General features: G+C 43.7%; 78 protein-coding genes, 1 tRNA gene and 1 pseudogene (2 of these 80 running past the window's edge). 21 read left to right on the top strand and 59 right to left on the bottom strand.

Annotated elements, in window-relative coordinates; genetic code table 11:
• The 6 genes from DWW23_RS11295 to DWW23_RS11270 all read right to left on the bottom strand — a co-directional run.
• Positions 1-1,648 carry the 5' portion of a valine--tRNA ligase gene (locus DWW23_RS11295; RefSeq protein ID WP_122353376.1) on the bottom strand. Its footprint begins 968 nt before the window's first position, so 1,648 of the gene's 2,616 nt are visible here — the first part of the coding sequence; it begins with the start codon at positions 1,646-1,648; its stop codon lies beyond the left edge, outside the window.
• Positions 1,649-1,767: 119 nt separating this feature from the next.
• Positions 1,768-4,425: a sugar-binding domain-containing protein gene (locus tag DWW23_RS11290; RefSeq protein WP_122353375.1), complete on the bottom strand. Its 2,658-nt coding sequence runs from the start codon at positions 4,423-4,425 to the stop codon at positions 1,768-1,770.
• A gap of 103 nt (positions 4,426-4,528) precedes the next feature.
• Entirely contained in the window at positions 4,529-6,136 is a 1,608-nt protein-coding gene (locus tag DWW23_RS11285) for a RagB/SusD family nutrient uptake outer membrane protein (protein ID WP_122353374.1), read from the bottom strand.
• A gap of 12 nt (positions 6,137-6,148) precedes the next feature.
• Complete coding sequence (locus DWW23_RS11280; protein WP_233564315.1) at positions 6,149-9,403, bottom strand: TonB-dependent receptor; 3,255 nt, start codon at positions 9,401-9,403, stop codon at positions 6,149-6,151.
• A gap of 313 nt (positions 9,404-9,716) precedes the next feature.
• Positions 9,717-10,682, bottom strand: a complete 966-nt coding sequence (locus DWW23_RS11275) for a FecR family protein (protein WP_122353372.1) — start codon at positions 10,680-10,682, stop codon at positions 9,717-9,719.
• Between the two features lie 70 nt (positions 10,683-10,752).
• Positions 10,753-11,295, bottom strand: a complete 543-nt coding sequence (locus tag DWW23_RS11270) for an RNA polymerase sigma-70 factor (RefSeq protein WP_122353371.1) — start codon at positions 11,293-11,295, stop codon at positions 10,753-10,755.
• A gap of 380 nt (positions 11,296-11,675) precedes the next feature.
• On the opposite strand from DWW23_RS11270, the gene DWW23_RS11265 reads away from it, so the two are divergent.
• Together DWW23_RS11265 and DWW23_RS11260 are read left to right on the top strand one after the other, a co-directional pair.
• Positions 11,676-11,996: a hypothetical protein gene (locus tag DWW23_RS11265; RefSeq protein WP_122353370.1), complete on the top strand. Its 321-nt coding sequence runs from the start codon at positions 11,676-11,678 to the stop codon at positions 11,994-11,996.
• A complete protein-coding gene (locus DWW23_RS11260) occupies positions 11,971-13,089 on the top strand; it encodes an IS66 family transposase (RefSeq protein ID WP_122353369.1) in 1,119 nt (372 codons plus the stop codon). The genes DWW23_RS11265 and DWW23_RS11260 overlap by 26 nt, the downstream gene beginning before the upstream one ends.
• Before the next feature lie 188 nt (positions 13,090-13,277).
• Here the strand turns inward: DWW23_RS11260 and DWW23_RS11255 are convergent, their stop codons facing one another.
• Positions 13,278-14,141, bottom strand: coding sequence for an energy transducer TonB (locus DWW23_RS11255; RefSeq protein WP_122353368.1), 864 nt, complete (start codon positions 14,139-14,141; stop codon positions 13,278-13,280).
• Entirely contained in the window at positions 14,138-14,716 is a 579-nt protein-coding gene (locus DWW23_RS11250) for an RNA polymerase sigma factor (RefSeq protein WP_122353434.1), read from the bottom strand. Before DWW23_RS11250 ends, DWW23_RS11255 begins: the two co-directional genes overlap by 4 nt.
• Positions 14,717-14,855: 139 nt before the next feature.
• Between DWW23_RS11250 and DWW23_RS11245 the strand changes: the two genes are divergently transcribed.
• Positions 14,856-16,592 (top strand): VWA domain-containing protein, encoded by a 1,737-nt coding sequence (locus tag DWW23_RS11245; protein ID WP_122353367.1) that lies wholly within the window; start codon positions 14,856-14,858, stop codon positions 16,590-16,592.
• 119 nt (positions 16,593-16,711) lie between these two features.
• On the opposite strand, the gene DWW23_RS11240 is transcribed toward DWW23_RS11245, so the two are convergent.
• Entirely contained in the window at positions 16,712-17,143 is a 432-nt protein-coding gene (locus DWW23_RS11240; RefSeq protein WP_122353366.1) for an ester cyclase, read from the bottom strand.
• A 194-nt stretch (positions 17,144-17,337) separates the two neighbouring features.
• Here DWW23_RS11240 and DWW23_RS11235 point away from each other — a divergent pair, with 194 nt between their 5' ends.
• The 3 genes from DWW23_RS11235 to mazG all read left to right on the top strand — a co-directional run bounded on the left by DWW23_RS11235 (position 17,338) and on the right by mazG (position 21,240).
• A complete protein-coding gene (locus DWW23_RS11235) occupies positions 17,338-18,249 on the top strand; it encodes an RluA family pseudouridine synthase (protein WP_122353365.1) in 912 nt (303 codons plus the stop codon).
• 26 nt (positions 18,250-18,275) lie between these two features.
• A complete protein-coding gene (locus DWW23_RS11230) occupies positions 18,276-20,354 on the top strand; it encodes a cytochrome c biogenesis protein CcdA (protein WP_122353364.1) in 2,079 nt (692 codons plus the stop codon).
• Positions 20,355-20,454: 100 nt separating this feature from the next.
• The gene (gene mazG / locus DWW23_RS11225) at positions 20,455-21,240 is read left to right on the top strand and encodes a nucleoside triphosphate pyrophosphohydrolase (protein WP_122353433.1); all 786 of its coding nucleotides are present in this window, start codon (positions 20,455-20,457) and stop codon (positions 21,238-21,240) included.
• A gap of 95 nt (positions 21,241-21,335) precedes the next feature.
• On the opposite strand, the gene DWW23_RS11220 is transcribed toward mazG, so the two are convergent.
• From DWW23_RS11220 to hisS, 10 genes are all read right to left on the bottom strand, one after another.
• Positions 21,336-21,806 carry a hypothetical protein gene (locus DWW23_RS11220; RefSeq protein ID WP_122353363.1) on the bottom strand — a complete coding sequence of 157 codons (471 nt, stop codon included), beginning with the start codon at positions 21,804-21,806 and terminating at the stop codon, positions 21,336-21,338.
• A gap of 48 nt (positions 21,807-21,854) precedes the next feature.
• Positions 21,855-22,241, bottom strand: coding sequence for a hypothetical protein (locus DWW23_RS11215; RefSeq protein WP_122353362.1), 387 nt, complete (start codon positions 22,239-22,241; stop codon positions 21,855-21,857).
• A gap of 46 nt (positions 22,242-22,287) precedes the next feature.
• Positions 22,288-22,839, bottom strand: coding sequence for an RNA polymerase sigma factor (locus DWW23_RS11210; protein ID WP_122353361.1), 552 nt, complete (start codon positions 22,837-22,839; stop codon positions 22,288-22,290).
• An 82-nt stretch (positions 22,840-22,921) separates the two neighbouring features.
• Positions 22,922-23,003: transfer RNA gene (locus DWW23_RS11205), tRNA-Leu, on the bottom strand.
• Between the two features lie 233 nt (positions 23,004-23,236).
• Positions 23,237-27,799: a DUF6383 domain-containing protein gene (locus tag DWW23_RS11200; RefSeq protein ID WP_122353360.1), complete on the bottom strand. Its 4,563-nt coding sequence runs from the start codon at positions 27,797-27,799 to the stop codon at positions 23,237-23,239.
• Positions 27,800-28,058: 259 nt separating this feature from the next.
• Positions 28,059-28,958: an AraC family transcriptional regulator gene (locus tag DWW23_RS11195; RefSeq protein ID WP_122353359.1), complete on the bottom strand. Its 900-nt coding sequence runs from the start codon at positions 28,956-28,958 to the stop codon at positions 28,059-28,061.
• A 100-nt stretch (positions 28,959-29,058) separates the two neighbouring features.
• Positions 29,059-30,699 (bottom strand): chaperonin GroEL, encoded by a 1,641-nt coding sequence (groL, locus tag DWW23_RS11190; protein WP_122353358.1) that lies wholly within the window; start codon positions 30,697-30,699, stop codon positions 29,059-29,061.
• 33 nt (positions 30,700-30,732) lie between these two features.
• Positions 30,733-31,002, bottom strand: a complete 270-nt coding sequence (locus DWW23_RS11185) for a co-chaperone GroES (protein ID WP_122353357.1) — start codon at positions 31,000-31,002, stop codon at positions 30,733-30,735.
• 393 nt (positions 31,003-31,395) lie between these two features.
• On the bottom strand, positions 31,396-32,826 hold the full coding sequence (locus tag DWW23_RS11180) for a glycoside hydrolase family 30 beta sandwich domain-containing protein (RefSeq protein ID WP_122353356.1): 1,431 nt from the start codon (positions 32,824-32,826) through the stop codon (positions 31,396-31,398).
• Positions 32,827-32,903: 77 nt separating this feature from the next.
• On the bottom strand, positions 32,904-34,259 hold the full coding sequence (gene hisS, locus DWW23_RS11175) for a histidine--tRNA ligase (protein ID WP_122353355.1): 1,356 nt from the start codon (positions 34,257-34,259) through the stop codon (positions 32,904-32,906).
• A gap of 172 nt (positions 34,260-34,431) precedes the next feature.
• Between hisS and DWW23_RS11170 the strand changes: the two genes are divergently transcribed.
• Entirely contained in the window at positions 34,432-34,647 is a 216-nt protein-coding gene (locus tag DWW23_RS11170) for a DUF6722 family protein (protein ID WP_122353354.1), read from the top strand.
• A 229-nt stretch (positions 34,648-34,876) separates the two neighbouring features.
• On the opposite strand, the gene DWW23_RS11165 is transcribed toward DWW23_RS11170, so the two are convergent.
• The 5 genes from DWW23_RS11165 to DWW23_RS11145 all read right to left on the bottom strand — a co-directional run bounded on the left by DWW23_RS11165 (position 34,877) and on the right by DWW23_RS11145 (position 40,230).
• Positions 34,877-35,563, bottom strand: coding sequence for a zinc metallopeptidase (locus DWW23_RS11165; RefSeq protein WP_122353353.1), 687 nt, complete (start codon positions 35,561-35,563; stop codon positions 34,877-34,879).
• Between the two features lie 123 nt (positions 35,564-35,686).
• The gene (locus tag DWW23_RS11160; RefSeq protein WP_122353352.1) at positions 35,687-36,958 is read right to left on the bottom strand and encodes an adenylosuccinate synthase; all 1,272 of its coding nucleotides are present in this window, start codon (positions 36,956-36,958) and stop codon (positions 35,687-35,689) included.
• Positions 36,959-36,987: 29 nt separating this feature from the next.
• Complete coding sequence (locus DWW23_RS11155) at positions 36,988-37,452, bottom strand: Fur family transcriptional regulator (protein ID WP_075556218.1); 465 nt, start codon at positions 37,450-37,452, stop codon at positions 36,988-36,990.
• 57 nt (positions 37,453-37,509) lie between these two features.
• Positions 37,510-38,193: a DNA alkylation repair protein gene (locus DWW23_RS11150; protein WP_122353351.1), complete on the bottom strand. Its 684-nt coding sequence runs from the start codon at positions 38,191-38,193 to the stop codon at positions 37,510-37,512.
• A gap of 3 nt (positions 38,194-38,196) precedes the next feature.
• Positions 38,197-40,230, bottom strand: coding sequence for a dihydrofolate reductase (locus DWW23_RS11145; protein ID WP_370449258.1), 2,034 nt, complete (start codon positions 40,228-40,230; stop codon positions 38,197-38,199).
• A gap of 160 nt (positions 40,231-40,390) precedes the next feature.
• Here DWW23_RS11145 and mnmA point away from each other — a divergent pair, with 160 nt between their 5' ends.
• The 6 genes and pseudogenes from mnmA (at position 40,391) to DWW23_RS11115 (ending at position 43,620) form a co-directional block, all read left to right on the top strand.
• Positions 40,391-41,467 carry a tRNA 2-thiouridine(34) synthase MnmA gene (gene mnmA, locus DWW23_RS11140; protein WP_122353349.1) on the top strand — a complete coding sequence of 359 codons (1,077 nt, stop codon included), beginning with the start codon at positions 40,391-40,393 and terminating at the stop codon, positions 41,465-41,467.
• A 53-nt stretch (positions 41,468-41,520) separates the two neighbouring features.
• The gene (locus tag DWW23_RS11135; protein WP_122353348.1) at positions 41,521-41,730 is read left to right on the top strand and encodes a hypothetical protein; all 210 of its coding nucleotides are present in this window, start codon (positions 41,521-41,523) and stop codon (positions 41,728-41,730) included.
• Positions 41,727-42,007 (top strand): annotated as a pseudogene (locus DWW23_RS11130) (type II toxin-antitoxin system YafQ family toxin). The gene DWW23_RS11135 and the pseudogene DWW23_RS11130 overlap by 4 nt, the downstream one beginning before the upstream one ends.
• A 431-nt stretch (positions 42,008-42,438) precedes the next feature.
• A complete protein-coding gene (locus tag DWW23_RS11125) occupies positions 42,439-42,711 on the top strand; it encodes a 2TM domain-containing protein (protein ID WP_122353347.1) in 273 nt (90 codons plus the stop codon).
• A 13-nt stretch (positions 42,712-42,724) separates the two neighbouring features.
• Complete coding sequence (locus DWW23_RS11120; RefSeq protein ID WP_122353346.1) at positions 42,725-43,354, top strand: hypothetical protein; 630 nt, start codon at positions 42,725-42,727, stop codon at positions 43,352-43,354.
• Positions 43,339-43,620: a transcriptional regulator gene (locus tag DWW23_RS11115; RefSeq protein ID WP_122353345.1), complete on the top strand. Its 282-nt coding sequence runs from the start codon at positions 43,339-43,341 to the stop codon at positions 43,618-43,620. The genes DWW23_RS11120 and DWW23_RS11115 overlap by 16 nt, the downstream gene beginning before the upstream one ends.
• A 71-nt stretch (positions 43,621-43,691) precedes the next feature.
• On the opposite strand, the gene DWW23_RS11110 is transcribed toward DWW23_RS11115, so the two are convergent.
• The 3 genes from DWW23_RS11110 to DWW23_RS11100 form a co-directional block, all read right to left on the bottom strand.
• Complete coding sequence (locus DWW23_RS11110; RefSeq protein ID WP_007654670.1) at positions 43,692-44,633, bottom strand: ribose-phosphate pyrophosphokinase; 942 nt, start codon at positions 44,631-44,633, stop codon at positions 43,692-43,694.
• A gap of 154 nt (positions 44,634-44,787) precedes the next feature.
• Positions 44,788-46,482 carry an alpha-amylase family glycosyl hydrolase gene (locus tag DWW23_RS11105; RefSeq protein WP_187576515.1) on the bottom strand — a complete coding sequence of 565 codons (1,695 nt, stop codon included), beginning with the start codon at positions 46,480-46,482 and terminating at the stop codon, positions 44,788-44,790.
• A gap of 58 nt (positions 46,483-46,540) precedes the next feature.
• The gene (locus DWW23_RS11100; RefSeq protein WP_122353343.1) at positions 46,541-47,380 is read right to left on the bottom strand and encodes a patatin-like phospholipase family protein; all 840 of its coding nucleotides are present in this window, start codon (positions 47,378-47,380) and stop codon (positions 46,541-46,543) included.
• 148 nt (positions 47,381-47,528) lie between these two features.
• Between DWW23_RS11100 and DWW23_RS11095 the strand changes: the two genes are divergently transcribed.
• Together DWW23_RS11095 and DWW23_RS11090 are read left to right on the top strand one after the other, a co-directional pair.
• A complete protein-coding gene (locus DWW23_RS11095) occupies positions 47,529-49,733 on the top strand; it encodes a sodium-translocating pyrophosphatase (protein WP_122353342.1) in 2,205 nt (734 codons plus the stop codon).
• A gap of 107 nt (positions 49,734-49,840) precedes the next feature.
• Complete coding sequence (locus DWW23_RS11090; protein ID WP_122353341.1) at positions 49,841-51,010, top strand: 6-bladed beta-propeller; 1,170 nt, start codon at positions 49,841-49,843, stop codon at positions 51,008-51,010.
• Between the two features lie 421 nt (positions 51,011-51,431).
• Here the strand turns inward: DWW23_RS11090 and DWW23_RS11085 are convergent, their stop codons facing one another.
• The gene (locus tag DWW23_RS11085; RefSeq protein ID WP_122353340.1) at positions 51,432-51,893 is read right to left on the bottom strand and encodes a glucosaminidase domain-containing protein; all 462 of its coding nucleotides are present in this window, start codon (positions 51,891-51,893) and stop codon (positions 51,432-51,434) included.
• Positions 51,894-51,913: 20 nt separating this feature from the next.
• Positions 51,914-52,366, bottom strand: coding sequence for an HU family DNA-binding protein (locus tag DWW23_RS11080; protein ID WP_122353339.1), 453 nt, complete (start codon positions 52,364-52,366; stop codon positions 51,914-51,916).
• Between the two features lie 191 nt (positions 52,367-52,557).
• Here DWW23_RS11080 and DWW23_RS11075 point away from each other — a divergent pair, with 191 nt between their 5' ends.
• The 3 genes from DWW23_RS11075 to DWW23_RS11065 all read left to right on the top strand — a co-directional run bounded on the left by DWW23_RS11075 (position 52,558) and on the right by DWW23_RS11065 (position 53,388).
• Entirely contained in the window at positions 52,558-52,767 is a 210-nt protein-coding gene (locus DWW23_RS11075) for a hypothetical protein (protein ID WP_122353338.1), read from the top strand.
• 59 nt (positions 52,768-52,826) lie between these two features.
• Entirely contained in the window at positions 52,827-53,078 is a 252-nt protein-coding gene (locus DWW23_RS11070) for a hypothetical protein (RefSeq protein WP_147382604.1), read from the top strand.
• A gap of 85 nt (positions 53,079-53,163) precedes the next feature.
• The gene (locus tag DWW23_RS11065) at positions 53,164-53,388 is read left to right on the top strand and encodes a DUF4248 domain-containing protein (protein ID WP_122353336.1); all 225 of its coding nucleotides are present in this window, start codon (positions 53,164-53,166) and stop codon (positions 53,386-53,388) included.
• Positions 53,389-53,719: 331 nt separating this feature from the next.
• Here DWW23_RS11065 and DWW23_RS11060 read toward each other — a convergent pair whose 3' ends face one another.
• From DWW23_RS11060 to DWW23_RS26985, 3 genes are all read right to left on the bottom strand, one after another.
• The gene (locus DWW23_RS11060; protein ID WP_122353431.1) at positions 53,720-55,828 is read right to left on the bottom strand and encodes a VapE domain-containing protein; all 2,109 of its coding nucleotides are present in this window, start codon (positions 55,826-55,828) and stop codon (positions 53,720-53,722) included.
• 103 nt (positions 55,829-55,931) lie between these two features.
• Positions 55,932-56,282, bottom strand: coding sequence for a hypothetical protein (locus DWW23_RS11055; RefSeq protein ID WP_122353335.1), 351 nt, complete (start codon positions 56,280-56,282; stop codon positions 55,932-55,934).
• Between the two features lie 435 nt (positions 56,283-56,717).
• Positions 56,718-59,627 carry a DUF6383 domain-containing protein gene (locus DWW23_RS26985; RefSeq protein WP_147382603.1) on the bottom strand — a complete coding sequence of 970 codons (2,910 nt, stop codon included), beginning with the start codon at positions 59,625-59,627 and terminating at the stop codon, positions 56,718-56,720.
• A 632-nt stretch (positions 59,628-60,259) separates the two neighbouring features.
• Here DWW23_RS26985 and DWW23_RS11045 point away from each other — a divergent pair.
• A complete protein-coding gene (locus DWW23_RS11045) occupies positions 60,260-62,449 on the top strand; it encodes a glutamine synthetase III (protein WP_122353333.1) in 2,190 nt (729 codons plus the stop codon).
• A 68-nt stretch (positions 62,450-62,517) separates the two neighbouring features.
• Here DWW23_RS11045 and DWW23_RS11040 read toward each other — a convergent pair whose 3' ends face one another.
• From DWW23_RS11040 to DWW23_RS11005, 8 genes are all read right to left on the bottom strand, one after another.
• Entirely contained in the window at positions 62,518-63,525 is a 1,008-nt protein-coding gene (locus DWW23_RS11040) for a uroporphyrinogen decarboxylase family protein (RefSeq protein ID WP_122353332.1), read from the bottom strand.
• Complete coding sequence (locus DWW23_RS11035; protein WP_122353430.1) at positions 63,525-64,202, bottom strand: vitamin B12 dependent-methionine synthase activation domain-containing protein; 678 nt, start codon at positions 64,200-64,202, stop codon at positions 63,525-63,527. Before DWW23_RS11035 ends, DWW23_RS11040 begins: the two co-directional genes overlap by 1 nt.
• A 4-nt stretch (positions 64,203-64,206) precedes the next feature.
• Positions 64,207-64,842, bottom strand: coding sequence for a corrinoid protein (locus tag DWW23_RS11030; protein WP_122353331.1), 636 nt, complete (start codon positions 64,840-64,842; stop codon positions 64,207-64,209).
• Between the two features lie 20 nt (positions 64,843-64,862).
• Positions 64,863-66,116: a uroporphyrinogen decarboxylase family protein gene (locus tag DWW23_RS11025; RefSeq protein WP_122353330.1), complete on the bottom strand. Its 1,254-nt coding sequence runs from the start codon at positions 66,114-66,116 to the stop codon at positions 64,863-64,865.
• Positions 66,117-66,135: 19 nt separating this feature from the next.
• Positions 66,136-68,025 (bottom strand): right-handed parallel beta-helix repeat-containing protein, encoded by a 1,890-nt coding sequence (locus DWW23_RS11020; protein WP_122353329.1) that lies wholly within the window; start codon positions 68,023-68,025, stop codon positions 66,136-66,138.
• A 124-nt stretch (positions 68,026-68,149) separates the two neighbouring features.
• A complete protein-coding gene (locus DWW23_RS11015; protein WP_122353328.1) occupies positions 68,150-70,678 on the bottom strand; it encodes an alpha-N-acetylglucosaminidase in 2,529 nt (842 codons plus the stop codon).
• A gap of 142 nt (positions 70,679-70,820) precedes the next feature.
• Positions 70,821-73,715 carry a glycoside hydrolase family 38 C-terminal domain-containing protein gene (locus DWW23_RS11010; protein ID WP_122353327.1) on the bottom strand — a complete coding sequence of 965 codons (2,895 nt, stop codon included), beginning with the start codon at positions 73,713-73,715 and terminating at the stop codon, positions 70,821-70,823.
• A 102-nt stretch (positions 73,716-73,817) separates the two neighbouring features.
• Positions 73,818-76,160 carry a glycoside hydrolase family 3 N-terminal domain-containing protein gene (locus tag DWW23_RS11005; protein WP_122353326.1) on the bottom strand — a complete coding sequence of 781 codons (2,343 nt, stop codon included), beginning with the start codon at positions 76,158-76,160 and terminating at the stop codon, positions 73,818-73,820.
• Between the two features lie 147 nt (positions 76,161-76,307).
• On the opposite strand from DWW23_RS11005, the gene DWW23_RS11000 reads away from it, so the two are divergent.
• On the top strand, positions 76,308-77,198 hold the full coding sequence (locus DWW23_RS11000; protein WP_122353429.1) for an AraC family transcriptional regulator: 891 nt from the start codon (positions 76,308-76,310) through the stop codon (positions 77,196-77,198).
• A 123-nt stretch (positions 77,199-77,321) separates the two neighbouring features.
• On the opposite strand, the gene DWW23_RS10995 is transcribed toward DWW23_RS11000, so the two are convergent.
• The 14 genes from DWW23_RS10995 to DWW23_RS10930 form a co-directional block, all read right to left on the bottom strand.
• Positions 77,322-79,430, bottom strand: coding sequence for a hypothetical protein (locus DWW23_RS10995; protein ID WP_122353325.1), 2,109 nt, complete (start codon positions 79,428-79,430; stop codon positions 77,322-77,324).
• 16 nt (positions 79,431-79,446) lie between these two features.
• A complete protein-coding gene (locus DWW23_RS26540) occupies positions 79,447-81,696 on the bottom strand; it encodes a hypothetical protein (RefSeq protein ID WP_187576516.1) in 2,250 nt (749 codons plus the stop codon).
• 12 nt (positions 81,697-81,708) lie between these two features.
• Positions 81,709-83,631 (bottom strand): glycoside hydrolase family 97 protein, encoded by a 1,923-nt coding sequence (locus DWW23_RS10985; RefSeq protein WP_122353324.1) that lies wholly within the window; start codon positions 83,629-83,631, stop codon positions 81,709-81,711.
• A 37-nt stretch (positions 83,632-83,668) separates the two neighbouring features.
• A complete protein-coding gene (locus DWW23_RS10980) occupies positions 83,669-85,471 on the bottom strand; it encodes a DUF4838 domain-containing protein (RefSeq protein WP_122353323.1) in 1,803 nt (600 codons plus the stop codon).
• Between the two features lie 140 nt (positions 85,472-85,611).
• Positions 85,612-87,675 (bottom strand): hypothetical protein, encoded by a 2,064-nt coding sequence (locus DWW23_RS10975; RefSeq protein WP_147382602.1) that lies wholly within the window; start codon positions 87,673-87,675, stop codon positions 85,612-85,614.
• A 20-nt stretch (positions 87,676-87,695) separates the two neighbouring features.
• Positions 87,696-89,945: a DUF5703 domain-containing protein gene (locus DWW23_RS10970; RefSeq protein WP_122353321.1), complete on the bottom strand. Its 2,250-nt coding sequence runs from the start codon at positions 89,943-89,945 to the stop codon at positions 87,696-87,698.
• 173 nt (positions 89,946-90,118) lie between these two features.
• Complete coding sequence (locus tag DWW23_RS10965; protein ID WP_122353320.1) at positions 90,119-93,013, bottom strand: glycoside hydrolase family 38 C-terminal domain-containing protein; 2,895 nt, start codon at positions 93,011-93,013, stop codon at positions 90,119-90,121.
• Positions 93,014-93,165: 152 nt separating this feature from the next.
• Positions 93,166-94,962, bottom strand: a complete 1,797-nt coding sequence (locus DWW23_RS10960; RefSeq protein WP_122353319.1) for a RagB/SusD family nutrient uptake outer membrane protein — start codon at positions 94,960-94,962, stop codon at positions 93,166-93,168.
• A gap of 29 nt (positions 94,963-94,991) precedes the next feature.
• Positions 94,992-98,375 carry a TonB-dependent receptor gene (locus DWW23_RS10955; protein ID WP_158583175.1) on the bottom strand — a complete coding sequence of 1,128 codons (3,384 nt, stop codon included), beginning with the start codon at positions 98,373-98,375 and terminating at the stop codon, positions 94,992-94,994.
• Between the two features lie 210 nt (positions 98,376-98,585).
• Positions 98,586-99,545: a FecR family protein gene (locus DWW23_RS10950; protein WP_122353317.1), complete on the bottom strand. Its 960-nt coding sequence runs from the start codon at positions 99,543-99,545 to the stop codon at positions 98,586-98,588.
• A 278-nt stretch (positions 99,546-99,823) separates the two neighbouring features.
• Positions 99,824-100,387 carry an RNA polymerase sigma-70 factor gene (locus DWW23_RS10945; RefSeq protein ID WP_122353428.1) on the bottom strand — a complete coding sequence of 188 codons (564 nt, stop codon included), beginning with the start codon at positions 100,385-100,387 and terminating at the stop codon, positions 99,824-99,826.
• A gap of 201 nt (positions 100,388-100,588) precedes the next feature.
• A complete protein-coding gene (locus DWW23_RS10940) occupies positions 100,589-101,989 on the bottom strand; it encodes a Gfo/Idh/MocA family protein (protein WP_122353316.1) in 1,401 nt (466 codons plus the stop codon).
• Positions 101,990-102,016: 27 nt separating this feature from the next.
• Positions 102,017-102,865: a sugar phosphate isomerase/epimerase gene (locus DWW23_RS10935; RefSeq protein WP_199664141.1), complete on the bottom strand. Its 849-nt coding sequence runs from the start codon at positions 102,863-102,865 to the stop codon at positions 102,017-102,019.
• Positions 102,866-102,890: 25 nt separating this feature from the next.
• A complete protein-coding gene (locus tag DWW23_RS10930; RefSeq protein WP_122353315.1) occupies positions 102,891-103,622 on the bottom strand; it encodes a ThuA domain-containing protein in 732 nt (243 codons plus the stop codon).
• Positions 103,623-103,748: 126 nt separating this feature from the next.
• On the opposite strand from DWW23_RS10930, the gene DWW23_RS10925 reads away from it, so the two are divergent.
• Positions 103,749-104,756, top strand: coding sequence for an AraC family transcriptional regulator (locus DWW23_RS10925; protein WP_122353314.1), 1,008 nt, complete (start codon positions 103,749-103,751; stop codon positions 104,754-104,756).
• Between the two features lie 39 nt (positions 104,757-104,795).
• On the opposite strand, the gene DWW23_RS10920 is transcribed toward DWW23_RS10925, so the two are convergent.
• The 5 genes from DWW23_RS10920 to DWW23_RS10900 all read right to left on the bottom strand — a co-directional run.
• Complete coding sequence (locus DWW23_RS10920) at positions 104,796-106,784, bottom strand: DUF5054 domain-containing protein (RefSeq protein ID WP_122353426.1); 1,989 nt, start codon at positions 106,782-106,784, stop codon at positions 104,796-104,798.
• A gap of 109 nt (positions 106,785-106,893) precedes the next feature.
• Positions 106,894-109,005, bottom strand: a complete 2,112-nt coding sequence (locus tag DWW23_RS10915) for a right-handed parallel beta-helix repeat-containing protein (RefSeq protein ID WP_233564314.1) — start codon at positions 109,003-109,005, stop codon at positions 106,894-106,896.
• A gap of 143 nt (positions 109,006-109,148) precedes the next feature.
• Positions 109,149-111,023 (bottom strand): glycoside hydrolase family 97 protein, encoded by a 1,875-nt coding sequence (locus tag DWW23_RS10910; RefSeq protein WP_122353313.1) that lies wholly within the window; start codon positions 111,021-111,023, stop codon positions 109,149-109,151.
• Positions 111,024-111,161: 138 nt separating this feature from the next.
• Entirely contained in the window at positions 111,162-112,871 is a 1,710-nt protein-coding gene (locus tag DWW23_RS10905; RefSeq protein WP_122353312.1) for a RagB/SusD family nutrient uptake outer membrane protein, read from the bottom strand.
• 11 nt (positions 112,872-112,882) lie between these two features.
• Positions 112,883-115,343: the 3' portion of a SusC/RagA family TonB-linked outer membrane protein gene (locus DWW23_RS10900; RefSeq protein ID WP_233564313.1), read on the bottom strand. Its footprint extends 791 nt past the window's final position; the window shows 2,461 of its 3,252 coding nt (coding positions 792-3,252); its start codon lies beyond the right edge, outside the window; it ends in the stop codon at positions 112,883-112,885.

The raw sequence follows: 115,343 nt of genomic DNA, 5'->3' as shown, positions 1-115,343 counted from the left end.
CACCATACTGTTCGATCAGCAATAACGGGTCGGGAGAGTTTCCTAATGATTTCGACATCTTACGTCCCAGTTTATCACGAACGATACCGGTAAAGTAAACATTCTTGAACGGCATGTCGCCTCTGTATTCGTAACCTGCCATAATCATGCGGGCCACCCAGAAGAAGATGATATCCGGTCCTGTTACCAGGTCGCTGGTCGGATAGTAATAGTTGATCTCTTCATTGTCCGGGTTATTGATACCGTCGAACAGAGAGATCGGCCACAACCAGGAAGAGAACCAGGTATCCAGGCAATCGTCGTCCTGACGAAGATCGCCCATTGTCAGTGCCGGATTCTTTTGTTTCGCCAGTTCCAATGCCTTTTCAGGTGTTTCGGCTACCACATAACCACCTTCCGGCAGGTAATAAGCCGGGATACGATGTCCCCACCACAACTGACGGCTGATACACCAGTCCTTGATGTTCTCCATCCAGTGGCGGTATGTATTCTTGAACTTAGGCGGATAGAATTTCAGGTCGTCATTCATAACCGGTGTCAAAGCGATCTGTGCCAAATGTTCCATTTTCAAGAACCACTGCATAGACAGCTTCGGTTCGATAGGCACATTGGTACGTTCCGAATAACCTACCTTATTTTCGTATGCTTCCACCTTTTCCAACAGTCCGGCCGCTTCCAGGTCTTTTTCGATCTGTGTACGAACGTCGAAGCGATCCATACCGATATACAGCCCGGCAGCTTCGCTCAGTGTTCCGTTATCGTTGAAGATATCGATGGAAGGCAAGTTATATTTCTCGCCCAGCATATAGTCATTTACATCATGCGCCGGAGTTACTTTCAGGCAACCTGTACCGAATTCGATATCTACATAATCGTCCTCAATAACCGGGATCACACGGTTTACCAGCGGAACGATCACCTTCTTACCTTTCAAATGCTGATTTTTCGGGTCGTTCGGATTGATACACATAGCGGTATCGCCCATGATCGTTTCCGGACGGGTAGTTGCGACAACGGCATAACCGTCTTCTCCTTCGATTTTATAACGGAGGTAAAACAGTTTGCTATGTTCTTCCTTGTAGATTACTTCTTCATCGGAAAGAGCGGTCAAGGCCTGCGGGTCCCAGTTCACCATACGTACACCGCGATATATCAAGCCCTTATCGAACAGGTCGACAAAAACCTTCAATACGCTTTCCGAACGTTTTTCGTCCATCGTAAAAGCCGTACGGTCCCAATCACAGGATGCACCCAGTTTACGTAACTGTTTTAGGATGATACCTCCGTGTTCTTCTTTCCATTCCCAGGCATGTTTCAGGAACTCATCACGGGTCAGGTCCGTTTTCTTGATTCCCTGCTGTGCCAGTCTGTTCACCACCTTTGCCTCGGTGGCGATAGAAGCATGGTCAGTACCCGGTACCCAGCAAGCATTCTTTCCCAACATACGGGCACGGCGGATCAGAATATCCTGAATGGTATTGTTAAGCATGTGTCCCATATGAAGTACGCCGGTGACGTTAGGGGGCGGAATGACGATTGTGTACGGTTCGCGACCGTCCGGTTTCGACTTGAAAAAGCCGTTATCCAACCAATACTGATACCACTTTCCCTCTACTTCTGCGGGATTGTACTTACTTGCAATTTCCATATTGTTTTATTCTAATTATATCCTTATTTAACATGGGCCAGCTATACCCGTTATTTTGATGTGCAAAGGTACAAAAAATATTATCATATAGCATGTTCCGCTCATAAAATCAGGATACGTCAGTCATTGATGCCAACCCCGAACTGCGTCTGTTGTTTTTCCACTTCTTTTACTTTCAGCTGATTCAATTCTTTACGCAAACGTTCGTTCTCTCTTTCCAGATCGCTTTTGTTTACAGAACGATCCGTCACGACAAACGACTGTCCGGAGGAAACCAGCTCTTTTTCCGAATAGATTTCCTTTTGATTATTAATCACACTTTCAAACTCCAGAATCCCTTCCAACGGACGGGATTCACCCGGTTTTTCCATAGAGGCAACAATCCGGATTCTACCTGGTTTTACAGTCGATTGTACCAATACCGGGGCACTTCCCCACGTTACCTGAGTCGGATTGGTACCCGTAGAAGCATCCCCCAACAAACGTCCCTCACCCTCTATTTCAAAATGAATACTGGAGTTATTAAGCCGTTTCACCGTCCCACGCTTATCTACAACCTCGGCAATCACAGTTACCACATCTGAACCGTCAGCCTTCAATGCCACCTGTTCATTGTCCAGACGAAGGGCGATATGATCCGCCTGACCAGAAGGAAAACGTTTGTGGCTCACAACCACTTTCCCATCGACCAGCCCCTCTGCCAACATATACGCATCATTCTGTTTACCGGAGCGTGCCATCGCTTTCCACTCCATAAAATGATAAGCATCTTTAAAGATTATAACAGGAGAAGGCATTCCTTTATGATTTGGATCTTTCTCATACTTATATTCTTTCCCGTCTTTGAATATTGTCAAACGGACCTCTTCACAATTGGAATACACGGTCACATCTTTCGGAGAAAACGGTGTGATTTCATGTGCGATATAAATCATCGGACCATTATCTGCTATCAAATCACTTTTTTCAGGAGAACGTTGTGCCATAAACATATAATAAGAGAACTTCGGTTGACGGAACGCATCCATGATACCTCCATAGAAAGGATCGGTATGATAGCCACGCTGATGGTCGAACGAGTGCCAAAAGCAGGCTCCGACTATCTGGGAAGGTTTATTACAGATTGTCTCATAACACAATATCGGATAATTCACTATATAAGAGGGATTTGCATAATGTTGTGCCTGTAAAAGCATAGGGATCTCTCCCCATCCGCGTGCCACACGGCTATCCGAATTCTGGGCGTTCCAGTCATCCACATTATCCCCCCATTCACGGATAAAATAAGTCTTATCCATACGAAGCTGCGACTCTATGGGACGCAACAGCAAAGAATAGTAATGATCGCCAGCTGCACCATCGTCACAAGCGGCAATACTATAAGGATAAGGATATTCCTCCCGGCATATCTTCAATGCCTTTTCAGCAAACTCCTCCGGATAATTCGTTTCATTCAGGATAGGTTCCCAAAAGAACAGCGAGGCATGATTGCGATGTATACGTATCATATTCCGTATATCCGAATAAAGCCGTTCTCCAAAGACAGGTTCTTTACTCCAGAACTGCCAGCCCGGGACTTCTACCAATGCAAACAATCCTAATTCATCGCAGGCATCCATGAAAGCCGGATCGATTACATAGTGTGTCCGGATCACTTTCAGACCGGCATCACGCAACTTTTTAGCATCCCTCCACTGAATAGAGTTTGGTAAAGCATTCCCCAAAACAGCAAAGTCCTGATGGCGGTTCGTCCCCATGATCTTACCGTTATAAGGTTTGCCGTTTATCCATAAGCCTTCCGTCTGTTTAAATTCGATGCTTCTTATGCCTACCCTTTGACGATAACCGTCCAGTACTTTTCCTTTATTGTCTCTGACCATGACATCCAAATCATACAGGTTCGGATGCTCAGGGCTCCATAAAGAAGGAGTGCTGACCTCCATTGCTGTAATAGCATAAGAGGCTGTTCCTTTTTTTACACCTAGTTTCTCTGAAACCCGTTTTACCAATTCACCCGATTTCTTTTTCAATTCGAAAGTGACCATAACAGATTTATCACTTACCGAGTTATTGCGGATATGGGCTTTCAGATTGACTATAGCACTTTTTTCGGAAACTTCCGCGTAAGAGACAAACAACCCTCCTCCAGCTATCTCATCCTCATAGTTGGAGTTTGTAATGAACACATCATTATGCGCAACCAACCAACAATCCCGGTATATTCCCCCAAAATAAGTAAAATCTAACATATTCTGCGATTTCCCAACAGGATAAGAAGGGTCATTACTATTATCAGCTTTTACAGCTATAAGATTTTCTTCATTCCATTTTAACAAATCCGTTACATCTAAAATAATAGGTAAATATCCTCCATAATGCTTTTTAATTAATTTACCGTTTACGTAAATTTCACTTTTACCCATTATCGCTTCAAAATGTAAAAATAACTGCTTCCCCTGTAACCGGGAATCCGGTGTAAAATGTTTACGATACCAGGCTATCCCCTGATAATTCAAGCAACCACTGGCTTCCAAAGGCAAATATTCCAGGCCATGAGGTACAGACACAACTTCCCAACCAGAGTCATCATATTCAACAGAATAAGGGGTCCCTTCAACATCTCCTTTAGTAAATCTCCAAGCCAGATTCATAGAATAAACTTCACGCCCTGTGTTGGGTAATTCATAAAAACCGGCAGTAGAAAAACGGGGTAAATCCAAAGCTAATATACTAATATCCAACACACAAAACATCAATACTAAAAAAATTATTTTCATAAAATACAATGTATTAAAACCAACGTTTCATTCCATAAAAAGTCCCCGGATCTTCATCCAAAAATTCAGATCCGGGGTTATCTCCCTTACATATTAATTAATATTACCAATCTTTATTCTGAACCAGATTTGAATTATTATCTATCGCTTCCTGAGGTACAGGGAAAAGATACATTTTATCATTCCAAAAACGTTCCTCTACGAATTTATTATCCATTGTTTCGCTGATGGCTTTCAGACGAGCTCCATATACTTTTCCGGATTTCACTTCATCAGCTATCTGCCAACGGATAATATCATAGTAACGCAAACCTTCAAAAGCCGTTTCTATACGTCTTTCATGACGAAGTTTTTCCCGTAATGCAGACTGCGAGGCCATTGCAATCTCAGGCATTCCAGCTCTTTGACGAATCTGGTTGATCAACCTCAAAGCTTCTCCCAAATCCTGACCTGATTCGATCAGAGCCTCGGCACGCATCAAAAGGATATCCGCGTAACGTAAGATGGTCATATTTTTAGCTCCACGTGTACGATCAGCATATTCCCCTTGCAGATCCACCCATTTGGTTACTAAAAAACCAGTCATGTGGGTCTCCTTCTTGACATAATCTTTACTGTCCGGATCATCTACACCATAACGTGAAAGCACGTTTCCATCCACTTTCCATTCCCAGTACGGCCACATAATCGTAGCTGCTAAACGAGGGTCACGGAAATCATATTCTCCACGATGTATTTCAGTTTCCACCTCTTTCCGTTGTTGAAAATATTCACAACCCAGAGATTCACACTCTGAAACAGGGTGTCCATTCAAACATTCGTAATCATCCACTAATTCCTGCAAACCCAGCACATGCGACCAACCGGCATAGATAGAGGAAGCCGGAGACAAGTTTCGATTTAATTCGTGTACATACAGAGGAGAACTGTACTGACGTTCAAAAATAACCTCTTTATTACTTGCATCCGCCTGCGGCCGGAACAGTTCGTCATAATTGGAATGCAACTCATATTTACCAGACTTCATCACCTCATTCGTATAAAACAACACCTTTTCATAATTCTTCTCATGCAGATAAATACGGGAAAGGAAAGCATTCACAACCTGTTTATTTACACGACCGCTTTCTGTCACAGAAGTATTCTCAATATTCGGTAATACCCCTTCTTCCAGTTCCGTTAAAATAAAGTTCATTACTTCCTGACGAGACTGGCGTGAAGTTTCACGAGATTCAGATACACTCAGTGTTTTTGTAATCAAAGGTACATCGCCAAAAAAGAAAACCATATCATAATAAACAAAGGCACGGATAAAACGGACCTCCGCATTAAAGCGAAGATATTCATCTTCGGATATCTGACCTTTTGCTTTCTCGATACCTTCCAATATATAATTCAGTTTAGCTATAGAAGCATACTTCCACTCATCTTTTACAGCAGCACTCTGGGTTGTATACGTACCATTACCTATTTCCTTATATTTAGCATCACGATGTGTCGCATTATCACTGAAGCAGTCACGCAATACAACCTCTGTCGGACCATACACATACTGGTAAGCACCTTTTACCATCATTTCTGTCTGGTTCTTATCACTCCACCATTGATCTTCCGATATTTGATCCAGTGGAGGTGTTGTCAGAAAACTGTCGCACGAAGAAAAACCGAGAGCCATCAAAGCTGTACATATATATATTTTTATTGATTTCATTTTTTCTGCTTTTTAAAATTGAACATTCAAACCAAATGAATATGTCCGTGCAAACGGATAAGACACAGACTTCTCTGATTCCGGATCCATTCCCGGCACAAAATCAGAGATCGTGAACAAGTTGTTTGCAGAGAAATAGAGGCGAACCCTGTCAAACCCAACCGTTCTAAGGATTTCACGTGGAATAGTATATCCTATCTGCAAATTTTTCATGCGGAAATATCCGGCATTGATCATCCAGAAGTCGGACTGCTGATAATTATGTGTCCCATCATCCTTATTCAGTATACGCGGATATTTAGCTCCTGTATTTTCCGGACTCCAGTAGTCCAGATGATGTTCAAAAATAGATGAATCGGTAAAGGGTCTCACAAAATTATCCATAATAATCCTGTCTTTCTTACCAATACCCTGAAAGAACATACTCAAATCGAAATTCTTATAATCGAATCCCAGGTTCAGACCATAGAGATAATGTGGATTGGGATCACCCAGCACGACGCGATCGTTGGCATCAATCTTTTTATCTCCATTCTGGTCCTTATAACGCACGTCACCAGCACCTGTATTGGAGTTCTGGAAAGGTGCACTAGCTACTTCTTCATCAGATTGGAACAATCCCATAGACTCATAACCATAAATCGAATTGAATGGTAAGCCAACTTCTGTATATGTCGTAGAACCTTTCCACGGACCAGTCCCGCCTAAGTCAATTACTTCATTCTTATTATCCGATAAATTGGCAGAAACATTATAACCGAAATCACTGATCCGGTCATTCCAGCTTAAAGATAATTCCCATCCTTTATTACGTATCTGACCGACATTTACATTTGGTTTTCCGAAGCCATATTCCAGCGGCACAGGCATTTCCAGTAAAATATCTTTCGTATTCTTGATATAATATTCACCGGTAAAATTCAAACGGCTATTCAGCATCTTCACATCCACACCAAAGTTCAACATATCCGAATGTTCCCAGGTTAGATCCTGATTTCCGATCGTTTTCAAAGAGGCGATCTGCTGATACGAGTTATTCAAGATCAAACCTCCGGTAGATATCAAAGTATAGCTTGGATAAAGACCTAGTCCTGTTGCACTACCGGTTTGTCCCCACGAAGCTCTGATCTTCAGATCATCCAAATAACTACGCGTACCTGCCATGAACGATTCCTGGGATATTCTCCAGGCCGCAGCGACAGAAGGGAAAGTAGACCAGCGGCTACCTTTTGCAAAACGGGAAGAGGCATCCGAACGCATGCTCAATGACAAAATATATTTATTGTCATAATCATAATTGATACGTCCGATAAAAGAGGCCAACGCCCAATGTTCGCCATTACCGTCATTGCTCCAGTTATCTTTCGGTCCCGGATTCAACTCCCAGATAATATCGGTCGGATAACCGGAACGAGCCCCTTTCAGCCAGTCGCTATTTTCACTTTCCTGTTGATAACCAGCCAGAATATCCAGATTATGAATGCCAAAGCTTTTCTTGTAATTCAATAAAGCCTGTAAATTGTAATAAGCATTATAGTCACGACGATCTGAAAAGCTATTTTCACCATTTTCAAAAGTTTCCTGTGTAAAAAAATTCGTATAGAACAGTTTTCGACTTCTGGATTCTTCATTCTTGAAAGTATATTTCACATTGGCTATCCCCGTAAATTTCAAGCCTTCAATAAATTCATAATCAAGCTTAAAAATACCCGAAGCTTCGTGTCTGTTCGTATATTTCTGTCCGCCTTCATAAAGAGGAACCAGCGGATTGGTAAAAAATCCGGCATTATAACCGTACGAACCATCTGTATAATAAGCAACCATTGTGGGGTCTGCAGAAATAAGCTGTTTATAAAGATCTTCCTGATTATTCAGAGCATCCATATCTCTCAACTGATAACGCAGGTCAAAAGAGATACCAAACTTTTTAGTAATACTAATATCCGTACTGGAACGTACATTGAATACATTCTGTTGTGTATTTGGAAAAACTCCGGTCTGGTGATCAACACCCGCACTCACCAGATATTTAACCTTTTCCGTACCACCGGAAGCTTCCAAAGCATGGCGAGTCATTAGACTGTTCTGTATTGCCATATCCAGCCAATTCGTATTTGGATAACGGTTAGGATCCGTGCCGTTGGCAAACAGTGCAATCTCTTCATCCGAATATAAAGGAGCACGGCCCATATTCCGTTCTGCTTCATTCTTAATTCTTGCATATTCGGCAGAACTGATTGATTGTGGCATATACATTGGGGTATTGACCCCAACAGAACCATTATAGCGGAAAGTCGGTTTCCCCATCTTACCTCGTTTGGTTGTAATCAAAAGAACACCATTGGCTGCACGTGAACCGTAAATAGCAGCAGAAGCAGCATCCTTCAAGACATTGATGCTTTCAATATCTTCAGGATTCAGGAAATTGAAGTCTGCGGGCACACCATCAACTAAAACCAAAGGAGCAGATGAATTATCAGATTTCAGGACAGAGGAACCTCTCAACTGCAACGAAGGCGACTCACCAGGTGCTCCTTTAGATGTTACGCTCAACCCAGGAATTTGTCCCTGCAAAGCTTCGCCGACCGTCTGAACCGGACGATTCTGTAACACTTCAGCCCTCACTGTTGATACAGCCGTTGCGATATTCCCTTTACGCTGTGTTCCATAACCGACAACCACTACTTCATCCAGGTTCTGTGCATCCTCTTTCAGCACAATAGACCAGTTCTTCCTGTTTTTTACAGGAATTTGTTGCTCCACATAACCAATATAAGAAAATATCAAAATATCATTTTCTGAAAGAATTTCCAAAGCAAAGTTCCCCTCCATATCCGTGACCGTACCTAAAGTCGATCCTTTAACAAAAACATTGGCACCGATCACCGCCATGCCGGTTTCATCGGTAACAATCCCTTTGACCACTTTTCCATCCTGCTGTAATACATTCGGTCCATGTGCTTGTGCATGTCTTGTCAGCACCACATAACCGTCATCAAAAACATACGATATGCCCGATCCTTCAAAAATACTATTTAAACAATCGGCTACAGTGTTTTCTCCTTTCTTTAAAGAAACAGTTTTACTCGCATCAATCTCCCCCTTATTATAGACAAACATATATCCGGTTTCTTTTTCAACCTGTTTGATAAAGGTCCCGATAGTCATACGAGCATTTGTGATGTTTACTTTTGCCGTCTGCGAATTTACATTCGATGCATAAGATGCAAAAAAACAGATGAACAAGAACAATGTTGAAATTCTCATAATATTAAAAAACTTCTTAAAGTGTTTTCTTTGAAATAATAAGATTGACAAAGCATATTTTTCCATACCTTTGTATAATTAAATGTTTAATACTTTTTCGACTAAGAGTGTTAGATGTATTGCTGACAGGTGCTGGAACACCTGTCAGCTTTTTATATATAAAAAGACTTCTTTTTTCTAAACCATAGGCATATTATTTTTAAGGTTATACATATACTTTTCTGTATTTATAAAATTAGAACCTTCATACAGAAAATACCACTACACGTTGTTTCTATTAAATAGAGTTTAACATATCTATAATTAATCCTTGCTATTGCAAAAGAATCTGATTACGATCATCATCCTTCGTATAGGTAAACGGATATACTATCTGCAACTTTTTCAAAACACTTTCTACCCCATCTCGTTGCCTGAACTTTCCTGTATAACGAAAATTACCAAGCTTCGTGTTTTTCACAATAATTGAAACGTCATAATAAAGTTCCAGTTTCTTTATAATATCTATTAATAGCATGTCATCAAAAATGAACACACCATCTTTCCAGGACATGAAATCGGTATTCTCAAATAAAGAAACTTCCGAAGACTGATCGGATACAACGATTTGTTGTTGCGGACATAGTGCATAACTACGGTTCCGGTCATTCGCACAAAAAACAGAAACGCTTCCTTCCAACAACGAAGCCACAAAATATTTTTCAGAATCATATGCACTCACATTAAACTTCGTTCCGGTCACTTTTATATCCATTTTACTCGTTTTAACGACAAAAGGTTTTTTCGTATCCTTTTCCACTTCAAAAAAAGCTTCTCCATGCAATTCGACTTCCCGCTGTTTTAAACCGAAATGTTCCGGATAGCGTAATTTTGAATTCGCATTTAACCAAACTTCCGTACCATCAGTCAGTAAAACCTTTGCCCGCTGTCCAGCCGGTGTAGAAAATTCCTGGTAACGAACCTGATTATTATTCTCGTCTCCAACATAGGTCGTCAGTAAATAAGTCGATAACACAGAGAAAACCATGATAGCTGCATAACCCGCAATTTTCCGGATATTAGAAAAGATGGTACGTTTTCTACGTAAACTGACAAATGAACTATACTGTACATCAGAAGCCATACGATCTTCTTCCGCCATAGATATAAGCGCTGACAAATTTTGCATATCGGCAGCTTCTTTCCTGTAACAGGAATCCTCTTTCAATCCCCGGAAAAGAGTTTGTTTTTCTTCTGGAGAGATATTCCCCGTCAAATATTTTGATAATAAATCCAACATATTTATTCCTTTATATAAGATTAGAACCTTATCACTGAAAAGCCCACTATAAAACACCCCGGAATAAACATTATTTAACCAAGAATAAAAGTAAAGGAAGATAATCTTTAAGTTCTACACGTAGTTTTTTCAAAGCTGTGACTATTTGATTTTCAACAGTATTTACTGAAATACCGAGTTCTTCCGATATTTCTTTATACTTTAACCCCTCTATGCGGCTTTTAATAAAAATCTCCCGGCAACGTTCCGGTAAAGTATCAAGTGCCCGTTTGACAACTTCCTGCAATTCTGTTTCCGATTGATACGAATAATCCAGCGATTCCAAAGCGTATAGTTTAAAACCCAATTCTTCCTTCATCTGGATATTATATTCTTCTTCTATCAGCTTATGCCGCAAAAAATTCAGACATCTGTTTTTAACAAGAGTAAATAAATAGGTAGTCAGAGTATAAGTAATTTCAAGTTCATCTTTTTTTTCCCAAAGCACCAAAAAGACATCCTGCACTATATTCTCAGCGTCTTCATTTGCCAAAACATAGTTTTTGGCAAAACCAAACATCTTCGGATAGTACAACTTATATATCCTTTCAAAATCACTTTGAATATAATTCATATCTATATACTTATTCCCTTTTAGCAAAAGTAATATATTATTTCAACTTTTAAACAGTCTGATAAAATTAATACTTTTTCATTTATCAAAATGATATTACCATACCATGTATTTCGGATTACTATACCGGAAAAATTGAAATACCCCCGCGACTAATATTTTTTAACGTATCATTTAGATATTCAAAGAGTAACTACTCAGCCCCTCATTATGATCTTTTATCTTGCTGTTTTTAAATGTTTTATTAAGTATCTCAGGGTGTATATCTTCTCTTTTGTCAGATTGACAAAATGATATTTTTAGCTAAAAGGCAATGAGTTTTAATGAAAAAACATACCTGATTATTCGCATATCAATTTGATTATTAGCATCTTTAAGTCATGAAAGATATAGTGTCAGATATCGTAGATATACTTCGCCAGGCATATCGCAATGAGAATATCATGAAGGAAGAGAACGTGGTGTTGAAGGGCGAAAATGAGGCATTACGCATAGAGAATGCGTTGCTAAAAGAACGCCTTGAGCATTACGAGAAGCCTCAATTAGACAGTCAAAACAGTAATATACCTCCTTCTCGGGAGAGCTTAAAAGCGCAAGCGATACGTCGCACCCGCTCCCTGCGGGTTTCATCCGAAAAGAAACCGGGAGGACTAGTGGGGGCATACAGGAAATACTTTGCTCAAGAGCGAAAAGCCCGATGAGGTTCAAACCCACAATCCGATCCATTGTGCTCAATGTGGCAATTCACTGCAAGAGATAGACGGTCTTACATACGAGATACGTCAGAGCATCGATATACCTCTTCCGATAAGGCCTAAAGTAACTGATCATATAGGCATTGAGAAAAGATGCACATGCGGTCATTGCATTCGCGCCGATTTCCCTTTGCATGTAAAACCCGGAGTCAGTTATGGTGTAAACATACACGCATTGGTTGCCTATCTGAGTACGGCACAGCATATACCCTTCAAGCGTTTGGTGGAGGTTTTAAACGACTTTTATGGTTTGCAAATGAGCCAGGGCAGCGTGTCGAATATATTGAATCGCATGCGTAAGCAAGGACTCATCAAGTATAATGAGATAAAGCAGGAAATACAATCTTCGCCTGTAGTGGGTGCAGACGAAACGGGTATGCGTCTGAATAAGAACTTGTATTGGATATGGGTTTTCCAAAATGAATTGTCCACCTTTGTTTTTCCTCATTCATCACGTGGGAAAGCGGCCATTGACAGTGAGTTCTCTGATGGCCTACCTAATAGTCTATTAGTGACCGATTGCCATTCGTCTTATTTCAACATGAAGACTGCCGGTCATCAAATCTGTCTGGCACATTTACTGAGGAAATTAATATATCTAACAGTCTTGGATGAAAAACAAGATTGGTCTGTGCGAATGTTAGCTTTACTAAGAGAAAGCATCCATTTACAGAAGAGCGATAATTATTCAGTGTCAGGTATAGCGGATATAAAGGAACGCTATAAAAAGCTTATGGAAGAAGACATAAGCCACCTGTGGCATGATTTTCGCGAGTTCAGGAATGGACTATCTCCACACGCCGAGCATCTGTTCGTGTTTCTGGAAAACCTTCATGTGCCACCTGACAACAATGCCAGTGAACGCTCGATTCGTCCATTGAAAGTCAAACAGAAAGTCAGTGGTCAGTTCAAATCCGGTGAAGGTGCGAGTGCTTTTTGTGTGCTACATTCCATAATAAATACGGCAAGGAAAAAGAAACAAGACCCCTTTCTGACTCTTATTGACATTGCCAAGAATGTGATCAGTTACCAATCGTAGAAAAACAAACAATCTTAACCGAAGTTTATACCATAGGCATGACACTATTGTGTCATGCCCATATGATATTGCAACAAGGAAAAAGTTACTCACACTCTCTCCGTTATGAATTAGGGGGCTGAATAGTTACGAGAAAAAAAACACGAACAAAGCAAATTGTCAAACCCCCAATATTTGAAAAGATTGTTTTACGGAGCAAAAAGAACAGGAACAACAACCCGAGCCGTATCCACTTTCCAATCCGGACCTTTTTCGATCAGGCGAAGTGCTTCCTTATCCGCCGATGCACACAGGCTGCGTTTGACTTCCAGATTGACAGGGCGGCCTTTGTCATCGATATGAAATTCAACAACGACTATTCCGGTTATTCCTTTACAAATCGAGTCTTGCGGACGAATCAGTTCCTTACGCAAATATTCCTCATAGGCTTTATAACCGATAACGGGTTCCGGCCGGTGTATCGGGGCACGGGCCATAGTTACATCCATCGCTACTTCTTCTTCCGCCACGATCATTTCTGCCACATCGGCATCATCTTCAACAATGGACAAGACTTCGGCTGTCGCAGGAGCAGCGGCCAAAGGTGCCGGCGGAGGTGCTACCTGCCGCATCTTGGCTTCAGGCTTTTTCGCTGCTGCCGGAGCTTTCTTTTGCATCGCTTCCGTTTCTTCCTGTAATTCGCCGGTAGCAGCAGCCCGGGTTATCACCGGTTCAGGAGGAAGTAGCGGTGTAACGGCTTCTTCCTGTATAACCATCGACTGCAACTCTTTCGGCAGGCCAACTTCCCTGTTGAACCAGAAGTAACTGCCAAATCCCAGGCAGATCAACAAGCTGGCTGCAATACTCCATTTTGCAATCAGATCTCTTTGGAAACGAGTACGGCGGGAGATACGGCGACGGATTGCTTCGATACTTTCCACATGGTTGCCCTCCACTGTTTGAAAACCATCCAGTGCATCGGCCAGAAAAGGATCTTTCATCGCCTCTTTTTCCAGACGATGGGCTTCCTTGCCTTTTCGTGAACCTTGTATGTATTGCAACAGATTTTTCATTGCGCCATTCTCTTTTCAATACAACTTTTCAGATTGCGTTTGCCATTCTGAATATAACTTTTTACGCTTTTGAGCTGATATCCGGTCTGCTCTACGATATCGACGTACGACATTTCTTCCATAAAAAAAGACAGGATACAACGTTGCTGCGGTTCGGGCAGCTTCTCCAGACAATGTTTGAGGGCTGCCGTACGGGCATCGTCGCTAGTCTCTTCTTTATCTAATAGATGCAATAAATCGTACGATTCCACAAATTGCCGGTCGAAATCGGTTGCTATCTCGAGATTTTCTTTTCGTAACAGCTGGAAGCAATGGTTCTTTGCCACACTGTAAATCCAGGTTCTGAACTCCCGTATCTCGTAACGCGAAAGTTTCGGCAGCAGGTCTTCAAACAACTGCATGACTGCATCCTGCGCTTTCTCTTCTTCCTGCAAATATTTCAGACACAATCCATAAAGTAACGGAATATAGCGATTATACAGTTCACCGAAATAATCGCTTTTCCCGGTTTCCTTGAATAATTGCAGCAGTTCGCTATCTGAATAGGTCGATATGTTACGTCTGAAAAACAGCAAGTTGTTCTCGTTTTTTTCTACAAATGTAAACTTTAAATTAAAATCTTTCTCAAAAAAGTTCGAAACATTTATGGAATCCGCCTTTATCGCGGCATCTATCAGGTAAAAGCAATTCATTAATCATTAAACAGGATCAGTCATGAAAACGAAAACAACAATCATCAGCTTACTCACGGCATCTATCCTGGCTGCCGGTCTGTTTCTCCTGGTAATAAAGCAGATACCGAAAACAAAGGAAGTAATAAACACAGACAGTACAGTTATCGCGATCTGTCCGGCTAAAGTACCTGTCGAGGAAAAACCGTTAATCTGCACGCCCCCTCCAGTTCCGCATCCGGCGCAGGCTGAAACACAAACACTGAAAAAGACGAAGGCACAGGTAGAGGTTCTCTCTATCGTTGAAGACGCTGCTCCCATCATTGCAGAAGAAGAAATCGTTTGTTGCGAAGCTTTGGTGACCACATCCTCATCCGATTATTACGATCAGGAAATAAACAGAAACGAATATAACCAACTGGCAGAAAACAAATTCAGGAAAGTCAAGAACGAACCGCTTTCCACTTTTTCGATCGATGTCGATGCCGCTTCTTACGGGACGATCCGGCGCTATATCAATGAAGGGCAAAACCCTCCGGCCGATGCGGTCCGCGTAGAAGAATTGATCAACTATTTCTCCTACAGCTATGAACAACCAGTAGGGAAAGATCCGGTAAAAATCACTACCGAAATAGGATCATGTCCCTGGAACAAGGAAAACCAACTGGTCCGTATCGGACTAAAAGCGAAAGAGATTCCTTCTGAAAATCTACCGGCTTCCAATCTGGTTTTCCTCGTTGATGTATCAGGTTCCATGTATGGCCCGGACCGTCTGGGATTGGTAAAGTCATCCCTGAAGCTCCTGATCAATAATCTGCGGGAAGAAGATCGCGTAGCCATCGTGGTGTATGCCGGAGAAGCAGGTGTGGTACTTCCATCTACCTCCGGAAGTAATAAGCAAAAGATCCGCGAAGCACTCGATGAACTGACAGCTGGAGGTTCAACAGCCGGTGGTGCCGGTATTCAACTCGCTTATGATATTGCACGGAAGAATTATATCCGGGAAGGAAACAACCGCGTGATACTCTGTACCGATGGTGATTTCAATGTGGGAGTATCATCTTCCGAAGGATTGGAACGATTAGTCGAAAAAGAACGTAAAAGCGGTGTATTCCTGACTGTTCTGGGTTATGGAATGGGAAATTACAAGGATAACAAGATGCAGGTGCTCGCCGAAAAAGGAAACGGCAATCATGCCTATATCGATAATATTCAGGAAGCAAACAAAACGCTCGTCCATGAGTTTGGAGGTACGATGTATGCCGTAGCCAAAGACGTGAAGTTACAGATTGTTTTCAATCCTGAACAGGTACAGGAATATCGTCTGGTCGGCTACGAAAGCCGCTTATTGAATAACAAGGACTTCAACGACGACACTAAAGATGCCGGTGAAATGGGTGCCGGACATACGGTTACGGCTTTTTACGAAATAAAACCGAACAATGCTCCTCACACCATGCAGTTTGCAGAACCGGAGTTACTGACTATACGCTTGCGTTACAAAGCTCCCTACAGCGATGTCAGTCAACTGATAGAGAATAAACTGAAAGCAAACAGCAGCAACAAGCTTTCCCCTGATTTCTATTTTGCATCGGCTGTCGCCATGTTCGGTCAGATGCTCCGCAACTCCGAATACAAAGGAACAGGGTCATATAATCAGGTGATCTCTCTGGCACAAAGCGGACTGGTAAACGATCGCCAAGGTTACAAACGGGAATTTATCCGCTTGGTTGAAACAATAAACGGACTGACTGCAGCAACGAATGTCTACGCTCATTAAGGACTTTTCTATTTTCGAGGATGCCCCCAATATCTATGAAGCTCTCATGAATATTTACGGCGTCCTCAAAAATATTTATAAGGGCGCCATAAATAAAAAACATAGCTATAAGAACTGAACTACTTTTGTGTATCAGTATACAATTTATCTACGATATTTTTATCTACCTCATTCATTATATCAAATGGTATCTTTGAATCGCAAATCACTTGCCAAAGTTTTACTTTATTGTTTCCTACAACAACTTTCCATGCTGCCGGAAGTTTGTACCGGTTTCTGCCATCATCCGTTACTTCTCCACGATAAGTTCCGCTAGCTATTCCGAAAATAGCCACCTTCTCCTCATCGACAAATACATCAGTCACCTCAATCCTATAATCCGGAAACCATTCAAAATAACCGATCCAGGATCTTTTCATTTCTTCCCTTCCATGAACTTCTGAAGCATAAGCGTCTATAAACAAATGATCATCAGCCATTAATGAATATATTTTATCTATATCATGGATATTTATAGCATCTACAAAAGATAATGCAATTTGTTTTACCATAAAGTATCAGTTTTAAGTTTATAACTTTATATCACTGTGTCATTCCTGAATATAAATATATAAAATTAATCAGAAAAGAGGAATTAATTATCACAAAATAACGAAAGGCTCACAGATTAACAGCTAAGATATACAAAGACGACTTGCAACATTCCGCAATTGCCAGTATCTTTGTGAATTATTTATGAAATAAAATGAGAAGACGCTCAGGTTACAAAGACACAAATCTAAAAAAAGCCCCTCGCGGACGCAAAGTTTCGGTTAAGGAAGAGAATACATTGCTTGCTTTTCTGTTTCAATTGTTGAGCGAACAGAGCAAAAGTTCCGTTAAGGCATTACTTGCCCACGGACAAATCTTGATAAACGGGAAAGTTACTTCCCTGTTCAACGCTCCTTTAGTGCCGGGAGACGAAGTCGAGATCAGTTACGAACGAGGGAAGGTGGAGTTCAGTAACCCCTTGCTGCATATTGTCTGGGAAGATGACGACCTGATCGTTGTCAACAAGAAAAACGGACTCCTGTCTGTTTCCAGCGATCGTGTAAAGGAACGTACTGCCTACCATCTGCTTAGCGATTATGTCAAGAAAAATGATCCGCGAAGCAAGATCTTTGTCCTGCACCGTCTCGACCGTGATACGTCCGGACTGATGATGTTCGCCAAGAACCAGCGCGTGCAAAAAGCTCTGCAATCGAACTGGAACTCGGCAATCACCGAACGCACGTACGTTGCCGTTGTGGAAGGTCGCCCGGAAAAAGACTCCGACCTGATCGTCTCCAACCTGATTGAAAATACGAAAATGCAGGTTTATGTAACAGCCGAAGGCGAAGGAAAAGAAGCGATCACCCGTTATCGCGTGTTGCATAGCAACGGCCATTATTCTTTGCTGGAGCTCGACCTGGAGACAGGCCGCAAAAACCAGATACGTGTCCAGATGGAATCCATCGGACACCCGATCGCCGGCGATTATAAGTACGGCGCAGAAACCGATCCCGCCGGACGGCTGATGCTTCATGCCCGACGGCTCTACTTTATTCATCCGGAGACAGGAGAAGAAATGCGCTTCGAAACACGTATCCCGGATGCTTTCGTGTCATTAGCTAAATAAACACAGACAGAAATATAGACATAGTAATGAAGAAACTCTTTAGCATCTTATTGCTGGTGTTCGTAACACTAGCCGTACAGGCTCAAATCCATCAGCCTGTCAAGTGGAAAATAAAACTGGAGGACTCCAAATCTGCCGAAAAAGAAATCGTATTTGCCGCCACAATCGAAAAGGGCTGGCATTTATACGATATGAATCTGCCGGAAGGAGGACCTGTATCGACCTCGTTCACCTTTGAAACGCTTCAGGGGGCAGAACTGATCGGACAACCGGTGTCCAACATCAAACCGACTGTCGTTTACGACGAGCAATTTGCAATGGATCTCCGCTGGTTCCCCGGTGCCGTTACTTTTACCCAAAAGGTAAAAATCCTCGATCCTAAAAAGTTCAAGATTGAAGGTGAAGTAGAATTTATGGTCTGCAACGACGAAACCTGTCTGCCGCCTGACCGTGTGAGCTTTGCTTTCGACAGTAAAAATACAAAACTGACATTGCCTGCCGATGCCCCAGTCGTGGAAAAAGACGATGTGACAAAGGAACAACCGGACACAAACCTGGTCATAGAAGAAGGGAAAACTCTTACTACACCTGATCCGGTAGCCAAAGAAGAGGTAGTCATCGCTAATCCGGAAAAGATTGCTAACGCACTGACAGACGACGCTGCTTTATGGACACCTGTTATCGATGACCTGAAAGCGTATGGCGACACAACCGTTACTGCAACAGATACTTCCTGGTTATTCATCTTCTTCGCCGGATTCCTCGGGGGACTAATCGCCTTGCTGACTCCATGTGTATGGCCGATGATCCCGATGACGGTCAGTTTCTTCCTGAAACGTACTAAAGACCGAAAGAAAGCGATCCGCGATGCCGTCACTTATGGTCTGTCTATCATCGTAATTTATTTGGTGATGGGATTACTCATCACAGGTATTTTCGGGGCAAGCGCCTTGAACGACCTGTCGACGAACGCTATTTTCAATATCATATTCTTCCTGTTGCTGGTTGTATTTGCTATCTCGTTCTTCGGGGCATTTGAAATGGTATTACCTGCATCATGGACTACAAAACTGGATAGTAAAGCGGATTCTACGACCGGTATATTAAGTATCTTCTTCATGTCGTTTACACTGGTACTGGTATCTTTCTCCTGCACGGGTCCAATCATCGGTACACTGCTGGTACAAGCGGCATCTATGGGTACGGCTGTGGGTCCGGCTATCGGAATGTTCGGATTTGCATTGGCACTTTCCATTCCGTTCAGTTTGTTCGCTATCTTCCCGAATATGCTGCAAAGTATGCCTAAATCCGGCGGATGGCTTAACTCTGTCAAAGTGGTATTAGGCTTCCTGGAACTGGCACTGGCATTAAAATTCCTTTCTGTTGCCGATCTGGCTTACGGCTGGCGTCTACTTGACCGCGAAGTATTTATCGTTTTATGGATCGTGATATTCTTCCTGTTAGGACTCTACCTGCTGGGCAAGATCAAATTCAGCCATGACAGCGATGTAAAATATGTATCCGTACCACGTCTTTTCATGGCAATCATCTCCTTTGGTTTCGCCGTTTATATGATACCTGGACTTTGGGGTGCGCCGCTGAAATCGATCAGTGCCTTTGCTCCTCCTTTGTACACACAGGATTTCAGTCTGTACAACGATGAAGTACATGCCCCCTTCGATGATTACGAAAGTGGTATGGCTTATGCCAAACGGGTAAACAAGCCGGTTATGATCGACTTCTCCGGTTTCGGTTGTGTAAACTGCCGTAAGATGGAAGCATCCGTATGGACAGATCCGAAAGTAAAACAATTACTTGAGAAGGATTACGTACTGATCACCCTGATGGTAGACGACAAAACCAAACTGCCTAAACCGATAGAAATAGAAGAACACGGTAAAGTCCGTAAACTGAAAACGATCGGTGACAAATGGAGTTATCTCCAAAGAAGTAAGTTCGGAGCCAATGCGCAACCTTTCTACATTCTGTTGAATGACGAAGGTAAACCGCTCGGCCCGTCTTACGCCTTCAACGAAGATGTATCGAAATATATACAATTCCTTGAAAACGGATTGAAAGCTTTCAAAGAGCAAAATAAAAAGTAATAAATAAATCAATGTGCGAATATGCCAATTGGATACTCTCAAGCGAAAAGAGTATTTCAATTGGCATATTTGGCACATTATCAAATTGGCATCTTATTCAATGGCAACAAAAGAAGAAAAAATGGAAGCCTTCGGGCAACTACTCGACATCCTGGATGAACTCCGGGTGAAATGTCCCTGGGACAGAAAACAGACAAACGAGAGTCTGCGCACCAACACAATCGAGGAAACCTACGAATTGTGCGATGCAATCATGAAAAATGATAACTACAACATCAAGAAAGAACTGGGTGACCTGCTCCTTCATATCGTTTTCTATGCAAAGATCGGTGAAGAGAAAGAAGCTTTCGATATCAAAGATGTATGCGACAGCCTCTGCCAGAAACTGATCTTCCGTCATCCGCACGTATTCGGCGATGCATCTGCAGATACTGCCCAGAAGGTAGAACAAAGCTGGGAACAGATAAAACTAAAAGAAAAAGGCGGAAACAAAACTGTACTGGAAGGTGTCCCTTCTTCCCTTCCCTCTGTCGTTAAAGCCCACCGTATCCAGGATAAAGCCCGCAACGTCGGTTTCGATTGGGAACAACGCGACCAGGTATGGGATAAAGTGCACGAGGAATTCACAGAGCTGAAAGAAGAGATCGACAAAATGGATACGGATAAGATGGAAGCTGAATTCGGCGACCTGTTCTTCAGCCTGATCAATGCCGCCCGCTTGTATAAGATCAATCCTGACAACGCACTGGAACGCACAAACCAGAAGTTTATCCGCCGTTTCAACTATCTGGAAGATCATACCATTAAAGAAGGACGCTCACTAAAAGAAATGTCTTTGGAAGAGATGGATAAGATATGGGATGAAGCTAAATCGAAAGGTTTATAAAAAACAAAAGGGGAACCGACATCACGTCGCCACCCCTCCCTTAACTTAAACGCCAAAACTAAATCTAAACAAAAAACACAAATAATGATAATATTTTATTTTTTCTTGTTTTCTTCTTTCTTATCGTCCGGTCCCTTCATAAAACTTCGTGCAAACTTATATTCGGCACGCCTATATTTATAAAGTTTCTCTGGCGATAATATCTTTTTAAATTTTTCGTAATATTCTTTCTCTAAAGCTGCCTCCTTCATCTTGACTCCGATACATTCATCATTTACTTTTGAATAATCGCTTTCCGTCGGAGATTTCATATGCTTCAGATCCTTTGACAGTCTACGGCATTCACGGCCAACTTCAAACATCTTCTCCTGCAATTCATTACACAAAGGAATGAAAGCTGCAGCTTCTTCCGGTGTCAACCCTACTTCAGCTGTAATAAAGGCATTTCTTTTTGCCTGAAAGGCCTCCTTGTCAAAATGTCGATGTTGTTTATCTCCCTGCGCCAACACTTTCGAAGAGAATAAAACTGAAATCGCCACAAATGTAATAAAAAATATTTTGCTCATACAATTATTATTACAAAAATATGCTAATAACTTCTTTTTTTCGTCAATTTATTCATAATTGCCCAATTCTTCTGCTAAAAGATAATCTGTATACTGGGCTTCCAGATATTCCAGATATTCTTCATTTTCCGCTTCGAGTATCGCTGCTTTTGTTTCCGACGCATCTGTCGACTGCACCAACAGTGTATCAGACTGGCTCTTTTCACCGTCGAAACCAACTATTGCTTTAAAGAACAATCCCAGCCCGGCAAATACCGCCGCCATATACAACCAGGGACGCACACGGTCTATCATAGAGACTTTCTTTGCCTCTACGCGCGGCTTCTCCGGCAACTGGCTCATTATATTAGCCGTGAGATCCTTCATGTACCCATCGGGCACAGTAAAAGGATTCTTTCCTTTAAAACGATCCAGATTGTTTTGTTCTTTTTCCATACACTTCCGTTTTAATACACCTTTGACGAGCTTCTGCCCAAAAGGTTTAAATGTCTTTTGTTAAAAACTCCTCGACTTTTTTGACTGCATGATGATAAGAGGCCTTCAAGGCACCGACAGAAGTTCCGAGAACCTCTGACATATCTTCATATTTCATCTCGTCAAAGTATTTCATGGTAAACACTAAACGTTGTTTCTCCGGTAAGGTGAGAATCGCTTTCTGCAACTTCATCTGAGCTTCGTCACCGTCAAAGTATTCGTCTCCTTTCAGACGTTCCAGCAAAAAGATGTCGGTATCGTCGATCGATACATTGTTCATATTCCGCTGGCGGTTCAGGAAGGTAATACATTCGTTGATGGCAATTTTATACAGCCAGGTAGACAACTTCGCCTCGCCCCGGAAATAATCGATATTTGTCCAGGCTTTCAGAAAAGTATTCTGCAAAAGGTCATTTGCATCGTCATGGCTCAATACCATCTTTCGTATCTGCCAGTATAACTTTTCCCCGTAAAGGCTCACGACTCTGGCAAAAGCATCCCTTTGCCGGGCCGGATCCCGCAGTTGTTCTACTATTTCATCTTCCGTATATTGCTGCATCCTCTCCATTTTGGCTCAAATATATAAAAAAATACGGACATAAAAAAAGCGGGCAACTTTATCAGTTGTCCGCTTTCGGAAGTGCCCAGAACAGGACTCGAACCTGCACGCCTCGCGACACACGCACCTGAAACGTGCGCGTCTACCAATTCCGCCACCTGGGCATTTCATTACTTTCAGGTAAGCAATCTCTCGTGATTGCGGTGCAAAGGTAGTGTTTTTTTTCATACTGCAAAATATTCAGACGTTCTTTTTATATTATTTCATCTGAATTTTCAAGAAAAGAAGCATACAATTTGCCGTAACAACATTCCATCATAAAAAAACTCCGCCGGTTTCCCGACGGAGTTTCTATGTTGGAATACTTTCAGACTGTTCAGTCTTTCCGGTATATTATTTACTTAACAACAGCTTTCACTGCGCTTTCGCCTTCTACAGCTACTACTACGATACCTGCAGGAGCAGAAATCTTAACGTTATCAGAAGAAACAACTGTTCTTGCAACTGTCTGTCCTAATACATTTGTAACAACTACAGTCTTGTTAGCAGCACCCTGGATTGTTACAGCACCTACTCCACCGATTACCTTAACAGCATCTGTCGAGATATTTTCGTTATCTGTCGGCGGGTTGTAAGAATCTTCGTCGAACTTCATATCACCAGAACCTTCTGTGAAGATTGAAGTACCGAACTTAGCGATTTCAGAAGCTGCAGCTTTCACTACTGAAGGAGAATAGCTGTAAGCAGTTACGCGTACTGCATATTCAGTCTGCGGTTTCAAGTTGATTGCTCTGATTGAAGTTGACGTAGGACCTACTTCTTCAGATTCAATACCTTGTACAAAGATGAAATCCCACTTAGGTGATTCTTCCATATAACTAGCTACCGGCAGAGAACCGAAGTCAGGATTCCAGTCATTCTTATTGAATGCGCCAGTGTTTTCTTCAAGACCATCTTTTTCGTCACGAGACAAACGAGTTGTGTTAGTGAATTCGAAGATATCGATCTGCTTGCCACCTTCTTTCAACAGAACTGTATAAGTGTTAGCCGGGCTCAAATCAGCGTCAACGTCAAATGCTTCAGCCTTATAAGCTTCATTCAAATGAGTATTTGTTGAAATAACATCCATTGTCTTATATTCAGCGCCATTCTTCATGATAGTCAGCTTATAGTTGTGGTGCAGCAACGGATTGATAACTTCACCTGTTCCGTTGAACAATTCAACCATAATTGTACCTTCTTCAGCTTTCACTTCAGAGATAAAGATATTCTTAGAAGTGTTCTGTTTTTCGTACTGACCAAGTTCTACTTTGTAGTAATGAACACCCGGAACTGCAGACCATCTGAATTCAGCCTTGCTACCGTTAATGTTATCAGACAAATATTTAGTATCAACTACAGGAGCACTCAGAACCGGAGAATAATTAACCGGAAGATCTACAGTACAGTTGCACAATGTGCTTGCTGCTAATACGTCTGCAACCAAATCATGGTCGTTCTTATCAGCCAACAGGTCGATAGAAACCGGAATAATAGCTTCGCTTACATATTCAGCCTGGTTCTTACCTTCTGTAGAAGCAATCAATGCACCAGCAGGAGAGATAGCGATTACTTTAGATACTTCTTCAGTAGGATCGATTGCCGGCAGGTCTTTACCAATCAGATAGATTTGTTTAGTTGCAGCAATGTCATCATCAATGAATGTAACAGCACCGAAGTCTAACTTAGCCAACTTAGCAGCCTTTGTATCAGCTGTAGCAGCGAAATACAGTTCAGGTTGTTTAACATCACCATAGATACGAGTAGCTACAGTATCATTACGATAAGCTCCGTAGATATAGAACAAGTTAGTATAACTGTTAGTTTGTCCCTTATTGTTTTCTACATTTTTATCAGCATACTTTTCATCCAAACCATATACATAAGTCCAGCTGATCTGGTCTTTGATCTGCATCGGATACAGACGAACTGTGTCATTTACATAATTGTAGATGAAGTCTTTGTTATCAATTGCTGAATGGATTGTATCAGGAACGATACCAGCCTTGTCAGACGGTTTGAATGTAGACTTAACGTAAGCAAGTAATTCACCATATTTGTTAGGAATCAATTTGCCAGCATCCAAAGTACCAATGATAACAGTTGTATCGTGGTCGAATGCACCAATCTTATTAGACATGCTTGTTTCCACAGTTACCGGAGCAACAAGGTTCAAACCTGCGATAACGAAAGTACCGTCTTTCACTTCGTAGCACTGTTCCTGACCCAGGTAATAAGTAGCGTAGTTCTTAGTATAAAGATCACGGAATACGTTAGAATCATATTCACCATGTTCAAACTCATCAAGATCCTGGATATTTCCTAACAAGCTAGTATAAGCACCTACCGGTTTGTCACCTGTCATAGTAGAAACAAGACCTTTAAATACAGAACCAACTACATTGAACTGGTTGAAACCTGTCAATTCTTTTTCCCATCCCGGATGATTAGCTTTACCGTCGCCTGCATCATTCGTCAACAGACCGAACTGAGCCATATCTGTCAGGATTTCTTCTGTCGGAACCAAATCAGTTTTAGACTGAGGAGTATATTTAACCTTAACAGCAATACCGTTATTTTTCAGGGCATCCAGATTAGCTTGTTTGTACGGAACACGGATATACAATGTGTCACCAGCACTTTCACCACGCCAAACAGATCCTGGTTGCGGTTCAAGACCACCAACATCACCACGATTCCAAACGGCATTTGCGTATTCTGTTGAGAAATAGAAGTTCTTATCTTGTACAACTTCTCTTTCACCAATTTCCATAGCCTGTTTGTACAGACGGATAGTTGTAAAGTTAGGATCGTCAGCATCCGGTTTCAAACCTGTAGCATATACATGAACGACATGGTTACGAGAAGAACCACCGATACCCCATACATAAGAATCTTTATTAGTAAAGTAAGGAGCAGCAAATACTTCAGCACCACCCTTAACAGCTTCACTTATAGAACCGATAAGACCTTCTCCTCCTGAATTTCTGTCAGCAGCAGCAAGCAAACCGTCTGTAATGTTCATTACATTAGCTAATGTACTTGATACAGTAGCAACAGTACCATCTTCTGTTTCAACACCTTTCCAGTTAGTCCATACGTGCTGAGTACGAGCAGATGTAGTCAGAACACCCGGATAATAAACTTCACCCAGATTGATCAAATCCTGTCCTGAATAACCTTCGCAATCATTCTGAGCATTCAATGTTGCCAATAAGCCCCATTTTTCTTCTATATTATAAGCTTCATCCTGATCGATGTTCATGTTTTCTGAAGCAAAGTGGAAAGCAGCTTTCACTGTCCAACCTTCAGCCAGATTACCCTGGCAAGTAATAGCTTCTCCAGGAATACATTTTGTATGCTTATGTGCTTCTACCAAGTTACCTTCGAAGTACCAGTTGAATCCTAAGAATTCAATCTTATCTTCCCATCTGTCGGTAGAACCCGGATCAGCAGGAGTCAACAATTCAAGATCCAATCTACCACCATCGCAATTACCTGACTCAGCAACTAACATTTCAGCAACTGGTCCACCTGCTGCGCAGTCACTGACAAACATAGGCAGATAAGTAAAGTCGATAGTTGTTTCGAGCACTTCTTCGTATTTTGTAAATACCAGGTCGTCACCGAATTTGAAAGTACCGCGAGCATCTACGCTATGTCTTACAAACGCTGTATCTGTACTGGATGCAGTTGTTGTTGCAAATACATAGTCATCCAATTTCCATTGATCAACCTTTGTTCCTGGTTCAACATGATAAACAACCTTTACGTTTGACCAGTCAACCGGATTATATTCATTGAACAAACCTGCACGTACATAGAAACTTCTACTTCCGTCAGCTTCTGTTGCCTGAGAGAAGTTACCTTCAGTAATAGCAACATTACCAATCTTTTCAAGAACGATAGGAGCTTTCACATTCAGTTTCAAATAAGTAGCCTGAACATGGTGAGGAGTTTCAGCACCAGCCATCTTATCATTGAACTTCCAGATCTTAACATCCATTTCAGAAGCATCGCATTCAGTAGAACGGTTAACACCTACACGGAATTCTTTTTCTGTTTCATAATCTATTTCTACGTGAGGACGAATGAAATCAAGATTAATGTCACCGAACAATGTCACAGGTTCCAAAGTATCAGAAGTTTCACTTTCATCAGCTACAGAATATTCTGATTCAAGAACAACACGGATAATAGCATTATCAATGTTAATTTTACCTGCGCCAGTTGCATTGAACATAACCTGGTAAGCCTCCGGTGTTGTATTAGCACCTACAGTTACACCATTCTTGTCAATTTTAAAACCATCGTCATAAACTTCGTCATAAGGAAGTTCACCACGAGTAGTTCCATCCAGCTCTAAAACTTCAGCTGTTTCAATCTTCCATAACAGATTACGGTTTACATTAGCGTTTTCTAAACGGCTAATCCAGAAATGGAAACTTGTTGCATCTGTCAAACCTCTTGTATCAAATACGAATTCAACACGGCTCTTAACTTCTCTGGTTGGTCTAACACCCAGATAATTAAAATCCTTTACTGTTGTAATACCGTAATGAGGTTTATTGACATTGTCATAAAACTCGCCAGTTGACAGATAGTCACCTCCTGCAACAGGGCTGGCCTCTGAATCGAAAGAAACAAACATACCAGGAAGAAGAGTAGCATCAGCCACCTTATTCAAAGGTAAAGTATACTTCCAAATATTAACCGGATGAGTTTTATTTACTAACGCATCTCCATCGAGAAGGTTAAATTTCGCAGCGGCTTTCAATTGTGCTTCAGTAGGATCTTCAAATGCAGCCTTGTAAGTATCACCTGTCTTATACCAGGCTGGTACCGCATTTTGAGCAAAAATTGAAAAACTACTGCTTGCCACAAGGAACGCGGCGAACAAAGTAGAAAACTTTTTGTTCATAATCAAATAATTTAATTAGTAATAAAATATAAAGTTCTAATAAATCTATCTTGTAATAAAAAATAAAGCTCAACAACGGATCTCTTTCAATCCTAACAGTGCATACCTCGCACCAAAAACATAACGCAAAGATACATATCTTTTTTAGTTAGACTATTTTTTTGATATATTTTTTTCCCTTTAACCATGCTTTCTTATCCTATTCCAAGTTTAAAAAGGACAAATTACACGTTTTCACGTACAACCTACGTTATTCCTGTCAGACCATCCCATGTTCGGACTCCCGACGGCGATATTCGGAAGGTGATATACCCATTATCTTCGTAAAAGTACGCGAAAAGTATGCCGGTTCTTCAAAACCAAGCTTTGTAGATATCTCATTCAGTTTCAGCGCAGTCAGCTCTATATACTGGCATGCCTTCTGTATCTTCAGCCGGATAAAATAACTGATCGGCGAAACGCCTGTCTCCCGCTGGAAAAGCATGGAGAAGTGCGACGGGGAATATTTGAAGTAGGCTGCCAACTGGTCTAAAGTAAGATTCCGCTCCAGGTTTTCATTCATATAATGGATCACCCTCGAAGAAAACGAATACTCTTTATGATTAGGTAAATTAATATAACGGTACTGCTCCAGATATAAAAAAGAGGTAAGAAACATGTAAAGACACATGGAGGAATAAACCATATATTCCTTTATATACCCCATCGAAAAACAACTGTAGATCTCCTCGAATAATTGTATCCTGTCCTGCAGACGTGAATATTCGCCCGGAAGGATCGTTCCGGGTATGGGCGTCGGCGAAAGGAACTCGCCACTCAGCTTCCCCATAAAGTGCACCCAGTAGATAGTCCAGGGATCGTTCTCGGAAGCACCGAACGAATAGGGAACGTTCGGAGGTATAATAATGTATTGATTCTGTTTCACCGGATACGTCTTGCCGTGAATGGTGTACCACCCCTCTCCTTCCGTACAGTAGATAAGCATAGCATAGCTGCAACCCTGGTCTTTTTGTACGTAATGGTACTTGACTTTCGGGAAGAAGCCGATCTTACGAACGTACAGATTGCCGACAAGCGGCTCATGGCTATACGTTTCAAGTAACTCGTCCGGCAAGAAGACGAATCGTTCTCCTTTGAATCCTTCTTTAATCTTTATCACTATACATTATTATATATGTAAACCGCGACAAATATAATAAAAAAACGGCCACTTCCTTTTCGGGAAGCAGCCGTTTCCGGTTTTATCTTGATGGGAAGAATTACATCATACCACCCATACCGCCACCCATACCCGGGTTCATCGGAGGCATAGCAGGACCTTCTTCTTTCTTTTCAGCGATCACACACTCTGTTGTCAGGAACATACCAGCGATAGAAGCTGCATTTTCCAAAGCAACACGAGTTACCTTAGCTGGGTCGATCACACCTGCTGCACACAGGTTTTCGTATTTGTCTGTACGAGCATTGTAACCGAAGTCACCCTTACCTTCTTTTACTTTCTGAACGATAACGGCACCTTCTTTACCTGCGTTTTCAACGATCTGACGCAACGGTTCTTCGATCGCACGTTTAACGATTTCGATACCTGTTGTTTCGTCTTCGTTTTCGCCCTTCATTCCTTCCAATGCTTCAATAGCACGGATGTAAGCTACACCACCACCAGGAACTGTACCTTCTTCGATAGCAGCGCGGGTTGCATGCAAAGCATCGTCAACACGGTCTTTCTTTTCTTTCATTTCCACTTCAGAAGGAGCACCTACGTAAAGAACAGCTACACCACCTGCCATCTTAGCCAGACGTTCCTGCAGTTTTTCTTTATCGTAATCGGAAGTAGTGTTTTCGATCTGAGTCTTGATCTGACCGATACGAGCCTGGATAGCTGCTTTGTCGCCTGCACCGTTCACAATGATCGTAGTATCTTTGTCTACAGTGATCTTTTCGGCAGTACCCAACATATCCATTGTAGCACCTTCCAGTTTCAAACCTTTTTCTTCAGAGATAACAACACCACCAGTCAGCACTGCGATATCTTCCAACATCGCTTTACGACGATCGCCGAAGCCCGGAGCCTTCACTGCACAGATCTTCAGAGAACCACGCAGACGGTTCACTACCAATGTAGCCAATGCTTCACTGTCGATATCTTCAGCGATGATCAACAGAGGACGTCCGCTCTGAACAGCCGGTTCAAGGATAGGAAGCAGGTCTTTCAATACAGAGATCTTCTTGTCGTAGATCAGGATATACGGATTTTCCATCTCGCATTCCATCTTTTCTGTATTTGTTACGAAGTACGGAGAGATGTAACCACGGTCGAACTGCATACCTTCCACTACGTCTACTGTAGTTTCAGTACCTTTCGCTTCTTCTACTGTGATAACGCCTTCTTTCTTCACTTTCTGCATAGCTTCAGCAATCAGTTTACCGATCGTTTCGTCACCGTTGGCAGAGATTTTAGCTACGTGTTCGATCTTTTCGAACTGGTCACCTACTTCTTCAGCCTGGTCAGCGATCTTTTCAACCACTTTGGCAACGGCTTTGTCGATACCGCGTTTCAGGTCCATAGGGTTAGCACCTGCTGTAACGTTCTTCAAACCGACACCGATGATGGATTGTGCCAATACAGTAGCAGTAGTCGTACCGTCACCTGCATTGTCGTTAGTCTTCGAAGCAACTTCTTTTACCAACTGTGCACCCATGTTTTCGAACGGGCAAGCCAATTCAACTTCTTTTGCAACCGTTACACCGTCTTTTGTAATGTGAGGAGCACCGAATTTCTTTTCGATGATCACGTTACGGCCTTTCGGGCCTAATGTTACTTTTACTGCATTTGCCAATTCGTCCACACCTTTCTTCAAAAGGTCGCGGGCATCCATATCGTACTTAATTTCTTTTGCCATGATTATATTATTTTTTTATTGTCCGTTAATGAATTAGATAATAGCCAGGATATCAGACTGACGCATGATCAGATACTTTTCACCTTCCAGTTCGATCTCTGTTCCTGCATACTTTCCGTACAATACAGTATCACCAGCTTTTACAACCATTTCTTCATCCTTTGTTCCGTTACCTACGGCAACAACTTCACCTTTTAAAGGTTTTTCTTTTGCTGAATCCGGGATAATGATTCCGCCAAGTGTCTTTTCTTCTGCTGCAGCGGGCTTGATAAGCACTCTGTCTGCTAATGGTCTAATGTTCATCTTTTGATATATTTTTAATGTTAATAATATTATGTTTATACGTGATTTTCTAATTCACGTTAACTCCTATGCGAAATCTGTGCCAAATTAATTGACAGGGAAAAGACTGACAATTTTGCATAAACGAACCGGTAGATACGCCGACATGACTGACAGGATGACTATACATTCCGCCTCTCATGCTTCCCGACTAGAACAAAAGTTGCAGGAAAGTAGTTCATAGGTAGCTGTCTTTTAACCTAAAACCAGTAATATTCTTTTCTTTTGAGTATACTTAAATTTAATTTCGAGCTAGCTAAAATTTGATTTTCAGGCTTGCCAAAAGAAAAAAGAATAAGGGACGAAAAGATTAAAACCTTACGTCCCTTACATTAATATATAGTATATTCCAGATTAGTCTATCAGTAGCGTAGCGATGGAATGAGCCGGCAGTACAGGCTGGTAGACACTACCGTCGATTTCAACAGAGACCTGACGTTCTTCATTACCTTCGTTTGCCAAAGCGACAACAATACTTTTGTCAGGATTGACGAAAGCCATCAGGTTGCTGTACTGTCCGGAGGTTTCGAGCTTGCGGGCACCGGGCTGGACGTAGTGGCTCAGATGCTTCATTACGTAATATTCAGGTGTATAATGGAATGTTTTCGCATCTGGATCGACTACAACTAAAGAATTTTGCGCCCATCCCCATCGGCTGATGCCGCCTTTATCGAGCGAGATATTCCAGTACATATAGGCAGATGCACCGTTCTCCAGGTAATGGCGCATCAGGTTCCAGGAATAAACGGCACCGCTCCAGTCGTTCCTGCCGTCGCCGCATTCCTGCTCGGTCTGATAGAGCCTCATAGCCGGATAGCGCTCGTGGACTCCTTTGATCGCTCCTTTTCCCGCCCATTGGAAACCGACACCGCTGATATACTTTCCACTTACCGGATTGGTCAGAATGGTATCGACAAGGGCTTCGTTGGCACGTTCCATCGTTCCGAACATAACTTTGACATCCAGTTCCTTCATAGCCGGGCCGAGGTAGTTACCGATAAAGTCGGCCAAAGAGGCGGCAGTCCAGCAACAGCTGGGGAATATCTGTGCCGAATTAAATTCGTTCTGGGGCATAACGGCAAATATATTGATGCCTTGTCCGCGGTAGGCTTCGATGAATTTGGAAAAGTAAAGGGCATACGCCCGGAGATAAAGCGAATCCTGGATAAACATGTCTGTGCCTTCGTAGCCGACTTTATCGGCGGGCAGACCGTTGCGGTATTTCTCGCTATAGGTTTCGCCGGTATAAGCAGAGGCATAGTGCTTATTGTATTTCATCCAGGAAGGGGGACACCAGGGGGAAGCCCAGATACTCAGGTCAGGATTGTATTTCTGTGCACCTTTGATGAAAGGGATCAATGTTTGTTGATCGTTGGCGATAGTGAAGTATTGCATATCGAAATCACCGTCGGTTTCGTTATATGAGTACCAGTCACGGGAGAAGTCGTTGGCTCCTACCGGCATACGGCAGATGGTAAAGTTCGCTCCTATCTCCGGGAAGAAGAGCTCTTCGAGGATCTCTTCGCGGACTGTCGGGTCGAGTTTGCTCAGGGATATCCAGCCCAGTTCGTTGAAACAGGCACCGAAACCGTCTATCTTCTGGAGTTTCTTACCGGTGTGAACAACCGCATCGATATCAGGAATGGTATCAGAAGATGCAGAGACGAGATCGTCTTGTTCAACCCATTGTTCACCTTCGGTCGTCGTCACCCACGATGCACGCGGTTGGAAAGAGCAGGCCGAAAGGCATAATGCGAAAGTGAGAATTAATTGATATGCTTTCATTTCACGGTAGGTATAAGGAACAACGACTTCTCCTGGAAAAAGAGAAGTCGTTGCATATTAAAATATCTCTGATCTGATCAGAACTGTGCAATCAGCTCTTCCACAGTAACAGGCTTTTGCTCGCCTGTGATCATATTCTTCAGGTTGATCTTTCCTTCGTTCATTTCCGTTTCGCCGACGATAGCGACAAACGGGATTTTCTTTGTATCGGCATATCCCATCTGCTTCTTCATCTTGGCTGCTTCCGGGAATAGTTCGGTACGGATTCCGGCAGCACGCACCTGAGAGATAATGGGCAACAGATAACTTTCTTCCGTCGCTCCGAAGTTGACAAACAACAGCTGTGTTGTCATTAACGAATCGGCAGGATAGAGATCCAGCTGGTTCAATACGTCGAAGATGCGGTCTGCACCGAAAGAGATACCGACACCTGACACACCGTCCATACCAAATACACCGGTCAAGTTGTCATATCGTCCGCCACCGGTGATACTTCCGATCTGTACATCCAGGGCTTTTACTTCAAAGATAGCTCCGGTATAATAGTTCAATCCGCGGGCCAACGTCAAGTCGAGTTCCAGTTCGGCACGCATAGGCAGCTGGTCGATACGGTCGAGGATGAAGGTCATTTCTTCAATACCCTTCATGGCGATCTCGGAGGTAGCCAGCTGTTCTTTCAGGACAGCCAGTTTCTCACGGTTGGTTCCCGACAACTTGATGATCGGTTGCAGGCGGGCAATGGCTTCTTCGGAAAGCCCTTTCGAGCGAAGTTCTTCATTCACATTGTCCAGTCCGATCTTGTCCAGCTTATCGATAGCCACGGTAATATCTACGATCTTGTCCGCTTCGCCGATGATCTCTGCAATACCTGACAATATCTTACGGTTGTTCATCTTGATGCAGACACGGATACCGAAGCGATAGAATACCTCATCCATGATCTGGATCAGTTCCACCTCATTGATCAGCGAATCGGAACCAACCACATCGCCGTCGCACTGGTAAAACTCGCGGTAACGTCCTTTCTGCGGACGGTCGGCACGCCATACGGGTTGTATCTGATAACGTTTGAAGGGGAATGTTATGTCATTGCGGTGCTGCACCACGTAACGGGCGAAAGGAACGGTCAGGTCGTAACGCAAACCTTTCTCGCAGGCTTTCACACCGAACCGTACGGCATTGCGTTCCAGCAACTCCTCATCGGTGATGCCCGAAAAGCAATCTCCTGAGTTTAATATCTTGAAAAGCAGTTTATCACCTTCCTCACCATACTTGCCCATCAGGGTCGACAGGTTTTCCATGGCTGGGGTTTCTATTTGCTGAAATCCGTACAGATGATATACTTCACGAATCGTATTGAATATATAATTACGTTTCGCCATTTCTTCAGGCGAAAAATCTCTGGTACCTTTTGGTATAGACGGCTTCTGCATATATCGTTTGCTCTTGTTTATCGTCGGAGCTAACCGACTTTTAGCTATTAAATTATTATTCGGAATGCAAAGGTAGGTATTTTGTTTCAATTTCGTAGTTTTCCGGTTAAGTTGATTGTTTTACCGGTTTCTTTTTATTATGTTTGCATCATAATCAAAAGATAACGAGACTATGAAAAAGAAACAGAAGAAACAAAAGAAAGTATTGTATGGCGAATTTGGCAGTTTTTGCATTGATTTTGCAAAATATATGGCAACAGGTGTTGTTATAACAACTTTATTAAAAGACCTGGAAGGACAGAACACTCTTATTTACTGGGGCGGATTAGGATTAGTCTCAGGTTTTTTATTTATTGGTTTATTATTCATTAAACTAAAGGAGGATTAGTCATGCCCGATTTTATATTTGTAGGTTTACTCTTTATGGGAATGGCACTCGGATTTCTAATCTGGGCACTTTATATGGAAGGTAAGTTCAGCAGAACAAAGAAGAAAAGGAAATAACAATAGCTGCCGCGCCCAATTGAATTGAGTGCGGCAGCTATTGTTATCAAGTGCGGCAGTCAGCTATATTCACTGCAGCAGCCAGTTTTATCCGCTGCCGCAGTCATTTCCGTTTAGTCACGGCTTCTTCCGCCCAGGAAGATCATTATATAATATAATAATGTAGCCAACGACCCTAAAGCAGCCACCACATAGGTATAAGCAGCAGAACGCAGCGCATCTTCAGCCATACCATGCGTACTGACATTCGTTATACCGGCCCTGCTCAACCATACCAACGCACGCTGGCTGGCATTGATCTCGACCGGCAACGTGATAAAGCTGAACAATGTCGTCGATGCGAACAGAATGATACCGAACAGCAGCAACTGTGGGAACTGATGGATCAGCAACATACCGCCCAGCAACACCCACGTCATAATATTCGAAGCGAAGCTGACCACCGGTACCAATGCCGACCGCATCTTCAGCGGAGCATACGAAGTGGCATGCTGTACCGCATGACCGCATTCATGGGCTGCAACGGCTGCCGCAGCAATACTATTACTGTAATATACCGATTCACTAAGATTCACCGTTTGATTTGCAGGATTGTAATGGTCTGTCAAATGTCCGGGAGTAGAAATCACCTTCACGTCGTAGATGCCGTTATCATGCAACATCTTCTCAGCCACATCCTTTCCGGTCATACCGTTAGGCATAGGGATCTTAGAATACTTCTCAAACTTGTTTTTCAGTCGGGAAGATACCAGCCAGCTTAACAAGGCAAAACCAATAAATATAATCCAATACATGCTCATAATGCTCTAATTAATTAAGTGTTATACAAGAAATGTCTTACAAAAAGTCTGCCAAAAACAAAAATGGCAGAAGATGGGCCTTCGAGAGGTGGTCTTCTGCCATTTTGTAATAGTATGTGAGGTTTATTCTTCCGTATACCGGATAATTGTCTGTTCACGGTCAGGCCCTACTGACACGATTTTAACGGGAACACCCAACTCTTCTTCCAGGAAGGAAAGGTAAGCGTTGAATTCTTCAGGGAATTCGTCTTCGCTCTGCATCTTTGTCATGTCAGTCTTCCAACCCGGCAGTTCAACGTATACCGGTTCGATCGTATCGTCAATCTCGAACGGAAATTCCGTTACTTCTTCGCCATTGATCTTGTAAGCCACACAAGCCTTGATCGTTTCGAAGCTATCGAGCACGTCGCTCTTCATCATGATAAGCTGACTTACGCCGTTAATCATAACTGCATATTTCAAAGCTACCAGGTCGATCCAACCGCAACGACGTTTACGTCCTGTTACAGAACCGAACTCATGTCCTAACGTACAAAGCTGATCGCCTGTTTCATCGAACAACTCTGTCGGGAACGGACCGCTGCCGACACGTGTACAATACGCCTTGAAGATACCGTATACTTCACCGATATTGCGCGGAGATACGCCCAAACCTGTACAACAACCGGCACAGATCGTATTCGAAGAAGTCACGAACGGATAAGAACCGAAGTCGATATCCAGCATAGTTCCCTGTGCGCCTTCTGCCAAAACAGACTTGCCGCCTTTCAGGTAGTTGTTTACCACATGCTCGCTGTCGATCAGGTTGAATTGTTTCAAATATTCCAATGCTTCAAACCATTGAGCTTCCAGTTCCTTGATATCATAAGAATAGTTCAGTGATTTCAGGATTGCTTCGTGACGTGCCTTGGCAGCAGCATATTTTTCATCGAAGTTATGCAGCAAGTCACCTACACGGAGACCGTTACGGCTGATCTTGTCTGTATATGTCGGGCCGATACCTTTACCGGTCGTACCGATCTTACCGGAACCTTTAGCCGCTTCGTAAGCAGCATCCAGCATACGGTGGGTAGGCAGGATCAGGTGTGCCTTCTTGGAAATACAAAGTTGTTTGGTCAGGTCGTGACCACTGGCAGCAAGCGCTTCGGCTTCCTGCTTGAACAATAACGGGTCGAGAACGACGCCATTACCGATTACATTCACTTTTCCACCCTGGAAAATACCTGACGGAATAGAACGAAGGATATACTTTTCTCCGTTAAACTCCAATGTGTGTCCTGCATTGGGACCTCCCTGAAAACGAGTGATTACATCGTAATTCGGAGTCAGCACGTCGACAACTTTACCTTTGCCCTCGTCACCCCATTGCAATCCTAATAAAACATCTACTTTCATGTTATCTTTATAATAGACTATTAATATTCTTATTTACCATTCTTCTGCTGAAGCTTGAACTTGCATTTACTGCATATCCCATAAATATACAACGCATGAAACTCAGGTGTGAAACGGGATATCTTCAGATTGTTGACATCCTTTTTCAGCATACTGTCTTTCATTTCCCGGATCGCCCCGCACTTCATACAAATCAGATGAAGATGCGTTTCCGCCAAAGCCCGGAGTTCGTATTGAACCGATTGGGCGTTGAGTTGATGCCGCACGATCAGGCCACCGTCTTCCAGCACGTCCAGCGTATTGTAAAGCGTTGCCTTGCTCACATGGAAGTTCGTCTCTTCCAGTTTTTCCTGGAGTGAGTACATGTCGAAATGACCCGAGAAACGACATATGCATTCAAATATAGCATATCTTTCCTCCGTCTTTCGTAGTTTTTTCTCAGTCAGATACTCCGTAAACGACTGCTTCATCTCTATGTACTTCTTTTCATCCATTTCGTTGCGACTCTACGCGACCGACAAAGTTAGCGCATTTATTTTAAACGCAAAGCCTTAGCTATAATATTCAAATTCAAATTTTAAATCATTATATATTTCCTGTCCTTCCGGCGTCTCCATGAACTCCGGAAACTCATCGAAACCACTTAACATTTGCCGGGCATGATCGGCAGACTGGCGACCGTAAAATTTCATTGCTTTTACAGCTGCCTGCTTCTCTTTCCAGGTAGCGCCGAAGTCGGGCCAGGCAATCGAACGCATACATTCCACTATGAATGCAGCTCTTACCGGTGCAACCACAGTTTTCCCCTCCTTGAACAGTTCCGCCCAAATCAGGTAGGCCACCGTACGAGCATACTCGTCTTCCACATTGAAGATTAATCCCAGAAGAAGGTTATCTACATAAGGCAACTTGCAAAACAGATTACGGCTGCATTGTTCCGCGATTTCCAGATAGGGTATTTCTTTCACCCATTGCTTTGCCTGATCGAAAGGAAAATCATCCGCAGGCTGCAACATGGATGCCAGTATCTTGAACTCACGGATGTCTTCTTTCCACAGAGCAGCTGCCAGCTCCGAACCGGGTTCGTGCGTAGCGGCAATCTGCTTTATTTCGGGCAGAGGTACGCCGAAGTTCAGTTTATAAATTATCCCCTTCTCGCGCATGCTGGTGGATGTAACGCCATTCATCGCCATGCGGAGCTGGGTTCTTATTTCTTTTAATTGGTCCTGCAACATAGCTTAGTCGTTGTAAGATGGGAGGAATGAATAATCGTTACTGTAGCGGAGCATCTGGTCCGTGTAACCTTCGGTATAATCGAGGACGATATCGGTCACTTCTCCGTTATCGTTCTTCACCTCTTTCATAATCGGGTTCACAAAACCTTTGTAAGGAGCCAGGTTCAGTTTGGCATAACGGGCAAGCACCTCGTCGTGTAATGTCTGGTCTACTTTTACGCCATAATCTTCCACCAGTTTCTTTCCGGCTGCAAAATCGCCTTCGCTCTTGATTCGCTGTACTTCAGCCAGTAACGTACCGAAGAGATTACGGAGTTTTTCGTAATCGTTTACAACTACGTATGTTTTACCGTCACGTTTCTTATATTCGATCACATTATCGGCTTTACCGTTCTCGTAGGCCCATTGGGCAATCAACTGACGGTTACGCATGTGGGCTTCTTCCACATTCTTACCGGCTTCGATACGGACAAGTTGTGTCATCAGGCCATTCATAATATACTTATAATACTCTGCCTTATATGCTTCTGCATCCGGCACCAAACCTAATTCCACTAATTTCGGATCACCCAGATAATACAGTCCGAACAGGTCGGCACGAGCTTCTTCGAGTGTAGAATCGTACGCTTTCAAGGCTCCGGATTCCGTATCCGGCAACAGTTTACCGGAACCATGTCCCAGACATTCGTGTAAATCCGTATGTAAATTATCCGTGATAAATCCGTATTTCTTCAACGCCTCACGTTCAACGTCACTCCAAACGAACTCTTCGCTAAAACCATTGCCTTGCGAAGCCTTATCGTAGGCTTCCGTTATATTCTCGATAGTAACTGATTTCGAACCGTGGTCGCGGCGTATCCAGTCTGCATTCGGCAGATTGATGCCGATCGGAGTTGCCGGATAACAATCGCCTCCCAGCATAGCGATGGTAATCACCTTGGCACTTACCCCTTTCACCTTTTCTTTTTTGAAACGTTTGTCTACCGGGGAATGGTCTTCAAACCATTGTGCGTTATCGCTGATAATCTTTGTACGCTTTGTCGCTTCCTTGTTGATAAAGTTCACGGTAGATTCCCAACTAGCCTTCATTCCCAGCGGATCGCCGTAGGTTTCGATAAAACCGTTTACAAAGTCCACATCGGATGTCGTATCTTCTACCCAAAGGATGGAATAAGCATCGAACGTTTTCAGATCGCCCGTCTGATAGTATTCGATCAGTTTTTCAATGATCGCTTTCTGTGTATCGTTCTCGGCAAAAGGCACGGCTTTCTGCAACTCGCCGACTATCTGTTCGATGGCTGCCGAATAAAGGCCGCCGACTTTCCATACTTTCTCAACGATCTTTCCGTTCTCTTTCACCAAACGGCTGTTCAGACCGTAAGAAATCGGGGTGATAGTATCTTTTCCCGCTTTCATGGCAGAATAAAAGCCTTCCACCTCTTTCTCGGTAACACCTCCGCCATAGTAATTATTGGCGGATGCCAGAATCAGATCCTGATCACCGCTCTGCACGGTACGTTTCGCCAATACGGACGGATCAAAGATCACCGGAGATATCTCAGCGACAAACTGCTCCAGTGTCTGCCCTTCACGTAAAGGGAGGTTGGTCACGTCTACCTGTTCCAGACAACTCTTAAAAAACTCAGGTGTAAATCCGGGAACAAACTTATCCTCTGCATAATGATGATGGATGCCGCTTGAAAACCACACCCGTTTCAGGTAAGTCTCCAGCGCCTTGAACTGCGCATCTTCCCGGTTTCCTTTATACGTTGTATAAATCGTCTCCAGTGTGCGACGGATCGGCAGGTTATAGCGACAATTCTGATCAAAGAATATATCGCGGCCCATCAGCGCAGCCTGCGACAAATGATATAATAACTGTTTTTGTTTCAATGAAAGAGACTCGAATCCGGGAACCTGATAACGAAGAATCTGCAGGTCGGCGAACTGGTCTACCACATAATTAAAATCCCCCTGCGGTGCCTGTCCTTTATTTTCTTTCGGACCAGCACAAGCAGTCAATGCCATTGCTGTCATAAGCGATACTATTGTATTTCTCATATTATTTATAATAACTCTTTTGTTTTTTCTGAAGTATTACAACGAAAGGCTCTCCTGCAAAGGTAACGAATAAATCGAAGCCATAGGAATATCACCCTAATATTTTGTACCTTTGTAGCCGATATATTTAGAAAGAATGGAAATAGCAGCATTAGTATCAGGAGGTGTGGACAGCTCTGTAGTTGTCCATCAGTTGAAGGAGGCAGGATACGATCCTACCATCTTCTATATCCGTATCGGTATGGAAGATAAAGACGGATATATCGACTGTCCTGCCGAAGAAGACATAGAAATAACATCTTATATAGCACGTAAATACGGTTGCCGCTTCGAAGTGGTATCCCTGCATGACGAATATTGGGACAAGGTTGTCAGCTACACGATCGACTCGGTGAAGCGCGGCCTCACTCCCAACCCGGACATGATGTGCAACAAATTTATCAAGTTCGGCTGCTTCGAAGAGAAATGGGGAAAAGACTTCGACAAGATCGCAACCGGCCATTACGCCACAACGACCGAGATAGACGGCAAAGTATGGCTTTCTACCGCTAAAGACCCGGTAAAGGACCAGACCGACTTCCTCGGACAGATCACCCGTCTGCAAATCCAGAAGCTGATGTTTCCGATCGGGCACCTGATGAAATCCGAAGTACGCGCCATCGCTGCCGAACAGAAGCTACCCAGCGCCATGCGTAAGGACAGCCAGGGTATCTGTTTCCTCGGCAAGATCAACTATAATGACTTTATCGAACGTTACCTGGGAAAACGTGTCGGCAAGATCGTCGAACTGGAAACGGGTAAAGTCTTAGGCAAACACAACGGCTACTGGTTTCACACGATCGGGCAACGCAAAGGTCTCGGATTGAGCGGCGGTCCCTGGTTCGTTATCAAAAAAGATATCAAACGTAATATCATCTACGTCTCCAACGGTTACGACCCGGAAACACAATACGGCAAAACGATCAACCTGCACGGTTTCGACTTCATCACCGAAGACCCGTGGGGAGAGTTTACCGACGAGAAGGAGATCACCTTCAAAATCCGCCATACACCGGACTTTACCCCGGGACGTATCCGCCGTATCGGAGATTTATATCGCATCGAGTCCGAGAACAAAATACAGGGAATCGCCCCCGGCCAGTACGGTGTTGTCTACGACAAAAACCATCATCTCTGTCTGGGTAGCGGTATGATAATCGACGAAGATAAATAAACCTTTGTCAATAATTATACCTATCTTTGTATCAGACTATAATATAAACAACTATGGAAACAACAACTTTAAAAACATTCGAAATCTCCATTCCCGAAAAATACGTATCTGCTATACGTAAACTGGTAAAAAGCATGGGAGGAAGCGTCAAAATCCGCAAAGAAAAGAAATGTGGATTGGACGAGGCTTTGGAAGATGTGAAAGCAGGAAGAATATATCATGCTGAAAGCACGGAGGATATGATGAAACAAATTTTCGGATGAACAAGAAATACACACTCAACTATACAGGCAAATTCAAAAAAGATTTGAAACTCTGTGAAAAAGAGGATACAATATTTCCATATTCGAAAAAGTATCCAAACTTCTTGAAACGACCGGAACTCTCCCTGCAGAATATCGTCCACACAAATTAAGTGGCAAATACGAAGGCCTGTGGGAATGTCATATTCAATCGGACTGGTTGTTGGTATGGGACCAAAACAATACAGAATTAATACTTTTATTTACAGATACAGGTTCTCATGCCGATCTATTTTAGATAATAAAAGAGTACACCCACATACCATGCACCCTTTTATCACCTAAATCACTACTAAACAGGAAGTTTCTCCTTAACTTTCCTCATTTATTCCTGTAGTTTTTAACGGCCGATAATTGTCAGCCATACGGTCGATAACCGTCAACCGCATGGTTAATAATTATCGGCCGTTCGGTTGATAGTTATCAACCACTGATTTCCCGCCATTGTAAATCCATTTAGTATAGCATATAAATCTAATCAGACAGAATGGAAAAATAAATTTATATCTAATCGGTTCATTTTTCCTTACTTTTATTTGGTTTATATTATAAACCATTTTATATTTGCAAAGTGCAAGTGAGATATGCGCAGCTCCTTGCACTTTTTTAATCTATATATGGTTTATAATATAAACCATTTTACAAACAACAATTAAAGAGGGAACAACAATGGAAGCAACAGTAAACTCAAACAAGAAAAACAATTCATTTCCAGCACAGCTGAAGATGAACATCCTCCGCTATATCGTTATATGCAGTTTTCTGGCTGTAGTAAATTATGTCACAACCCCACATTACTGGTGGGTTCTATGGGTAATTGCCGGCTGGGGCATCAATCTGATATTGGAGATAGTTTGTCATTACATGATCAAAGAAGAGCGAGAAGAAGACTGTCCGACAAATGACATTAATGTAAAATCAACCTGTTACAAACAACAATAAAACATATAAAATCATGGAAGACAAAAAATTGAACGAGAAAGAGAGTCTAGCGCTCATCACTCAAATGATAAACTCCAGTAAAAAGAACATGGAGATTGGACAAGGGAATATCATGCTAATATATGGCTATTTCACAACGGCCCTATCGATCGTTTTATTTGTACTAATTAGTCTTACACACAACTTTATATGGAGTTGGGGATGGATGTTGATGTTCGTTATATGGCCGATAATGTCTTACAGACAAAGACAAAGACCTCCTAAAGTAGTGACTTACACCGACAAAGTCATCTCAAAGGTATGGCAGGTAATGGGCTGGATGTTCATCGTTACTTTTCTGACGATCGGTATCATCGAATTTAGTTTCGCCCGGTATATCGACTTTATTCTGATGTTACCGCTCTCTTTGATTTATTGCGGAATTGGCGTTTCCATTACCGGCATTATCATACAGGAGCGCTGGATGACATATACACCTCAGATCGCTTTTATTATCGCAATCTATATGCTTACCATGCTGATGATTGGCGAAAAAGCGACAACTTTATGGTATCTTTACTTCGGTTTATCGTTCGTGTTTATGATGATTATTCCCGGACATATCGTCAACAATAAAGCCAAAAAGCAATGTTTAAAGAACTAGATCCGTTACTTCATTCACAATTACGGCTTGCCGTGATGTCTATCCTCCTTTCGGTCGAGGAGGCTGAATTCGTCTATTTGAAAGAAAAGACACAGGCTACGGCGGGGAACCTGAGTGTGCAGATAGACAAACTGAGCGAAGCCGGTTATATAGAAGTAGAAAAGAGCTTTGTCGGAAAGAAACCCCGTACGACCTGCCGGATAACACCTACAGGACGGCAGGCATTCGAGAATTACGTAAACGCCTTGAAAGGTTACATCGGATAACCCCAAGGATCAAACATAAAAAAGGCTGCCATCAACAGACGGCAGCCTTTTTATATCATTAATCCTGCTAATTAAATAGCATATAAAGAACTGATAGATTCGCCACTGCAAACACGACGGATCGCTTCGGCAAACATATCGGCAACAGACAAAACTTTCACCTTCTCGCATTTCTTTGCGTAAGGAATAGAATCCGTAAAGATCATTTCCGTCAATGCAGACTGGTCTACACGGGTAGAAGCCGGGTCAGACATGACAGCATGACTGGCAATCGCACGTACCGACTTAGCACCATTTTCTATCATCAGGTTAGCAGCTTTCGTGATCGTACCGGCTGTATCGACCATGTCGTCTACCAACAGGACATCCAGACCTTCTACATCACCGATGATACGCATTTCTGCAACTTCATTGGCACGCAGACGTGACTTATGACAAATAACCATCGGCAATCCCAGATATTTGGAATAGCTGCTGGCGCGTTTCGTACCACCTACATCAGGAGTAGCGATACACAAGTTATCCAAAGGCAGTTCGCCCTTGATATAATCCAGGAAGATAGAAGAAGCATACAAGTGATCGACAGGAACATTGAAGAATCCCTGGATCTGGTCTGCATGCAAATCCATCGTGATCAGACGGTCAATACCGGCAGTGCTCAACATATCGGCGATCAGTTTCGCACCGATAGATACACGGGGTTTATCCTTTCTGTCCTGACGGGCCCAACCAAAATAAGGAACTACAGCAATTACAGAGTGTGCGGAAGCACGTTTAGCAGCGTCAATCATCAGGAGCAATTCCATCAGATTATCCGAATTAGGAAATGTCGATTGAACCAGGAACACATCGCGGCCACGGATAGATTCTTCATAAGAAACTGAAAATTCTCCGTCAGCAAAATGTTGAATGTTCATCTGTCCCAGAGGACAACCAAGACTATTGCAAATTTTCTCTGCAAGATACCGGGAGTTGGTTCCCGAAAACACCAAGAAAGGAGTTTGTGCACTCATTATTCCGAATATTTATCTTAAGTAAATAGATTTGAATTGTGGTGCAAAAGTACAAAACTTATTTGCAATAATCCCTTTATCTTCGGAAAACTTTCAACAATAAGGGCAAGTTGTGCCTGCCCCTATTACTTTTTATCTCTCGATATCATGTTTATCATTTATACGTAAAACGCAGTATTCTACCGGAATAGGCCGGCAGAACCAGCTGGTACGGACAAGCCGTCGTCAACGTACTGACACAAGTCTCTCCCGTCAGCAAATCGGTCTGTACAGCCGCTTTGTTATCGTCAAATCCCAATGTTTGAAAAGCTTCCGTAGGGATCTTCACCCGTACGGTCTGTTCGTTCTTGTCGAAATTAACGACAATCAGTACGACTTCATTACGGAATTTACGCATAAAGGCATACTGCCGGTGCGTATTGAAATACGGATTCCTCGAATTGGCATACATCAGGTCGAAGAAAGCCCCCTGTGTAATCGCCTGTTCCGTCTTTGCCACATTCAGTATCTTAGCATACTTTTCGCGCAGGGCACGCTGTTCGGCCGTTAACCCGGCGCCGTCGAACTTCCAGTCGTTGATCCATTTACGCAAGCTATCGACGCTCCAGTAATCGAATATCGTCGTACGACCGTCGCGGCCGCTGAACCCTTCCTCGTCCATGCCCGGTTCGCCCAGTTCCTGACCGCTGTAGATCATGACCGGATTCGTATTCATCATCGCCGATACGATCATACCGGGAATACCCGGACGGGCATCGCCTGCAAAGAAATAAGAAGCAACACGCTGCTCGTCATGGTTTTCCAGGAAATTCAGCATATGCGACTGGATACCCTCCAATCCTTGCCAGGTGTAAGAGATATTACTTGCCGGAGACTGGTTACACATAACTGCGCGCACCGTATCGTACAAGCCTACTTTGTCATAGAGATAATCAAAATGACCGTTAAAAATATAGTTACGGTACTCCGCCGGGTTATAAACCTCGGCTATAAAGCACACATTATGTTTTTCTTTCACCCTCGGGATCACCCAGTTCCAAAATTCCACAGGCACCATTTCCGCCATATCGCAACGGAAACCGTCCACACCTTTATCCGCCCAGTACAGCAGGATATCCAGCATCTTCGTCCAGGTATTCGGAATCGGGTCGAAATGACCGATCCGCCCGTTCACATAATCCACACCATAGTTGAGTTTGACTGTCTCATACCAGTCGTTCTTTCCGGGGGAAGGACTGAAACAGTCATTTCCGGTTACTTTTGCCGGGAACTCGCTATAGTCATAATCACCATGCGAATCGGCAAACGAGAGGTGTAACGGACATCCGGGGATATAATAGAAATTATTATTGCGGTCGAATCCTTTCGTCGTATTATCATGCTGGCCCAGGTCTTCCACATACGACATACGCGCATCCGAATGATACTCGCGTGCCACGTGGTTAGGCACAAAATCAATGATCACCTTCAATCCGGCCTCGTGTGTACGTTTCACCAGCGCTTCAAACTCTTTCATCCGGTTCGGCACCTTTTCAGCCAGGTCGGGATCTATATCATAATAATCTTTTATAGCATAAGGCGAACCGGCTTTACCCTTCACCACGTCCGCATGATCCTTACGTATCTGATAAGCGGTATAATCAGTCTGGGTGGCATGTTCTATCACTCCGGTATACCAGATATGCGTAGTACCCAACTCCTTGATCTTAGCCAGTGCCGTCGACGAAAAGGCGGAGAACTTACCTACTCCGTTTTCTTCCTTACTGCCGTTCTTTACCAACGAAGATCTCAAATTTCCGAACCAACGGGGAAATACCTGATAAATGACCATCTTATCCATTTGTTTCATCGCTTTATCCACTTTAAAAATTATCGGTAAAAGTTGCCCGGACCAGTGCCGGACAAAGCTATGGCATGAGTATATTGTTCTTTCGTGCCATAATCGCTTTCACCAGGGTTTCATATTTATTCTCTTGTATCACCAGTTCGAATGCCCGGATCGCCGCATCGTAACCGATACGCGCAATCTGTTCCACATTCTCCAGATCAAAGGTCTTATACATGCCGAATTCTTCCGCCTCGATCAGCACGTCGCACATCTCCCGGTCTTCCAGCGTATTCGCCCGGAACATATAATGGTAGGAACGCTCTGCAATATGAAAGATCGTTTGCTTGTATTTTTGGGGAACAAGCGGGCTGACGTTCACCCCGATCACCCTCTCGCACATATCGCGGATAATAGATACCGGGAAATTATGGAACAACCCGCCATCCACATAATGCACTCCGTTGATGACCACCGGGCTGAAAATGATCGGGATACTGCACGAAGCAGTCACTGCCTCCACGATAGGCCCGCTCTTAAACTCATGGCTTTCGCCGTTATCGAGATCGGTCGCAACCACTATCATAGGGATCTTCAGCTCCTCAAATGTCTTGGCTCTCAAATGGCGTTTCAAAAAATACCGGAAACGTTTACTGTCAAACAATCCGGATTTGGGAAGCTGAAGCTGTGCGAATTCGGAGAATTCACGGCCGGTAAAGAGTTCTTTCAACTCATCCGCCGAATAACCGTCGGCAAACAAAGTCCCCATCAACGACCCGACACTCGTCCCGACGATGACATCCGGCATCAGCCCGCACTCCTCCAGTAATTTGAATACTCCCAGGTGTGCAAAACCTTTCGCGCCTCCTCCGCTTAAGGCCAATCCCAGTTTATAGGTCTTATGGTTCGATTCTTGCGTCATTGTATGTTTTCTCTCTTTAACGTGACAAATATGCTGTTTTTTTTAGAATGAAACATTATTATTTACGAAAAAGTTTCTCCACTTCTTTATTTTCGTTACATTTACGGGAGACAAAATAAGGTCTTGAATCACTTTAAATCGAACGACTATGATAACTAGTATTTTCTGGATTGTACCCGTGGCGTCGGTTCTGGCGCTGGTATTTGCCTGGTTCTTCTTCCGGCAAATGATGAAAGAGAGTGAAGGAACGGAAACGATGGCAAAGATCGCTTCTTATGTGCGTGAAGGTGCGATGTCGTACCTGAAGCAACAGTACAAGGTAGTGGCATCGGTCTTCCTTGTATTGGTTATCCTGTTTTCCATAATGGCTTATGGTTTCGGTGTGCAGAACGAATGGGTTCCCATCGCCTTCCTGACCGGCGGTTTCTTCTCAGGACTGGCGGGATTCCTGGGGATGAAGACTGCCACTTATGCCTCTGCCCGTACCGCCAATGCCGCCCGTTCATCTCTGAATAAGGGATTGCAGGTAGCCTTCCGCAGCGGCGCCGTCATGGGGCTGGTGGTTGTGGGGCTCGGACTGCTCGACATCTCTTTCTGGTATGTCCTGTTGAATGCTTTTATCCCGGATGAAGCACTGAACCCGACTCATAAACTGACCATTATCACCACCACCATGCTTACCTTCGGAATGGGGGCATCCACACAGGCGCTCTTTGCCCGTGTAGGTGGCGGGATCTATACCAAAGCGGCCGACGTTGGTGCCGACCTCGTCGGAAAAGTGGAAGCCGGCATCCCGGAAGACGACCCGCGTAACCCTGCCACTATCGCCGATAACGTAGGCGACAACGTAGGTGACGTTGCCGGTATGGGAGCCGACCTGTATGAATCTTATTGCGGATCGATACTGGCGACCGCCGCCCTGGGTGCAGCCGCCTTTGTCTCTTCCGGAGATATAGAAATGCAATACAAGGCCGTAATCGCCCCGATGCTGATCGCTGCTGTCGGGATCGTTCTTTCGATCCTCGGTATTTTTGCCGTCAGGACGAAGGAAGATGCTTCTATCCGTCAACTGCTGAAAGCGCTGGCGACAGGAACGAACCTCAGCTCCGTACTGATCGCCCTCTCTACATTCGGCATACTATATACGCTGGGACTAGACAACTGGTTCTGGATCAGTTGTTCGGTAGTGATCGGCTTGCTGGTCGGTATCGTGATCGGACAAGCAACGGAATATTATACCTCGCAATCGTATAAACCGACACAACGGGTATCCGAATCGGGTCTGACCGGACCGGCAACCGTTATCATCTCGGGACTGGGGCTGGGGATGATGTCTACCGCCATCCCCGTACTGGCAGTTGTTGTCGGCATCATTTGTTCATTCCTCTTTGCTTCCGGATTCGACTTCAGCAATGTCGGCATGGGACTTTACGGAATCGGTATTGCCGCTGTCGGCATGCTTTCAACATTGGGTATCACGCTGGCAACCGATGCGTACGGACCGATCGCCGACAATGCCGGGGGAAATGCCGAAATGTCAGGTTTGGGAAAAGAAGTGCGCAAACGTACCGATGCCCTCGACTCACTTGGAAATACCACGGCCGCTACAGGTAAAGGCTTTGCCATCGGCTCGGCTGCGCTGACAGGACTGGCGTTGCTGGCTTCTTATATAGAAGAGATCAAAATAGGTCTGCTCCGTTTGGGAGAGACTGTCCTTTCATTCGCCGACGGACGGACAATGGAGATATCGAAGGCTTCTTTCTCCGATTTCATGGTCTATTATGACGTGACGCTGATGAACCCGAAAGTGTTGTCGGGCATGTTCCTGGGTTCGATGATGGCTTTTATGTTCTGCGGATTGACAATGAATGCCGTAGGACGTGCCGCGGGTCACATGGTGGAAGAAGTACGCCGTCAGTTCCGCGAAATTCCGGGTATCCTGACAGGGAAAGCGGAACCCGATTATGCGCGTTGCGTGGAGATCTCGACCAAAGGGGCACAACATGAAATGATCGTACCTTCGTTGCTGGCTATCATCGCTCCGATCGTCACCGGGCTGATCTTCGGGGTAACCGGAGTGATCGGGTTGTTGATCGGCGGGTTGAGCACGGGGTTTGTCCTGGCTATCTTCATGGCAAATGCCGGCGGTGCCTGGGACAATGCCAAGAAACATATCGAAGAAGGCAACCATGGCGGCAAAGGCAGTGAAGCTCACAAAGCGACTGTCGTTGGCGATACTGTCGGCGACCCGTTCAAAGATACTTCCGGACCGAGCCTCAATATCCTGATCAAATTGATGAGCATGGTGGCTATCGTAATGGCCGGATTGACGGTAGCATGGAGTTTGTTCTGAAATAGTTAATATAACATAATCGAAGAGAGATATTCAAATACGAATAGTTCGTAATTCCGAGCTATTCGTATTTTTGTTTATTATCAACCGTTTAAATACTATCAGACATGAAAACAACTCCTTTACTCCTATCCGCTGCCTTGTTACTGGCCTGTTTTTCAAGTTGCAACCCTTCTACACAGAAACAAAAGGCGATGAAGACCAACGACGGAAGTCTCAGTACTGTTGAAACTTCGGGAAACAAACTGACAGTATGTAACTTATCAGCCGTAAAAGACACCATAGAGGTTCCTCTCAGCGATTTTATAGAAGATTGCCGTATTGTTCGTTTTGAGAATACTGAGGAAGCTTATTTCAAAGCTTGGTTTATCAATGTCACCGATAATTATATCGGTATTCGGCAAAGAGAGCAAGCCGTATTCAAACTATTTGACAAAAATGGTAAATTCCTGCATAATGTAGGCTCCATAGGGGGAGGCCCCGGAGAATATGACGCTACTCTTTACGACGAATGTATTGATGAGAAAAACGGGCATATCTTCTTTACTCCTTTCGTGGGTAAAAAAATCATGATGTATGACATAAATGGTCAATGGATCAAAGATATCCAACTTCCCGGACAAATCAACAAACCGAAAATATGGGTAAATGAAGATGGAAGTTTATCCATCTTGCATATGCCCTTCAACGAAGGGGAACCTTTTGCTTTCCAGATAGATACGGAAGGAAATATTCTAAAAGAGATACCGGCGACCGGCACAACGATAGTCAGCAATTTCGACGGAGAGATTTTTTCTTACCGAAACTGCAATGATTTCGACTTCTTTCATACTAGCATAGATACACTTTTTGTCTACGACCCGCTAAGAAACAGTCTGTTACCTGAATTCACCATGACATTCCCGAATCCGCAAGAGAAACCGATTCATCTGTATTACAGACTACCCCACCATTTCATGGTCAGCTATTATTACTGGAGAAATAACAGACCGGATGGAGGTGGAAATATCCTGATAGACAAACAAAAGAATACATCTTCTTTTTTCAATCTCGTAAACGACTTCTACGGTAATCTTCCTGTCTCATCGCCGGGACACAGTTTTTACCGTGGCTATTTCATCCAGAACCTGGAACCAGGACAGCTGGCCGAACAAATAGAAAAGCATCTCGCCTCCGGCAAATGCCCCAGCCAGGATAAAAAGAAACTTCAGGAGCTGGCAGCATCGCTGAATGAGAATGATAATAATGTGCTGTTTATCGGGAAGGTCAGGCAATAGACAGTTGACAGTTAGGCTTCACAATCGAATATATAAAACGGGAGTCTATCCGTCTATCGGCTATCTGTTATCAATAAGGCATGCTTAGTTACAGGTTCATTTGCCGTCAGTTTTAACTGACGGATTACAAGTTGTTTCTCTTTTTGGCTTTAGCCACATTTCTCTTAGCATGGAGAGTGTGTTAAAAATGGGACTAAAGTCCAAAGAAATAGATCATTTACTAAACCGTCAGTTAAAACTGACGGCAAATGAACCTGTAATGGCGAAGTCACATTGATAAAGGGATAGCTCATTTCTGACAAATATCGAACTATCCCCACTTCCTATTGCTTTTTTCTCCCTAACAGAAACCCCAGCAAATCTATTATAAACTGAAGTATCCCTCTCACCTTGTTACTGTTTCCATTCTCACTCATACGCTTTATTTATTAAGATTATACACGATAGGGACCAGCGACCGCGCAATGCTTTCCAGCATCCTGCAATACGCTTCGCGGTTATCCCCGTTCACTTCACTGATATATTTACTATAAGCTATCTCACGGGCATAGGCCTGCGGATAGTGGCTGACGGCTGCTGCCTGTTTGTAGACAGAAGCTATCAGGCGGGCAAAATCGAGAAAACTATTCTCCGCCCGGTCATAACGCCGGAACAAAAGGCCATCCGGCTTGTCGAGATCCGTTTTGCCGCCATGCCAGTAGGCGTTGGCGACTCCATAGCCGGTCAGTCCGAAGAAATTATTGTAACAGGCAGACAGCCTGCTTTCTCCCCAACCGCTTTCGATAGCTGCCTGCGCCAGGATAACCACCGGGTTCAGGCCGTACAACTCGCCCGCCATACGGGCGGCGGGGAGGTACTTTGTTGTAAATGAGAGCTTATCCATACGCTATTCTTTGACGGATATTACTCAATTTCAGGACGGTCACCGCCACCTTCCGATGGCACTGAGGGTTTGGCCTCTTCCAGTTTGAAACGCTCCCCTTTCGTGGTCAGCGCCAGGTTCCGAAGTTTCGTTCCGGGACGGAAACGAAGGCGGACACGGTATAACAAATTGCTGGAAAAATTCTCGGTTGTAGTACTTCCCGAACTGGTCTGTATCAACTGAAACGTCCCCAGGTCGCCGCACTGCACCACTTCCCCACGTGCCAGGAACATCAGAAGAAACCGAATCACACGGTCGATCACCACTTTCACATCACCACTCGAAGCTGTTGAACTTTCAGCCACCGCCTCACACAATTCATCAAATGTACATGTACCTGTCGAGCGGGTCTGAGCATAGAAAAGTTTCTCTTTTCCCGCTTCTACATTCTTACTGAGGTTCTTCCTGAGAACCAAATGAAATTGAACTGCCATAACTTTACTGTTTTAATTGATTATTAATGATATACCAAAGATACGACAGCCCTCAAAGGAGATTGAAGCCACAGACGACACGGCGTAACGAAGCGACAGTTTTTTTTTCAAAAAACGGCAAAAAGAATGTTGTTGAAAAGAAATAATTCATATATTTGTCGACACACAACAATCAGTAATTAGGAATAACTATGAAAAGAGAAAATGCAGACTACAAACAACCGGAAAATGATTCTTTTTCCTTACAAGAGCCGCTTGTAAACTATCAGTCAAATTATAATCATTTTGACAAGCAAAACATAGCTTTTGTGTCAGAAGAAGAGTTGGCTAATAATTGCATTCCATTGGCAGAATCAAAAAGGCTCCTATTGGAAAGAATACACAGAGATTTTCATAAATAATGGACGTTTATATCGACAAATCGGTTCACTCAAAAATTACCGATTTTTACGAAGCGGCTATGAAAAATCATATTACCCTGGATGAAACTACTATTAACCGCAAAATATGCCGGATTTATGAAGCCTTAGAAGCATTGGGTAATTATGCGTATATCTACTCATTAGCCAGGTTGAATCAGGATTGGATAGATAAAGAATACCGGGAATATATATTTGAAGATATTCATTTCGCCTATCAAATATATGAACGATACGATGGGACAAAGATTGTTCGTATTCATGATGTTTGTCATAGTTTATTATACAAATAACAATACAACAACCTGTTTTTATTTATCATTTATTTGTTTTATCCATTGATTTTCCGTATATTAGAAGAATAAAACCAGTCTAAATATGGGACAAACGACCTTTACGATACGGGCTTATGGGATAGGTGAGCTGGCAATGCTTTACAACCCTCATCTGAGCCGTAGGGCAGCGATTCTGCAACTTTGGCGGTGGATCAATTATCATGGCGTACTGAAAGCGAAACTGAGCGAGCTGGGATATCATCCGGGAGTCAGGAGCTTTACCCCCCGGCAAGTGGAGTGTATTGTCGAACATTTAGGGGAACCCTGAAAAAAGAAGAAACCGGTACAAGAGCCGGTTTCAATGGCTAAGGCAGCTATACCCAACGGCTGCAGCAAGTGTTTTCAACGACTGCAGCAACGATTTTTTGCGGATGCGGCTACGACTTCAAATGAGTGCGGCAGCCGGGAAGAGCCGCCCTTACCGGTAGCCCGGAAGTTTCATCGAAAGAGAACTTTCCGGGGCACGTGGGGCACGTAAATCGGATTTCCGGTCACTTTCAATAACCTGCATACGGACAGTAATACAACAACGCCCGGCAACCTATTTATAGAAGTTCGCTGAAATCCGATTTACGCGCCCCACGTGCCCCCGACAAACATTAAAAAGGTATCTCCGGGTCCGGTCTGCAACCCAAATCTGCATCTTTATTATCAATACCTTCATCAGTATCTCCGTCATCCTGTCCGAAACCTTTGCTCCGTGCCTCTACCTGGTCGTGATTCAATTCGAAGACTAAGAAGAGGCGCTTCCCATGCTTCTTTCGGCAGAGAAAGCCATCCCTTTTTAACATTTTCCCCAGCATATTAACCCCCGCCGTGGTCACCGTAAAACGGGTTCTTTCGGCTATCCGGGTAAGAATCTCACTGCAGGAAAGCAACAAGGGTAACTCGAAACGGGTCGGTCGGCGGAAATAGGTATAGAACAACTCGATCTCTGGATATTCCTGCTGGAAAGGCTCGTTATTCTCGTTCACCTCGGCAATATCGCTTTCAGCAAACCAATAACGGAATCCCTGCCGGTACAACGCCAGTGCCTGCGCAAAGACAGCGGCATGGTCGACCGAAGCCGAGTAGTCGATCCGGGTAGTCTCGAAGCAAAGAAAACGGCGCGAGCCGGTACGGTCGGTCAGCACCTGGCTGTCATTAACTGTCGCCGCAAAGGAAGCACGCCGCGAATAGGTCTCCGCATTACGGGCATACGGACGCCGTTCGTGCACTGCATCTTTCGTGATCAGCGCCTTCAAACGATTCAACTCCGCCCTGCTTTGCCCCGACAGCTCATCGAGGATGATCAGGAAACAGTCGCTCATCAGTAACGACGAATCTTTTGCCGAAGGGTCGATATTGCCCGAATAGACATACTGGCGAAGCTGGGGAGGCACCAGGTTGCGTAGCCAGGTAGTCTTACCCAACCCCTGTCCGCCACTCAAAAGCAGGACGGTATGGTTTTCTTTATGCTCGTCGAGGGCACAGGCGACAACGGCAACGAGCCATTTTTTCAGGCACTTCTCCCAATATTCGGGGCGAGTGGTATCGACTGTCGAGGCAAGACGGGCTATCGGGTCGGCCTGCCCGTCCCAGGCGGGAAGATGCTCGAAATAAGAACGGAACGGATCGTACTCGGGACTAAAATCGGAATGTATCACCGCCCTCAGGTCGGAAAGGTAGCAGAGCACACCTTCCTTCTGCAAGGCACACCAGACGGAGTTCTCCCAATAATCGGTAACCGGACGGTACGCCTTATGCTCGTCGAGTTCGCGATATTCGACCTGACGGCGCACAATATTGCGGCGCAGGCTGTAACGCAAAGCCAGAAACTCCTGTATCTGGGCCACACAGCTGCCCCTTCCTCCGGTCCGTTTCTTGTCGGCAGCATGCTGGTCGGTATGCGCATAGGCACTCCCGACAGCCAGCCTGCACTCTTCGACTGACAGGCCGGTAAACGATTTCGCCGCATAGTTTTCGACCGTTTCCCTTTCCACTCCCAACCGGTTGCAATGGCAGGCAAAGAGATGGACATAGTTGTTACGGTTGCCTTCACTGTAAGTCAGCTTGCGGTTGGTACGTCTGCGGGCAGTGGCGATCGGCCGCATGGAATCTTTATCGACGGCAGGCTCTATCAACGGCAGGTCCGCCGGTGGTTCCCCCTCTCCTTTCAGCCAGGGTTCGAAACGGGAAGAGAGGTAAAGGGCCGGATCATACGAGAAAAGGCAGAGACGCCCCGCATCGCTTCCCGAACTGTCGGCCTCCACGCCCAACAGACGCTCGTACCAGTCTTTCACCAGGTTATAGACAGCCACATGGTTATCGGGAGTCAAGGCCAGCTTGACAGCAGGGCAGGCGATGATCTTAATGCCCTGCCCACGGGGACTGATCCAGCAGGCCACCGTATAGCATGCCCCACGCGCCAATGCCAGCAGGCGCGGCAGATCTTCCTTCTTCACCCCGTCAAAATCGAGCAGAATCAGCGGGTTATAGCCGGTCATATACTCCGGCAACCGTCTTTTCTGATAGGTTGCCGAGACAGTTATGGCGTACAGGTCTTTCTTTAGCCTTTCGGCCGCTTCCGGGTTTCCCCGGTCCATAAAAACACGGATACGGTTAACAGACGAGGCATACTTGCCGTTGCGGATGTCATAGAGGGCATCGACCAGGGCGATATCGCCCAAACAGTTTTTAAATTTGGCAAACAATGTTACTTTAATCATAACAGGTTGTATTTTGAGGTTACTTACACGTTCCAAGATAGAGGCTTTCCCCCGGGCAGCCTATGTTTTTTCATTATATTAAGAAAAACATAGGCTGCGCATATCAATCGTCACGATGGACGGATAGATAATCGAGCACCGCATTGACCAGTGTTCCCAAAGCCAACACTTCGCCTTCGTTGCCGTGGCGTATATGGAAGATCGAGTCGAGTGAACGGAGAAAGGGCTTCACCTCGTGCCGGTCGTTCACTGTCCATTTGCGGCTTCTGATCAGGGGAGCTATCAGTTCAAGAAACTCATCGAGGCTTCCATTGAAGAGAATGGTTTCTTCCACTACCATATCTTCCTCCCAGACGGCATGTTCGAGTAATCGGTTCAGGTTGTTACATTGTTTCACCACTTCGTGCAACCCTTTTTCCAGTTGCACACATTCATTCTTCAAGTCTTGTGCCACCTTACTAAGCTGGGCGGCGTCTAGTTTTTTTTCATCTGATTTATATTAAAGATAATTCTTTTGCTACTTCGCCTTTACAGGTTCATTTGACATTGGGTTAAAACTGACGGTAAATGAACTTGTAACTAAGCATATCTTATTTATGACTGATCCTATGGGCGATAGGCCCCAATTTTTTTATAGTTCGACAGCGAATCCTAACTGTCAACTGTCTTCTGAAAAAGTTTCCCCTTTTTCTAAAACCGAAAGCCCGGCAAGATTAACCTGCCGGGCTTTGTTTTGGTCTGTTTTCTCTTTTCACAAAGATAGAACAGAAGAACTTTATTTTATTACTTTAGTATTAATATTTACCGCCTGTTCACCTGTCGCAGGGTAATTGGAGTCCGATAACGCCGCGCGGTAAAAATTAGAATTATTTTGATTATAAATAGTTACTTATTTCACGATTGCCTTTACTGCAGCTTCGCCTTCTACGGCAACAGTTACATACCCCTTAGGAGCAGCAATTGTAGCTTCATCGGAAGAAATCACTGTGTTGGCAATTGTCTGGCCAAGTACGTTGCTAACAGTAACTTTCTTGCCCTGTGCACCTTTGACGATAATAGCACCGTCGATGGCTATTACTGATACAGAAGAAGCATCAATAGTACTGTTGTCAACAGTCTGTTCATCACCCAACGTGATAACCAATGCTTTTTCCTGATCTTCAGTGAAGCCTAAGCGTCCATTCAAATTATACAGATATTTGTCAGTAGCACCTAATGGCTGGATGACATAACCACCATCTACGACCATTACTCTGAACTTAAAGTTTTCAACACCTGCAGCGATGCCTTTTTCTTCGTTAGCTTCTTTTGCAACTGTCACAACATCTCCATTCACGTAAGTGACAACAGTATCAACGCCTGTTTTTATTGCCGGACGGAAGATAGCTTTCAAATCTTCATCAGCTGTAGCTTCCCCGGTGTAAGAACCTTCCAAAGCATAGTTCGGATAGATTTCATAATCAGCTTTATCATCAACCCATTGCTGGATAGAGTCTGTCGGATAGAACAGGAAGTTGCTGTAACCATCTTCATCGCCTTCAATAGCTTTTGAAATATAGAAAGAAGGAATGTCTTTATTGATATCGGCTGTATCCAAGCGGAAAGTCAGCCCCTTGTCAGCAATAACACCTTCCATGATGCCGTTTGCATTCAGGTTCATGGCTACTGCACCCTGATAACTGTCTAATGTAGCTTTTCTCGGAGTGGAAGCGTCCAGACTTTCTGTCAAACGGTTGAAGACTACATTTACACTGCTATATTCTGCATCTTCATACTTTTTCTTTGACACATCAAATGCAGAACTTGCAGAGATGGATGCAACTACTTTCGTTGCAGAACTTTGTGTTGCAAATATATGCGCATAACTTGTTGCATAAACAATCATAGTGTAATTGCCTTCCAGATCTTTCTGGAAAATAAACTCTGCAGCACTAGCACCTTCCTTAAAGTCAGAAGTCTGCAGGAATTCATCAGCACCTTTCACAGATTGGAATTTATAAGTAACAACTTCTACCGCATTTTTCTTGTCAGTTTTTACAGAACCGTTGCTCAAGTAAGCATAATTTATTTCGTTCTTCAAAGTTCTCCCTTTTACAACAGTCCATAACTGGCTATCATCACTTTCTTTGGTAGGAACAAAAACATTAGTTTTATTCTCTGTCATGTACAACTGCGGAACAGCAACCATATCAGAACCATTAAATACCAATTCAGCCTTTTGTGCCAACTGTTCAGCAGTCAGTGTCAGGAAGTCATCTAAAGCCGGTGCGTCTGTTATCTGGATAGTTTGACCTGCCAGACTAGTAACAGAAGGAGTTGTTAAGCTTTTATCAGAAGAAGCCACCGTAAATTCATTTGTTTTACCTTCGATTGAATACAAAGCCAAAGCGATTGTTTGATTAGTCTCTCTATTCTTGAAAGTAAATGTTGAATTAGAGAATCCTGTAACAATCCACTGTGCCTTAGCTGAATTCAGTCTCACATCTTTAGGAGCTACTGCATTATATGCAAAAGTAGTAGCATCCTGAGACACCAGATATTTTCCGTAAGGAGAAGCAGCAGCACCGGCAGCATCCGGTTTTTCACCTACAAACTTGATGTTAACGATCTTAGCAGCATCTTCTTTTAACAAAGCAGAAGCAGGAGCCCAGGTTGTGCCTGTGATCTGTGCCTTAGAGATATTCACACCGGTTGTTGTAGAGATCGTTGTGATATAAGTCTTAGCAACGCCGGATGCCGGTTTATAGGCATATACTTTAACAAAAGATGTGCTATAATCTACAGCTGAAGCTACCTCTACAGGAGCTTTGCCACTTTCAACAACGACATAAGGTTTAGCAGAGGTTGTACCTACTACCATTGTGTATTTACCCGGTTCGTTGGCATAATCGTCTTCAGATACTGTGAATACTGCATTGTTCACACAGTTGATTTTATCCTTAGCCAAATCACCCGTAGCCTTCAAGTCAGAACCTTTCACCACTTTGAAGCCATAACCTTCACCGTTAGCCTTGATCAAGTTTACTACAGGAGCAGACGGATCGAGGATAATGAATTCTGCGTTTTTGAATTCGTCCATTCCCATAACAGCACCGGTATTAGCCGTAATCTTTTCCTGCAAGGCTTTACCACCTTTAGTTACAAAATATAGTCCGTCAGGAAGATCCGTTACGTTAGTTTGTGTAGATGTCTTACTAACCGCATAAACAGTCTGATTGAACACATTCGTTTCCGGCTGCGGGTCAGCTTCCGGGAAAACAAAAGAAAAACCGTTATTTGAAAGGTTCTTGTTCAGTTCTTCGGCTGTGTATGTGGCAGAAGCAAAGTAGAATTTAACATCACTACCAGAACTTAGATCAACAGTTAAATTCTGTCCTCCCAAAGTAATTGTAGCATCAGTAGTGTTTTTACTTGCTACAAATACACAAGTATTAGCATCTACGGCAGCAGCATCTGCAGCTTCTACATTAGAAACTCCTGCTTTTGCATAAATAAGTTTGCCGTTTTGATTTTTCAGTTTGAACTGATATTCGTTATTTACCTGTCCGAAATCAGCAATTTCAAACCATTCAGCATCAGTTCCCGTTTTAAATGTGAAAGAACCGCTCTTCCCGGAAACTCCTGTAGAGCTTAAAAAGTTTACACCAGCATCACTCAGGTAAACTTTTAAGCCGTTTTTCAAAGTTTGCGTACTAGCTCCAGCCGTGTATTTATACGTCAAAGCAGCATTCGCGTTACTAAACAACGCTCCCATCAGCAACAGGACCATTGTCAAAATAGTAGAAAACCTTTTGTTCATAATCAATAAATTTAATATTAATAATAGTGTTACTAAAATCCTATTTATATCCATTTTTCTAGTCTGAAAAACTTGAATGACTAGAAAAAACGTTCCTTTTTTCTCGCCATTATTTTTTACTCATTTTGACTTCATAAGTGAAAATCAATATTTCGTACATACTTTGTTATTACGTTGATAAGAAAGAACATAGAAAAGAGAAAAAAATTTGGAAAATGATTGTCGGTTAAAAAGGAATTAGTAATTTTGTTGGCGAGAAAAAAGGAACGTTTTTTCTCGCCACACATTTTCGGCTACTAATCATATAATATTCAATACCTACAACAACTTTTAATAGTAGATATTCATTCCTCATAAAAAAGGATATTCCTATATAATGTACATGTGCGTACATCTATTCCATTATTACCTGAAAGAATAAAATCGGGATAAATCAGAAACCGTTCTTTTTAAGCATGAAAAACGAGATATTTCTCCTTAAAAAGAAATCATTCTATCCAGATCAATCCACATACCAAACACAAGTGACTTCTGGCAAAATGATATATGAAATTGTTTTTAACTACCGAGTGAAAGTATAAATAAAGATTTGCTTGTATCTTTGTAGCCGGTAAAACAAAAAAATAATCCGTATGTCAATCTCACGCTTTAATGCAGTGGAGAAAGCTTCCAACCGGAAGGCCGTGGAAGCCATCACTCCCAAACAGAAAGTATCCGAGTACTATGGCGAGAACGTATTTAACCGCAAGGCAATGCAGAAGTATCTCTCCAAGGAAACGTACAAAGCCCTAACCCACGCCATTGATAATGGAACACCCATCGACCGGGAAATAGCCAACCATGTAGCTGCCGGTATGCGTATGTGGGCACTGGAAAAAGGAGTTACCCATTACACCCACTGGTTCCAACCTCTTACCGACGGAACAGCCGAAAAGCACGATGCTTTTGTAGAACATGACGGCAACGGCGGTATGATCGAAGAATTCAGCGGCAAACTGCTCGCCCAGCAGGAACCCGACGCATCCAGCTTCCCTAACGGCGGACTGCGTAACACGTTCGAAGCCCGCGGATATTCAGCCTGGGACCCCTCCTCTCCCGCATTTATTGTAGACGACACTTTATGTATCCCGACTGTCTTTATCGCTTATACCGGTGAAGCACTCGACTACAAAACACCGCTTATCCGTTCAGTAGAAGCATTGAACAAAGCAGCCAAAGAGGTCTGCAACTACTTCAACGAAGATGTTCATAAGGTGATCACCTATCTGGGCTGGGAACAGGAATATTTCCTGGTAGACGAAGAATTGTATTCGGCCCGTCCCGACCTGTCGCTGACAGAACGTACGCTGCTCGGACACGAAAGTGCCAAGAACCAGCAGTTGGACGACCATTATTTCGGTGCTATCCCTTCACGCGTACAGGAATTTATGAAAGACCTGGAAGTGGAATGTTATAAGCTGGGTATTCCGGTAAAGACCCGTCACAACGAGGTTGCCCCGAACCAGTTCGAGCTGGCTCCGATCTATGAAGAATGTAACCTGGCCAACGACCATAATCAGTTGCTGATGTCGGTGATGAAACGTGTTTCACGCCGTCATAATTTCCGCGTCCTGCTTCACGAAAAACCTTTTATGGGTGTGAACGGCTCGGGTAAGCATTGTAACTGGTCGATGGGGACCGATACGGGTATCAACCTGTTCTCGCCGGGTAAAGACCGCGAAGACAACCTGCGTTTTATCACGTTCGTGGTCAATACGCTGATGGCTGTTTATAAATATAATGCCTTACTGAAAGCAAGTATCGCTTCTGCTACCAACGCACACCGTCTGGGAGCCAACGAAGCACCCCCTGCCATTATCTCCTCTTTCCTCGGAACGCAGATCAGCGAAGTGCTGGATAAATTCGAGAACAGTTCGATCGAAGATGCGATCGAGGTAGACGACAAGAAACGTCTGAGCCTGGGCTTCGGACAAATACCGGAATTGCTGCTGGATAATACGGATCGTAACCGTACCTCTCCGTTCGCTTTCACCGGAAACCGTTTCGAGTTTCGTGCTCCCGGTTCTTCCGTGAACTGCGGCTCGGCTATGCTGGCTGTCAACTCGGCTGTCGCTCACCAGCTTCAACAGTTCAAGAAAGATGTAGAAACACTTCAGGCTGCCGGAAAGAGCAAGGAAGTGGCTATCTTCGAGACACTGAAGGCTTATATCAAAGAATCCAAACCGATCCGCTTCGACGGTAACGGTTACTGCGACGAATGGAAGGAAGAAGCTGCCCGCCGCGGACTGGATTGCGAAAACAGCGTTCCGCTGCAATACGATGCTTACCTGAAACCGGAAGTGATCCGCATGTTCAAGGAAACGGGCGTATTGAATGAAAAGGAACTGGAAGCCCGCAATGAGGTGAAATGGGAAATCTATATTAAGAAAGTACAGATCGAAGCCCGCGTATTGGGTGACCTGTCGATGAACCATATTATTCCGGTCGTATTGCATTACCAGTCTTTGCTGCTCAGCAATATCACCAAGCTGAAAGAAACATTCAGCCCGGAAGAATACGAAGACCTGTCCGCCGAACCGCGCCGCCTGGTACGCAAGATTTCCAAACACGTAAATGCCGTAACACGCATGACGGACGAAATGATTGAAGCCCGTAAGAAGGCGAATGTCATCACCGACCTCCGCAGCAAGGCGATCGCTTATCATGATACGGTGGTTCCGTTCCTGGATGATATCCGCGAGCATATCGACGAACTGGAGCTGATGGTGGATAATCAGATGTGGCCGTTGCCGAAATATCGGGAACTGTTGTTTATCCGGTAAGAAACCAATAAAACAGCATCCTACATAAAATGTCCTGTGTAAAGAACTTACACAGGACATTCTCTTTTTTACACTGATCGATTGTTAAAACTATTAAGTGCCTGATAAAATGCCTCTATATTCTCTGACGGAACATGCGGAGGCACATCACAACCTGTCGATAAAACGAAATTCTTCCATTGGCTGGTTTTCTTTAGCAGATTCATTGTCTCTGCATATACTTTTTCCGGCGATGACTGTTTGAAAAGTCCGACCGGATCGAGGTTCCCCATGACCAACCGGTCTTCCGGACAGTTCTCCAACGCCTCCGCCATATCTATCTTATTGCCGAAATGAAGCCCGGCCGCTCCCGACTGAACCATCGCTTCCGTACAATGTCCGAAGTTTCCGCAGTTATGCAGGATCACCATAAAGTTCTCATCCTGCACCGCATCCACGATCTGACGAACATAATCCGTCGAATACAACAGACAATCTTCGTTAGAGATCAGACCCGCCGCCGGTTCCGCCATGATCACGCCATGAACACCTGTCTGCCTGATCGCACGGGTATAGTCGATCAGGAAACGGGTACATTTCTCCAGTAAGACGGTCATATTCTCCGGCTCCACATACAGAGCGATCATTAATTCCGACAACCCGAACAAACGCCCTGCCAGCGAAAACGGACCGATACAACCGGCAAAGACCGGCTTATCCTTTACCCGTTCTGCCGTCAGCCGGTTCGCTTTCAGGTATTCGGGAACACGTCCGGCCTCAAGAGACGGGATTGGCAGACGATCTATAGACTCCCTATCCGATACGAGCGGTTCCGTTACACTGGGGACCTCATCTTCCGGAAAGACCACCTTCGCACCGAAAGCCTCGGCTTCCACCGTCAAATCCATGATAACCGTCGGTGCTGCCGACGGATATTGTTCGTTCAACCGGCAGATAGCCTCCGCATGCACTTCGCCATCGATAACCGCATCTCTCACCGTTTTACCGCATAACTCGATACCCGGATGTGTCATGATAGGAATAGCCCTACGTTCCTGCCGGTTCCTTGTTTCGTGTAGCCACTTTTGTATTTCCATTATTTCTTCTTTCTTTTTCGTTTATAACAAGTCTCCAGTTCACAATACTGGCAACCGTACTTTTTCTCATCCACATCAGGCCCGATACCGATAATACCGCTGATCGACTTGATCGGTGTCATCAGGCATACCTCCGACAAACCGATACCGCAGGGATTCCCGCCCATCAAACGGAACAGTGTCTGCTGGCCGGATAAATGCCAGCCGCAATATCCGGGACTCAGGCGGTTCGTGTGCCGTTCTCCCACCAGCTCTTTTTCGAGTAACCGTTCCATGCAGTCACCGGCTTTTTCTGCGATACAAGTACCGATAATATCTGCAATAAAACTTTTCAGGATGTCCTCTTCCGCTTTCAAACGATTCTGATACTCCTGAAAAGCAGTCCCCGCAGTCGCCGCAAAGAGGGCGAAGCGGCCGGAGCCTTTCAGAAGGGAAGAGATCGTCGCTCCGACATGAATACGTTCGCCGCCATCCAGAGATACAGCGTCTTCCTCCATCCGCCCGTCAAACAGACCGAACGCACAACGCGGAACGATCCAAGACGAAATCTCTTCCAGCATGGAGACGGTCAATGCCTCCACTGGCTCTTCCGGTTCCGTACTGCCGTAGCCCATCTCGGTAAATAAATCATTTACCGTCAGGGATAACCGGCTAAAGTCTAACTCGTATTCCTGCATACGATCAGGCGGATAATAAGGATTTGGCAAGCGATACCGCGGCATTGGCATTGTCGCTATAACCGTCTGCACCGATCTGGCGGGCAAACGATTCGGAAACCGGTGCACCGCCGATCATCACTTTAACCTGGCTGCGGATTCCATTCTGCTCCAAAGCATCGATCACCTCCTGCATATAATTCATCGTCGTTGTCAGCAGGGCAGACAGACACAGGATCTGAGCCCGGTTTTCTTTCAGGGCGTTTATAAACCTTTCCGAAGAGATATCGGTTCCGAGGTTGATCACTTCGAAGCCGCAGCCTTCCAGCATGGAGGCTACCAGGTTCTTTCCGATATCATGCAAGTCGCCTTTTACCGTTCCGATCACCACCTTTCCCAGACTGTGGGAGGCTGCACCTTTCATTTGCGGTTTCAGCAGGTCGAGCGCACCTTTCATGGCACGGGCTGCCATTAATAGTTCAGGGACAAAGGCTTTTCCTTCCTCGAAACGTTTGCCTATATCTTCCATGGCTCGCGACATATAGTTATTAATGATCAAATGCGGATCGACATTCTCTGCGATCGCTTCGTTGGTTACCGCCCTGGCTATCTCCAGTTTTCCTGTCAAAATAGCCTCATACAATTTCTCCAAATCTGCCATAACTTTATCTGTTTTAATTATTAACCTCGTAACTCACGCAATGTCTCTATCATCGCCACGACATTCCGAACCGGCGCATTAGCCTGTATATTGTGGACGGCATTGAAAACGAAACCGCCGTCAGCTCCCAGTATCTCACATTCCTGCAATACATGGCTCCGCACCTCTTCGGGTGTCGCATTCGGCAGGATACGTTGCGTGTCGATACCGCCGCCCCAGAACGTCACCTGGCTGCCGAACTCTTTCTTCAATACCCTCGGGTCCATATCTTTGGCATTGATCTGGACAGGGTTGATTATATCGAAACCGGCATCCACCAAACCGGGAAGAATCGGGAGGATAGCCCCACAGGTATGTTTGAATACTTTCCAGGTGGTATGCTGATGAATCCAGTCGTTCATCCGTTTGTAGTGGGGAAGCCATAACTCCCTGAATGTATCGAACGAACAGAATTGCGAGTCCTGGGTTCCGAAATCGGTTCCGCAGGTAAAGACGACATCGACCTTCTCACCTACCGCATCCCAAAGACGTTGATAGTTAGCCAGTGCAATATCGGTCTGTTTTTCAAAGACCGTTTGTACATAGTCACGGCGCATGGCGGTAGACATATACCATTCAGCGACATTGCGGATACCTTTCGGGTCTTTCAGCCCCATGCCCGGAACGAAAGCGATATCCCCCAGTGCCGTACCGCCGAAGCTGGCGACAACCGCTTTTCCGGTTGAGGCAGCCTGTTCGACCGTCTTTTTATAGTATTGAAGATCTTCGTCAGAAAGAGGGCCGAACTCTTCCAGGTTATCTGCCGGATCGATCTCTTCGTCATTCACATATTCCTGTCTTTCCGTTGCATTGATAAAATAGCAACCGGAAGGCATCACGGCACTGGGCGGATAGGAACGGTCTCCTCCCGCATAGATGTGAACATCTCCCTGTCCGTCGGTCGTCAGGTCGATACCGGAGGCGATCATCACCTTCTGCCCCCAGGGAGTGATTTGCTCGTGGAGTTGGGTTTCATCGATGTCGAACATATCCTTGCGTCCGAAAACAGGGACACAGTCTATGCCGATAATCTCCTGCAAGTCGCTTTCGATCTCTCCCAACATCTGGAAAGGTTCGATGACGCGGACAGGATGCGGGTCCAATCCATAATGTTGTCTCAAGGCCTCTACGACCTTACAATGGATGCCTGTAACCGAAGTTGCTCCGAAGTCGACCGGTACGCAATCGGGCATACGATGGGCTAGTGCGCTTTGCACACGCTGTTTGGATGTCATGTTCAATACTAATTTTAGATTACCATACTTTTATTCTGATCTCGCCGTCTTTGACGGATTCCAAAGGTCCCGGTTTGGGCTGGTTTCCACGTGCATTCCCCAGATAGTCGGCAGCAATTTCAATCGGGCTGCCGTCGGGTTGCTCGTAGACTTGTCCGGGGAGTTTGGCTTTTCCCAGTCTCTCCGTATTGACACGGCTGGTCTGCAAATCGCTCAAACCTTTTACGGATAAAGACAGATAAACGCCGTCAGCCGTTTCTTCGATCTTCACATTCGGATTGAAGTCAGGGAGGACTACTTTGTTCTTTTCACCTTCAAACGGCAAGGCTCCGTTGTAATAGACATTCCCGTCCACCATCATCGGATAAACCGTTTTATTATAGTCCGCCAAACCGTATTTCCGCTTATTCTCTCCTTCCGTCACCGGAAGAACGGTGGCAAAAAGGTTATTGATATAGCGGTCGTCTCCACCAGGAATAATAGACAGGCCCGCGACTTCTGTCGAATGAGGCAGGAAATAAGGAGTGTACCGTCCGTGTTCTACATACCGGTAGATATCCCCGGCGATCAGGTTATGCACATAAGCGCCTCCCTGGGATTGTTCCAGGATACTCCGGCGTGAGGCGAAAATGTTATTGTCGACCAGGAACGGGCCGTGGTTTACTTCCAGGAAAAGATCTTCCATATCATTATCGTAGAATAAGTTTCCCGAAACCCGGGTACCCTGCGTCATCCAATCCAGCCAGAGGGCACGGCCTGCATTATGAATACGATTATGGACAATACGGGTGTCTACCGCAGCATGAAATTTAATACCTCCGATCTCTGCGCCGGTAAACTGACGCTTCACCCAGATATCGTGGATATGATTGTTTTCGATCAGGCTGAAAGCAGCCCCCATACTTCCACAGATACCGGTCTGTTCGCAATGGGATATCTCATTGTTACGAACAATATGCGAACCGATATTCTCCTTATTCCAACCATTCCGGATCGTATTGAAAGTCACTTCGATATAATGCAGGGAACCGTCGATGCTCGTATCGTTCAGCCAGACATTATGACCGGTCTGACGTTCTTTTCCCAACGTTATGCCTGAACATTTGGAGTTACTGATTACATTGTTCTCGATGATCCACCCTTTGTTCCAATGGGTAGCTATCATACCGATCTGCTCTGCCGTCGGAGCTCCCCATTGGGTAGCAGCCTGACTGATATAAAAGCCCTGGATAGTCAGGTAGTCGATACCCGGTTTCGACGGATAAAAGCAGGTGTTGCGGGTACTTATTTCCACCAGTTCCTTATTCGGGTCATATTTATGGAAATTTGCCCAGATGATCGTATTCACGCCGTCATTCTCGCAATACCAGGAGTAGGCAGACCCTTCCTTATCTTTGCCGTTTTCATGCGGGACCGGGCGAAGCACTTTGTCCAGCGACTCCTTCTCATAGAGGGATTTGTTATTCAGGAATACTTCGCCGGTATGATGTTCGCGTCCCATGCCGTCAAACCAATCGCCATAGATCAGGTCGGTATACGGATTATAATCACCGAAAAATGTATTCGGGATCGTGACCTTCCAGACTCCGTCTTTCTCCTTCGTCCAGCCGGTAATCCTTTCCGAGCCTTTTATCTCTACCTTTTCTCCCGGAGCCGCACGATAGACAATCCGCTTCCCGTCGCTTTCACCGCCTCTCGGAGGGTTTATCCACTCACGGTACGTTCCGGCATGCACAGTGATCACATCACCGGGGAAAGCATATTCCGCCGCTTTCCCAATAGTCCGGAAAGGAGCTTTTTCGGTTCCCTCATTCGCATCGTTCCCTTTTACGGATACATGATATTCTTTCGCCTGCACTACTGCGCAGCATATCAGGAATAGTATAAAAAATAACTGCTTTCTCTTCATGGTATTTCGATTGTTAGTGTAACTTCGACTGGAAGAACAATGCAAATATAGAGGGTCCTTATCCGATATAAAATAGCAAAAAACTGCCTATTTTGTGGATTATTATTGCTTATTCGGAATATCCTTATTCTTCAATAACAGAGACTTGTCCGGAAGCTGTTTCCGATCCGGTATTTTCTATCTGCACCTGTAGCTCTACTCCGTTATTTCCACGAATATCATCGGATAAAGTCACCGGATAAACGATCCTCAATTTATCCCCTTGTAAGATTTCAGCTGAAGCACCTTCTATCAGGACCTTTCCATCCGCCACCAATTTGAAGCGGGAACAAACGACCGGACTTCCTCCTCTTTTTCTTTCTATTTGGACGGAAGATAATTTCTCCAACTTATCTGCAGGCAATTGAAAAGACAAGACTTCTGTCTTTTCAGAACCGACCGTCCACGATCCTAACTGACCTTTTTTCCCGTCCGGTATTAAATCCGGAGTTATAAAAGCCGCATAATCAACCAGCGAACGAGCTGTATTTACTATATCTGCAGGAAGAGCCAGCGGAGAACAGCCCTCCGATTCAACCCAGTTCTTTTCCCATTCGGCAAAGTCAAAACGAACTCCTGCTTTTCTGCTTTCAAAATAATGCTTCCAACGCGGCAAATAATAGTCACGTATCAAACCGGACCAGACGCGGGCTGAATAATCATCCACAGGAGGTCCCCAGATCGTGACGATACGCTTCGCATTTCTTTCATATTGCTTATGCTGTTCAGGAGTTACAGCCTGCTTATGGGCAAAATCGATCCAACGTTCCAAACGTAATGTCGGATGAACAGATAACAGAGCATCTATTCCGGTCAGTAAATATTCAAAATCCTTTTCAAACTTTACTGCACGTACCGTATCTCCTATCTCATACTGCCAGTCTATTGCTTTCACCAGCAACTCGGCTTTTCCTCCCAGATAAAGGGCTGTGAACTCCGACAGGTCTGCCAAATAAAGAGGATTATCTTTCAACTGACCACTTACGTCAACAAATGATTCTATCGCTTTGAAAAAAGATTCGTTCAAACAGATCGAACCGTTCCGGACTGTTCCCGGACGAAACTGCCAGTTATAACGAGGATGATCGGTAAATGTCCCATATACCGATTCCAACAGTAAATCCCAACATTTACGAACTGCTGTCGGATAGCTTCCATAACGATTATAAGAATACTCCTTCAACCATTCGTGAATATCTATCTTTTTATCCGACCAACCTGCATCAGACAATAACTCATAGATGACTTCATTATTTTCTATTCCTTCAGGAGCCATTCCATGAGCGATCAAACGTCCTTTATCAGGAGAAGACAACGCCTCCAAATGACCGTTCGCATAGAAATCCAAAACACCGGTCATACCGGTTTTACCTCCCATATTCGGAATGACACTATATACCCAGGGCTTATTGTAGAAACCTTTATAAAACTCCCAGTTCACTTCCGATTTCCAGAAATGCTTATTATAATCTACCGCTAAATCCAATAAAAGCATTTTATCATCGGGTACTTCAGAGAGCAAAGCTCCCAGCGTCTCATAATCCCAGATGTCTCTCTGATAACCAAACATCCAACCTTGCATTACCCATGTAGCCTTCGGATTTCCTTTCCGAATAGATTGGTAAACCTTATCGCCATAAGAAGCCAGCAGGTCATAACGTTCTTTAGAACCTTTTGCAGGAAAAGGAATATCCATCTCGTTAAAACTATCTACCAGATAATGCTCGTTCTCTCCAAACTCTTTTTCCCATTCATGGATAAATTCTGTTCCTATTCTGGTAAACAGTTCTTCCTGCGGAGAAATCATCCAGTTACAGAAAGCACCTCCCCAATGTGTCTGGATAATTTCCAGATCAGGGTAAATGCGTTTAAAAGCCTCCGGTATAAAGCCGGGGAAACCGGGACAGATGGGTTTCATCCCCAGCTCTTTCATCCGTTTCAATATCTTATGTTGCAAATCGATTTGCCGACGATGCCAATCCTCATTCAACGGACCATCAATGCCACTGATATTCCCCATCCGCATCCAGGGTAAATGAGCCGGACCGACGAAATAATGATTTATCTCATCATCCGTCAGTCCCATCTTTTTCCAGACACGGGCCAAGATCGCCTCATATCCCACCAATGCCAATGGCATATTGATACCATGTAATGCCATCCAATCTATCTCTTTCTCCCAACGGTCCCAATCCCAATAAGGCATGGAATATCCATAAACCACTACATTACACATAAAATGGTTCTCAAAAGGAGAGACAACCCGTTTCAAAGGAATATCTTCCAGTTTTTCCGGGAATCGAACATTACTTCCTGACCAACTATATATACCTGAACGATTACTTTTGATAAAATCATAGAAGCCCCGACATAATGCGACCGGACTATTCCCTTCGATCATCAACCGGCCTTCAGCCGCCTTATATTGAAAATAAGTACTACCTTCCCCCTTCTCTTTATTCGGCTTCAAAGAGAACTTTACCGGTAAGCCGGATTGACCGGAAACCCGTTCAATTACTTTATAAGCAGCTTCGGCCCTTTGCTTCTGAGCACACAGATGTTGACTTCCGGGAAACAAGAGACTACAGATGGCAATTAATAAAATCTTTTTCATTACTCATAAATTGTTTAACATGTAAACCATACCTTACTTACCAAACAAGACAGTAGTGTGGGAACTCCTCACACTACTGTCCTAAATGGGGTAACACTACTATGTTACCCCTGCTAGCACTACTATCTCAAAAAAACGCATCTTAGTATTCCAGTTTCAATGTGATTTGTCCGTACGGAGCCATCACCAGATTACCGTCGGTTCTTTCTCCGGCAATCTCTTCGCGATCGCAGACAGAGATACGGGCCGGGGTCTTTTTAGGGAAAGATAACCGGACGCTTTCCTCTTTATCGGATAGGGAACGGAGACGGACAATCAGTGTATGATCGGTTTCCAGGGATTTGATGATCGTCGAGTAGACCTTCCGGTTGTCGATAGCGATCAGAGGCTGTACCTGTGGATCTTTATCGGCTGTAACATATACCAGCGGTTGCGACTGCTCCATACCGAAACGGTTAGCTTCCACCACATCGTATGCTTCATGCGGATACAAACGGTAACGGAACCGGACAGGACCGTCCTGTGTCAACGGGAAGTTGGTATGCCAGTGATTATTCATTGCCCATGAATAGACCGTAGAACTGGGGTCGAGTTTGGTGATCCAGTTACCCTGGCCTCCCCAGCCCATTGCAATATTGGCATGCCGATCGCCGTACTCAAACAGAGGAGCATCCAGCGAACACCAGGTAACGCCATGCGTCGCATTCGAAACGTCCAGCCACCGCTGCATCGCCAGCCAGTTTCGGTTCCCCTGCGGCCATTGGTCTTTCTCCACCTCCATCACTCCCCAGGGGATATCTACGCGGGTCTTTGAGTCCGGCAGATTGAAGGCAAAGCCGAAATGAATGCCGTCTTTCTCCACCAAAGGCAGTTTATCTACGACGTTGGATATTTCCACCCACGGCTGACCTGCCTGCAAACGGACGGAACGGGAGACGCTCCGGCAACCGGCCGCTTTTGAAGTCACACACAGTTCTACAGCCAAAGGACCTTCTTCGACCACGGAAACAGACAATACGGTATCTGCCTGCGGAGCATCCACGTTCGCCGGCAACCAGGAGAAGGTATTGGCACCCTCACCGATATAGTTATATACAGAACCTTTCTTCAATAAAGATGTGATATTACCTGTCGCCTTATCCAGATGAACGGTCAGACAATCGTTCTCCAATGTCGTTCCTTCTATTTTACAGTGACCCGGCAAAGAACATTTGCCTTCCACTACCCGGAAATGACGGGAACCCAGTGCCGGTACTTCCGGGACATAGAACAACAACTCACCGGAAGAAAGGCGTTGGGAAAGCACCTCCTTACCATTCTGGTCGACCACTTTATCACCTTTCAGGCTTTCCTTCGCCGTCAGCCGGATCACACCGCTCTGCGGCCAGGAATGCGTATTGAAGACGGCAATACCTCCGTTTGCCGGGCCTTCCTTAGGTCCCAGCGCCCCATTCGACTTGTCCGTGGCGGGGGCCAGCGATTCATCCAGCATATCGATCGAACGGTCTTCGGCTTCATGGAAGTAAGACTGTTTCACTTTCCAAATGGCATCCTGGAAATAGGGTTCGGTAGGGTTCTCAAAGCACCAGGTATGTTCCGAGCCTAAAAGGATATAACGCCAGGCTTCATCGAAATCTTCACGCGGAGCTTTACCACCGTCTGCCAGCATGGACCAGATCGTTTCCGCCTGTACCAGTTTCTCCTTGGCATTCCGGTTCCTGGCAGTCAGACCGGCAGCCGTACCCAGGCCGTCCGTCCAGTATTCGGTATAGTCGCCGGAAACGACCGGCAACTGGTCACCGTATTTCTCTTCTATCATCGACATGATCTCATGACCGCCGCTGATAATGATTTTCGGATAAGCATATTTTTCATTCCACTCTTTCACGGCAAAAGGGACATCGGCATCCAACGGGTTGTTATCCCACAAAGACCAGGAAAGAACGGTGTAGTCATACGGATAATTATCTTTTTCCAACGCCGTCAGTTTCTCGGTAAAATCGACATTGGCATATCCCATACGAATAACCTTCGGCACTTTTGCCGGGTCACGTTGTCCGAACCAGGGACGCCCGGTCTCTCCCCCTTTTCCCATACTGCCGCTATTGGCATAGCCGCCCGGCTGCAGGAACAGCACCTTCGATTTGCCGTCGGGACCTACCCACCAGAACGGTTTCCCGTCCATATTCTTATGAGCATTCCCCGCCCGGTCGGTATTGGGCCATGAGATAATATACTTGACACCCTCCTGTGCCATGACAGGGATCAATCCCCAGGACATGCCCGGTATATCGAATTGCTGGAAAACATCCGAAGGTTGCCCGCTCAGCCGTTGCATCTCGCGGGTAAATTTGAAGACATGGAACAACTCCTCATCGGCACAGGTGCTGGTATTCAGGTTCAGATAGCTGGCATCCAGGCAAATCTGTCCTTTCTTCATGGCTTCGACCAGTTCACCCCTCATCTCCGGATTGGATTGCCACAACCGTTCCATAGGCCAGCCTACTTCCGGATTCCAGACAAAGCGAGCACCATCGGGATGGTCTTTCGTCTCTTCCGCCAGTTTTATTCCTTCAATGATATTGTTCTTATGAAGCTGTTCGACGTTCTTATGCGTATTGGTATAACCGATATCCACATGAGCATGGTTGTACAGGTAAACGTTCCAGTGGCGCATAGGCGTAACGCTTACCTTCTGTTTATACGTCTTATCCGCCCCGCGGAGGACAAATGTAACTTCCGACTTCTTTCCGGTAGGAACCGTAGAAGGCAACAGGACTTCCACCTCCGCCGAGTCTCTCGCATTCAATGCAAAATGGCTCTTTTCCGTTTTCCCTTTGGCTATCACCTCGACCGAAAGATCGCCTTTCAGTTCTTCCCCTTTTAACCGGACCGTCACGATACGCCCGGGCGTTCCGTCAGTCCTGTAACCGTATAACGGACGCACGATATAATCGATCGCACCTGGTTTTATGTCGGCCTGAACGGTGGCTGACAACGCGGATATCAATAAACAGAATCCTATTCGCTTTTTCATTCGACTACTTATTAGATTAGCAATTTTATTGTACAAAATAAAAGACCTTTTACTTCCTGTACAATAGACATTCTCCTTGTTTACTTATACTATCTTTCGATGTTACCTCACGTCGAAGCTGCCATCCAGCCTGATATCCTCAACCGAAGAACCGACCATCACCTTAAACTCACCCGGCTCCAGTACTTTCTTCATCTCCGGATTCCATACCTTCAGGTCTTCCTTTTTTACGACAAGCTCGATTGTCTTTGCCTCGCCTGCCTTAAGATATACTTTTTGAAAAGCTTTAAGAGCCTTCAGCGGCGTACTGGTGCTGCTCACTACGTCACGGACATACAATTGTGCGACTTCTGCCCCGTCACGCTTACCCGTGTTGGCCAGTTCGCAGGAAACCCTCACCACATCACCCGCTTCTTTTATATGCATATTTTTATATTCGAATGTGGTATAGCTCAAACCATGCCCAAAGCAGAACAAGGGTTTCGGATGGGAGAAAACATAATCACGACCAGGGTTTTCAGGCGTACCCGGACTCTTGTAAAAACCTCTGGCAGACGGTTTCTGGGCAGCATATAACGGTATATGCCCTGTCGTTGGAGGAAAAGTCATGCTAAGTCGGCCGGATGGATTGACCTCTCCAAACAACACACGTGCCACAGCCTCCCCGCCTTTCTCTCCCGGATACCATGCCTCGACAACCGCATTCACTTTTTTCGCTTCTTCGCCAATCGTCAGCGGACGGCCGTTTATCATCACAAGCACTATCGGTTTACCGGTAGCGGCAACAGCTTCGAGCAGTTGTGGCTGAATACCGGGAAAATCCAGTTCATTACGATCGTAACCTTCACCACACGTAGCCAGTTCTTTGGAGTTTTCATCACCCCAGCCAATACCTGAAAGGGTCTGGCTTGTACCACCCAATACCAATATAACCGCGTCACTATTCTTTGCAGCCTCCACCGCCGAAGCGATACTGTCGGTAAACAACGAAGTGATGCCACAGCCGAGAGCGTAATTGACCTTTACCTCATCTCCCAGATATGCCCTTAAACCCTGGAGGACGGTAACGCCATAGTCGTTATTTTTCGTGGGACTGTAATCGCCAAACTGAACTTTATCTGCATTCGGACCGATCACTGCCAGTGATTTCAGTTTGTTTTTATCCAATGGCAGAACATTGTCATTGTTTTGCAACAAAACAATAGACTCCTCGGCTATACGCCTTGCCAAATCGACATTTTCCTTCGTATGGACTTTCTGTTGGTCGTCTTTGTGCACTTTAAAGGGACGATCGAACAGCCCCATCTTAAACTTTATCGTAAGAACACACCTTACACGCTCGTCGACAACCGATTCAGGCAACCTGCCCTCCTTTACCAATTCTACCAGATGTTTATATCCATAGGCACCGGGTGCTTCCACATCCACTCCGGCTGTTATAGCCTGAAAGCCCGTTTCCTTTGGTCCGTCGGCCGTATGGTGAAGATAGTTCATCATGCCTATCGCCCCATAGTCGGAGAATATATATCCGTCGAACCCCCATTCGTCGCGGAGTATATCCTTCAACAACCATTTACTGGCATGGATAGGCACACCGTCTATCTCATGGTAACCGGGCATAACACTATAGATATTGGCCTCCTTAACCGCCGCCTCAAAAGGATAAAGATGATCTTCCCTCAATTCTCTTTCTCCTACCAATGCCGGAGCAATGTTGATTCCGGCTTCGGGCTTGGAATAGGCGACAAAATGCTTTCCCATGGCCGCCAGCTTTCCGGGAGCTATCCCTTTGGAAGATTGTTCCGGCTCGCCTTGTAACCCTTTCACGAAAGCCACACCCATCTCCTTTACCAGATAAGGGTCCTCGCCATAGCATTCTTCAACACGTCCGTACCGGGGATCCCTGGCTATGTCGAACAAAGGAGAAAGAGCCTGATCCACACCGGCAAGTAAAGCTTCCTGGGCTATCACGCCTGCCATCTCCCTGATCAGCTCCGGATTCCAGGTCGACCCTAAACCGATCGATTGAGGGAAAATTGTGGCCCCTAGCGCCATGTGTCCGTGCAGACACTCGGCAATCTGAATAGCGGGGATGCCCAACCGGGTCTTTGTCCGCAGATACTGATCGGCCGCTTCCGAATAAGCAGCTATCTTTCCGTGTTCGATAAAGGGACTTTCCAGGCAACCGATGCTCTCTCCCCCAAAAAGGGCTTCCAATGAACTCTCCGTCACCTGTCCTTTTTCGTTGGTTTTCAGTCCGCTAAGACTTTTCATATTCAACTGGGCCACTTTTTCTTCCAACGTCATACGCCCCAGCAAATCAGTGACGCGTTGTTCTACGGATAATTTCGGATCTTTGTAAGGGAGATCTGACGTAGCCGCCAGAGAATGAATGCCTAAACTACAACTCAGATATAGGCAGAATAGCATTGTTTTTCTTTTCATGATATCATTGTTTTTTTCATACAGCAAACAGAAAGTGTAAGTTAAAACAAAAATATAAAGAACTATCCCAATAATAAATAGCAAATAATTGCTTATTTCGTGGATTATTATTGTTTACTTTACAGTATCAACCCGATTATACGTATTATGGCAAAAGTAGAACTTGGTTTTTCCGGCGAACGTTTCATTTATCTGCCGATTCCTATGATCAATCTGATGGAAGACAGTCCACTCACAGGCGACCTGTATCTCTATTCGATGGGATTTTTTGCGCGTGCCTCCCACCATTATATAAATCGCCCGGAAGGATGCGATGAATATCTGTTCATCTATTGCAAAGACGGGCGGGGATGGATCGAGCTGTATGGGAAACGGAAAATGCTGGAAGCAAACCAATTCATCATATTACCCCGTAACATTCCGCATGCTTACGGGGCGGATGACGAGGATCCCTGGACTATTTACTGGTTACATTTCAGAGGGGATAAAGCTCCGCTTTTCTCTTCCCGTTTCGATAAACCGACATCGGTTCCCCCCTCTGCACAATCACGGATAGAGGAACGGATCGACTTGTTCGAAGAGATGTTCAATACCCTGAACGAGAGTACGGATATGGATCACATGCATTATGCGAACTTGTGTTTTGCTCATTTCCTGGGATCATTTCTTTTTATCCATATTTACCGCAGGCAGTTCCGCCCAAAGGAATATTCGGAAAACATTATCAACCGGGTAGTACATTTCATGAACGACAATATCGAATCCAACCTGAAACTGGCTGATTTCGCAAAGTTCTGCGGTTATTCGGAGTCTTATTTCTACCGTAAGTTCGTCAAAGAGATCGGGCATCCCCCTATGGACTATTTTATCCGCCTGAAAATAGACAAAGCCTGCAAGCTACTGATCCAGACAGATATGAAAGTGAATCAGATCGCTCATAAGCTGGGCTTTAAAGAGTCTCAATATTTTTCCCGGACGTTCTCCAATGTGATGGGATTTTCCCCGCTGGAGTTCAGGAAGCAGAATTTCAAACTATAACGAGAAATAGCTGCTGCAGTCATTTCCTGTGGTTGCTGCAACCATTCAAAACCACTGCCACACTTGTCAAAACTGACTGCAGCAGCCAGTTTTGACAAGTGTGGCAGCTATTTCTTTCCACTCTCATTCATTACGGATCGGTAGCGGAGGGCTATCTACCGGATTTTCATTATGCCAGCTATCTTCTAAAGGTACGCCTCCCAGATTCTGACGAATCAACTTTAAGCCGTACATCGGCGAATTCCAAACACTGACGATAACACCTTCGGAGCCTCTGTCCGGTAATAATTCTGCGTACTTATCGATATACTCTTCAAAAACAGTCAATGCTTCATTACAAATATCGACGACACGTTGTTTATCTTTTGCTGTCATCTTCTGTTCATCGATTGTTCTGATTGCTGTCGCTACTTTAAAAGCTTTCAGATAAATAACAGTTGCCGCCGTTTTATTTTCCAACAAGCTCAATACATCACGAGCAGATTGAGAAGAAGTTTTATCCAACAAGCCAATCAGTTGCCGGTCAGCAGACTCATATCCGGCCATTGCCTTATCTATGTTGTCTACGTTCATCCATTTGAATAAACCCGCATGTCTCCAACCACCTGTCCAGCAAAAGCCAATATTGCCTAAACCACCGGTAGAGAAGCTATCCAACTGATTGATTTCTTTCATGACAGCAGCAAAAGCCTCCGGAGAAGTTATTCCTAGTCGACGGGCGTATGCCTGATAAAAATCATCCAATCGCATGGAACCGTTCAAGGCTACTTCAGAGGCAAAACGTGCCGTTACCCGATTCTCACAAGTACGCCAATGGTTGAAACAAACGGATGGTAATTGCTCGCCTCCCATCAACCGGTCGGTATATGCAAACAAACCGTTAATACCCTCGATCGCATTCTGTTGCAAATACATCAATCCGTCAAACTCAATCCATGAATAGATTTCCGTAGACTTCATATCCGATATAGCTTGTATGTTATTGCGGACTGCCCGGTTTACCCCATCACTTCCATGAGAGGGCATAACGGCTACAACAACCTCCGGCATCATTTTACGAACAAGGTGATAAGCGGCTTTCGAATAACCGGTCGTACAATAAATGCCCAGCTTAAATTCTTTAGAAAACAAGCTCGTGTCCTGTTTCAACTGCTTAACCGCTTCCATATTATTCCCCAGTTGAGAATACAAAGCATTCAAATCAGCCTGAGGAACCAATGTAGTAGACTGAATCAGAGTATCATTCAGGATTGTTTCCCCGAAATACTTCGTCAGCGTTTCCACCACCTCTTCTTTCGTGCAACGAGGTCCCCAGCCGCCCATCTCTTCCGTGATCAACTCCAAAGCATCGATAGCTGGATAGGCTTTCAATATTTCTTTAGCCGTTGACACTGTTTGTTCCAGCGACAGCTGACGCGGTTCAATAGAAAATTGTATCTGTAAGCCCAGGCTTTTGGCATAGGTCAATAATTCGTTCATCCACTCCATCGACTTCTTACTTTTGAGCGGCTTGTCGAAATAGATCTTTTCCATAGAAGGAATACAGAACAGCGAATCATTAAAGCGGACATGCTTTTTTATGGATTCATTATCCTTATAATAGTGAGGACTATCATAGAAGTAATTTCCTCCATAGAGAATAGAATCACCCTGGGGCTGTTCATGCCAAAACCCGGGATAACTATGAACTGCCAGTTTATTAAACCGTAAACGGACTAAATTATTCACGTATTCTTTCGCCTCATCCATCGGGTAAGAAGAGATATCCATCGGGAAATTGACATGTTGACGAATTCCTCTCCACCGTACTTTAGGGACTGTCTTTATATCCACCTGGCGGATTGCATCGAAGTCGAACCTTTCCGGGACCATTGTTTGAGAGATATCAAATGTATATCCCAATGTTTCCAACAAAGTATAAACGGCATGGGAAAGGGAAATGGCATCTCCACCACTCAACACAAAGTGGTTTGGAGAAGTCGCCTTGCAGGCAAACTCCCCTTTATGGAAACTCGTATCACAGACAAAGTCAAAAGAGAACTTCTCATACACCTTCTCTTGTTTCATTGCCAGCTTCATAAAATCAGTAAGTTCCTTTTGTGCAAAATGAATAGCAGCCGACTCCGGAAATCCTTTCACCTGTATAGATACAGGCTTGCTATTGCATTGCACCAACAGGGCTATCGCTAATAGCGACAAGCCCCATGATAAACAGATCTTTTTTATATTCATTATCCTATCGTATGTATTAGATATTCACCTCCTTTGTTTCACCCGGATTCAAATAGAGCGACTTCATACCGACCACGTCTGTTGGCATAAGCGTCTTACGTGCCTCTTTGGATGTTTCCGAATAGATCTTTACTTCGGCCGGATAAACCGTAGGATTAGTTACTTTCAGCGTCATACGTCCATCACTACTTCTCATCTTTTCTACCTTCAGGTGGTCGAATACAGTAACCTCCTGCCGGTCTGTTTGCACATAAATACTTGGAATCTGGGTAACAGTCAACAAGGCACCCACTTCACACCAAGAGCAAGAGGCAAAGATATTACCGCCAACTCCACCTTTACCTTCCCAATCACTCAAATTGACACGCTCACACATTCCTCCCCAAGGCATGGAACCGATCGGGCATTCCTGGCGACTGACATATTGAGGTAATCCATGAGCTATATCTTCCAACAAATCAAGCGCACGCCTGTCTGCCGTTGCACGATAATATTTCAACAAACTATGTCCGGACCAAGTACAGATACCAGGTGCACCATGTTTGTTGGCTACACTCGCCCAAACTGCACCGGTAGCATGAGCACCCGCTTTCTCCATAGCTGATCCTTCAGGAAAGTGAAAATCGTAAGAGACTGTCCAACTGACACAAACCGGCAACAATTCTGCTGCATATCGTAACCACTCTTTATCCCCCGTCTCTTCATAAAGCACCGTAAAAGACTCGAATAAAGCAAAAGCCGACTCACTATCCGGTGTTGACAAAATCTCACCCGGTCCCCCGGTAGTGTAGCCCTTCTTGACATACTTATCATAGAACCAGCGTCCCCCTAGTATGGCTACCTCCAGGTAACGCGGGTTATTATAGGTCTTAGCCGCCATAGCCAAACCGGCAGGAACAATAGCCCCGGCGCATGAATTACCTATACAAATATCACCAGTCTCCACATCTACGAACTGACCGAACTGACCATAATTATCCCATAGACGGACAAAAGCATCCGCCTGTTTGCGTGTACCTTCCTTCCAAGAATCTTTTATCTGTTCACCCCTCGACTTCAGCAGATTCATCTGTAATTGCGCAAGGTACAACCAGTCACCTTGGGAGCGGACAAAGGTTACATTATCTTCCAATGGCTTCCCGTACCCAAATCCATAAAACTCTTTGCCATCGCCATAGGCATAAAAGAAACCGGACTTGGCTTGCGTGCGATCATAAATAGCATCCAGGTTCTTCATGGCACGCTCCTTATCTGAATCAGTTCCCCTCAAAAGGATAGGATAAGTAGCCTGGCCACCTCCGCACCAACCCAGTTGCCAAATGAAGTTCCAGGTTGCTTTATCTTTTACATCACTCAACCAATACATATTGATGCGATCATCCCAGCGGCGAGTTTGGTACAGATTATTCATCAACGTCCACAAATGGCTATAAGGTACCACGTCATGACGTTCACTCCTATTGAAATCCTTACGAACCTCTACAAAACGATCCATCATATCATTCAACCGTTTTGCTTTAAAGTCGTACACACGGCAAGAGATAGACACTCTTTCTCCCTCTTTCAGAGTTGCCGGAATATCAGCTCCATTGCCTGTACGTGTAACAGGAGCCGTGATAGAAAAAGTGGCCTCCGAACGATCTTCATTTTCCTTTATGGTCAAACCATAATCCCCTAAATCATTTCCCTGGTTGGTCTGTACCATCCAAGCCTTACGATCCTTTTCCGAGAAGTAAGCCATCAAAGGAGTGGATGCGTTACCGGAAGTCAACTCAATCGGTTTAGACGGTTCGCCTTTCCTGCCCAATGTAGGCTGAGAAGAGGTGACAGTCGTAGGCATATCCACACGCCACTCGGCTTTGTCATACCAAAAAGGAGGATAACCGATATTCTTGGTAGCAAACCGGTTCCCGTCATAGACGATAGCAGGGACAAAGACATAATTATCCGGTGTCCACTCGTCCATTTCAAAATCTACGGCAAACGAGACATTCTCCGCCATCCCTTTTTTCAACTCCCAGGTAAAAGTATAATCAAGTGCTGTTTTGTCGCCTTGTACCTGTTGTTTATCTGTTCTCAATACCCACTGACACCCTTTGGAGTCTGTTACTATCGAAGTTCCCTTCTCCTCAAAAGAGGTAGAAGCTACTACTTTATTATTTTGGTGGTATCTCACTAAAGGTTTGATATCCCCTGTAGCATAAGCACTACTCAACGAAAATACCGATGCCATCCATAAACCAGTAATAATTAATTTGTTTCTCATGATGAATGTTTTTTACTTACTCTTTGCAATTTTCAAACAAGCGCCTCCGCCTGGTGCCAACGTAAGCGTAATCGTATCCTTACTGGTCACCTCTTTTTTCGAAGCTTTATACGTTTCCCGATTGTTTAGATAATGCCCATTATCTCCATCCTCCACAATCTCAGCCAAATAGTTACCTTCAGGCAGAAAATCAAGCGGCAGGTTGATGGAACGACCGGATTCATTCGTGGCTGCACCTACCAGATATGCCTCCTCCGTCTGACGCATCATGACTATGTATTCGCCAATTACACCTTGCAAAGTACGACTTTCCTTCCAAGGCATCTTCTGGGAAGAGATGAAGTCAAGCAATTCCGGATATTTCTTATAATACTCAGGGATATCCGGAAGAATGGTGGCCCCGGAGAAAGTTATCAAGGTGCGGGCCGCCTCTGACACGACGGTCGAAGGACATTCCTGATTATTGTCCACGCGGGTAGTAGGGCCCTGGCGCAAGTCAAACATACCGTTGTTCATATCCAGCGGCCCGGCCACCATATTGACGAATACGGAAGTGACGAAGGTCTTCGGCTCGAACACGCGGTGAGCGTCCAACTGGGCAAAATTGTATTCGCGCGTGACGGCATTCGGCCAGGTACGCATCTGCCCGTAAGGATGCACAGGACCGTCATGATAATCCACCAGCAGATGATTCTGGGCACATAATTCGGTAATCATCCGTGTACGATGGTTTTTCACCTCCTGCGTTCCGCTCATAAACCCGTATTTCACACCGGCAGCACCCCATTCGCCATATTGCTTCAGAGTCTCCTCGATGGGGTATTGACGTCCTCCCACATCATTCAGATACAGCCAGATGCCTACACCCTTTTCCTTGCCGTATGCAATCAGCTTTTGCACATCGCGTGCCTTGTCTCCCTTCGTCGGATCGGAATCCGATTCAAACTCAGGACCGTACCAGTTGGCATCCAGCACCAAATATTTGAAGCCTTGTTCGGCGGCGAAGTCAACCATCCGAATCCAGGAAGGGTAAGACATCGTATATTTGAAGCCTTCCCATTCCGCTCCGTCAATACGCCAATCCCACAGGGCGACACTCGGTTTCACCCAGGAGAAGTCATACGAGGGATCCGGGTCGGGGTTGAGAAGTTCTATTAAATGCGAGTCGACCAGTTCGCCCGGTTGGTTGCCGTGCATGATGACACGCCAGGCGGAGGCGTATCCGGGGACCAGGGTAGCCGGTTTGGAGGCAACGGTAAATTCCGTTTTCCCTTTCTCCGACTTCAACCGGAGCGGTTCGCCCGTACGCAGGTCTGCCTCATGGATAGCCATAAAATGGCGGTCGCCGGCTTGGATCGTCATTACCGGCAATCGTTCCTCTCCGGTTTCCGTCAGTCTTTCCGGACCAAGGTTGTGATATTCGCCGTTGTAATACCATGCCGTATAATCGTCGGCAAAGTTGTAGGAGGTTTCTTCCGATTCCACCTTGGCCTCTCCCGCCAGGTCTTCAGGAATACGGTATTGGAAAGCTACGCCGTCGTTGTAGGCACGTGCTACCAAGGTTATCTTTTCCGGGAAAGCACCCTTACGGCTCAATTCAAGGACCACCTCATTGAAATGGTCATCCACCTCCGTACGTTTTCCCCATATCGGTTTCCATACATCGCGCACTTTTCTCTTGGAGACATCATTGACTTTCCAGCCTTCGCCCGGTATGTCACCGTCACCAACCAAGTCAAAGCCCAATTCGGATTCGTTGATGAGCGGAGTGCCTTCCGCCTGGAAAGAATAGGTCCACTCTCCCTCCTCATTCGGACGGAGTTGCATAACCAGGTTGCCGTCGGGTGAGGATAATGTATAGTCGTTATTTGTACATGATGAGCACATTCCCAATAGAACGATCAGAAAGGCTCCTGATAGAATTCGTTTATTCATTCTGTTTCTTATAAAGTGTTTGTATCTTGTTATTTCTTCAATCGTTCCCGACTTTTCTGTTGATACCCAAAAAGAACTCATGCATCTGTACTTCATACTCATCCGGTGTCGTATGCCACTCCGAAAGACGTGTAACTCCTGTCTCACGGCAAAGGGCAACGAACTCATCCAGACGAGTCAGAATTTCCGGACGCGTACGCCATTTTCCATCTATCTGTTCGAAGCAACGACTATCTGCTGTTCCTCTTGTTTTCGCTATATTAAACAAAGCATACGTAAGTGGCATATGAGCCACCTTTACCCGTTGTAATATTTCCGGTTGTCCGTCGACGGCCTTCATTGCCTGAGCAAATATAGCTTCGTAACGCTCCATCAACTCATCCCGCAAGAAACCTTTTTCGCAATAATCTTCCGGATTCATAAAGATACCCAACTTCTCGCCGGAAGCCTCCAGTTCATCATGCATCAGATCGATATACCGGCGGATATAAGGGGCAGCCTCGTGGTAATAGTGTTTCAAGAAATCATCCATTTCTACATTGATGTCGCAATTGGGGTTCCAAAGCAAACGAGCAATCAAATACTGGCGCAATTCATAAAACTCACCGCCTATCTCCCGGTTCCCTTGTTGGAAATGGGCATTCGTTCCATTCTCTACGAAAAACCGAATGTTCGGTTGCAAGACCCGTAAGTTCGGGAACGGACTTACCAGGTTTCTAAACTGTACGACATAATCCCAAATCATAATATCCCGAGTCAGTTTACCCCAGGCACGAAGATCTTCACCAAAGTTATCATTCGGATTGGTAGCAATAGGTGCTTGGCGCTCCGACTCAATATTACAAAGCATAATCTGCACATTTTCACGCGGAACGATTGAGCGAGGCGGTTTACGGCTATATTGATAGGCCAACGTTGAAATTACTTTGTCGGGAAAACGATCGGCCACCCGATTCACAAAGTCCAAGACCGAACCGCTGTGACTCTCTTCCTGCTCATCCAATTTCGCACATTTCTCACAACGGCAATACCCATAGTTGTCATTCTGGCTGACCGACCAGTAGGTGGCTTTCGGAAACTGAGCCATCGCATCTTCCAAATTCTTCACCAGTACATCAAAAACCCCGGGATTGGAAAGACACAACTGAGCCGGATTTCTCTTTCCGTCAATCAACGCATAATATTCGGGATGTGTTTTAAAATATTCAGCAGGCGGAACCAACAATTCAAATGTATGAACCATATATCCCCATTCACCATCCGTCACGCCATCCAATGTACAATGATCAATCTTATGCCAGTCAGAATAGAACGGATCAAACGCATCACGATAATGCGTATCACGGAATAGATTAACCGGTACCTGTGTATCATCTATCTTCCCAACCTCAACCTGTTCAAGTTTCGGATACTCTAATACCTTGGATGAAAGACAACGATATCCAAGATATTGATCAAAGAAAGAATAAACTCCGTATAATGTTCCTTTATCTTTGCCACCAACAATCGACAACCGTCTTCCTTCTGTCCGAATTGTAAATCCGTCTTCTGCAAGTTGAGTTGTATCAATATCGGTATGCGAAGAGGCACCTATCAAAATTTCATGCCGCCCGTCAGACTCCGTATCCAAAACCACCGGTAAAGTAACACCGCTACTCAAAGCCAATAACCGGCTAAACTCATTAGCGGCATGTCGTTCATTTTCTGTAGCATCCGAAGATACTACAATTACATAGTCACTTCGTCCCTGGTCAGCTAATATTAATGGACCATTTTGACAAGAGAGGAGCAGCGACATCGCCACTACCCCTCCAAGTATTAAAAGTTGGTATATCTTCATCGTTTATTTATATTTGTTTTATAAGCATCTCGATTGCACAAAAACGGATAATATTTCCTTAAATTACCAACAAATGTAAATAGCTTTTAGAGCATACAAAATAGCAAATAATTGCCAATTGGGTGGATTATTATTGCTTATTACATCACTTTATATTGTAAGAAGGAATAATCTGCCGGATTGGCAATTGTAAAAGTAACAAAACCATCCTTCGATACCTCTACTTCTTTTGTCTGCTTACTTTTCAAGTTGGATATTTTCAACTTCTTTCCTGCCAAGAATTTCAATTGAATCGGTTTGTTAACCTCTCCACTATGTAACTCCCGGAACAAAAGCAGATAGCCTTCATCCTGCTTGTCATTGATAAACTGGAAACCTGCCCAACTAGCATTAGTCGGTGTCTCGCCTATCGGAAAACTATAGCAGTCAAACATCTTCTCGCGATACTCCTTATACAGGGAGATAAGGGATTTCAACTCCTGCCTACCAGCTTCATCCAGATATTGTGCACTCTGGAAAAAGACAGGAATAAACGGCAATCCCATGGCAAAGCAATAGCCATGTCCATGTTTATCGGCATCGCTATAGCGTGTATCGACCCGCTTCGGGTTCTGTAGTAAGACCTGCAACTTATTACTATTGAAATATTTACTCATCAGCCAATGTTGACGCAACACATGATAAGGCACCATGATCAGATGTTCCGGCAACGCCTCCTGTATATTCTGGAAATAGATGCTGCCATATTCTTTTGCATAATACCAGCCATATCGCGGATCGGCATATTCCGGACAGAAAGAAAACTGCGTCTTCATCCAGGAGCTTTTCATGATTTCACGGATATTCTTAAACCGGTTCTCAAATGCCTCCCGGTTATTCAAATGATCGAAATCGACTTTCCAGGTAACGACATTTGCTTCTTTCAGATTGAGTAACAGGTCCTGTTGTTTGGCTCGTTGGATAGCCACCCACAGGCCCAGTTTCACTTTATTCTTTTTACATACCTCATTGATATTTTTCCATCCATCCGGATAGCTTGGACGGAACACTTCCTTCTCTCCTCCCCACGGGTTGATCTGCCATCCATCGTCGATACGGAGTACATCTACCCCCAGATCGGATAATAAAGGTATTTCTTTCAACAGATAATCTTCCTGTGCAAATTGTCCGCCGCCCGGATTAGCCGGTCCCCATGTATCATTTATAACCATGATATCCCGTTCCGGGAACACCGGATAGCGAGCACGGTCAAACTGTTTCAAAGCCAGCTGCATACCATCATTTCCTCCGGAGTAGACAATCGTCCAATTCGCCCAGCACTCCCGGAAGCGGTCGGGAACAATCTCATCAGGATTCAATCCCCATCCGGTCACAAACAAACCTTTTGGACCGGCATAGAAGCTTCCTGTATTATGTCCCTGCTGGTTCACACATTTATGAGATTCTTTGACAACCATCACTCCTTCATCTCCATATTCGGTACAAACGCCACTAGCCCAATTGATGTCTTCATCCTGAAAAACAGGATAACCGACAACCACTTCTTCTTTCAACATATCCCGACTCTGGTCGTGACGGGATCCGGGGTCATTGAAATATCCCCAGTAACGCCGCTGATTCTTCACAGAGAAGTCCAGTGGCAGATATTCCGCCCGACCGCTGGGTACGGATAGTGTATGTCCAAAGTAATTCCGCGTCGTTTCCTTATCAGGCAATCCTTCCGGATTAAATCCGTCCATCGCCTTCACCTTCAATTGTACCCGAACTCCCGGAGCATCCGGAAAAAGCCAGACGACATGTTGTACCTCCAGCCTTGCCGAATCATAGCGAAAATGTGTTGTCACCTCCAAATACCGATTGATAAATCCATCATCGTCACTCTCATGAACATCAAAAGAAACAAAAGTAGCTTTTGAGTTCGGATGAATAGCTCCCGGAAGGTCCCAGTCGCAAGTAACCTCCAGATGTGTTTTACTCCATTCCTTATTCAACGACAGATCCTTAACGGCTACTGTCTTTAATCCTGTTTTATTCAGGCACCATTTCCTCTCGATCTTACCGGTAGAAGCGATTAAGGTATCTCCGGAAACAGAGACTGAGGCGGATTTTAAGTGTTTATTATATCCTGACGGAAAGGTCTGCGCACTGATACTGTTAACACATAAAAAAGAGCAGAGAGCCAGCCTATAAATATTCATTTTCATAACCATACATACATTAAATCTTATTTCTCTACAATATGAACCCTCTGTTTGGATTTTTTCTCAAATGAAGGTTTATGTTCCCATTTTCCCTGTCGATACATTCCGGATACTGCATTGTTTCCAAACGTATAAAGTTTAAACGACACATCCCAGTCTTTCGGGAAAGCAGGTAACACATAGATTGAATTACCATATGACTGTAGAATCATATCTTGTAATGTCATCAACAAATTTCCGCCATTATCCTGATCAGGACTCCAGTCGAAATTAGGTCCCCAATAAGCCGGGAAACGATGATTCGGATGTTTATTCCGAATTTTTGCTAACACATTATCACGAGACTCTTCCGTCAGTCCTAAGCGGGCAGCCTGTTGTCCATCTTGTGTCCACCCAATTGTGTTACGGATCACCCGGCTGTTGTAAGTATCGATACCGACCTGTTTATCCGATGTCGATACATTACACAGAGGAAAAGGAAAAACAACATACAATTCCGGATTCTCCTGATTAGTCTTCTTACTTGAATCATATTGTTCAGCCGCAGTAAATACAGATTTTCCATCTTTTTGCAGAACAGGTATCTCCGGTAAAGATCGTTGCAACTCTTTCCAGAATCGACGATCTTCCTGCGTTCCGCAACCAGCAGGTAAGTTCAACAGATTATTTACGACATAATGCAATCCGGCCACATTGGGCAAATCGTTTACTACATTTTCCCAATACATTTCCAACGAATGCGTTGGTGTAATACGCATCTTACCTTTCTCGTCACGAGGGAAGAAAGAACTATAGAATTTCAATATTTCCCGAGACATCGGGATCAACGTATCATTAGCAAAAGTGATATCACCTGTATAATGATAATAATCATACATCAAAGCAGCTATCTCCAAACCAGAACTCCAATAATAACGGACATAAGGATTATCTATTTCTCCTGTTTTCAGTTTACTGCGATCCCAACCATAACAATGATTGGTAAACGTACCGAAAATAGTAGATGTTTCCGGATTTACTGCGCCGTCGACACCAAAGAATACCTGTGCATTCTTCTTCAACATTGGCAAATTAGAAAAATAATGACGGAACAGTACGCGCATCATATCATAATCGCCGCTTTTCAACATCGGATGATAAACTAGTCGAGTATTCTGCCACCAATAGTCCGGTCCCCACAAACGAAAATCCGGATTATAAGCCATTCCCGGATCAGTGTAAACCGGATCTACCGTAAAGATCGAACCATTAAATTTAATCGGATAGTTTCCACGGCCACCGCAAGCCGTCATCCAGCTTTGCAGGATATATGCCTGTGTCAGTTGCTCGCCAGTAATCCGGTCAGGGGTACCTATCGTTATATAACTTTTGTCCCAATATTTTTTCCACCAGTCAGCAGTACGTTGTGCAGCTGTTTTAAAAGAGGGAGCCTGTTGCAGAATATATTCCGTATGGTCTATCCATTCTTGCTCTGTACGGGTCTGCTCCGTATAAGCAACGATCTTCAGGCAAAAATCATTGACTGCCGAACCAGTTCCGATAATAGTAGGCGTATATTTAACAAAGTCTTCTCCCGACACATTATATCCCATCGTACGGTAGATAAGAGGATCTTTATCCTGATTATTTTCATCTTCCAGCTCCTGCAACTTCAATGTAAAAGGATAAATAGAATGTTCATTCCGATGGTATACAATCAGATTCTTATTGATATCCTTCACCACATCTGCATATTCCATCGCCAAGGAATCATACGGACACTGCTGCAACGCAAAATGCCGTTCAGATACAGGAAGCAAACGTGTCTGCGTACGCCATATCTCGGAAGAGACCGTTACTTGTACGGGAAAAGTAGACGTTCCCTGCAGATAAACTACTGGCAATTTGCTGTCCACGAGAAAGTCCAGCGTTATCTTATCCTTATTATCATTGATCTCTATTTCGATCTTACCCTCTTCCAGATTAAGAAATTGTCTGAAAGAAACATCTTTACCCTGTAAGGACGGATAAAACGAAACCCGGAGCCGCCCCAGTTTATACAAGGCACCACTTTCCGCCCAGGCATCTGTACGCGACAGGTAAAACAGTAAATTTCCGTTCTTCTCCATCCATACATTAGCCCCCACTTCTCCATTACCGATCGGCATAGCTCCCGAAGAGTTTCCTGACGGACTATCCCATATCACTGAATAGTTATTGATCACATCCGATTGTGCATAGAGCACTGATTGAATAAACAGCAGCAATGTTGCCACATATAGACTATTTTTCATTTGCTGGTATTATTTGATTTGTTTTTTCATATATGCCACTGATAAATAAGGGTACAACAGATATTGTAATATCCACTTTAAGTTATAGACAAATATAACAGGTATTCATTCCACAAAAAATAGCAAAAAACTGTCTATTATGTGGATTATTATTGCCTAGACTAAGAAGATGCTTAATATTCCAACTTCAATGTAATTTGTCCATAAGGGTTTATCACCAAATTACCGTCGGTTCTTTCTCCGGCTATCTCCTCCCGACCACAAACAGAGACACGTGCCGGGGTCTTTTTGGGGAAAGATAGCTTTACACTTTCCTCTTTGTCGGATAAAGAACGGAGACGGACGATCAAAGTATGATCGGTTTCCAGGGACTTGATGATCGTCGAATAAACCTTCCGGTTGTCGATAGCGATCAGAGGCTGTACCTGTGGATCTTTATCGGCTGTAACATATACCAGCGGCTGCGACTGCTCCATACCGAAACGGTTGGCTTCCACCACATCGTAGGTTTCATGCGGATACAAACGGTAACGGAACCGGACAGGACCATCCTGTGTCAACGGGAAGTTGGTAACCCAATGATTATTCATCGCCCAAGAATAGATAGTAGAACTAGTTTCTAGTTTAGTTATCCAATTTCCTCGATTTCCCCATTCCGTTACAAGATTAGCCGTACGATTGCCATATTCAAACAACGGAACATCCAATGAACACCAAGTAACACCATGCGTATCATTCGATACGTCCAACCAACGTTGCATTGCCAGCCAGTTTCGGTTTCCTTGCGCCCACTGGTCTTTCTCCACTTCCATCACACCCCATGGAATATCTACGCGGGTCTTTGAGTCCGGCAGATTGAAGGCAAAGCCGAAATGAATGCCGTCTTTCTCCACCAAAGGCAGTTTATCTACGACATTGGATATTTCCACCCACGGTTGTCCTGCCTGCAAACGCACCGAACGGGAGATACTCCTGCAACCGGTAGCTTTCGATGTCACACACAGTTCTACAGCCAAAGGACCTTCTTCCACTACTGCTACAGAAACAACCGTGTCCCCCTTAGGCTCATCCACATTACCCGGCAACCAAGAGAAAGTATTAGCTCCCTCTCCGATATAATTATAAGTAGAACCATTCTTCAACAGAGAAACTATATTTCCGGTAATCCGATCCACATGAACCGCCAGACAATCGTTTTTCAATGTAGTTCCCTCTATTTTACAACTACCCAATAATGAACATTTTCCTTCTACTACCCGAATATGACTGGATTCCAATGCCGGTACATCAGGAACGTACACCAGCAACTCGCCTGTAGAAATACGCTGTGAAAGAAGTTCCTTCCCTTTCGAATCAAGCACTTTATCGCCTCTCAAACTTTCCTTGGCCGTCAGCCTAATCACACCGCTCTGCGGCCAGGAATGCGTATTAAAGACAGCGATACCTCCGTTTGCCGGGCCTTCCTTAGGACCCAGTGCCCCATTCGACTTATCCGTAGCAGGAGCCAGCGATTCATCCAGCATATCGATCGAACGATCTTCGGCTTCATGGAAGTAAGACTGTTTCACTTTCCAAATGGCATCCTGGAAATAGGGTTCGGTAGGGTTCTCAAAGCACCAGGTATGTTCCGAGCCTAAAAGGATATAACGCCAGGCTTCATCGAAATCTTCACGCGGAGCTTTACCACCGTCTGCCAGCATAGACCATATCGTTTCTGCCTGCACCAATCGTTCTTTGGCATTTCGATTTTTGGCAGTTAACTCAGCCGCCGTACCCAGACCGTCCGTCCAGTATTCGGTATAGTCGCCGGAAACGATCGGCAGCTGGTCACCGTACTTCTCTTCTATCATTGACATAATCACATGACCGCCGCTGATAATAATTTTCGGATAAGCATATTTTTCATTCCACTCTTTCACCGCAAAGGGGACATCGGCATCCAACGGGTTGTTATCCCACAATGACCAGGAAAGAACGGTATAATCATACGGATAATTCTCTTTTTCCAACGCCGTCAGTTTCTCGGTAAAATCAACATTGGCATATCCCATACGAATAACCTTCGGTACTTTTGCCGGGTCACGTTGTCCGAACCAGGGACGCCCGGTCTCTCCCCCTTTTCCCATACTGCCGCTATTGGCATAGCCGCCCGGCTGAAGGAACAAGACTTTCGACTTGCCGTCGGGACCTACCCACCAGAAAGGCTTGCCATTTATATCTTTATGTGCATTTCCCGCACGAGCCGAATTTGGCCACGAAATAATATACTTCACCCCCTCTTGTGCCATGACTGGAATTAATCCCCACGACATACCCGGTATATCGAATTGCTGGAAAACATCCGAAGGAACTCCGCTCAACCGTTGCATCTCGCGGGTAAACTTGAAGACATGGAACAATTCCTCATCGGCACAGATACTGGTATTCAGGTTCAGATAACTGGCATCCAGACATATCCGCCCTTTCTTCATGGCTTCAACCAGTTCATCCTGCATCTCCGGATTGGATTGCCACAACCGTTCCATAGGCCAGCCTACTTCCGGATTCCAGACAAAACGGGCACCGTCAGGATGGTTCTTCGTCTCTTCCGCCAGTTTTATTCCTTCAATGATATTGTTTTTATGAAGCTGCTCAACGTTCTTATGCGTATTGGTATAACCTATATCTACGTGGGCATGGTTGTACAGATAAACATTCCAGTGACGCATAGGGGTAATACTAACTTTTTGCTTGTATGTCTTATCCGCTCCACGGAGGATAAGTGTGACTTCCGACTTCTTCCCTGTAGGAACTATAGCAGGTAACAGAACTTCAACCTCCGTCGAATCTTTCGCATTCAACGCAAAATAACTCGTTTCTGTTTTCCCTTTGGTTATCACTTCGATCGAAAGATCACCTTTCAACTCCTCTCCTTTCAGTCGGACCGTCACAATACGTCCGGGTGCACCGTCGGTCCTGTAACCGTAAAGCGGGCGTACGATATAATCGATCGCACCAGGTTTTATGTCAGCCTGAACGGCGGCAGACAAGACGGATATCAATAAACAGAATCCTATTCGCTTTTTCATTAGACTACTTATTAGATTAGCAATTATAGTGTTACATACCGTATAAAGCATAGAAAAAAAATTATACTATATTCTAAAAACTAAGATTGGTTAAGCAAATAAGTTACTTAACCAATCTTGTCAGTATGTAAAATTCACAAATACACTATTAATTATTGCAATGGATTAAAATTACCACCCCATTCATTGTTTTGTTCCAACTTATTCATGGATTGAGATATTTGATTTGGGTTTAAAGCGTAAAACCAGTGATTTAAATCTAAATCAAAATAATAAGTGGGATCACCATCTAAATTATCAATATAAACCATTTGGAAGTTCTTACGAATTTCCGGATCCATGATCGTTTCATATTTATCAGGCAGAGGAGCATTAGGTTTTAAAACTAAATACATCCCATGTCGTGCACCTTGATTATTTAAAATATCAAAACGTTTCCAACGCCGTAAATCACCAAAACGTTTACTTTCATAGGCAAATTCAACCTGACGTTCTCTGATATAAGCATCTCTGATTTCATCCGTAGAATTAGCAGTTATTCCATATTGCGCGTTTACCCCAGCATCAATGCCTGCACGTTTACGAATTTGATATAATACATCTAATGCTTCATTCGATTTTCCCAGTTCATTCGCACATTCTCCCATATTCATAAGCACTTCTGCAAAACGAATTTCAATCCAGTCTGTTTGACCATTCTCACGCATAGAGTATGTCAAAGATTGATCTCCTCCTTTCAACTGCGCAAATCCTGTGAATCCAGGATCTCCCACAAATCCATAATCAGTTATAAGCATATCATATTTTTGCCCCTGATCATTCCATCGCCAAGCATGCCAAAAAGTCATATCTTCAGTCTGTCCTGCTACCATTTCTTTTCGAGGATATGGAGTGCCTCCGCAATAAACAGATGTATAAAAACGATCATCTCTATCTGTGTAAAACTTCGCCATAAAATCCTGATTATAGCCAGAATCAGATCTCAATCTTTCCGGATCAACCGACAAATAAGAACCATCTTTCAAAGGGAAAGACATTAACAACGATAATATAGGTTGATTAGAAACTGAACCTAAAGGAAATGGAAAACCTCCCATTGCATGACCCGGATAAAAATATTGATTACTCATGATCACTTCATTATTTCGTTCATCTTTCCATATTTGTTTAAAATCAGGATAAAGTCCATAACCTTCTTTTAAAGCTAATTCCACAGTCTCTTTATTTACCTGATATGCAGCTTCCCAGCGTTCATTCTTATGATCGGGATTAAACAACGGACTGGCATACCACAATAAGACGCGTCCTTTAAAAGCATTAGCTGTAACCTTTGTGATGCGCCCATAATCTTTGGCTTCATCAGCATAACGCCCAGGTAATACAGAAATAGCATCATCCAAATCTTTTAAGATCTGATCCACACATTCAGAAGTTTTATTTCGTTCGTGATAAAGTGACTCTTTATTTGTTGCATCTTGTGGCTCAAGAATTAAAGGAACACCTCCTACATTCTGTACCATTCCCCAATAAGTCCAGGCACGCCAAAATTTAGCCTGTGCAGCCAATAATGCTTTTTCATCCTCAGCCATTACATCCGAAGTTACATTCGCCAAGTTTGTCAGGAAAAAGTTTATTTTATCTATATAGCTATAATCCAAAGATACATTACAATTATCAACCGTAATCATTCCCCGAAGATAACTACCCATACTTTTTGCAGAATGGGCACCTTCATCTGACGATTCTCCATCATAACGCCATCCCGGATTTAAACCACCTTGTATATCAATAAAGAATGCATTGATCATAGCTGGATCTTTCCACACAGCCTCTGGCACAATTGTATTCACATTCTCATAATCAAGTCCTTCTTTGCATGATGTTTGAGCTAGTAGAATTCCGCCCAATAAACAACAAGCTAATATCTTCCTATATCTATTTGTATTCATTTGATAACTTTTTTAATATTCACAATTTATTAAATTGTCACATTTATACCAAAATTATAAGTTTTCATAATAGGAAAACTCATGCCATACCCCATCTCCGGATCATAATACTTATGATTAAAGTTACTAATCATAAACATATTAGTTCCAACAAAATAGAGTTGTACCCTGTCTATTCCTGTACGTTTATATAAACTCTGCGGAATCGTATAAGACACATTTAAATTTTTCAAGCGCATAAAATTCATCTTTTTCAACCAGAAATCTGTATTTTGTACATAAGTCTTATTTCCTGCCCATTTATGTAACTTTTTAGGTAGATTAGCATTCGGATTTTCAGGAGACCAAGAATCCGTATAACAATCAATCCACATTCGATTCCATTCTTGAATATCAAACATATCATGTATAAATTTATCTTGTCCTATATTACCATTAAAGACAGCATTCACAGCTAATCCTTTCCATTCAGCACCCAAAGACAAACCTAACACGATCGGATTGTTACGTTTTTTCAACATTTTGATATCATAGTTATCCACCACTCCATCAGGGACACCGTCCGGGCCATTCAAATCTTTGTAAACCAACTGTCCCAATTCCGGTTTGATGCCGTTAAAATTAAAGCCAGGATGCTCCGCATTAAATTGATCCAATTCTTCTTGTGTACGAATTATCCGATCCGCTTCATAACCATATACAGCCGTTAAAGAGCGACCTACGCGTTTTTGATGGTCATACGTAACCTTGTCATCATCATATTTGATATAATTAGCATTAGCATACGAAGCCACCAATAAGCCTGAAACATTAAAATCACCGAATGTATTATTATAACCTAAACTCACCTCTACACCATTTGCATGAACTTCACCATAATTTTCGGCTGGAAGTTCCATACTAAATGTCGGAGGAACATCCAATGACCGTTTCCCCAAGATATCATACGTATTGGTAAAATAATATTCTGCAGACAATTTGAAATTTGTCAAGAAATCCATATCCACTCCCACATTATAGGTCAAAGATTTCTCCCATGTTAAATTTTCATTCGGTAAAACACCGTAAGTAATTCCTTGAATAATACTGTTACCGGTTCCTAAATAAGCAGAATTTCCACTTTTATAAGATTGTTGCCATTGCCATCCGCCAACAGCATCATTACCGGTCAATCCAACTGAAGCACGTAACTTTAAGAAATCGATAGCTCCCACTTTAAAAAATGATTCCTTCGAGATTATCCAGCCAATCGATCCAGAAGGGAAAAATCCCCAACGATTATCCGGAGAGAAATTCATTGAACCGTCATAACGATAACTGGCATTCAATAAATATTTTCCATTATAATCATACAGGACCTGGCCTATCCAAGACTGCCTACCAAAACTCTGGTCTGAATAACCGGTATCTCTGGCAACATACGAATCGGTACGATCAGAACTGGTCCCCCACCATTGGTCTATATTATAAATCGGAAAGTTTTCAATCCCAGCCTTTACACCACCATTATTATATTCATACTTTTCAAAAACTGCAGTTGCTTTTAAATTATGCACTTCTTTAAATGTACGATCATAACTTAACTGAACGTTGTATTGCCAACTATCTCCCCAAGAAGACGATTCTTCCAAATAATCTTTTGAAACTTGCGAGGACATTGTAGTTTCTATAATATCTGCATCAGACAAACCCCATTGATGTCTACCATATTTTTTCGTTTTGTACATTTTATATCGTTTCTGATAATCCTTTGTACGATGGTGATAATATAGCTTCGAAAAAGAAGCCTTTGCACTTAATCCCTTTACAAAAGGTATCTTGTAAGTAGCACTCATGTTCATAGTCGGATTCAAGTTGTTGGAACGTAAATAACCTCCATCTCCCCTGACTTGCGCAGGAACACTGGCAACCCAACCTATATCAATCGGCAAACCACTCTCAGTATAAATAGGATAGTCCGGCTGCCAAGCTTGCAACCATTGATAAACACCATACATATTACCAATACCCGCACCGGTCATATGTTGAGCATTATTCGTATTCAAACTAATCGCTCCATACACATCCAAATCATCTGTCAGTTTTGCTGAAATATTCAAACGATAGTTATTTTTTTTATAATACAAATTATCCAAAAAACCATCTTGTTTGGTAAAAGAACCTCCAGCATAAAACTTTATCTTCTCAGAACCTCCTGTGATACCTATATTATGTGTAGTCATTTTTGGATCTTGCCATACAGCATCTACCAAATCATATCCCCATCCTCCATTAATGGTTTTCATCCAATCAATCTCATCCTGACTCCACGACCAGCCAGCTGGATCCGATGTCGGATTAATTCTCATATACAATTCTGCAGTTTGTACTCCATCGGTCAGTTCCATTCCCTTACCTCTTTTACTGAATCCCGTATTGAAAGAATAATCAATTTTCAATCCCTGACCATAATTTCCTGATTTTGTAGTAACAACGATAACACCACCTGCAGCTCGTGAACCATATATAGCAGCAGAAGCAGCATCTTTCAAAACCGTAATATTTTCAATTTCGTTAGCACTCAAATTATTAAAGTCAGATGCATTACAAATCATCCCATCGATAACATATAATACATCCTGGTTATTCCAAGATGATTTAGCACGAATACTGATTGCAGACTGATTACCCGGAAGACCATCTGCTGTAGTCACATTTACACCTGATAGTTTACCTGCTAATACATCAGCAGGAGATGTCGATGGGGTATTCTTTAATTCTTCCGACATTTTCATTGTTGATATGGATCCTGTTAATAATTCCCTTTTTTGAGATGTATATCCCACAACCACAACCTCTTCAAGCAATTCCATATCCTCTTTCAATGTTATTTCAATCGAATTCCTACCTTTTGTAGAAACTTCATTAGCTGCATATCCTATATATGAAACTATTAATGTCGCATCTGATGCGACATTAAGGGAGAACCTCCCTTCCACATCTGTTATACTCCCGTTTGTTGTCCCTTTTTCAACAACGTTCGCTCCAATTATAGGTTCACCATGAGCATCTCGCACAACACCTTTGATATTCTTTCCTTGCTGGATTATTGAATTAACGTCTACAGATAATTTCCCTTTTGACGATAAAACTATATAAGCTCCATCAACAGCATACTTCACATCTGTACCGCCGAACAGTTGTTCCAGAACCTCTCCTAACGGACGCTTATTTAAATTGACGGAAACTTTTCGAGTCACATTCACATATTTATCATATACAAATAAATAGTCTGTTTGTTTCTCAATTGTACTCAGGATATTCTGAAGTTCTACATTGTTTTGTTTTACAGTAACCCTGACATTCTGCGAATTAGTGTTTTCTGCGTGCAGACAGAAGATTAACACGAACAGGAATAAAGTGGTTATCTTCATGATTCTAAAAAAGTGTTTACACCGTTGGGTTTTGTCATAGAAAACCCACGATAAGAATTTTTTATTCATATCTTTGTAATTGTAATAGATTAATACAGTTGTTTTTAATTGTGTTAATTGGATGCCGATAAGTGTGGGGCACTTGTCGGCATTTCATTTAAGATTAACTTTACGATTCATGTTTCATAGGCTTTTCATTTTTAATTAGACTTATTTTATATAGACAATCGAGTTGTCTTCATTCCTTTCAAAGGTATATTTAGCATTCCGCTGCAAAATACGTAACGCATTATCCAGACCGTCGGAGATACGGAACTTTCCACTACACGAATACTCTTCCAGATTTTTATTCTCTATAACAATGGATATTCCGTAACATTTCTCGAAACGTTTCATCAATTCATTAAAAGCGACGTCATTAAAACAAACCAATCCATCCCGCCAACGGAAATGATCATAATCTCCAATAGATGATACCAATAACCTGCCATCCTTAAAATGAACCGCCTGATCCGGCTTCAAAAGAACAGATGCAGAAAGAGCGGCATTATCCGTCACCTTCACGGAACCTTCCATTAATGAAGTGGAAAACTCTTCCGAATCCGAATAGGCTTCTACATTAAACTTCGTCCCCAAGACCTCTATATCACATCTCTGCGTATGAACCACAAAAGGACACTCCTTATCATGTTCCACTTCGAAATACCCTTCACCATCTAACTTGACTTCCCTCTTTGCACCGGAAAATACTGCCGGATAAACCATTTCAGAACGGGCATTCAACCAGACAGTAGTTCCATCCGATAGTTTAAGATTCACCCGCTGTCCGGCCGGAACAGTTACCGTATTCATGGCAGCCAGCAGCTCCTTCTTTTCGGAAACATAGAAATATAAACCACAGGCAACTGTTATCGCAACGGCTGCCGCGATCTTCAGTACATCACGCATCCAGGGACGGATCAAAGAAACTTTGGTTACTTCCGATACCACGCTCTTTCCTGCGATATCTTCTTCCGTACTTCCGGCAAGGATCATCGCATCGAAAAATTCACGTTCCTTCAACAGTTCCCCTTCGTTTTCGGAAGAAGCATCCAACCAACGATACACAGCATCTTCTTCCTCCGGGGAGGCTATACCTTCAAAATATTTATATAGTATTTTTTTCTCCATCTTTTCGTGTTTCTGCCTATAAAGCGATTAACGATGGAACATCCCTAACGAAAAAGTGATCTTTTTTGAAATAAATATCTTAACAGTGCTATTTTATCCTTTTTCAGATTATCAAAATGTAACTACCATACCATGAAAATAGGATTACTATACCAGGTAAATGAAAATACCCCTGCGACTAATATTTTTTAACACATCAATATGATCACCAAAGAGTTTTAAAAGAAGCATTTTGTCAAAAATAAATATTCATTCAAAAGGAAGAAAAGACCGGTCTACTAACAAATACCAAAGAAAAACAATGCAGGTAAATAATCTTTCAAGGCAACACGAAGTACTCTCAATGCTTTGGTTATATGAAATTCTACAGCTTTGGTCGAAAGTCCCAGCGCATCAGCTATTTCTTTATGGCTCTGGTTATGATAACGACTTCTTGTAAAAATATCACGGGTCTGTGCCGGAAGGGTAAGTAAAGCCTTATCAACCAGTTCCTGAAGTTCTTCAGAAAAGATCCGTTCCGGATTGCAGGCTTCCAACGTGGCAATGCGTAAATTCAACTTACGGGCCTCGTTCGTTTTCACATATTCCTCATAATCTTCCTGGACGCGCAATTGCCGCAAATGGTCCAGACATTTATGCTTGATAACGGTCAATATATACGCCAGCACATTGGTATGGGTATCGAGTTTCCGACGATTTTCCCAATAGTACATCAGGCTTTCGACGGCTATATCTTCAGCCATCATCTCGTCATCCACATACGTCCTGGCAAAGTGAACAAAACGTCCTTTGTAGTTCGTAAACAGGTGATTAAAAGTTTGTATCTCGGTGCTCTCCTTCATAACAATATCGCTAACGGGGATAAAGATATATAAAATATCCCCTGTTAGCATACTTTATGTACTAAAAACATTAAGAGATCAAGTTTAAAGTCAGCATTTCCTCATCGGTGTTTTTTTAATGCAACAACACTATAGTCCTGAATTTCAAAAGAATGCCATACCATCGAGGATCTGGCTCAAAATAACGGTATCAAGATATCATTAATAGACAGATATTTCCACATCTTTATGCGGTTCGGTAGCTTTACCTGGCAACAGATGTTCTTCCGGAATCTTGAAACAGGGCTGCGTGATGTCCGGACCCAGCAGGTTCTGATCCACCAATATCTGATCCCACGTATAGGTCTTGCCGGTATAGGCCGATTCACGCCCCATGACACAAGCCAGTGTTGAATGAGCCATTTTATTCGCATCGTTGAAAGGCTTGTTCTCGCGGATGGATGTCACCCAATCGATATGCTCTTGCTGGAAACCGCTGTAATCATCTATCGGTTTTCCGTTCTCGCCTTTCTCCGGTTCGTATTTGTAGATGACATTTCCCTTCTCGTCCCAAATGGTGTCGCTACAGTTTGAGCTACCTTTGGTACCCCGGACCACTTCGCCGACAAGGTCCGAACATTGGTCGATATGCCTTGTCGAACTGATAATGTGGATATTGTTCTCAAACTCATAGTCGACCATGAAGAAATCATATTTGTTACCGACAGAAGGACGTATCTTGGCACCTTGCCCTAATGCTTTCAACGGTGTTTTATCTCCCATAAACCATCTGACGACATCAATGTTGTGTATCTGGTGGTCGTTGATACAATCACCTCCCATGAACGGGTAATTCAGCCAGTTGTAAAGCACATGTTCCGTGTCGTTCCACTCCGGACGGCGGTCGCGGTACCAAGTACGGGCGGTATTCCAATAACAAGCCCCACCGACAATCTCGCCAATCATACCCGAAGCCACCCGGCGGTAGGTTTCGATGTAGTTGTTCATGTGGCGGCGGTAGGTACCACAGCAGACAGACAACCCTTTCTGGTCGGCCTGTTTGGCGGCAACCAAAACCGTACGTACACCAGCAGCATCCACAGCGAACGGCTTCTCGATGAAGACAGGCTTACCGGCATCCACGGCAGCCTTGAATATTTCCGGATGGAAACGAGGCGGGACAGCCGCAATAATCACATCGACTTCGGGTAATGCGATGACCTTTTTATAAGCATCAAAGCCTAAGAAGGCATGGTCTTTGGAGATGTTTTGCTTCATCTTCTCGTTGAAATATTTCAACCCACCGTCCAATCTTTCTTGTAACGCTTCTGCCAAAGCCACAACCGACAGCCCGTCGCCGGCCTGTATAAACTGTGCCCCTGCCCCGGTAGCACGACCTCCGCAGCCGATCAGTCCGGCACGGAGCGGCTTGCCATCCACCGCTTTGCGCAAAGAAGGAGGAAGACCCAGCTCTTCACGTGATTTCAACACAAAATCATTGACACCACCGGATTTTCCACCATCCGAACAACCTGTAAGCATGGCACCACCGGCCACACTGCCACCCATCAATAAAGATGTACCCGCCAAAGCGGAACCCGTTAAAAAATTTCTTCTCTTCATATCGATATGTTATACTTTAATTATACTTCATTCAGCTCCCATGGATTTCAAAAATTCATAACTTTCAAGGACGCTCTCCTTACCGGCAATCTCTAAAGTAGAATAGCCGTCATAGCCCAATTCCACCAATGCATTGTAAGCCTCTGCCACGTTGCAAACCCCTTTGCCCAGCGGAGTCACAGACATGCCGCAACCGAACATCTTCCCACGCAAAGGGATGAACTCTTCCGAGAGGTCTTTCCAATGGACATGGCCTATCAGATGGCCGAATCGTTTGATGTATTCCAATGAATCACCGCCGCCCAGCCACAAATTGCCGGTATCCAGGTTAAAGCCCAAAGCCTTGGAGTTGCACCGTTCGATAATTTCTGCAAAACTATCCGCATCGTCCGTCAAATAACCATGAGGCTCCAACAAGATGGTGACACCCAAGTCTTCCGCCAACCGTAGCGGTTCGTACAGCTTTTCAACTACCGAGAAGATGGCCTCTTGGTGAGACAAGCTCTTACCGAAAGGCGTTTGTGGCTCACCTTCTGCCGTTACCACATGTTTTACCCCCATCAATGCCGCCAGCTTCACTGCCTTCATCAACTGTGAAGTTCCATAACGGAATGGAGCTGCCGGGTCTAAAAGATTTGCATGGGCACACACACCGGTCATCGTTATGCCATACGTTTCGAACATTCTTTTCAAATCAAAGGGATTGGCATCCAAGCTCGCCATCGACGTAAAACCATATTCAGCACCCAGGCAAGCACCATCGGACGTATCGGTCACATCCGCATACTTAAATCCCCATTCTTTAATTTGCGCCAATTGCTGTGGAAGTGTAGAAAACGCATTCACCAGTGCAAAACATCCTACTTTCATTGCCATAATTGTATTACTTTTTAAGTTATTATTACTTTATTTTCTTTCCTGCTGTCCAACGAATGCCTCTGATCAGTAATTTTTCAAACATCGGTTGTTGCATTATCTCTGCATCGTGGCCTAACACCAGAAAAAAACTTCTGCCACGATCTAATTGCTTGACTACCGCAATCGGCTCATCTACTCCGGATGAAGCTCTTGCCGTACAAAGTACCTCAACACCTTCACTCCATTCTACGCTTTCCCATAGTTCATCCCGAAACTGAAAAGACGTAATTCCCTTTGTTATCGGATGTTCCTTAGCGACTTTCACTTCAAAGTCTTCTATGGCACCATGATGGGTGTCTTTCCCCCAACGGCCACCGGTTAACTGCAGAAAAAAGTCCCAGTCATAGTTCGAGCAGCTCCCGGCATGGACCGTAACAAATCCCCCACCATTCCTGACGAACTGTTCCAATGTTTGCCTCGATTCTTTGCTCCACATAAAAGTATTCTCCGGAAATGTATTCCAATTACTCACTATTACATCTTTACCTTTCAGCATTTCGGTATTCAATGTATCAGGACAATTAGTTATCGTCACCCGTATATCCGGATAATGTTCACACAAACGTTCCAAATAAGGTGTCGTGCTTCGCCAATCATGATTATTGGCTCCACTCAATAATAGGACCTGTATTGGTTTGGCATCGACCGACATCGATAATAAAGTCAAACACAAAAACATATATAACACCGAAAGAAAGCATTGTTTACTTCTCATATTGCTACTTATTAAATATCCTGCATACAAAAGTCAATCTCTTCTTTTGCAAAGGAATAAAATAATTATTACATTTGATTTCCCTTTTTTTCAGTGAAAGAATATGCAATGATTTATCGATAGCTTATGAAAAATACACCATTCTATTTGGACATCGATGGCAAAATATATAGTCCGGATTGTTGTGCTCCTTTAGAGAATGCAACCAGACAACAAGAGATAGAAATGCACACTCTTGCCAGAGATCATTATCCTGGTATTCCCCTGAAAGAGGATGAACTGGAAAACATTAAATCAATCGGTTACTGGAATGCAACCAAGCAGCAGTCATGGGATCTGGAATGGCACTACAATGAAGGCATTGAGATTTGTTTCCTTGAAGCCGGACAGGTTGATCTTTTTATAGGGGATGAAATATTACCTCTTCATCCTCAATATTTATCGATCACACGTCCCTGGCTCCGTCATAAAATCGGACATATAGGACGCTCCAAGCTTCATTGGTTCATCATTGATGTCGGTGTCCGTTTTCCTCATCAAGATTGGATCTGGCCAAACTGGATTGTACTATCCAAATCCAATCTTTCCAAACTGACCCGCATTCTCCAACTCAATGAACAACCTGTCTGGAAAACAAATAATACATTAAAGGACTGCTTCGCAGAACTGGGACAGACCATTCTACAAAACAACACTCCCTATCTTGATTCCAAGATTAAAATATGCGTTAATCGAATTTTAATCTCCCTTTTAGAACTGTTTGAGAAAGAATCTGTCTCTTTTGATGAGAAGTTAATCAGCAGTAAACGAAGTGTCAATATTTTTCTGGCAGAACTGGACTCCCTTTATGCACAGATCTGGACCCTCGAAAATATGGCTGAATATTGCGGATTAGGGGTTACGCAATTTTCTAAATATTGTCAGGAGATCACGAACCGTTCCCCCATGAAATTCTTAAACGATATACGATTAGAAAAAGCTTGTCAGCAGTTGAAACAATCTGCTGACAAGAATATTATCGATATAGCTTTTGACTGTGGATTCAGCTCTAACCAATACTTTACCCGTGTATTCAAAGAGCGCTATGGGATGTCACCGCAACGATTCAGAGTCTCCTCCTCTATAAAAAAGTAACTACCAATAAAATGATAGTTTCTTTTTATGAATTTCGGGTTACTTTATACGTTCAATCGTAAAGCGATAGGTTAACGATCCCTCGTTCCACATGCTAAAGTTTGTATTCCAAAGATTATTGCTCAGATTAAAATGAATACCTCCTTTTTTGTCAGGATATTCCAATGAATAGTTTATACCTTTCGCCTCTCCTACATTGACAAGAAAAGCGGCTTCGCTCCAGATACGGATAGTTCCGGATGAGGTAACCAAATCCACATAACGGTCGATACCATGCTGCTGGCGATTTCCCTTTTCTACCACATCGAACAGATCGACACGCTCGCCGACCTTTTCTGCAACGATCGAAAGAATATCATCTGCATTAAAAGATAACCAATAGGCTTCCGGCAAGCGAACCGCAGGTTTCCCCTTTATTGTCAACGCAACTTCTGCTTTCTTGCCATTCTTATATTCCAATACATCCACATACATCTTTTCAGGATATACCCGCCGGTCGACTTCCGGACGCTCGGGAAAAGCAAGTTCACTCACCGTTCGTATTCCTTTTTTATCTTTACAAACTTCCTGCTTGACGACCTGTACCGGAAGAGAAACACTTACGGCTTTCGATTTATCCAATACAGGCTTACCTATGTCGGCCAAAGCCCATCCATAACGGGCACGCAGATAATTATCCAGATAATGATCATAGTCGGCTGCATCATACATTTGATACGACAGCCCCTCGATCTTCAATACGCCATTTTTCAATACTGCGGCCTGCCAAGGAGCAGAAGATATAGATTGAGCTTTTTCTGTAAATGAAGGCACAACCGGATGATCTATCTCTTTCATTTTAGCCAACGCCTCTGCTTGCAAATCGTTCGGCAGGTATTGGATCGCACTATAAATATAATCGTCCAACTCTTTCCATGACGCTTCTGCCTTTTGGAAAGGAGGAGTAGAACGAGCCGGAAGGAAAAGATCCATATCATATTTATCCCAATTATGGAGATGTGTTTTCACATCAACACCCTGTGTATGTTCAGCTATTAATCCTAACTCCAGAGCAAAATCGAGTGCGGCATCACTGTTCTTATCTATTTTCTTTTCACGCAACCACTTCGAGTAAAGTTCGGACAAGGCCCTGAATTTAGCCATTCGTACAGGTGCACTTCCATAACCATAAATCCAGGTATCGCCGATTTCCGAAGTCACTACCGGCAGCTTATCCTGTATCGAAACCAATTCTTCGGCGATTTCATTGAAAGAAGAGGCTATCAGACGAGCATTCGGGTAACATTTATGCAAACCGGCATAAATTTCCTTCACCTTTTCATAAGAATGAGGACCATGATTATCTCCGGTAAAATTAATGGATATAACCGCTTTGCCTCCCGGAAGTATGTTCTCCGATCCGTAATCCTGCTGATAGACCAGAATCAACTCACTACCATCCGTATCTCTCCAACGGCAGAATTCAGGAACAGCAGGAATAGGACAAGCCGGATTCACACCTATATGCAGGAAACGAATCCCCGCACGACTCATCGGAGCGACAATACTACGTGTATGTCCCGGTACATCAGTCATTTTAGCGGCAATTGTTTTCTTTCCATATTTCTCATCCAACTTATGCGACAAAAGCAGGCAGGTTTCGAACAAGTCCAGATTCATCGACTCAGACTCAACGGTATAAGGGACCGAATTCCAAACGATATCCCCGCGCCGGATAGCGGCCTCCAGACGCTCTATTTCTTTTGGGGATGCTGTATGGAGATATTTCCAGATCAACCATGCCCCTGTTGTCCAGACATATTGTTCATCTGTATTCTCAGCACGCAACTTTTCCGAGACATCCAATGCTTTCGGTATAAATTCTGTTATATAACGCTGAGTTACTACAGAACTCAAATCGGTAAAACCAACGTCCAGATGTGTTTTAAAAACAACATACACTTTATCGACAGAGGTATTTATTTCCTGCCCTCTAAGTTGAAAAATTCCTCCAAACACTACCAGGAGAAATAGTAGAATTCGTTTCATATACATATTTTTATTTTTTCATGGTATGAATAATTCAGAATACAAATATAAAAGCTGCTATCACTATATAAAATAGCAAATAGCTGCTTATTCCGTGTATTATTATTGCTTACTCCAATGTCGAACCGATCTCAGAATAAGGAATTTCTTTAAAACCGGCTATCCGGTTAAAAATACCGGCATCTTTCCTGAATCCTTTCAAAGGATCGGACGGATCGACAAACCCCGGATCTTCATTCGTCACCCAGTTATTCCAGAACTCTCCCCACAAACTATTTCCATGCAGTAAGTCCGTTATCTTGTAAAACAAGTTTCCATGTATCTGGTTTCTTTTCGGAAAAGCCGGATCTTCCTGCCAGTAGTTGACCAATTCGGGATATTTTATACTATAAGGAGGCTGCGTATAATTGACAGCTTGTAATCTTTTATCATAAATACCTCCTTTGTCCAACATATTTTTCGCCCAGTTTTGTAAACGATTATCCAGATGGATAGCCGTAGGAGAATCAATAAAGATATTATTATAATATTTATGATCCATTCCACCTCCTATCAGAACAGGTAATGAACCGGCCTTAAAATAAATATTCCCGTAAACCTCGCTTCCACAAGCCCCATCGTCATGATAAGTAGCTGTTACACGGTGACGGGGACTCAATTCATGAAAATAATTGTAGCGAATAACATTACCTCGCTCCGACGGATCACGTCCGTAATAGATAGCCCCTTGGTCGTCTACCTCCTGACAAACCTGCGTGATATTACAGTACTCTATTGTATGATCGTTCCCATGAAACAGAATAGCCATACTCGGTGCATCTGATATATCGCATTTCGTAACCCGGTTTCCTACACCATCGATCCAAACGCCGGGCCGGTATGATTTTTCGATACGGTTATAACGGGATATTTTACAATTCTCCACATAATTATCCGAACGGGTCAAAGTAACACGGTTACCTCCTCCTAAACTGACACCGCCAGCACCTGTATTGTAAATATAACAATCTTTTACCCCGTTATTTTTACCGGCTTGCCGATCCAGTATTGTATTCTCATATATTTTTCCCATCATATCGCCTACCTTTCTACTGCAGAGTTCCCCACCAGCTTCCATCGCATGCTGGTCACCGACAGATCTCTCAGGAGAATCAGTTCCTTTTCCTATGCAAACTCCAACATTGCCGACATTACGAATTATACATCCCTGTAACAATATGTTTTCCGTATTATCCATATAAACACCTATTCCCCGGCTATTTTCAATCGTAATACCTTCTATTGTCACGTTCCTGCAATTTTCCACAGCAATAACAGGACTCTCTAAAACAGTCAAACGGACTTTCGATATTTTTTTATCTCCCGGAAGAAAGTAAAACTTCCGTGTATCCGGATCGATCACATATTCTCCCGCCCGATCTATTTCTTCCAATAAATTTAAGGCGAACCACCGACGAAAATCTGCACCGGTAAAAAACTGATAGGTTGTAAACATTCCTGCATGTACTGTGGAATCTTGCATGTTAATCGATTTTACCGGTATCATATCATCCGCATAACCATGACCAAAATAACCGCCTATCCACATATTATCCGTATGTGCCCAATGCCCCGGCCGTTCTTCCTGAAAATGGAAAACAGGCAACCGACCTTGCTGCTTATCTTCTGGACCTCCGGAAATATCGACACGCCCGATCAACACCATCGAATCGTTCGGCCAACGGGATAAATGTAACGGCTCAGTATCTACAATCAACTCAGACCAGGCCGGTAGTGATTTACGTCCAAATCCGGAAGGACGAATATTCGCCAATGTTTCTACAACACTTTTACAATCCACCTCAACAACTTTTCCACGTACACTTTCCTGTAGACGGGACAAAACAACCGGATCTTTAACCGGTCTTATTTTACTCAAAGAAATGACCTTATCGCCGGAAACAGAGACTTTCTCCCCTTTTTTACTTTTTATTCGTAAAGAATGCCAGTTTCCCGGCAAGATTTCAATCGTTTTATCGGTACGATACTCACCACCTGCCATTTCTATAATGACATCTCCCTCTATCGATGCAGCTTTACGAATAGCTTGTTGCAAAGTTCCCGAACCGGGTTTTACCGTTATCTTCGTTTGACTTATATCTGATCTGTTTTCATCTTTTCCATGGATAATACTCCCGTGTAAAACAAAAAAGACTAATAAAATGAACTTCATTTTCATCATTAACTCCCTCCTATTGCTTCTATACAAACAACCTCTAATTTATGGAATACAAATATAAAAGCAGCTATCGCTATATAAAATAGCAAATAGCTGCCTATTTGGTGGATTATTATTGCTTACCTATTTTCTAAACGATTCCTTTATCAACGGGTAAGATGCAACACACATCCGCTATTCGCCTCAACATCAAGAACCAACGAGGACTGTAGTTTTATCGTTTTTATACTTACCACATCTTTTTTCTTTCCAGGTGCCTGATAATAAAGAGTCGCTTCACAGGCAGACGTATCTTTCAGGAAATCCAGCGGCAATGTCACCTGCCTTTTGTCTCCTGCATTCAGGATACTGATATACCAATCGGAGCCGGAACGACGAGCTACTACAGCATATTCCCCCATCTTTCCATCCATGAATCGTGTATCATCCCACACAGTCGGAATTGAATTATAAAATTTAGTGGCGGCATCTGTTTTTATCACAGATTCGGCAGAACCTGCTCCACCTGCACGGGACGGAGACTTCTCGGGACGGTCATACCAGTAAACAAACTGCCACGGACTATAAATAGCAACCAGCTTAGCTAGCTGAGCTGCACGGCCTCCCATCTTTTCCGTCACCCTTTCTGCAAAATAACAGTTGGTATAATCACCTGCCCCGCAAATCATACGATTATATAAAGTATAGATAGCCTGATCTAATGACGGGCTTTCTTCATCACCACGGATACCTTCCTGAGTCAGCAAGTTCGGATAAGTTCGTGAATAACCTGTCGGTCGATATTCATCATGGATATCGACCATCAATTCATACTTTGCCGCCTTTCGTACAGCCTGATGCAACCAAGCCGTTGCATACTGGTCACCCACATTCACAAAACCGTATTTTACACCTTTGATACCCCACTTTTTATATAAAGGAAGTATTTCATCCAATTGTTGATGCAAGGCTTTTTTATTCACGTACACAAGTATTCCTACCCCTTTGGATTCTGCATATTTTATCACTTCAGGCAAATCGAGCGGTCCTTTGGAACGGGCAGGATCGATCGTTACCGTTGTTGCATCCGATTTCATATCTTCTTCCGCACCATACCAACCGGCATCAAACAGCACATAAGCAATATTGTTTTCCGCAGCAAAATCGATACACGCCAAACTTCCTGCCGTAGTCAACGTAACCTCACGAAGCACTTGCCCGGGTTTGATCCAACTCGTATTGGCTATTTGATTAGGTTCATTCAGATTGAGTACGAAATAATTATGTTCTACCAGCTTTCCCGGATGCTCGGCAACCATCACATAGCGCCAGGGGGATTGATATTTAGCCAAATCCAGGTTTACCTTTCCCGATAGTACGGATTGTACCCCCAAACCGGTTTCGCTCTTTTCAAGCTTCATTCGGGAATAATCGACCAAGGCCGCTTCACCGATTGCCACAAAACGATGATCATTTATCTGAATAACCTGCGGACGATCGGCAGCCCCAGTCAATGAACTCAATCTCTTTTCCGAATAAGCTCCTTGCGCCATACCGGTTACCCAGGTCTTGCAGTCCTCTTTGAACAGGAATTGCGTATTTTCTTCAGTCAGCGTACAGTTCCAAAAGTCCAAATTATCGAAAGCATAGCGAAAAGCCAAACCTTCATCATACAAGCGGACAAACAAGGTCATTTCTTTCAGGTTTTCATCCAAACGAAATGATAATTTTAACTCATTATACCGGTCTGTCACAAGAGAACGTTCTCCATAGATAGGTTGCCAGGTTTGATCAACTGATTTTTTTGTTTGATTAATAACAGACCAATTACCTTGCAAAATATTTTCTGCCAACTCCAATTGAAGGGTTTTCACATCTACTACCTTACTTCCTTTTTCATACAAACTAATCTGTACAGATTGATCCTTCACATCAATTTCTGCATTCAATAACTCCGAAGGACTTTTCAACGAACCAGTCGTTTGTGCACTAACGAAAACAGACTGCAATAACGCAGTTAATAAAATAATTGTTTTTTTCATGATATAATTACTTTTATCTATTTCTCCCTCCCGGCCATAGCCATCATCTTACTATTTCTGCGAACAAAAATAATTCAAAAAAGAGGATTCATAAGCTTTCCAACACTTAATCCTCCTCTTTTTCTAATATACTATGAATTAATAACCCTCATTCTGGATCAAGCCACCTTCCTTGTTTGCTTCTATTTCCGAATTAGGAACAGGCAATTTATTCAAATGATTTCCTAACTGATATCCTCCCTGAACAACTTTCGGATTATACTTCATCAGATATTCAGTCAGTTTATTCATTCGCATCAAGGTATTCAGACGAAAATCTTCCATATAAAGTTCACGAGCCCGCTCATCCAGAATCAAATCCTGGTTAACATCGGAAGCTGCAACAGGAGTTGCATTGGCCCTGTTACGTACGACATTTATATCGGCTGCAGCTGCATCAAGCTTACCTGCCAACATATTTGCTTCGGCACGCAATAAATAGGTTTCTGCCAGACGCATAATATACCAGTCTTTATAAATACGGCCATTATCATGAGTTTCGCCACTCGTTGCATCTTTGAATTGTCCGTGATGCCGGGCAGTAACGACTTTAATAAAAATAGGTTGAGTAACCCGGAATAAATCCTCTTTATTACCTAATGTCTCTTCTGTCATTAACTGACCGTAAAAACGGCTATTCGGATTTGTCCAGTAATATTCGCGCCGCATATTATATTTGGAATTACGCATATCACGATCCCAGTCTCCCTTGTACTGCCATATTTGATTTGCAGCATAATTAGTTATAGAAATCTGATCCACAGGACGTCCGCTTAAGATATCTTTCAGCCAGTTCGGATTGCCATCAGTATCTTTCAGGTTCCACCAGTTCATACCTATCCAACGTTCCATAGTGAAATTACCGCCGGAAACACCCACATTTCCACCTCCTTCCAATTCAACATCAAACTGCACATTCCAGATACATTCCTTATTTCCGTCAATTCTATTGAAATTATTTTCTCTGAAAAGATCCCAGTATACATCCCCCCATCGTTCTTTCTCTCCCTGGTAATCATAACCTTCGAAAGTAAAATCTTTCAATTTACCGAATCTTTCCGTCATCAAAGACATTGACGGATTATTAATAACAACAGTAGCCTGTTCCACTGCACCGTTATAATCTTTCATACAAATCAAAATCTCCGATAACAAATGCCGGGCTGCCACATTAGAAGCTCTTCCCCCTTTTTGACTATCTATTTCCGGCATCCACTGGATTGCAAACAGTAAATCTTCTTTACATTGCCTATAAATTTCCTCTTGGGACACACTCTGATAATTAAACTGAGGAGAAGTGGTTTCTTCTAAAACGACAGGTGCATTTCCCCACATATTAGCTAAAAAGCGATAAGCAAACGCGCGTAAGAATTTCGCCTCTCCTACAATCGCATTCTTTTCTTCTTCAGAATTCCATTTTACAAGTGAACTCTCTGCCCGATTGATAATGACATTACAACTGTAAATATATCCATACAACCGTTGCCACCATTTTTTGGCAAATCCATTATCGGCATTCAACGTATTCCAGTAAAAATACTCCGGATATGTATCTGTACCGGAACGAGGACTGTTCAAATCCACATCCACCCCCATCAGGTCATAATTCTGCCAGCTATCCGTATTGGCATAAAAATCATTTCTTATGCTCAGATAAATATTTGCTAAAGCAGCCTCGAAACCTTTTCTATCTGTATATGAATTTTCCGGAGTCAAAAAATCTTTAGGTACCTCTGTCAGTAAATCATAACAGGAGGTCATAGAGCCGGCAAGTACCAATCCTATAAATAGTTGTTTTATTAATTTCATTTTTAATCAGATTAGAAGTTAAACAATAAAGTCATTTGATATGTACGGATAGAAGGAGAAGACGAAATAGTCAAACCGGAACCTGTTTCCGGATCCAGACCATCCCAATGAGGAGCAAACGTCAATAGGTTATCAGCACTCAAAGACAAACGCATATTATTAAATCCGAACCGTTTAACAAAACGAGAGAGATCATAACTTAAAGCGACTTTTTGCAATTTAATGAAACTACGATCCATATACTTTGTTCCTTTATATCTTGCATTTGAATTATAATCCAGACGCGGATACTTTGCATCTGTATTCCGAGGTGTCCAATAGTCAAAAACAGTCCTGTTATGGGCCGCACTATTTATATATTCGTCATAATAAGGAGTATTGCTACCCGACTGGAAATAACCGTTTCCTCCCCAGATTGAATTGATATATATCATCAAAGAGAAATCCTTATACTCCAGTGTATTTGTTAAACTCCAACGGAAATTTTCCTTGGAAGTACCCAGGAACTGACGGTCTTTATCGGAAGTGATCTTGCCATCGCCGTCAACATCTTCAAGCTTATAATCCCCCGGACGCATACCGTCCATGATCGTACCATTATCCACATCCTCCTGCTGCCACATACCGATTACCTTATAGCCATAAATGGTTCCCAAAGTCTTTCCGATAAAATAGCCCGAACTAATCAAATCATCCTCTTTCCCGTCACCATCATTATCTTCTCCATAAATAGTAACCACTTTATTACGGTTCAGGGAGAAGGCAAAATCGGAAGTCCATTTGAAATCTTTAGATTCTATATTAACAGAATGTAATCCGATTTCAACACCTTTGTTTCTGATCTTTCCTAAATTAGAGAGCATAGATGTTTTTCCGGAAACAGAAGGCAACGACAAACTAAACAACAAATCCGTCGTATTGGTGAAATAGGCATCAATATTACCAGAAAGGCGGTTATTCAAAAGAGAGAAATCAATTCCTGTATTAAAACCGGTTGTTTTTTCCCATCCCAGATCATTCAGAGCAAACGAACTGATACCCTGTGTAATGGAATAGGAAGGATCACCTGCAAAAATATACTTATTAGTACCAACCTTAGCCAAGGTACTATAAGAGTCAATCGACTGATTTCCGTTAGAACCATATGAAACACGTAAAGCCAGATTATTGATCGGTTCAATATCTTTCATAAAAGACTCATTAGAGATGTTCCAGTTCAAACCGCCCGAGGCGAATGTCGCCCATTTCCGGTTGACACTGAAAGCAGAACAGCCGTCACGGCGAACTGTTCCCGTAATAGAATAGCGACTGTCAAAAGTGTAAGTTCCACGCGCCATCCAGGCAATTGCGCCACTTTCGCCGGCACCTGTGTCTACTGTTTGTTTCTTTCCGTCTTCCAGTTTGTTATCTCCTAAAATCGTATTGTCAAAATTCTCTGCATAAGCAGTTGCATTTTCCCATGTACGACGTTCACGCGAATACAAGAAAGTTGCATCGACATTATGCTTTTGATTAAAGGTATTATTATACTTTATCATGTTATCCAGCAACATATTATAGTTGTTCTCATGCTTCCGTTCACCTTTACCGTTTTTCCCCTGGCCGGTCGTCGTATATTCATCATAAAAATAATATTTCTGCGACCAGCGTAACGTATTCGAGTAAACCATCTCATAAGATAATCCTTTTACCCAGGGAATAGTTATTTTGGCATTCAATATAGCCCCCAGAATATTGTACTTTTCAGTATCATCGGTTTTCATACTCCAGAAAGGACTTTCAAAAGAGGTCGTTGTTTGCGGATATTGCAAATAACGGCCTTCATCATCATACAAAGAAGCATAAGGACTGAACTGTGCAGCCTTATTCATTGCAGGAGAATCGCCGGAGTAATCACGAATACTATAATTGGTTTTTACTCCTACTTTCAGCCAGCTTGTCAAATTACTGTCGATATTGACACGCCCTGAAAAGTTTTTATAACGATCATTCATGACAACACCTTTCTGGTCGGTCAATGCCGCAGAAATATAATAATTAGCAAAATCTGAACTGTTGGATATGCTGACATTTGCCTTCAAATTATATGCATTCTGCCGGAACAATTCATAAGGATCGGTAAAGGTCGGACGATGATCCTGAGTTGCATTATAATTTTTAGCTTCTTCCGGCTGAAGATATATATTTAACTTCTCCGGATCGGCATCCAATCCGTTTGCTTCGCGTACATCCAACAGTTTTCTTAAATACCCTGATGCATCATAGACTTTCAAACGTTTCAACTCATTACTTATACCATACGACAAATTCACGGAAAACTCTGGCTTGGACGTTTTACTTCTACCTCGTTTCGTCTGAATCAGGATGACACCATTGGAAGAACGGCTACCATACACAGCCGCCGCACTGGCATCCTTCAGGACTGTGAAAGAATCGATATCATCAGAAGGGATATCAGCTAATGAACCATCA

The sequence above is a fragment of the Parabacteroides sp. AF14-59 genome (genome assembly GCF_003479515.1).
GTDB lineage: Bacteria > Bacteroidota > Bacteroidia > Bacteroidales > Tannerellaceae > Parabacteroides > Parabacteroides faecis.
Note: the sequence above shows the minus strand (reverse complement) of the source record. Positions and strands in the feature narration are given on the sequence as shown.

What these genes read in the sequence shown, in the direction of transcription:
- DWW23_RS11290 (WP_122353375.1), bottom strand. Translation starts at nt 4,425, where the DNA reads ATGAAAATAATTTTTTTAGTATTGATGTTTTGTGTGTTGGATATTAGT.
- DWW23_RS11285 (WP_122353374.1), bottom strand. Translation starts at nt 6,136, where the DNA reads ATGAAATCAATAAAAATATATATATGTACAGCTTTGATGGCTCTCGGT.
- DWW23_RS11280 (WP_233564315.1), bottom strand. Translation starts at nt 9,403, where the DNA reads ATGAGAATTTCAACATTGTTCTTGTTCATCTGTTTTTTTGCATCTTAT.
- DWW23_RS11275 (WP_122353372.1), bottom strand. Translation starts at nt 10,682, where the DNA reads ATGTTGGATTTATTATCAAAATATTTGACGGGGAATATCTCTCCAGAA.
- DWW23_RS11270 (WP_122353371.1), bottom strand. Translation starts at nt 11,295, where the DNA reads ATGAATTATATTCAAAGTGATTTTGAAAGGATATATAAGTTGTACTAT.
- DWW23_RS11265 (WP_122353370.1), top strand. Translation starts at nt 11,676, where the DNA reads ATGAAAGATATAGTGTCAGATATCGTAGATATACTTCGCCAGGCATAT.
- DWW23_RS11255 (WP_122353368.1), bottom strand. Translation starts at nt 14,141, where the DNA reads ATGAAAAATCTGTTGCAATACATACAAGGTTCACGAAAAGGCAAGGAA.
- DWW23_RS11245 (WP_122353367.1), top strand. Translation starts at nt 14,856, where the DNA reads ATGAAAACGAAAACAACAATCATCAGCTTACTCACGGCATCTATCCTG.
- DWW23_RS11240 (WP_122353366.1), bottom strand. Translation starts at nt 17,143, where the DNA reads ATGGTAAAACAAATTGCATTATCTTTTGTAGATGCTATAAATATCCAT.
- DWW23_RS11235 (WP_122353365.1), top strand. Translation starts at nt 17,338, where the DNA reads ATGAGAAGACGCTCAGGTTACAAAGACACAAATCTAAAAAAAGCCCCT.
- DWW23_RS11230 (WP_122353364.1), top strand. Translation starts at nt 18,276, where the DNA reads ATGAAGAAACTCTTTAGCATCTTATTGCTGGTGTTCGTAACACTAGCC.
- mazG (WP_122353433.1), top strand. Translation starts at nt 20,455, where the DNA reads ATGGCAACAAAAGAAGAAAAAATGGAAGCCTTCGGGCAACTACTCGAC.
- DWW23_RS11220 (WP_122353363.1), bottom strand. Translation starts at nt 21,806, where the DNA reads ATGAGCAAAATATTTTTTATTACATTTGTGGCGATTTCAGTTTTATTC.
- DWW23_RS11215 (WP_122353362.1), bottom strand. Translation starts at nt 22,241, where the DNA reads ATGGAAAAAGAACAAAACAATCTGGATCGTTTTAAAGGAAAGAATCCT.
- DWW23_RS11210 (WP_122353361.1), bottom strand. Translation starts at nt 22,839, where the DNA reads ATGCAGCAATATACGGAAGATGAAATAGTAGAACAACTGCGGGATCCG.
- DWW23_RS11200 (WP_122353360.1), bottom strand. Translation starts at nt 27,799, where the DNA reads ATGAACAAAAAGTTTTCTACTTTGTTCGCCGCGTTCCTTGTGGCAAGC.
- groL (WP_122353358.1), bottom strand. Translation starts at nt 30,699, where the DNA reads ATGGCAAAAGAAATTAAGTACGATATGGATGCCCGCGACCTTTTGAAG.
- DWW23_RS11185 (WP_122353357.1), bottom strand. Translation starts at nt 31,002, where the DNA reads ATGAACATTAGACCATTAGCAGACAGAGTGCTTATCAAGCCCGCTGCA.
- DWW23_RS11180 (WP_122353356.1), bottom strand. Translation starts at nt 32,826, where the DNA reads ATGAAAGCATATCAATTAATTCTCACTTTCGCATTATGCCTTTCGGCC.
- hisS (WP_122353355.1), bottom strand. Translation starts at nt 34,259, where the DNA reads ATGCAGAAGCCGTCTATACCAAAAGGTACCAGAGATTTTTCGCCTGAA.
- DWW23_RS11170 (WP_122353354.1), top strand. Translation starts at nt 34,432, where the DNA reads ATGAAAAAGAAACAGAAGAAACAAAAGAAAGTATTGTATGGCGAATTT.
- DWW23_RS11165 (WP_122353353.1), bottom strand. Translation starts at nt 35,563, where the DNA reads ATGAGCATGTATTGGATTATATTTATTGGTTTTGCCTTGTTAAGCTGG.
- DWW23_RS11160 (WP_122353352.1), bottom strand. Translation starts at nt 36,958, where the DNA reads ATGAAAGTAGATGTTTTATTAGGATTGCAATGGGGTGACGAGGGCAAA.
- DWW23_RS11155 (WP_075556218.1), bottom strand. Translation starts at nt 37,452, where the DNA reads ATGGATGAAAAGAAGTACATAGAGATGAAGCAGTCGTTTACGGAGTAT.
- DWW23_RS11150 (WP_122353351.1), bottom strand. Translation starts at nt 38,193, where the DNA reads ATGTTGCAGGACCAATTAAAAGAAATAAGAACCCAGCTCCGCATGGCG.
- DWW23_RS11145 (WP_370449258.1), bottom strand. Translation starts at nt 40,230, where the DNA reads ATGACAGCAATGGCATTGACTGCTTGTGCTGGTCCGAAAGAAAATAAA.
- mnmA (WP_122353349.1), top strand. Translation starts at nt 40,391, where the DNA reads ATGGAAATAGCAGCATTAGTATCAGGAGGTGTGGACAGCTCTGTAGTT.
- DWW23_RS11135 (WP_122353348.1), top strand. Translation starts at nt 41,521, where the DNA reads ATGGAAACAACAACTTTAAAAACATTCGAAATCTCCATTCCCGAAAAA.
- DWW23_RS11125 (WP_122353347.1), top strand. Translation starts at nt 42,439, where the DNA reads ATGGAAGCAACAGTAAACTCAAACAAGAAAAACAATTCATTTCCAGCA.
- DWW23_RS11120 (WP_122353346.1), top strand. Translation starts at nt 42,725, where the DNA reads ATGGAAGACAAAAAATTGAACGAGAAAGAGAGTCTAGCGCTCATCACT.
- DWW23_RS11115 (WP_122353345.1), top strand. Translation starts at nt 43,339, where the DNA reads ATGTTTAAAGAACTAGATCCGTTACTTCATTCACAATTACGGCTTGCC.
- DWW23_RS11110 (WP_007654670.1), bottom strand. Translation starts at nt 44,633, where the DNA reads ATGAGTGCACAAACTCCTTTCTTGGTGTTTTCGGGAACCAACTCCCGG.
- DWW23_RS11105 (WP_187576515.1), bottom strand. Translation starts at nt 46,482, where the DNA reads ATGAAACAAATGGATAAGATGGTCATTTATCAGGTATTTCCCCGTTGG.
- DWW23_RS11100 (WP_122353343.1), bottom strand. Translation starts at nt 47,380, where the DNA reads ATGACGCAAGAATCGAACCATAAGACCTATAAACTGGGATTGGCCTTA.
- DWW23_RS11095 (WP_122353342.1), top strand. Translation starts at nt 47,529, where the DNA reads ATGATAACTAGTATTTTCTGGATTGTACCCGTGGCGTCGGTTCTGGCG.
- DWW23_RS11090 (WP_122353341.1), top strand. Translation starts at nt 49,841, where the DNA reads ATGAAAACAACTCCTTTACTCCTATCCGCTGCCTTGTTACTGGCCTGT.
- DWW23_RS11085 (WP_122353340.1), bottom strand. Translation starts at nt 51,893, where the DNA reads ATGGATAAGCTCTCATTTACAACAAAGTACCTCCCCGCCGCCCGTATG.
- DWW23_RS11080 (WP_122353339.1), bottom strand. Translation starts at nt 52,366, where the DNA reads ATGGCAGTTCAATTTCATTTGGTTCTCAGGAAGAACCTCAGTAAGAAT.
- DWW23_RS11075 (WP_122353338.1), top strand. Translation starts at nt 52,558, where the DNA reads ATGAAAAGAGAAAATGCAGACTACAAACAACCGGAAAATGATTCTTTT.
- DWW23_RS11070 (WP_147382604.1), top strand. Translation starts at nt 52,827, where the DNA reads ATGAAAAATCATATTACCCTGGATGAAACTACTATTAACCGCAAAATA.
- DWW23_RS11065 (WP_122353336.1), top strand. Translation starts at nt 53,164, where the DNA reads ATGGGACAAACGACCTTTACGATACGGGCTTATGGGATAGGTGAGCTG.
- DWW23_RS11060 (WP_122353431.1), bottom strand. Translation starts at nt 55,828, where the DNA reads ATGATTAAAGTAACATTGTTTGCCAAATTTAAAAACTGTTTGGGCGAT.
- DWW23_RS26985 (WP_147382603.1), bottom strand. Translation starts at nt 59,627, where the DNA reads ATGAACAAAAGGTTTTCTACTATTTTGACAATGGTCCTGTTGCTGATG.
- DWW23_RS11045 (WP_122353333.1), top strand. Translation starts at nt 60,260, where the DNA reads ATGTCAATCTCACGCTTTAATGCAGTGGAGAAAGCTTCCAACCGGAAG.
- DWW23_RS11040 (WP_122353332.1), bottom strand. Translation starts at nt 63,525, where the DNA reads ATGGAAATACAAAAGTGGCTACACGAAACAAGGAACCGGCAGGAACGT.
- DWW23_RS11035 (WP_122353430.1), bottom strand. Translation starts at nt 64,202, where the DNA reads ATGCAGGAATACGAGTTAGACTTTAGCCGGTTATCCCTGACGGTAAAT.
- DWW23_RS11030 (WP_122353331.1), bottom strand. Translation starts at nt 64,842, where the DNA reads ATGGCAGATTTGGAGAAATTGTATGAGGCTATTTTGACAGGAAAACTG.
- DWW23_RS11025 (WP_122353330.1), bottom strand. Translation starts at nt 66,116, where the DNA reads ATGACATCCAAACAGCGTGTGCAAAGCGCACTAGCCCATCGTATGCCC.
- DWW23_RS11020 (WP_122353329.1), bottom strand. Translation starts at nt 68,025, where the DNA reads ATGAAGAGAAAGCAGTTATTTTTTATACTATTCCTGATATGCTGCGCA.
- DWW23_RS11015 (WP_122353328.1), bottom strand. Translation starts at nt 70,678, where the DNA reads ATGAAAAAGATTTTATTAATTGCCATCTGTAGTCTCTTGTTTCCCGGA.
- DWW23_RS11010 (WP_122353327.1), bottom strand. Translation starts at nt 73,715, where the DNA reads ATGAAAAAGCGAATAGGATTCTGTTTATTGATATCCGCGTTGTCAGCC.
- DWW23_RS11005 (WP_122353326.1), bottom strand. Translation starts at nt 76,160, where the DNA reads ATGAAAAGAAAAACAATGCTATTCTGCCTATATCTGAGTTGTAGTTTA.
- DWW23_RS11000 (WP_122353429.1), top strand. Translation starts at nt 76,308, where the DNA reads ATGGCAAAAGTAGAACTTGGTTTTTCCGGCGAACGTTTCATTTATCTG.
- DWW23_RS10995 (WP_122353325.1), bottom strand. Translation starts at nt 79,430, where the DNA reads ATGAATATAAAAAAGATCTGTTTATCATGGGGCTTGTCGCTATTAGCG.
- DWW23_RS26540 (WP_187576516.1), bottom strand. Translation starts at nt 81,696, where the DNA reads ATGAGAAACAAATTAATTATTACTGGTTTATGGATGGCATCGGTATTT.
- DWW23_RS10985 (WP_122353324.1), bottom strand. Translation starts at nt 83,631, where the DNA reads ATGAATAAACGAATTCTATCAGGAGCCTTTCTGATCGTTCTATTGGGA.
- DWW23_RS10980 (WP_122353323.1), bottom strand. Translation starts at nt 85,471, where the DNA reads ATGAAGATATACCAACTTTTAATACTTGGAGGGGTAGTGGCGATGTCG.
- DWW23_RS10975 (WP_147382602.1), bottom strand. Translation starts at nt 87,675, where the DNA reads ATGAAAATGAATATTTATAGGCTGGCTCTCTGCTCTTTTTTATGTGTT.
- DWW23_RS10970 (WP_122353321.1), bottom strand. Translation starts at nt 89,945, where the DNA reads ATGAAAAATAGTCTATATGTGGCAACATTGCTGCTGTTTATTCAATCA.
- DWW23_RS10965 (WP_122353320.1), bottom strand. Translation starts at nt 93,013, where the DNA reads ATGAAAAAGCGAATAGGATTCTGTTTATTGATATCCGTCTTGTCTGCC.
- DWW23_RS10960 (WP_122353319.1), bottom strand. Translation starts at nt 94,962, where the DNA reads ATGAATACAAATAGATATAGGAAGATATTAGCTTGTTGTTTATTGGGC.
- DWW23_RS10955 (WP_158583175.1), bottom strand. Translation starts at nt 98,375, where the DNA reads ATGAAGATAACCACTTTATTCCTGTTCGTGTTAATCTTCTGTCTGCAC.
- DWW23_RS10950 (WP_122353317.1), bottom strand. Translation starts at nt 99,545, where the DNA reads ATGGAGAAAAAAATACTATATAAATATTTTGAAGGTATAGCCTCCCCG.
- DWW23_RS10945 (WP_122353428.1), bottom strand. Translation starts at nt 100,387, where the DNA reads ATGAAGGAGAGCACCGAGATACAAACTTTTAATCACCTGTTTACGAAC.
- DWW23_RS10940 (WP_122353316.1), bottom strand. Translation starts at nt 101,989, where the DNA reads ATGAAGAGAAGAAATTTTTTAACGGGTTCCGCTTTGGCGGGTACATCT.
- DWW23_RS10935 (WP_199664141.1), bottom strand. Translation starts at nt 102,865, where the DNA reads ATGGCAATGAAAGTAGGATGTTTTGCACTGGTGAATGCGTTTTCTACA.
- DWW23_RS10930 (WP_122353315.1), bottom strand. Translation starts at nt 103,622, where the DNA reads ATGAGAAGTAAACAATGCTTTCTTTCGGTGTTATATATGTTTTTGTGT.
- DWW23_RS10925 (WP_122353314.1), top strand. Translation starts at nt 103,749, where the DNA reads ATGAAAAATACACCATTCTATTTGGACATCGATGGCAAAATATATAGT.
- DWW23_RS10920 (WP_122353426.1), bottom strand. Translation starts at nt 106,784, where the DNA reads ATGAAACGAATTCTACTATTTCTCCTGGTAGTGTTTGGAGGAATTTTT.
- DWW23_RS10915 (WP_233564314.1), bottom strand. Translation starts at nt 109,005, where the DNA reads ATGATGAAAATGAAGTTCATTTTATTAGTCTTTTTTGTTTTACACGGG.
- DWW23_RS10910 (WP_122353313.1), bottom strand. Translation starts at nt 111,023, where the DNA reads ATGAAAAAAACAATTATTTTATTAACTGCGTTATTGCAGTCTGTTTTC.
- DWW23_RS10905 (WP_122353312.1), bottom strand. Translation starts at nt 112,871, where the DNA reads ATGAAATTAATAAAACAACTATTTATAGGATTGGTACTTGCCGGCTCT.